The sequence below is a fragment of the Congregibacter sp. genome (genome assembly GCF_045107095.1).
Classification (GTDB): domain Bacteria; phylum Pseudomonadota; class Gammaproteobacteria; order Pseudomonadales; family Halieaceae; genus Congregibacter.
The window spans coordinates 1-115,343 of record NZ_JBGCFU010000036.1 but is presented as its reverse complement, the minus strand read 5'-3'; the positions used below and the strand labels follow the sequence as shown (position 1 = coordinate 115,343).

Below are 115,343 nucleotides of genomic sequence, written 5' to 3'. Positions count from 1 at the left end.
ACTACCCGCGCCGATGCGGGTGGGGCCCTTAATAACGACATGGGGCTCAATCACGCAGTCGCGATCGATTTCCACCTCCGCGCCGATGTAAGACCAAGGACCAATAGAGACTCCGTCGGCGACTTTCGCCCCAGGCTCAACGATAGCCTGCGGATGAATCATGCGGGACGGTCAGCACAAAGAATCGTGGCAGAGGCGCAGCGCTGCCCCTCTACCGTGGACTGTACGTCGAACTTCCAGATGCCGCGCTTCTCACCCACTATCTGGGCATGTAAATGCACGCAGTCTCCGGGAACACAAGGACGCTTGAAGCGAAGGTTATCGGCGCCTACAAACATGTAGATCGAGCCATCTGCAGGCGTCTTCTCCATGGTTTTAAAGCCTAGAATACCTGCAGCTTGAGCCATAGCCTCGAGCAGTAAAACACCAGGAAACACAGGATTACCTGGGAAATGTCCATCAAAAAACGGCTCATTAATACTGAGATTTTTGTAAGCTAGAATCGACTCACCGGGAACTAGCTCCACAACGCGGTCTACTAACAGAAAAGGGTAGCGGTGAGGAAGGTGTTCGCGGATCTCCGATATGTCCATCAGACAGTTGTTGTTCAAGGCCGTCATTCCTCTATTAGGCTTACCCGTTAATCGTCGTCGCTAACTGCCTCGTCTAGCGCAGCCAGCTTGGCTTCCAGCTTTACTATTCGCCTCTGGAGGGCGTCGAGCTGACCAAAGCGCACTGCATTCTTCCGCCACTGCTTTGTTGGTTCCAGCGGTGTCCCGGATGAATAACTGCCAGGCTCATCAATATTTTTTATGACTCTGGCTTGCCCAGAGAAGTGCACATTGTCGCAAATCTTGAGATGACCGGATACTCCGACCTGTCCGGCAAATGTACAATCCTCGCCGATTTCCGTGCTGCCAGCCATCCCCACACATCCCGCTATCGCCGTGCGGCGGCCGATGACACAGTTGTGGGCGATATGCACCTGATCGTCGATGATCACGTCATCTTCGACCAATGTATCGTCTAAAGCTCCTCGGTCAATGGTTACACTGGCACCAATATCAACTCGATTTCCGATACGCACACTGCCGAGTTGGCTGATTTTCTCCCAGCCATCCGCGCGTTTGGCAAAACCAAAGCCATCGGCTCCAACAACGCTATTAGCGTGCACAACGCAGTCGTCGCCGAGGATTACATCGTGGTAGATCACTACCCCGGGCCATAGTCTGCAGTTTTTTCCCAACTGAGCACCGCGTCCTACCGATGCTCCATGCCCCAGTGTCACGCCCTCTCCCAAGACAGCACCCGCGTCGACAAACGCGCCCGGTCCAATACTGACTGAATCGGGGACAGTTGCTGTAGGATCGATGACCGCACTGGGGTGTACACCAGCGGCCGGTGGTTCCAAGGACTCGAACAAGCCCGACACTTTTGCATAAGCAAGGTACGGGTCGTCCATACAGATGCTGGGGACGGGACATCTGTCTTGCCATTCGGGCTTGAGTATCACGCACCCCGCCTGGCAGCCTCCCAGGGCGTCTAGATAACGCGCCTCGGAGACAAAAGCCAAATCCCGCGGACCTGCCCGTCCGAGGGGGGCAATACCATCAAGCTCAATCGCTAAATCAGCGGAACCCGGTTCACACCCTAAACGTGCTACCAAGTCACCGAGGATTACCATGGAAAAAGCTTAGTTGGCCGCGGACAGTTGGTTGAGCTTGTCCGTCACCTTCGCTGTGATGCTGTATCCGGGGTCCGCGTGGATAACAGAGGTACGCTGAAGCAACAAGCCAATACCTTCTGTTGTGATCAGCTCACTCAACACTTCCTGAACCATGGGAGACATCTCTTGCAGGAGAGCTTGGCCCGTAGCCTGCTCTGCTTGCTGAAGCTTGCCGCCCACGTGCTCGAGATCTGCCTGCTTGCTCGCCAAACGCTTTCGCGCCGCAACCTGCTGCTCTTGGCTCATCACCGCCGCATCTTTCTGAAACTCTCGCACCAACTTGTCTAACTCTTCCCGAAGGCGGTCAAACTCTTCTTTGTCCGCCTTGTAGCCCTCTTCACCGCGTACATTTTCGAGACGCTGCTGTGCGGCGTCGGACTGCAGAATGGCTGCCTGAACGTCGACCACAGCAACTTTACCCTGGGCGAACGCGCCCATGGGCAGCATGGCAACACCCAGGGCAACAACGGCTAAAAACTTCTTGATCACAACAATTACTCCTTGGAGAAAAAAAACTAAAACACGAAAAAATTAGAAACTTTGCCCCAGCGTAAACTGGAACACTTCTTCACGATCGATCTCTGATGCATTCAGAGGTTTGGCAATAGCGAAAGTAAGCGGGCCAAAACCACTCAACCACGTCACACCCACACCCGCAGAATAACGCAACTCTTCGGCATCAAAATCAAAACAATTCGGCTGATTAATACCGCAGCGATTATTAAAAACATTACCCACGTCAATGAAGAACGCTGATCTTACACGGCTGCGATCCTTCAGGAAGGGCAACGGGAACAGTAATTCTGCGCTACCCTCGACCAGCACGTTGCCTCCAAAGGGCGCGGCTCGTCGCTGCTGCTGAAATGTCTCAAAGTCCAGCTTGCCACTCTCCGGATTCAGCTGATAACCAAACTGCCGGCCATCGGGGCCACCAATCTCAGTGGGGTTACCGTTCTCGTCGATACCGGTGGTCGGCTGATCTACCGTGTAGATGCTTGGCGGAGTACTTCGGGGGCCCAGAGTATTCACTTCGAAGCCGCGAACAGAACCAAAGCCTCCGGCGAAGAAATGCTCATAAAACGGCAGTTCTGTAGTTTTGCCGTAGCCATCACCGTAGCCAAGTTCAGAGCGAAAGTGCAGGATCCAGTCATTCTTTATCGGGTAGAACACCTCGCCACGGTAGGTAAGCTTGTAAAACTCCAAATCTGACCCGGGCATGGAAACCTCAAGAGCCACGGACTGCGCCGATCCGCGTGTTGCCATTTGCCCACGGTTTAAAGTCGACTGACTCCAGCTGCTGGTGACCGTCCAATTCAAGTAGGAATCACCGTTCTCATCAAGGAATCCCAGCTCTGGTGGGATAGTTAGTGCACTTAAGGGTAGGTCTTCCAGAGGCTGAATAACTTCCGGGGCAGCAAAGCTGCCGTCAGCCAATCTGGTGCTCTCGTAGAAACTATCTACGCCCTGTAAAAGACGTGGACTAGCTTTGATCTCCTGCACCGCAAAACGACCGGCTGTAATATCCGTCTTTGACAAACCGAAGCTGAAGCCAAGACGCGCTGTTTCTTTGATGGGGTAACCAAAGTTGATCGCCCCGCCCCAGGTATCGGTCGTGTAACTAGCTACGTTCACTTCGGCAAGATCCGTAGACCTGAAGAAAACGTTAAATCCGCGACTAACCCCGTCCTCCGTAAAGTAAGGATTGGTGTAGCTGAAGTTGTAAAGGTCCTGAAACTGCGAAGAGGACAAGTTGATGCCGACGCGTTTGCCGGTACCCAGAAAGTTATTCTGCTGCAGGTTCAGGCTGAGAATAAGGCCCGCTTGCTGAGCAAAACCGAGGCTGGCACCGATACTGCCCGAAGTTTGCTCCTCTACAGAGAACTCGACATCGATGAGGTCATCATGTCCGGGAACTTCAGGGGTTTCGACTTCGGCTTTACTGAAGAAGCCCAAACGCTGGAGTCGAATCCGTGATTGCTCAATCGCTGCTGCGGACGCAGGGGCGCTTTCCATTTGGCGCATTTCCCGGCGCAGCACACTATCGGCTGTTCGGGTGTTGCCTTTAAAACTGATGCGTCGCACATAAGTGCGTTTACCCGGATCCACGAAAAACTTGATCGCGACGGTGTTGTCGTCCTCGTTCATTTCGGGGATGCCCGTCACCTTAGCGAAGTTGTAGCCTTCATTCCCGAGACGGCGCGTCAGATAATCTTCCGTTGAAGTTACCAGCTGTTGAGAGAAGGTCTGCCCATCTCTCACCAGCACGAAACGGCGAAGGTCAGCCTCGGGGAGCACAAGATCACCGGACAAATCGACTTCGCTGATGGTGAACTTCTCGCCCTCACTCACGTTAGCCGTGATGTAAACCTCTTCCTTGCTGGGCGAAACAGACACCTGCGTAGAATCGATGGCGAACTGCAAGTAGCCGCGGTCCATGTAATAGGAGGTGAGTTTTTCGAGATCGCCCGTAAGCTTTTCCCGCGAATACTTGTCGTCGTTAGTGAAAAAGGAGAGCAACCCGGTGGTCTTGAGTTCAAAAAGATCTTTCAAATCATCGTCGCTATAAACTTTGTTGCCCACGACGTTTACGTGTTTTATCGCGGCAACCGTGCCTTCGTCGACATCGATGTTGATGGCAACACGATTCCTTGGCTCTGGAATCACTTCAGCATCAATGGCGGCATCGTAGCGGCCCTGGATAACGTACTGGCGCTGAAGCTCGAGCTGCATACCCTCAAGCGTAGAACGCTGAAACACCTGACCGACGGACAGGCCCGCGCCCTTCAGTCCTTCCAGCAAGGCTTCTGTTTCAATCGCCTTGTTACCATCGATGGTGATTTCGCTGATGCTGGGCCGCTCTGCGACCACCACAACTAATACGCTGCCGTCTCGACCAATGCGAATATCGTCAAAGTTACCCGTGGCAAAGAGCGAACGAGCCGCTCTTCGAATGGAGGCACTGTCTGCGGTATCACCCACGCCGATGGGCATAGACGCGAACACCGAGCCCGCCGCTATACGCTGGAGCCCTTCAACACGAATGTCTGATACTACGAACGCCGAGGTGACAGCTGTGGGCGCGCCGGACTCTGCGGCAGGGGGCTGCTGCGCCGTCACAGCTGTGGACCCCATGGCAGCAATCCCCCAGGCCAGCAGAATAAGCAAGCGACGTCTCATAGACCCGCGAAACTGCACGCAAACGCATGCCAGAGTGCCCGGGAGAGATGCTTTACCGAATAGCGACACCACGGTGTTGTTAGTTTCCATCGTCAATTTGTATCTGCCATGCGCGTGAACGCTCAGCTAAGCTCCCCGTGCGCACTAGGACAGGCGCGAAAAATCGTTATAAAGCGCGAACACCATCAGACTTACCACCATCAACAGGCCTATCTGGTATCCCACCATTTGCACGCGCTCCGGCACCGGCTTACCCGCCACTAATTCAATGCTGTAGTACAGCAAATGGCCACCATCCAACACTGGTATGGGCAGGAGATTAAGAACGCCGAGGCTAACACTGAGCAGCGCAAGAAAACCGATGTAAGACTCCAGACCGGACTTGGCTGAAGTGGTCGCCACTTTAGCAATGGTGATGGGGCCACTCAAGTTTTTCGGAGAGATTAAACCCTGCACCATTTTGACCATGGAATTGACCGTGAAACTGACCATTTCTCCGGTCCGCTGAGCTCCTGCGCCCAAGGCCTCCAAGGGGCCTCGATGGAATTCCCGACGCTGGCTCTCAGGCATCTCGGGAAGCACAACGCCTACACCGACGCGACCAATCACTTCGCCAGAGTCCGTTGTCGTTTCTTCCGGTATCAGCGTGACGTTAAGTTGCGCGCCATCGCGCTCAAGAAGCACTTCCATGCTCTCGCCTGGCCGGGATCGAACGTAGTCCACCCAGTCTTCCCACAACTCCATAGCCACGCCATCGGTCGACAAAATCCTGTCTCCCGGCAGCAAGCCAGCCCGCTCAGCCGGACTATCCGACATAACTTCATCCAGCAATGGCACCACGGGAGGCATGTAGAGCGTCAGCCCAAGCCCGTCCAGCAGATCTGGTTCTTCATCGCCCGCTAGCCAGCGATCCAGCTGGCCTTGGGAGTCATAAATGACATCGGACCCCGGATAACGCACAGAAAACCGGATAGATCCCGTATCGCCGATACGTTCCAGCAAGCGAAAGGAGACAGCCTGCCACGTGGGCGTCTCTCGCCCATCTATGGCAACAATCTCCTGACCTGCCTCAAGTCCCGCCACCTCGGCTACAGAACCTGTGTCGACCTCGCCGATGACCGGGGCGTAGCCGCTCTCACCCGCCATGAAAAGGAACCAGTAAGCAACAATCGCCAACAGAAAGTTAGCCAGAGGACCCGCCACTACCACCGCTATGCGTGACAACACGGGCTTACGATTGAAGGCTAAGTGTTGTTCTGCAGGGTCAACGTCACCCTCACGCTCGTCGAGCATTTTGACGTAGCCACCCAAGGGAATCGCAGCAACGGCGTATTCAGTATCCAGGGAGTCTTTCCAGCGCAGTAGCGGCTTGCCAAAGCCGATGGAAAAACGCAGAACCTTTACGCCACAGCGCCGGGCCACCCAGAAGTGCCCAAACTCGTGTACCGCCACTAGCACAGCCAGTGTCGCGAGGGTGATGCCAATGCTGTAGAGAATATCAATCAACGCTGTACTGCTCCTGCGCGAACTGCCGCGCCCGGTTGCAACTGATTATTTACATACTGTCGAGCGAAGGCCCGCGCCTGCCGATCAACCTCTTCGACCTCGGCAAGGCTCTCAGGTTCAATCAACGGCAAACCGGCGAGAGATTCCTGGATAACGCTGGGGATATCAACAAAGCCAATCTGGCCATCAAGGAAGGCAGCCACCGCAACTTCATTCGCCGCATTGCAAACCGCCATAGCGCTACCACCACTAGCAATACACTCCCGAGCCACCCGCAAACAGGGGAAGGCCTCCATATCCGGGGGCTCAAAATCAAGTCTCGCCGCGTCTATTAGGTCCAGGGCTTTCACGCCACCATCCACGCGTTCTGGCCACGCCAGGCAGCAGGCGATGGGCGTACGCATATCCGGCTCGCCCAGCTGCGCCAGGACCGACCCGTCTTCGTAGCGCACGAGGGAATGAACAATGCTCTGGGGGTGCACCACCACCTCTACCTGATGCTCAGGCACATCGAACAACCAACAAGCCTCTGCTAGCTCAAGGCCCTTGTTCATTAAACTGGCAGAGTCGACAGATATCTTGCGACCCATATCCCAATTGGGATGCGCACAGGCCTGCGCTGGCGTGACTTGCGCCAGAAACTCGCGAGTCTTGCCGCGAAAGGGCCCACCCGACGCGGTAAGAATGAGTCCCGAAACGCCTGCCAACTGAGGCCGAGCCCTATCGTCGACGGGCAAACATTGAAATATTGCATTGTGCTCAGAATCAACGGGCAGCAGCACGGCGCCACTTTGCTCCACGGCGCCCATCAACAGGCTGCCCGCAGTAACCAGAGCCTCTTTATTCGCAAGGAGCAGACGCTTGCCGGCTCGCGCAGCAGCCATCGCGGAGGCCATACCCGCAGACCCAACGATCGCGGCCATCACAATGTCGACGTCGCTATGGGATGAAACTTCTTCAAGTGCTGTACTGCCAGCAAGCACCTCGGTATGCAGCTCTGTATCCGCGGCGATTCGCTTTGCGAGAACTGCCGCAGATTCATCATCAGTCAGTACCGCATAACGGGGTCGAAACTGTTGGCATTGTTCGTAGAGCGTATCGACCGAGCTCCGGGCCGCAAGGGCAAAAACTTCGTACCTATCCGGGTGCCGCGCAAGAACGTCAAGAGTGTTCACACCTATGGAGCCGCTAGACCCCAGCACCGCCACTTTCTGAATCTGCGATGACGCCATCAAAAGCCAACCATCACAAGGCCCAGAGCGAACGTCGGCGTTGCGGCGCAAAGGCTATCCAGTCGATCCAGCAGCCCACCATGGCCGGGGAGCATGCTGCTGGAGTCTTTTACACCGCCAACACGCTTGACCATACTCACGGTTAAGTCGCCCAGCACCGAGGAAAAGGCTGTCGTTAGAACGACCACCACGGTCGCGACCAGGCTCAGGTGATCCAAACGCTCAGGCAGCAAGCTCCAGATCACCACCGCCAAAACAGCAACAGCGAGGACCCCACCCCAAAAACCTTCCCAGGTTTTGCCTGGACTGACTTGAGGTGACAGTGCGTGGCGACCAAAAGCCTTGCCCGTGAAGTAAGCCCCGATGTCTGCCGTAGCCACTACCAGCACCAGCGCGACCATGACTGCGCTGCGTGGCTCAAGCTTGAGCAGATAAATTGCCGCGAACCACGCAGGAACCAGAATCAAAACACCCATAAATGAGCGCCCGAGACGGCTATCCCATAGTCCGGAGCTTGCAGGGAAAGACTTCACCCAAAGTAGCGCAAAGCACCACCATAGACAGGTCAATCCCAAAATTGGCTGAACGAGCTCGCGGCTAAAATTCTGCCCGTCACCCGCATAGCGATAAAGCGCACCGGCACAGGCAACAACGAGGGTCACGTAAAGGATTTTTGATCGGAGCTTTGTTAATCCAGCCATGGGCGCCCATTCCCAGGCACCCAAGGCAATAATGACCAGGAAGATGATCGCCAAGGCAGGAACGGGCAACCAGTAAGCCCCAGCTAAGAATAGGCCTGCCATTGGTATTGCGGTCAGAACCCGCTGTTTAAGCATCTAGGGACCCGCCGGAAACAATGCCATCGGGCTCGCCGCGGCCACCAAAGCGGCGTTCGCGTTTACCGTAATCTGCCAGAGCCCGCGCAAACTCCAACTCCCCAAAGTCAGGCCAAAGTACCGGGGTAAAGTAAAACTCGCTGTAAGCGAAATCCCAGAGAAGAAAATTGCTGATTCTCGCATCACCGCCGGTACGAATGCACAAATCCGGGCTCGGAAAATCACCAAGAGACAGGGTGCTTTGCATCAACTCTTCAGTGATGTCGCTGGGCTGGATCTCGCCCCGCTGACAGCGCTCGGCCAGAGTTTGGGCCGCCTGGGCAATATCCCACTGACCGCCGTAGTCCACGGCAATAACCACCGTCGCCGCTGTATTGTTCGCAGTCACGGTTTCCGCGTGATTGATCAGTCGCTGCAAGCCGGCACTAAAGCGATTGCGCTTACCAATAAAGCACAGGCGAACGTTATCCTCGTGTAGCTGTTTCACCTCGGTACGCAGGTACCGGGAGAACAGCGCCAGAAGAGAACGCACTTCGGGTAGGGGTCTGGACCAATTCTCTGAGCTAAACGCAAAGAGCGTAAGCACTTCGATGCCGTGCTCACGGCAAGCACGCATGACACCGCGCACAGCCTCTACCCCAGCGCGATGCCCCGCCACGCCGGGAAGGGAGCGCTTACGAGCCCAGCGATTATTGCCGTCCATGATAATGGCAACGTGCCGAGGGGTCTGGACATCAGACGACCTCGAACCGGGCTCACTTGTTCCGCTCTTTGATCCCATAGGAACTCAGATTTCGAGAAGATCCGCTTCTTTTGCGGTCAGCATTTCATCAACACGGGCGACAAAACTATCGGTGAGTTTTTGCACCTGATCCTGACCACGACGTTCATCGTCTTCGCCGATCTCTTTGTCTTTGACCAGTTCTTTCAGCATGCCCATGGCGTCTCTGCGGGCGTTACGAATAGATACTCTTGCAGCCTCAGCTTCGCTTCTCGCCTGCTTGATGTAACCCTTGCGCGTCTCTTCGGTGAGAGCTGGCATAGGGATGCGAATCACTTCTCCTGCCGTAGCCGGATTCAGACCGAGATCTGACTTCATGATGGCCCGCTCGATATCCGGAATCATCGACCTATCCCAGGCGGTCAAAGACAGTGTTCTAGCATCCTCGACGTTAACATTGGCAACTTGACTGAGCGGCGTATCCGAGCCGTAGTAGGACACTTTGATTCCATCGAGCAAACTCGGGTGAGCCCGGCCCGTACGAATCTTGTTAAAGTTTGTGCCAAGCGCTTCCAGGCTGTTTTTCATCCGGGAATCGGCGTCTTTACGAATATCTTCCAGCACTATTGCTTCTCCAAAAATCTAACGGTCTATTCTATCAGCGTTCCGTCATCGCCTCCCCGGACGATATTGAGTAACGCTCCCGCTTTTTCCATTTCAAACACGCGCAAGGGAATACGATGATCACGGCAAAGACAAATAGCCGTTAAATCCATAACTTCCAGCTTGCGATCCAACACCTCGTCGTAACTCAAACGATCATAGCGAACGGCGTCTGGGTCCTTCATAGGATCGGCCGAGTACACGCCATCTACCTTTGTGGCCTTAAGCACAACATCCGCTTCTACCTCGATACCCCTAAGACAGGCTGCCGAATCCGTAGTGAACATCGGATTACCCGTGCCCGCGCAGAAAATCACCACATCGCCATTGGACAAGGCGCGAATAGCTTTGCGACGATCGTAGTGATCGACAACGCCACTCATGGGAATCGAGGACATCACCTGTGTGGCTATGTTCGATCGCTCCAGCGCATCCCTAAGTGCCAGGGCATTCATGACCGTGGCCAACATGCCCATGTGATCACCGGTTACGCGGTCTAACCCAGCCGCCTGCAACGCTGCTCCGCGAAACAGGTTGCCTCCTCCGACCACAAGGCCGACCTGTACGCCAATACCGACCAACTGACCAATCTCAAGCGCCATCTGATCCAATATCTTTGGATCTATTCCAAAGCGTTCAGCGCCAGTCAGTGCTTCACCGCTGAGCTTCAGCAAAATCCGCTTGTACTTCTTCTCAACACTAGCTTTGTTCATGGACGTTCCTCCCAGCGCGCAAGTCTACTAAAAATACCGACCCGCGCGGTGCCAAATCCCTGTTACTGATGGAAAAAACTACAGATACAAAAAACGGGGCCTGAGCCCCGTTTTCAACTGCTGGATTATTATCAGCCCTTCAGCTGTGCCGCGACTTCCGCAGCAAAGTCCACAGTCTCCACCTCAATACCTTCTCCTACTTCAAAACGCGAGAAGGACACGACGCTGGCGCCGGCACTGCTAACTAATTTGCCAACCGTTGTGTCAGGGTCTTTTACAAAGGCCTGATCAACCAGGCTGTTCTCTGCCAGATACTTCTTGATTCGACCGCCAATCATTTTCTCGACTATCTCTGCGGGCTTACCGGAATCAAGCGCCTGAGCGGTATAGATTTCCTTTTCTTTCTCAACCAGTTCAGCAGGCATATCCGATGGCTGCACCACTTGGGGGTTTACCGCAGCAACGTGCATCGCAACGTCACGAGCCAAATCCTGGTCGCCAGACTGCAGCTCTACCAAAACGGCGATGCGGTTGTTGCCGTGTACGTAGGCGCCAACAACACCGTTCTCAGCGTTAGTGAGGGCAATACGGCGTACACCGATGTTTTCACCGATCTTCTGAACCAGCGCTTCACGGGTCTGCTCAAGGCCATCGGCCATCAGCGTTGCAACGTCCGTCTCGCGGGTTTCGAAAGCGCGATCTACAACCTGCCCTACAAAGCCTAGAAAACTCTCATCGCGAGCAACAAAATCAGTCTCGCTATTAACTTCTACCAGAACGCCGTAGCTACCATCATCAGCGACACGTGCCGATACGATGCCGTCTGCTGCGGTACGGCCAGCTTTTTTAGCCGCCTTCATTCCGCTGGACTTACGCAACTCTTCAATCGCCGCGTCAATGTCTCCATTGGCTGCACTAAGCGCTTTTTTACACTCCATCAAACCGAGACCTGTGCGCTCTCGGAGCTCCTTAACCTGTGAGGCTGACATGCAATATTCTCCCGTAGGGGCGCCGATACACGGCGCCCGATTGGATTTTCAATAAATCGTGGAACTTCAACTTACGATGAACGATGTGACCAGGTCAGTGATCAGGCGTCGGTCGCAGGGGCTTCCTCTGCTGCCGCCACAGGCTCAGCAGGAGCTTCCGCAGCGGCGGGTTCAGCTGCAGCAGCAGCTTCTTCAACGAACTCATCCTTTACAGGTACAGCTCCACCGGCCTCAACCTTGCCCGCGATACACGCGTCAGCCACTGCAGTGACGTAAAGCTTGATAGCGCGAATGGCGTCGTCGTTTCCAGGAATGACGTAGTCAACACCGTCGGGATCGCTATTTGTATCGACAACGCCGATAACAGGAATACCCAGCTTGTTCGCCTCAGTGATCGCAATGCGCTCGTGGTCAACATCGACAACGAACAGTGCATCGGGTAAGCCACCCATGTCCTTGATACCACCGATGCTGCGCTCGAGCTTTTCCATTTGACGTGCACGCATGAGGGCTTCTTTCTTAGTAAGCGCCGCAAAAGTGCCATCCGACTGCTGCGCTTCAAGCTCTCGCAGGCGCTTGATAGAAGCGCGGATCGTCTTGTAGTTGGTGAGCATTCCGCCCAGCCAGCGATGGCTGACGTAAGGCATTCCGGCGCGTTCCGCCTGCTCTTTCATTATCTTGCCTGCCGCACGCTTGGTGCCGACGAACATGATTTTGTTCTTGGAGGATGCCAATCGCTTAACCATATCCAGCGCTTCATTGAACGCAGGAACGGTGTACTCGAGATTGATAATGTGGATCTTGTTGCGGTCGCCGAATATGTACTGATCCATCTTAGGATTCCAGTACCGGGTTTGGTGACCAAAGTGTGCTCCAGCCTGGAGCAGGTCTCGCATGCTTACCTGTGACATAAAATTACCTGATTTTTTAACGGGTTAGTCTTCCACACACCCCAGCTGCAAACCCTCGAAAGCCAGACTATAAGCCTGCTTTGAGAGCACCCTGCAGAAGGTTTTGGCATGCGGGCGTCGTTGGCCGTTTTGGAACTCCCCAAATACGGCGGCGCGCTTTATAGCACAAGACATCAGCCAACTCCAGAAAAACTACCAATCAGATGCCCGAAGGCCCTTCTTAGGCTACAATGCTGCCGCTATCGAGGGCGGTCCGCAGTTTAGTGAGCCCCCTAACATCAAGAATCATCAGTAAAACACCCGCTAGGGTTGTCCGAAAGAGTCGAAAATGTCTGTATCAATCAAAAGCGAAGAAGAACTCGCACGGATGCGCGTCGCCGGTGCAATGGCCGCAGAAGTACTGGAGATGATTCGGCCCCTGGCCGTGCCCGGTGTAACCACGGGTGAGCTGGATAAAATTTGCCACGACTACATCACAGAGAATTTGGACGCGATCCCGGCCCCACTGAATTACAACGGCTTTCCAAAATCTATCTGCACCTCCGTCAACGAAGTGGTTTGCCATGGCATTCCTTCGGACAGCAAAAAACTGCGCAGCGGCGACATCATCAACATAGATGTCACAGTGATCAAAGATGGCTATCACGGCGACACCAGCATCATGGTTGGCGTAGGCGATGTACCGCCCCACGCGGAACGCCTCATGCAAATCACCCAAGAATGTCTGTATAAGGCAATAGCACTGGTCAAGCCCGGCGCGCGACTCGGCGACATAGGTAGCGTCATCCAACAGTACGCTGAGAGTAACTATTACTCCGTCGTTCGAGAGTATTGCGGACACGGGATCGGAAAGGTGTTTCACGAGGATCCTCAGGTCTTGCACTACGGAAGGCCCAATACAGGACTGGTGTTGCAACCGGGCATGACGTTCACCATTGAACCCATGATCAACGCCGGCAAACGTCACACCAAGCTCAACGCTAGAGATGGCTGGACCGTGACCACGCGGGACGGGCGACTCTCTGCTCAGTGGGAGCACACCCTGGGCGTGACAGAAGACGGCTGCGAGGTGTTCACTCGCCGCAGCGAAGAGACGCTTTGATCAATCATGGACACCGCTGTCGCCGAAACCATCGCCCCCTTTGACCTTCATGCCATTCTAAAAGAGGGCACGCAGTCCGGCCTCATACCTGAACTGCGCGAGGCTCTCCAGCGAGTCTCCGAGCAGCTGGATAATGACTTCCGCGAAGGACGCAGCGCGGGCGAGCTCCTTCGCGCTAGAGCCGCATTGATCGACGATGTATTGCGACATGCCTGGGAAACTCTCGAACTCCCTGAAAAGCGCATTGCACTCGTTGCAGTGGGCGGGTACGGCCGCGGGGAGCTGCATCCGCACTCTGACATCGACTTACTCATACTGCGCGATGGGGAAAACGAGGAAGACAGCAGGAGCCTTGAGAGTTTCTTGACTCTCCTCTGGGACCTCGGGCTGCAGATAGGTCATAGCGTTCGCAGCGTTGCGGAGTGTATTTCTCAGGCACTCAATGACGTCACTGTCCTCACCAATCTTATCGAAGCCAGACTACTCTTGGGCGAGCAGCGATTATTAGATGCTGTCGCTGAAGGAACTCAAGACACAGAAATGTGGGCTCCAGACGCATTTTTTAGTGCCAAACTCACTGAACAGGAAGCTCGCCACGCTAAGTTTGGGGATACGGAGTACAGCCTCGAACCCAATGTAAAGGGTTCTCCCGGCGGTCTAAGGGATTTGCAGCTCATTGGCTGGCTGGCACAACGACACTTCGGCTGGAGCTCCGTTGCAGAACTTACCGCCAACGAGTTCCTGACGGACGCCGAGGCCACCACGGTCATTCATGGTCAGGAATTTATGTGGCGTGTGCGTTACGCGCTGCACATGATCACTGGCCGAGAAGAAGATCGCTTACTGTTTGACCATCAAAGGGAACTTGCTCGCCTGTGGGGCTTTGTTGACGGCGACAAACTCGCGGTAGAGCAATTTATGCAGCTCTATTATCGCTGGGCACTGGCACTATCCCAATTGAACGAAGTATTAATGCTGAGTTTCGACCAAGCGGTTTTGCAAGCGGGTACGGCAGATGCCGTGCTTGATATCAACGAATGGTTCGAACTCCGTAACGGCTACATTTGCGCAAAGCGGGACACGGTATTTGAAGAATACCCGGGAGCGCTTCTTGAAGTATTCCTCCACGCGGGGAACAACCCTCAAGCTTTAGGGATTGCGGCGGAAACAATCCGCCTGATCCGTGAGCACCGCCATCTCATTGATGATGATTTTCGCCGCAACGATCAAAACAAACAGTTGTTTCTTGAGGTTTTGCGATCGAACAATCGCCTCACACGGCAGCTGCGGCGAATGTCACGCTACGGAATATTGGGGCGCTACCTACCTGCCTACGGGCAGATTGTTGGTCAAATGCAGCACGACCTGTTCCACAGCTACACCGTCGACGCGCACACCCTGCAAGTCATCGAAAACATCAGGCGCTTTCTAAAACCTGAAAACGACGAACGCTTCCCGGTTACCAGTAGAGTCGCTCGCCGCCTGCCAAAAATTGAGCTTTTGTACATAACCGGGCTTTTCCATGACATCGGCAAAGGCCGCGGCGGAGATCATTCGGAACTCGGCGCTGTAGACGCCAGGACCTTTTGTGAAGATCACGGCCTTAGCCGCCGGGATACCAACCTCGTGGAATGGTTAGTACGCAACCACCTTTTCATGTCGGCTGTTTCGCAACGCAAGGATATCTCGGACCCCGACGTGGTGCAGGAGTTTGCTGAACACGTGGGTGATCAAAATCGCCTCGACTACTTATTCGCCCTTACTGTTGCAGATATCAATGGCACAAACCCCAAACTCTGGAACGCCTGGCGCGGCAGCCTGCTGAGGCAGCTGTATACCGAGAGCAAACGGGCGTTGAGACGTGGACTGGAAAACCCGGTAGACAAGCAGGATTGGATCGCGGAGACCCGAGAGGCAGCAGCCAAAATCCTCGAGTATCGAGGTTTTACGGAAAGTGAGCTTTCGTCGCTTTGGCAGCAACGCGGCGAGGACTATTTTTTGCGCGAAAAAGCAGAAGATATTGCCTGGCACACTGAGGCGATCGCTGATCATCAGGACCAGAGTCAACCTTTGATTCTGGTACGTAATGGCGTGGAATCCAGTGTTGCGAACACCACTCAGATATTCATCTATGCAAGCTTCGACATCGGAACTTTCTCTCGCACCTGCTCCAGAATCGAACAGCTGGATCTTAGTGTTCACGACGCACGGATTTACCACGGCAGCGACGGTATGAGTCTGGACACTTACTTTGTTCTGGACTCCAGCGGTAAAGCTGTGGAAGACGCGGATAGACTCCGGCACATTACGACCTACCTCAATGAAAAGCTGTCGCCAGAGACTGACAGCAACGCCATATCAACGAGACTCACACCCCGAAGGGTAAGGTCCTTCCGCTTAGACACCGAAACGAGCATGCGGGTAGATCCAGCACGGGAAGTATCTGTATTGGAAGTGATTTCTCTAGACCGCCCTGGACTGCTGGCACGTATCGGCGAGGTATTTGTAGAATTTGGCGTGATCTGCGAGGCAGCAAAGATTCAAACGCTGGGAGAGCGCGTCGAGGACGTATTCTTTGTCACAGATACAGACCGACAGCCTATTGCGGACGAGCAGCTAGCAGAACAGATTCAGTCAGCTATTCGAGATACGCTCGACTCCCAAGAGTCGCATTGAAGTGAACCCGGATCTCGACCTGTTAAAGCCTTATCCCTTCGAGCGGCTGGCTGACCTTCTTGAGGGACACCCGCCTCCCGCAGATCAACGCCTGCTAAAACTGTCTATCGGCGAACCGCAGCATGCTCCACCGGAGATTGTTGTGAAAGCACTTACTGACAATCTGGATCTTCTTGCCAAGTATCCAACAACCCGTGGCAGTCAGGCCTTGCGAGAGTCCCAGGCGCGATGGCTATGTGATCGTCACTCGCTGCGTGCTGTGGATCCAGAGAGTCAGGTGCTCCCTGTCAACGGCACGCGAGAAGCGCTTTTTGCCATCGCGCAAACCTGCGTAGGACACCAGCAAAATGCTCTAGTGGGCTCCCCGAACCCCTTCTATCAAATCTACGAAGGTGCAGCGCTTCTGGCCGGGGGACAAAGCATTCTTCTGAATACCGATGAGAGCACGGGGTTCTTGCCCGATCCGGAAGCCTTAAGTTTCCGCGAATGGGATGCAATGCGGCTACTGTATCTCTGCTCTCCAAGCAATCCGACTGGGGCTGTCATGGATACAGCGCTCTTACAGCGATTTGTTCAGAAGGCCATCGAGCATGACGTGGTTCTGGTTTCCGATGAATGTTACTCAGAGATTTATCCCGACGAGAATGCAGCCCCAACAGGCTTGCTAGCGGCCTGCGCCGACATGGGCCACGATAGTTACAAGAACTGCATCAGCATGCACTCTCTATCAAAGCGATCAAATCTCCCAGGTATGCGCTCCGGATTTGCGGCTGGCGACGCCGACATAATCGCCCAGTTTTTACGCTATCGCGGTTATCACGGCTCTGCCATGCCACCTCACCATCAGCTGGCGAGTACCATCGCATGGAATGACGAAGAACATGTCCTTGAAAATCGAGACCGCTACCGCGAAAAATTTTCCGCAGTTCGTGACATTCTCGACCCCGTGCTGGAGTTAAATAATCCGGCAGGCGCGTTCTACCTCTGGCCTCGAGTCCCCGTTGACGACGCAACATTTGCACGGCGACTGTATGCTGAAGCCGGGGTTCTTGTGCTTCCCGGTAGCTATCTGAGCCACGACAATGGCGGAGTTAACCCGGGGAAGGGTCGCGTTCGTATGGCGTTGGTAGCCGAACTGAAAGACTGTATCGAAGCCGCAGAGCGCATAGCTGGCTTTGTGCGTCGTCTGTAGCGGTGTATGCAGCGCCACATACAGCAGCGTAGATAGCAGACCTCCCTCGACCCCTTGAACAAAGTAACCTAATGCTAAAAGCCGAACGCGCTAGCTATATTCTGCAAAGACTTCAGGAACTGTACCCGGAGACACCGGTCCCTCTGGATCATAGCGATCCCTTTACCTTGCTTATCGCGGTACTCCTCAGCGCACAGTGCACCGACGAGCGGGTCAATCAGGTGACCCCTGCACTGTTTGCCAGAGCCTCCACACCTCAAGCTATGTTACTGCTCAGTGTCGAAGACATTCGTACAATTATTCGGCCCTGCGGTCTATCCCCGCAAAAGTCCAAAGCCATCGCCGGCTTGTCGCAGATACTCATCGAGGAACACGACGGTGAAGTCCCCGAGGACATGGACGCATTAGAACGCTTACCGGGGGTCGGCCATAAGACTGCTAGCGTAGTGATGTCTCAGGCCTTTGGCGTTCCCGCGTTCCCGGTGGATACGCATATTCATCGCCTCGCTCAGCGCTGGGGCTTAAGCTCAGGAAAGAGTGTTGTGCAAACAGAGCGCGACCTCAAGAAACTGTTCCCCGAGGAATATTGGAACCGATTGCATCTGCAAATCATCTTCTATGGGAGGGAGTTCTGCAGTGCACGAGGCTGTGATGGCCGCGTCTGCGAAATTTGCCAGCACTGTTATCCCAATAGAAAGAACCCCAAGGTCACCCGCAAAGCTTAAGGATATTTGCTATATTCCCCGCCCTTTTTACGGGGTATAGAAAATGACGATCACGCTTTATGGCATCAGTAATTGCGACACCGTGCGTAAAGCTCGTCGCTGGCTAGATGCTCAGGGCATCGACTATGAGTTCCACGACTTTCGTCAGGATGGGCTGAAGCTGGCGACCGTCGAACGTTGGCTGGAAGCAGAGAGTTGGGACACAGTTATTAATCGTCGTAGCACTAGCTGGAAGGCGCTCTCGGTAGACGCGCGCGAGTCTATGGATCGAGCTTCCGCTGCGGCTGCGGCGATAGAGTCCCCGACGCTTATCAAGCGTCCGGTGCTGGAGAGCGACAAGGTACTGGAATTCGGATTCAATGAATCGCGCTTCGCAACGCTACTGGGCTGAGCCCCGAACATTTACACTTAGGAGATTTAGGGATGGACGCATACGCACTAGGCCTCGGCCTCGGAACCCAGGACCGGGACGGCAACTGGCTGGACGTGTTTTTTCCTTCACCGGTAATAACGCCCCCATCCTCGCTCGCGGCCTGCTTTGGAGAGCTCTCTTCTGACAAAACCTTGAGCCGGGACGATCTCCAGGCTCTGGCGAACGAGTGCGAAGCGTCGGGACATGGCGAACTTGCATCTCTGGCCCGGAAAATCGGAGACAGCGACCAACCAGCGGTCGCGGTCTGCCTAAAAGACGATGTGGCACCAGATACCGTGCCGGCAGCATATTTAAAGCTCCACCTTCTCTCTCACCGACTCGTAAAGCCGCAGGAGACTGCACTTCAGGGCGTATTCGGTGTACTCCCCAATGTGGCCTGGACTAATAGAGGTGCCATTGCTCTTGGTGAGTTAGCAGAGCGACAGCTGGACGCGCGGCTTCGCGGAGAGGTTTTGGAAGTGAGCTGCGTCGATAAGTTCCCCAAGATGACCAACTACGTAGTGCCTACAGGTGTACGTATTGCACACACAGCCAGAGTTCGCCTGGGCGCCTATGTCGGCGAAGGCACAACGGTTATGCATGAAGGATTCATCAACTTCAATGCCGGCACTATGGGTCCGGGCATGATTGAGGGACGCGTATCGGCCGGAGTACTTGTAGGCGCAGATTCAGATTTGGGCGGTGGTAGCTCGACCATGGGCACGCTCTCAGGCGGCGGCAACATCATTATATCCGTGGGCAAGCAGTGTCTCATCGGCGCCAATGCCGGAATAGGTATCCCCCTAGGCGATCGCTGCATCGTTGAGTCAGGTCTGTATGTCACCTCGGGCACAAAAGTAACGATGCTCGACGCGGGGGGGGCAGTCACCGAGACTCTTGCTGCACGCAACCTCCAGGGAATGTCCGACCTGCTGTTTCGCCGCAATAGCCTTAGCGGCGCCGTTGAATGCCTTACCAACAAAACCTCGGTACAACTCAACGCCGAACTCCATGCCAATGACTAAAGTGCAAAATAGCCATGCCTGAGACCATGCAAACTACCGCTCTGAGCGACGACACTTTCGAACTTGCCTGTGAGCTTATCGCTCGCGCCTCGGTAACGCCCGAAGATGCGGGTTGTCAAAGCGTGATGATGCAGCGCCTCGATGCGCTTGGCTTTCGCTGTACGCCCCTGCCATTCGGCGATACCGAGAACTTCTGGGCCGAGTGGGGCAGCGAAGGTCCTTTAATCGTGTTTGCCGGCCATACTGATGTGGTGCCTCCGGGGCCCCTGAGTGAATGGGATAGTGATCCCTATGTACCCATGGTGCGCGATGGACATCTCTATGGCCGTGGCGCGGCCGATATGAAGGGAAGCTTGGCGGCGATGGTCACCGCCTGTGAAAGATTCCTGAAAAACTGCGAAGAAAAAAATCGCGACCCGCACGGCAAGATAGGGTTTCTTATCACGTCTGATGAAGAAGGCCCGGCCACCAATGGCACGGTGCGAGTGATGGAGTGGCTAAACGAACACAAGATCGACATTGACTATTGCGTTGTGGGCGAGCCCTCCAGCGCGGAGGTATTGGGCGACACCATTAAAAACGGCCGTCGAGGCTCTCTGAATGGCGCGGTGAAGCTGCTGGGTCGCCAAGGCCACGTGGCCTACCCCCAGCATGCCGATAACCCTTTGCACCGCGCCCTACCCGCCTTACAGGAGTTGGTATCTCGGCAGTGGGATGAGGGCAATGAGTACTTCCCTGCTACCAGCTTTCAGATCACCAACTTTCACAGTGGCACGGGGGTCACCAATGTAATCCCCGGGCATGCAGAGCTACTCATTAACTTTCGCTTTTCCACGGAACAAACGGCTGAAGGCCTACAAACTGCGGTAGAGGCGATTCTCGAGAAGCATGCATTGAATACGGAGATTCAATGGAACCTGAGTGGCAACCCCTTTATCACCGGTGAAGGGGCACTAACAGAAGCCTGCCGGGCCGCGGTGCGCGCCGTCGATAGTGTTGAGACCGCGCTATCAACCAGCGGTGGCACTTCGGATGGACGGTTCATCGCTCCCTATGGAGCTCAACTCGTCGAGCTGGGACCGATTAACGCCAGCATTCATCGCGTCAACGAGCGCGTAAAAGTGGATGATCTGGCAAAGTTGTCAACAATGTACGAGGGCATCCTCACTCGTTTGCTATAGGCTCCGGTCGTCCCTAACGAGCCGGACCCACGAGCTTCACGAGTATTGAAAGACTTCTCGCCAAAAGCTAGAGGTCACCAGAGGCTAGCTCGGATAGTGCAAATCCGCTCGCAGGGCGTCCATCTCCCGCGCGACAATTTTGCGGTTGTGCTCGCCAGATACCACCAGCCATTGATCCGCATCATCCACAATAGCCGCGAGACTCTCAGCGACCACCTCATCGGACTCCATCCACAGCTTATCCGGCACGATGTTTACGTCGAAATCAGCCATGGTCTCACGACTGTGGATTTCTGAGCGCGTATAGCCCGGGCAGAGGCACTGCACGCGCAAACCACTCTCTTTGAGCTCCTGGCGTAGAGCGCGGGTAAAACTCACCAAAAAGGCCTTGGTTGCGCCGTAGGCCGCGACATTGGGAGTACTTACCAGCCCTGCAACGGAAGCGACGTTGATAACCGCCCCACTGCCCTGCTCGATCATCGCCGGCAGCGCCGCTCGCGTTAGCACCATTGTTGCCTCGTTATGAAGGCGCAGCATACCGAGCTCGTCATCCAGATCACTGTCCGCATAGGGACCGATGGTCGAGTAGCCGGCGTTGTTTACCAGTAGATCAACGGCAGGGCCCTGACGAATAGCCTCCACCACCCGTGCCTGCCCCTCGATTGTCGCAAGATCCGCCCCAATCGTTTCGAGCGAGCATTGATTCGCAAGTTCCGCCGCGAGATCCCGGAGACGATCAGCGCGCCTCGCCACAACCAACATGCTGTCGCAGCGTTGCGCCAGCTGCCGCACAAAGGCATCCCCAAGTCCCGCGGACGCTCCTGTTACTACTGCATGAAAACTTTTACTCACTGTTCAATATCCTTTTTGTTGCTATAAAAAAGTCTCATCTCCTAGGAGACGGGATACACATCAAAACGCACAGACTTACCACTCAAGGAATGTCCGGGTGATGGACCGCCTATTTCCGGCGCTCGACGAGGGCGCTTAACCACAACTCGCCGTACCTCCTGCGCTCTAGCCCATGCCAATAGAGCGGAATCATAGGCCTCGCGAGCAAGGCCGCCGTTTTCGCCTACACCGCGCTTTTCCCCGCCCGGCGGCAAAGGCTCAGGGGTTTGAGTAGCCAGGAGCTGATGAAGCACCTGCATCTCCTTGGCAGGTGCGGCTCGGCGGTCCAGGGGAAACATGGGGTCCAGGTAAATGACCTCCACGGCCTCCAATACCGAGAAATTGAGAGTTTGTGCGTCCTGATGATGAAGATTCATGCGTTCCACAACGGATGTAAGCCAGCTATCCTCGGATGCAGCCGCACGAGCCAGGGCATCCTCAAAAAGGAGCGCCATAGCAGAATTTCGCTCGCAAACGTCAACCCTGCAACCTAGATCCGCGAGCAAAAAAGCGTCGCGCCCAAAGCCTCCGGTCGCATCAAGCACGCTCGGGGCATGCGCTTGCTTCCAGCCCACGGCCTTTCCCAAAAGTTCGTTATGACCGGAGCGACGTCGGTTGGCCATCGATTTGTCAGCAAAATCCACAGTCACCGCGCCCGGTACGTCACGGCCGGTTAACTGAATCGCAGGGACCTTGCCCTTAAACTGAATAACTGCGTGACCAGGCTCAAGATCTTTAGCGCAAGTCGAAGCGTCTAATAAAGGAACAGCCAAGCGCTCTGCAAAGCGCTGTGCATGGTCTTGTACTTGTTCTTGTAAAAAGACCGCTGATTCGCCGGCTGAAAACGCGTCTTGCGCCGCCGGGATCACACCCACCAAGAATCGGATTTGCCGTTTCCTCGAGGCATGTTCTTCTCCAGAGCCTCACTAAATTCTTCGGGGGTCATACCTAAGGTCAGCGTGGAGTCATCAAACTCCAGCTCACCCTGTAAATTGTAAGCATGATGCTTGATTCCATGCTTGTCCGTGATACTCACATCCAGAGGCTGCCCTTCGGCATCTGCCGACGCGTCCCGGGACAACCAGTTGCGCAGGGAGCGCAAAGGTTTGCCCATGAGCGTAAGACCTTCCAGCGCCTTTGCGGCTTCGACGCAGCTTTTCACAAACTCGGCGCTTCCATGCTCCTCGCCGGCACAAGCGCCGAAGTCACCGAGCATCACCTGTCCCGGCAAGGTTCGCTCGAGAATTCGAGCCAGCTCGATAGTCACATCTCCCACGATGTAGCTAAAGACCGTAGGGTTTACACCCTCGGCCTGATAGAGCTCATAGTGACTGCCAATATGGAATGCCGCCCTGATCACCGGCACCGTATTACCCCGGGAAGCAGCACGCGCGAGAGCATTGTCCGCCAAGACCAGCTGCAAAAACAAAAATAGCTCCTGGTCAGATTGGGGATGATTATCCCGGTTCCACACGTAGTAGCCGTCACCGGTCGTTGTGCGGGCAAAATTGATCTCCATACCCCGCGCCGCGAGCTTGTTGTAAACGGAGTTCATAGAGTAGGAAAGGCTGTTCAGCTGACTCGCTTGTTCGAAAGAACTAAACAACGAGAAATCCGCTATATCAAAAAGCAGGACACCGCGACGCTCAACAAAGCTCAGGCCATAGCGTCGAATAATCTCTTCGACGCCGCGCATAACCGCAATAGACTCATCAAGGGGATTCTCAAGCTTGATGAACGTGGGCGAGACACTAAGACGAACGGCCACGGCGAACAATTCCTCGCGGCTCTTGCGACGCCGCCCTGAAATTAAAGCTCGTATGTAGTTTTCATTTTCAGTGGAGACTTCCGGGTCATCGCGGTGGGCGCAATAGTTTCCCAAGAAGTAGTGCGGCACAAAAATCACCAGCAGGCCCCGCTCATCCCAGCACCAGCACAACACAATGCTTTGGCCAAGACGCCACTGCTTTCGCAGGGTCTTCTCCAGATTTTGCAGGTTCCCTCGCTGCACAATACTGATGGGGTCTTTAGACACGGTAGCCTCGCGAAAATTGAGCAGATCTAGTATGCACTCTCGGCGCTGTGAGACGCCAGTAATGGTGTCTAGACAGATTCAAGGTGGGTGTCCCAGGACGGCGTCATGACGGAAGGATCTATCCAGTCAAAGCCCTCAGCCTGAGTCGCCCACACCGTTCTATCCAGTAGAGTGGGATCCAACTCGCGCAGCTGTGTCTCCACGCTCTCGCGACTGTTGTTTTTCTCACTGATGTGGGCAATGGCGAGATGCTTTAGGCGGGAGAGGTTCAACTGGCCCAAAAGCTCCGCGGCCTGCGTGTTGGACAGGTGCCCCCAATCTCCACCGACTCGCCGCTTGAGCGAGATCGGATAAGGACCATCTGCCAGCAGTCTGCGATCGTGATTAAATTCAAGGAGCAGCAAATCACAGTCATCGAAGGCATTACGCACATGCGACGTGACAGACCCCAAGTCCGTCAGTACACCGGCACGCTGATCGGCGTACTCAAAACAGTACTGCACCGGCTCCCGCGCGTCATGAGGCACAGTCACCGCATGTACTTTAAAGGCCCCAATGTGAAGCTGGGTATCGCCGTTGAAGGTCCGTACTTGCGGGCAGTTTGACACTCGACCACTGGCCAGCGTGCCGTGTGTGAGATAAACCGGGATATCGCAGTGTCTAGCGAGGGCGGCAACTCCACTCGAATGGTCGCTGTGCTCGTGAGTAACCAGGATCGCGTCGAGATCTGCGAGATCAAAGTCCCTTTGTGAGGCGCGACGCTGGATTTCCCGCAGGGTAAATCCACAATCCACTAACACACAGCTCTCATCGGCCTGCAGAAGGGTTGCGTTGCCTCGGCTACCGCTACCCAATGACGCCATCCTCACTAGTTGATATTGCCCTTGATCAGCACCAACAGTGCGTCCATCTGCTCCCGCGTCAGAGGCTCACCACCCTCTTCAAAAGCCATGCGAATAAGCATTTTTTCAGGGGATTGTGTCTCGACATCGAGGATTAACGGGACGCCCTCAGCAGGGTGCTCATCGTCATCTCCCAACCAGGCAAACCAACTCGAGCCTTCCTCTTCTTCGTCGCCTACGTAACGCATGTAGTAGCGACCTTCACTACGATTACGATCTGTAATATCAAAACCAGAGAGATCCAGCGATCGAGCGACCGAGGCCCAGGCGCGATCAAAAGGCAGTTCAAGAAGAATAAATCCTCCCTGATCGTCATCACCCAAAGACACCTTGCCGCCCGCACTGATGGATTGCTCGGCCATCATCGATACCGGCGCAGTGTCTGCGCTGTTCGCAACATATTGCGCTACGCCTCGCAACATTTCCGATTCAAGAAAAAAGTCATCGGATTGTACTGGCCAGTCGCTCGCTGTACTGCTCTGAAACATTTGCAGAACATGTAGCTCACTGTTACCACGCTGCACACCGCGCTCTACCCGAAATTGGAAACGTGTGGGCCGAGGGTTTTCCTCAAGCGTCAGATACGTGGACTCAATGATCCCCGCCCGGGCATCCATACGAGCAATATCAATGTTTGCTGCAGAGAGAAAACTGCGTAACTGCGGCCACAATTGCCCCGGAGCGATGGCTACCAATGCCCAGGTATCTTCGCCGAGCTTCTGAATCCGAACTAACTGATCAGCGCTTGCAGAAACCAGGGGTGCGGGACGAGGCACCTTGTCAGGATCGTCAAACTGAGGGTCACTCTCAATCTTGGGGATAGGGTATATATCTACAAACTCATCGGAAGACGTCCCACTGGGTAGGCTTATGGGAGGCATTTCCTTCGCTTCTCGATAGTCTCCAGCCGAATCACGAAAGAAACCTTTGTCGCCAAACAAGTATCCACATCCAGTGGCGGGAGCCAAAAGCAGCAACACGCCACACAGCTTCAGGTACTTCATATACCAAGACCTTTCATGGCTGAGTCAATCACCGCTGCATTGTCTCCCTCAGGCAAAGTTAAGGGTAGGCGTATGCCGTCCTCCACCTTCCCCATGCGCGCAAGGGCGTATTTCACGGGCATAGGATTCGCCTCGACAAACAAGGCGGCATTTAAATTCTCCAGACTGGCGTCGATTTCGGCCACCGTGGCTTCATCACCCTCCAAAGCTGCAACGCAGAGCGCTGCGACCCTCTCGGGGACAACATTAGCGGTTACGGAAATATTGCCAACGGCACCGGCGAGAATGTAGTTCGCGGCCGTTACGTCGTCTCCGGAATACACCGCAAAACCTTCAGGGACCATCGCGAGGAGCTCCCTGCCTCGAAGGAGGTCACCTGTGGCATCTTTAATACCGACAATATTGTCAATGTCGGACAATCGCTTTGTGGTTTCGTTGCTCAGATCAACTGCCGTGCGGGACGGCACGTTATAAAGAATCTGAGGAACAGGCACCGCCTCAGCAATAGCTTTGAAGTGCGCATAAAGTCCGCGCTGCGACGGCCGATTGTAATAAGGCGTAACCAGAAGGCAGGCATCGGCTCCCACGGATGCCGCGCCTCGCGTCAGTTCGATGGCTTCTCGCGTCGAATTAGCACCTGTGCCCGCTATTACAGGGATTTTACCCCCTAGATATTTAACGCAGTGTCCGATTAACGCAAGGTGCTCGTGAACGTCCAGAGTCGCGCTTTCGCCAGTTGTACCCACCGCAACAATGGCCGATGTCCCCGACGCTACATGCCATTCGAGCAGGCTATCGAGCGACAGATAGTCAATATGGCCATCTGAATGCATGGGCGTGACGAGGGCGACGATACTTCCTTTGATCATAGTATTACGAATACCGCTGGTATTTAGTGGCTACTGCGCCATTGAAGGCCCGCAATTATCCATGACAATATGCCGAACACAAGCAAAGCATTGGGGATTAGACATCTTGATTTCGATTCTGAAGCACTTTGGGGCCGCTCAAACGCGACTTTTGCTCGCGCAAAGCCCAAGAACACCGATGATAAGGTCCTGCACGGCGATTGTTTTCACATTGCTGAGCGGCCTTTTTCTCGCCCAGGGGGCCCTCGCCCAACTGGTGGATAAGCGAGTTACCGCCCTAAACCCGCTGGATCGTCAATACATGGATGTGCAAAGGCAATCTCTCAATGAACTAACTCTTCGGTACTATGGTGCTCGATGCTGCCGAAGTCAGTCAGAGCTCGATTACCTTCAGCGTTTACTCGATGACGGTCACGTGCGATTAGACCAAACCCGCGAGTTGCAGGCTATGGGTGTAGCCTTGGGAGACCTCCTGGCTTCGGAGTTGGAAATGCAGTGGGTTGTCTATGAAGATATCAAAGGACGCAGTCGAGCGCTGCGCCTGGGAGAGACAGAGAATTATCTCTTCCCCGTCACGATGATTGCCCGAAGATTCGAAGGCGGAGACAGAACACCGGTCGAGGAAATTTACCAGCAAGCCTACGAAGCGATAGAGTCAGTGCGCCCACCTCTGCCTTTCCAATGATCACTGAAACCCCTCTCGCCTTTATGCATCTGCGGCCGCCCATCGAATGAGCGCATCTGCTCAAGCCAACGTAAACGCCGCGGGTAATCAACTACAACTCAGCGGTGACTGGGACACCACAGAGCTCCCCGATCTGTCTTCAATGCTCGAGGACATACTCAGCAATGAGAGCCGGCTGAGCATAGATGTGAGCGCGGTCAGCGCATGGAGCCCTCGGCTTGAGGCTAAGCTACTACAACTCCATCGTATCGCCCTGGCCAACGAGAGGGACATTGAGTACATCGGCGCGCCCGAATCTCAAACCCAACTCATGCATCTGGCAACCGCTGTTGCGCCCTATGAGGGATCGCCGGAGACTTCGTCGGGCCTGCTATCTCTGACGCGTCTGCGGCAGAGTCTGGCGGGAATCGGTGACGATCTCATCGAGTCCCTGGAGTTCCTGGGGGCTATGGGTATTGCCCTGTTCCGTTCGCTCCTTGGCCGCTCTGGCATGCGAAGCCGAGAGTTAGTCGAAAGTCTGGCACAGGCCGGTCCCCAAGCTATCGGAATTATTACGCTTACCAGCATACTTGTCGGCATGATCCTGGCGTACTTGGGAGCCGCTCAGCTTCAGCAGTTTGGCGCCGCAGTCTTTGTTGCCGATCTGGTGGCTATAGGCATGCTCAGGGAAATGGGAGCACTCATGACCGCCGTTGTGATGGCCGGTCGGACCGGGGCAGCTTACGCGGCCCAACTAAGTACCATGCAGGGTAATGAAGAAATCGATGCCATTAGCACGCTTGGCATCAATCCCATGGAGTTTCTCGTGGCACCCAGAGTGTTGGCGCTGATTTTGATGATGCCGCTGTTAGTCGTTTATGCAGACGCACTGGGCATTTTGGGAGGTGCGGTGGTCGCGGGCGGCATGGGCGTCACCCCGCTACAATACCTAAGCCAGCTAGGTACGGCGATAACGCTTACGCACTTCTTTGTGGGAATTTTCAAGGGCTTCATTTTCGCCGTACTCATCGCTACTGCGGGCTGTCGAGCAGGCATGAACGCCGGCAGAAACTCCGAAGCTGTGGGACGAGCCACTACCGAAGCCGTAGTCACCGCCGTGGTTTACCTCATCGTCGCTGACGCGGGAATCAACATCCTCTGTCAGCTGTTGGGTATTTAGTCATGAGTGATCCCGTCATCAGTATCCGAGATCTCACCATGGCCTATGGCAGCCGTCTCATCCAGCAAGACGTCAGTTTTGATGTCATGCGCGGCGATATTTTCGTAATCATGGGCGGATCCGGCTGCGGCAAGAGCACTCTGCTAAAGCACCTCTTGGGGCTATTAGAACCCGCTAAAGGCAGTATTTCCTATGGTGATCAGAACTTCACCCTTGCGGGCCCCTCGGAACGTCAGGCACTGCGCCAACATTGGGGAATCACCTATCAATCGGGCGGCTTGATTAGCGCTATGACGCTGGCTGACAACGTAGCGCTGCCGCTAGAGCAATACAGTGACTATAGTGAAGGCGACATACAGGAGATTGTCGCGCTCAAACTGGCACTGGTGGGCTTGGATGGGTACCAGGACTTTTTACCCGCCGAAATCTCCGGGGGCATGCGCAAACGTGCAGCTCTGGCGCGTGCAATTGCTCTCGACCCTGATATTCTCTTCTTTGACGAGCCGTCTGCAGGCTTAGATCCCATAAGTTCGCGGCGACTGGACGACCTCATATTGCAGCTCAAGGAGTCCACCGGCGCATCCGTTGTCATGGTGACTCATGAATTGCCCAGCATCTTTGCCATCGCAAACAATGCGATCTACCTCGACGCGGACAGCAAACGAATGATTGAAACCGGCAACCCAACCTGGATGCGTGAGCACAGCGAACACGCGGTGGTTAGACAGTTTCTGAACCGCGAAGCACAACAAGGTAACGGAGGCTTACCCTCATGAGCGAACGCAAAAGCAGCATTCTCGTCGGTGCTTTTGTCGTTGGTGCTCTAATCATCGCGACCGCAGGCGCATTGTTTTTCGCTGGAGGCGGACTTGGAACCACCAAGAGTCGCGTAGTAATGGTCTTTGATGGGTCACTTCGCGGCTTAACTATCGGCGCTCCGGTAGCCCTCCGCGGAGTAACTATCGGTCAAGTCACGGACATTGACCTGATTCTTGACGCGGACCGCGCAAGCGTCACCATGATCGTTGAGGCGGAGATTGATCCCGACTCAATGCAACTGGTGGGTAGCGTTACCGAATCAATGCTCGGAGAACTTGTCGAGCGAGGTCTCGCCGCACAGCTGAATACTCAAAGCCTCCTCACAGGTCTTTTATACGTCCAGTTGGATTTTCATCCTGACAACGAAGCGGCCATTAGCAAGATCAGTTCAATCCACCCCCAGATACCCACCATTCCAACGGAGCTGGAACAGCTGAGGCGCTCACTGGAATCCATCGATTATGCAGCCATCGCTGAAAACGTCGACCGCATAGCCAATGGTCTGGATAAGCTTCTCAATAGCAGCGATATGCAGGCTTTACCCGGTTCTATGCGCAGCAGTCTCGCTGCACTGGAGAGTGCCAGCAACAGTCTTACATCGACACTGGAAGAGAATTCGCCTGCATTAAAGGCATTTTTAGACGAGGGCACAAACACCGTCGCCACGCTTAACCAGCAGCTACCGGAAATCACCAACTCGATTGAGAGCTCATTGCAACGCCTCGATGAGGCTCTGGTGTCAGCAAACAACAGCCTACAAGGCCTCGAAAAAGCAGCCGCACCAGACTCAGCGCCTCGTCGTCAGTTGAGTCAAGCCATGCAGGAAGTTACTTTGGCTGCCAGAGCCTTGCGTTCCCTGGCACGGAGCCTCGAGGAGCATCCGGAATCGCTGCTTCGTGGCCGACCGGGAGATGAGTCATGATCCCCAAGATCTTGTTTACAGCCGCGCTCTCCTTCCTGGTCGCCTGCGCGCCCACCTCTATACCAATACAACACTTACAACTGTCTGCAGGCGAAGCGCCGCTTGCGCAGGGTCGCCGCCCGATCATCGTCCTGGATCGCATTGATCTTCCAGACTATCTGCTCAGAGACGAACTCCTGCACCGCGAAAGCAGCTTCTCCTTACGCTACGATGCGGCCAGACGTTGGGCCGAACCTTTAGACCTTGGCATACAACGTATACTGGGCCGCCGCCTGGAAAGCGCTCTGAACACTCAGGAGGTAATACTTTTCCCGGACGCCACCTCGCAACCTATTGACTGGCGACTTCGCGTCATCATCACGCATTTTGAAGCAACAGCTGCGACGGCAAAGATCGTCGCGGAAGGACGCTGGGAGCAAGGCAATGATGACGTAAAGCTTGTAGAGTCTGTGGTATTCGAAGACTCCCTACCTCTAGGTTCGGGTGATGGGGAGGACATCGCCAAAGTCATGAGCGAGTTACTGTGGAAGTTCTCGGACGAACTCGCAGCAGCTATCTCGGAACGATCCCTGATGCCCATCGGCACCAAGGACCCGGAGCAAACCATCGATGTCGAAACCGTCATCGAAACCACCCAGCAATGAAGGATATGATTATGGAATTCCTGCAAGACCCCGAACAGTGGCTACCACTGGCAATAGAATATGGCACCGCTTTAGCACTCGCCATCGTCATTTTTTATGTCGGACGCATGGTAGTCGGACGTGTTGTGAGCGTATGCAATCGGGTAATGCTCAGTCGCGGCACCGATGAGACACTCGTCAATTTCGTTTGCTCCATATTGCGCTGGGTTGGTTTACTGTTTGTCACCATTGCCGCATTGAGCCGATTAGGCGTTGATACCACTTCCCTGGTAGCGCTTCTAGGTGCCGCCGGCTTGGCCATTGGTCTCTCCTTACAAAGCTCTCTGGGCAACTTTGCGGCGGGGGTCATGCTCATCATTTTCAAGCCCTTCAAAAAAGGCGACTTTGTTGAGGCTGCGGGGACGATGGGTGTTGTAGACACTATCGGCATCTTCACAACAACTATGACTACACCCGATAACAAGGAAATCATCGTGCCCAACGGTGGCATCATTGGCGGCAACATCACGAACTTTTCGGCCAAAGATACCCGGCGCGTCGACATGGTCTTTGGAATTTCCTATGGCGACAATTTGCACGATGCAAAAACCATCCTTGAAGAAATCATCAAGTCTGACTCCCGCGTGCTTGCAGAGCCCGCTCCGGTCATCACCGTGGGCGAACTAGCGGATTCAAGCGTGAATTTTCTCGTGCGTCCTTGGGTGAATGCCGCAGACTATTGGGCAGTTCTTTGGGAGACAACAGAAGCTGTAAAACTTCGCTTCGACGAAGCGGGTATATCTATACCCTTCCCACAAATGGAACTGCACATGCAGCGTCCTGAAGAGACACACGCTGCAGAGTAAAGAGAAGCCTGCCTACTGAATCTGGCAGGCCTCACAGCGCATATAGACGTGCCCCGGGTCGGCAAAGCTCTCGAGAAAATCGACACTTTGCCGCACCGGTTCCAGTAACGTCGCCATCCCCGTCACAAACCCTGGCATAGTTAGCAGGTGACTCCCTTTCATGCTGTCGCTAAGCTGCTGCAGGAACAGTTCCCGAGGCGAAAACGCGGGCCCGATGCTGATAAGTCCATATTCGTCCGCCCCAAGACCCGCAAGCTCCGCCGCTTGCTCCGCGGCATAGTCCAAACTACCGAGGCCGTCGATTAGCCCTGCCTCCAGAGCATCGCCAGCGCTCAAGACGCGACCCTGTGCCAAACCATCAAGGGTCTCCATGTCGATGGAGCGGCTTTCTGAGACCAGCGCAAGAAACTGTCCGTAGAGATCATCTACGGACTGCTGCAGCACATCCGAGAGCTCGGGATCGAGCGCTCTATCTGGGCGCAGCGCTCCCGCAAGCTTTGTAGTGCCAACTCCATCAGTTTGAATGCCCCCCTTCGCCATAAGGCGTTCTACGGTAGGAAAGGCAGCGAACACGCCAATGCTTCCGGTGATCGTTGTAGGCGTAGCAAAAATACGATTCGCGGCAGTGGAAATGTAGTACCCACCGGACGCCGCAATACTACCCATGCTTACAACCACAGGCATGCCGGCTTCACGAATGCGCTCCATTTCCGATCGAATAATTTCCGAGGCAAAGACGCTTCCACCGCCGGTGTTTATGCGCAGCACGATGGCTTTGACGCCATCTCGCGCCGCGGTGTCGCGAAGAAGCCGGGACAGGGTTTCCGAGCCGATGGTACCCGGGGGCTGATCGCCTGGAAGCATATTCCCCTGAGCAGTCACGATCGCTACTTTGGGCAAAGAGGGCGCGGCAAGAGTCGGGCGCATCCGGCTTATATACTGTCCGAAGGGTATAGCAGCATACTTGCCGTTTTTATCCTGCGCACCCACAAGGGAGGTGACGTACTTATTCTGCTGCGAGCGATTCAGGAGGTCATCTACCAAGCCGGCCTCTAAAGCAAGACGTCCTGCATTTCCACCAGCATCGCGAAGCCGTTCAGGAAAGTTATTCAGCAGCGCGTTAAGGGCATCGGGCTCCAGGTCTCGACGAGATTCAACCGCAGCGCCGTAGGCCGCCCAGAGGTCATTAAGCCAGGCCTGGGTAACGTCTCGTTCTCCTGGCGACATGTCATTGCGCAAAAATGGTTCCGCGATACTCTTGTACTCACCCGCTCTGAACACATGCATCGTGACCGAGAGCTTCTCCAGCGCATCAGCAAAGTAGTTGATGTAAACGCTAAATCCTTCCAGCGCCACCCCGCCAAAGGGATGCAACAAAAGCGTATCTGCCTCCACAGCCAGACGGTACTGGTCCTGTGTGTAATAGTCGCCGAGAGCCACCACTGGTTTACCGCTCTCCCGAAATCGCGCTATGGCCTCGGCAAGCTCGGTAGTTTTACTCTGGCCAATGGAGACCAAACCGCCCAACTGAAGAACCAGCGCAGAAATGCGTTCATCCTCTCGAGCAAGTTCAACGCTATCGATAAGATCCATGAGAAGTGTTTCCCTGCTCGCCGGATCTTGTTCAAAAATGAGCGCGGCTGCCTCTATTTGGCTACGCTCATCCACCACGCGACCCGTTGGATCAAGAACCAGAGCAGCTCGCTCCGGAAGAGGCTCGGGCTTCCCCGTAAAAGTTACCCACAAGACGACCAACACCAAAATGAATATCAGGTTAGCCAGCGCTAGACGCAGAATCGTCAGCCCACGCCACAGCGAAAGAAAAATACGTTTAATCAAAAGACTCTAAACCTCGGATGTCGCGCCAGCTTCGTTCAGAGCCTGCAACTCCCGAGAACGCTGACGCACGTAAAACATTGAGCAGAGAAACAACAGTATCACCGCACCGAGCTCGGCTTGCGCACGGAGGCTGTCGGGTTCAGCAAATAGTCGCAGTGTTGCAAACACAAAATAAAGAAGACTCACAAAGGCAAGCCAGGTATAGCTTCTTAAGTGATCGCGAAGCATTCCGGGTATCAAAATAAGCAACGGCGTGAACCAGAAAAACAACAATGCGGCAGGAACAGAGCGTTGCCACGCATCCAGGAGCTGCGTACCCAAAAGCAACATTAAACCAAGCCACGTTCCCAACCAGATTCGTAAGACAACTGAACCTCTGGCATTTGAACTCACTTGCTGCGTACTCACGCGAGGCGCTCAGCTGTAAGCGCTACTCTTCGCCCCAAAGCGCGGCAAAGCTGTAGCTCAGTATCGTCAATGGCCCGCGAGCCATCAGCGCCAGACCAATGCGTTGCACCATAAGGTGTTCCTCCCGAGCTTGTAGTCATCAAGCCCGCTTCACTGTAGGGCAATCCCATAATCAGCATGCCGTGGTGCAAAAGCGGCAGCTGCATGGACAACAAGGTGCTTTCCTGACCGCCGTGCAAACTTGCCGTGGAAGTAAAGACCGCAGCGGGCTTGTCTATCATGGAACCGCTGAGCCAAAGATCAGAGGACTGATCGATAAAGTACTTGAGCGGCGCAGCCATGTTGCCAAAGCGAGTGGGCGAGCCCACAACCAACCCGCTGCAATTGCGCAGATCATCCATACTGCAATAGGGTGGACCATCTTCAGGCACATTGTCTGCGATCTGCTCTGTGTCTGCAGAAACGGGGGCAACCGTGCGCAGTCGAGCCTCGAACCCTGCCACGCTGCTCACCCCCCGAGCGACCATTCGAGCCATAGCCTCGGTACTACCTTGCCGACTGTAGTAAAGAACCAAAATATAGGCTGAATCGGGCATAGAAAGATGCGCTTCGTTGAGGCTGAGACTGGGCTTTGAGTATAGCAAAATAGGCTTACCACCCTCGGCCGTGCCTCCTAATCCCGCTTTCTGCGATAATCACCCTATGGAAACTTCTCTTAATCGTTTACAGAAGCTACAACGGCGCGGACTTTATCTCGCTGCCCGTTATAAAACAGATCGCTGCCGAGACTCAGCAGCTGCCCTCACCTACATGTCGCTTTTTGCTCTTGTCCCTCTTCTGACAGTGCTTTACACCATGGCTTCTGCGGTTCCCGCGTTTCAGGGGCTGGAATCCAATATTCAGGAGCTGATGTTCGACAACCTTGTACCTGAGACGTCCGCGGGTATCGAGGAATACCTCTCTGATTTTTCCAGACAAGCAAAGAACCTCACAGGATTCGGCATCGCATTCCTGATCGTTACTGCGATCTTAATGTTGAGAAACATCGAGCAGGCTTTTAACCTGATCTGGCGCACCCGCGGCAATCGCAGCACTATTTCGAGTTTTCTACTCTATTGGGCGATCTTGTCCCTGGCCCCTGTAACCATTGGCCTGGGCCTTGGGGTCAGCACGTTTCTGGCCTCCTTTGCGGGGCGGCTCGAAGAGTGGGACATTATAGGGATTGGTGCCCTCCTCCTGCGCATGCTGCCTTATTTCCTGCAGGTCTTAGGCTTTACTCTGGTCTACGCTGCGGTGCCTAACTGTCGGGTTCCGGTTAAGCATGCCTTTGTGGGCGGTGTCATCGCCGCGACAAGCTTTAACATCGCGCGGGCTCTCTTCACCAAGTTGGTTTCCGGGTCCAGCATCACCTTTATCTATGGCGCGTTTGCTGCCGTGCCACTCTTCCTCCTTTGGATTTACATCTCGTGGAACATTGTCCTTGTGTCCGCAATCGTCGTGCACAGCCTGTCGGCCTATCAAAGCGAGGCTCAGTCGCGACGACCGCTTCTTATCAAAGGACTGGAGGTGCTCGAGACCCTCTGGCGACGGCAATCCAAAGGCTTACCCCTCAAAGAACTTGACCTACTGAGCGGAAAGAAGCTGTCGGTAGATGCCGAGAGTTGGCAACAGCTGCGTGATTGCTTTTTGAAACACCGCATCATCGCCAAAGACGAACGGGGGCATTACCTCCTCGCGCGAGACTTGCACAGCGTGCCCCTTTGGCAGGTGCAGCAATGGTTGGATACCGAGGGCGAACTTTCCATCGTGGCCCGAGAAAGCATGCCAGACTGGGAACAGCGCGCCATTAAACTCCTCGATGAACAACAGCAGGGCATTCGAGAGCATATGGATGTACCTCTGGCGACACTCTTTGAACGCTAAAATCTGAGCACTGAGCCCATGACAACTGTTAGAACGCAACGCCTGCTTAAAGGCCTATCACTGATCTTGCTGTTGGCGGGCCTCAGCGCCTGCGGACAGCAAGGCGCACAGGATGAGCTTAGCCTGGATCGCAAGGGCGACTGGACCTTCGTGAACTACTGGGCGAAGTGGTGTAAGCCATGCATCCAGGAAGTGCCTGAACTGAATTTATTACACGCCCGAGAAGGCATCAGAGTACTTGGAGTAAATTACGATGGCGCTGTCGGAGAAGAGCTTCAGGCACAACTTGAAAAACTTAATGTGCAGTTCCCAACGCTCCCCGAGGACCCCGCGGCACGGTACGAAATCGAACGCCCTCAAGTTCTACCTACAACGCTTGTTATTAACCCTCAGGGCGAGCTGAGTGCAGTATTGATAGGGCCCCAAACTGAAGCTTCCCTGCTGAACGCAGCGGGCCTTGCAGAAAACCACGGTGCAACGGCAGATCATAGTTCAGGGCCCGCTTAGAACTCAGGGAATGAGCAAAGAAGATCCTACCGTGCGCCGCGCTTCCAACTCCGCATGCGCACGCTGCACCTCAGCCAGAGGGTAACGCTGAGCAACCGTGACCTTAATGCGACCATCCAGCACTCGATCGAACACAGCCGCCGCGCTGGCTCGCATTTCTTCTTTACTCGCCACATAGGCCATAAGACTCGGTCGCGTGATAAACAGCGACCCGCGCGCCGACAATTGCTGCAGATCAAAGGGTGGGGGACTACCTGAAGCGTTGCCAAAGCTGACCATCATCCCGCGGGGTGCAAGACAGTCGAGGGAATCAGTAAAAGTAGCGGCGCCAACGCCGTCGTACACAACGGGAAGCATTTTGCCGCCCGTAATCTCTCTAACTTTGCCTACCAGATCCGGCTCGCCGCTCAAAAAGCAATGTGCGTAGCCGTTAGCTAAGGCGAGCTCACGTTTAGCCTCAGTGCTTACCGTGCCAATCACCTCGGCACCCAGTGCCGATGCCCATTGGCCGAACAACAGCCCCACACCGCCAGCAGCTGCAGGAAACAGGGTCTGCTGTCCTGACTGCAACGGGTAAAGACGCTGAAGCAGATACTCTACGGTTGCCCCCTTGAGAAGTACCGCGGCGGCGGTATCAAAATCGATACCGTCGGGCAGAGGGACCAGCCGCTCCGCCGGGAGTAACATAGCTTCGCTGTAGGCTCCAAACCCTGCCGCACAGTAAGCAACGCGATCCCCTACACTAAGATCAACGCCCTCCCCAACGCTTTCAACAACTCCTGAGCCCTCGAGACCGATCCCTGTCGGGAGCGGCAATGGGTAAAGGCCACTACGGTGGTACGTGTCGATATAGTTGAGCCCGATCGCTCGATTAGCCACGCGAACCATGCCTGGCCCCGGAGCGTCGAGCTCTCCGTCGACCAATGTCAGAACCTCGGGTCCACCCACTTTTTGAATCTCTACTACCTTGACCATGAGCTAAGCCTCGTCTTTTGGCGCGTAGCGTTCAAACAACGCGGGAATCGCTGTACAAATCCGTACACGATTGTTCTCCTTTTAAGCGATCGCTTGGTCCATCGCAGACCAGCTCGCGCAACCTTTTTGCCCTGGACCAGAAGCGACGCACACTTGCAGTTCTGCGATAGCTTCACCAGCCGATTCTTCGAGCATGCGTCTTAGCAGGTAGTGCGCAAACTCTTCCACCGTGGCGTTAACGATCGGCAACAATAAAGTATCGGAGCGCAAGAATTGCAGTTCTTCGCCATTAAAAATCACACGGTAATTCTCTCCGTCCTCTACCACTGACTGATAAGGCGAGTGCTCAGGTAACACCATGTACTCGTCTAACTCATCACATAAAGCCTTAATGCGCCGCTTATAAACGTTGTAATCTGCCGCGAAGCCGTTGTCACCCATAGGGGCTGCGATCATCGCTGACACAGAATAATTATGACCGTGGAGTCGCTCCCTCTCCGTCGCCGAGAAAATCGTGTAATGCGCGGCGGAAAACTTGTGGCTTTCCTTGTCTATGTACAGTGTTGCAAGACGTTCCATCCAAACCCTCTCTTATCACGTATCCTTCGCGTATTCTGTTGTTTTACTGTCATCTTACGTAAAGAAATTTTCCAGGGAGAATAGCATGACCATTGCAATCATTACCGGGGCGAGCGTGGGTATCGGCGAAGCCACTGCCCGTGCGTTTCAAGACGGTGGTTACGAGGTCGTTAATCTCTCGCGCAGGGCTTGCAAGGTCTCCGGCGTACATAACGTCCCCTGTGATCTAGCCGACCCGGATAGCATCGGCGACGTCATTGATGCGCTGTTAAGCCGCATATCAGGTTTGTCAGAGATAAGCCTGATCCATAACGCGAGCCAGATGCGCAAAGACAGCGCTGACAACTGTGCCGACGACAGTCTACGGGCGGTGATGGAGACCAACGTCATCGCGGCGAACCGTCTTACTCGGGCGCTGCTACCTGGTATGGGTCCAGGAAGCAGCGTGTTGTACGTGGGTTCAACGCTGGCGGAAAAGGCGGTACCCAACACCTTTAGCTATGTCGTTTCCAAGCACGCGCAGTTGGGCATGATGCGCTCTACCTGCCAGGACCTGATGGGTTCGGGGATCCATACAGCAATGATCTGTCCCGGTTTCACGGACACAGAGATGCTTCGAAATCATTTAGGGAACGACGAGGCACTTCTTCAGCAAATAGGCGCAATGAACAGCTTCGGCAGGCTTATCGAGCCGGAAGAAATTGCCGGGGTACTGCTTTGGGCACATCGCAATCCTGTCATTAATGGCTCCGTAATGCATGCCAATCTGGGTCAGCGGGAGAGCTAAGGTGAGCCCCCCCAAGCTCCAAGAACGCCGTGAAAGAGTGTTTTTAGTACTGGCTGGTACCTTTCTCTGCGCTATGACGCTGCTAAACGTCATTGGTATTACGCGTTTTGTACAGCTCGGCCCTATGGCTTTGGCGGTAGGTGTCCTGCCCTACCCCTTAACGTTCCTCTGCACTGACTTGATTTGCGAGCTGTACGGAAAAGCGAGAGCTAACTTTTTGGTCAGCGTGGGCCTGGGGCTTAATTTCCTGATCCTCTTTGTGCTGTTCCTTGGTAACAGCATTCCGTCGGTACCTGCCGATGCCATGCCTCCATGGCAGATAATTCAGTTAGCGGCGCCGGTGGCACTTCCAAACGGCGACGTAGTGGAAAGTAGTATTGGGCTCTACCAGCTCATTTATGCCACCACGTCGGGCGCGGTGTTCGCCTCGATGTTGGCCTATATTGCGGCGCAGTATTGCGACGTTCAGCTTTTTCACTTTTGGAAGCGCGTAACCAAAGGGAAACATCTGTGGATACGCAACAATTTCAGTACGCTGATGAGCCAAATGGTCGACTCGGTGATGGTTGTTACCGTGACCTTTGGCGCGGCCTATTTTCGCGGCGATGTAACCACCAAAGCACTGGCGATTCTGGTGGGGAGCAACTATCTATTCAAAGCCTGCGTAGCACTGCTGGATACGGGACCGTTCTACCTCGCGGTACATTACTTGCGCCGCTACTTGCACTTGGAGGAAGGCAGTTACGCCGCCGCTGAACACGCTATAGACACAGGTGGAAACCCGGCAAGCGATACGCAAGCTTAAGCGACGCTGCGGAGACCTTCTCCTGCAGCCTTCGCCGACTGACGCAAAATTTCGCCCGCCAGCTCTTCCGCGATCTCACCCGTAGGCCGATGACAGCGGTCTGCGCGCTCGAGAACTTCACCAAGGCGATCGCCAATGCTCTCGATATGGGCGTTCAGCGTACCGCGCTCCAGAGCGGCGCGCTGGTAGTGCACATCAATAATGCCCCCGGCGTTTATTAGAAAATCAGGGCAATACAGAATGCCGCGATCGACAAGCCTGGCGCCGTCTTCATCTTCTCGTAACTGATTGTTCGCAGCGCCCGCTACGATCCCGGCGCGAAGACGGCTAATGCTCTGTGCATTCATTGCACCGCCCAAGGCACAGGGGGCGATCACATCCACATCCGAAAAAAGTATGTCTTCGACCGATACGGGCACTACCCCCAACTCGGATTCTGCCCTCGCCAGGTTATCGGAGTTGATATCAGAAGCCAAAACTTGAGCGCCGGCATTCACAAGCATCTCCGCCAGCGCGTAACCGACATGTCCTAAACCCTGAACCGCAATGCGAACGCCTTGTAAGTTACTCGCACCCAAACGATGAGCCAGAGCTTTTCTAATAGCGACAAAAACCCCTAAGGCTGTGCTTGGCGAGGGATCACCTCCATGTTCCGTAGCTGCAAAACCACTGACGAACTGCGTGTACTGACTCATAGCTCGAAGGTCCGCTACTGAGGTGCCGGAATCCTCAGCCGCTATGTAACGACCACCCAAACTGTCGATGAACCCCGCCATAGCTCGCCATAGCTCAGGGCTTTTTTCACTCTTCGGGTCACCAATAATTACTGACTTACCGCCGCCCAAGGGTAGACCTGCAAGCGCAGACTTATAGGTCATACCCCGCGAGAGGCGTAGCACATCATCAAGAGCCTCCGCTTCACAGGCGTAGGGATACATGCGGCACCCCCCGACTGCGGCCCCAAGGCGTGTGTCGTGAACAGCGATAATGGCGCGGAGACCGCTATTACGATCTGATGCAAACACTAACTGCTCGTGACCATCGAATGACGGAGCGTTAAATACTGCCATGGAACCGTTCCTTATTATTAGAGTGCCTTGACGACGTTTAAGCCGCCTCAACGATCTGGACGATGTCTTCCTGCCCTTCTAAACGAGTCAGCAAGGTTGATTGGCGCAGTGCCAATTGCTCGCGATTCCGGTCTTTCACATGACCAAAGCCTCGCAGCTGCTGAGGCAAGGCCAACAGTTCGCGGAGCAACTCATACTCTGAGTTAGCTTTCGCATTCATCATGTGAGGATTCAGTGACACGAGAAGAGACTCATAATCTTTAATATCCTGCCGCTCTTGACGGCGTTCGGCTGTATAACCAAACACGTCCAAAGCGGTTCCACGGAAGCGTCTAAGCGGCGCTAGAAAGCGGAATGCCGTTAGCATCCACGGTCCAAACTCAGTTTTCTGAAGCTCACCAGAGTGAGGATCGCGCTTACTCAACAAAGGCGGGGCCATGTTAAAATGGAGGGTGTAGTCACCTTCGAACTTTGCCGCCACTTTGGCTAAAAATGCCGGATCGCTATAAAGTCTGGCAACTTCATACTCGTCCTTGTAAGCCATCAGCTTGTAAAGAGACTTTGCAGCGGTTGCGGTTAGAGAGTTCTCACTCTCACCACGCTGATCCACCAACTGCACCGCCTTCAATATGTCGCGATAACGTTGCGCGTAGCCCGCATCCTGATAGTCCACGAGACGCGCCGCGCGATCTTCAATGAGCTCCGCTGTGGAAAGCTGGGCGAGCGCCGTCTTTTCCGGGAGGAGAGCAAGTACCTGTTCAGGACGATTGGCATAGCGACGGCCGTACACAAAGGCCTGCTTGTTAAAATCTACGGCTACGCCATTTAGCTCAATCGCTCGCTCCAGGGATGCCGCCGATACAGGCACCAGACCTCTTTGCCAGGCGTAGCCCAAAAGAAACAGGTTGCTGGCGATCGTGTCACCCATCAGCGCAGTCGCTATGCGACTGGAATCCAGAAAATGGCAATCCACATCGCCCACTTCCTCGAGCACTCTCTGTTTCATCGTATTCGTGGGAAAACGTGCATCGGGGTTGAGTATAAAACTTGCCGTGGGCACCTCCGCATCGTTCACTACGGCGTGGGTACGTCCGTGCGCCACCTTGCCCATCGCCTCATAAGTAGTTGTCACAACCAGGTCGCAGCCCAGCAACAAATCGGCTTCACCGGCGGGTATCCGCACTGCCATGATGTCGTCCTGATCATTGGCAACACGCACATGCGACACCACCGCGCCGAACTTTTGGGCTAATCCGGTCTGATTCATCGTGGCGCATCCCTTGCCTTCGATGTGTGCCGCCATGGCTACCAGCGACGTGATCGTTAACACCCCGGTTCCGCCTACGCCCGTGACCACCGTGTTCCAAGGGCGGTCGTTTAGATCCGGAAGCTGAGGCTCGGGAAGTGGGTCAAACATCATCTGCGTTGTGTCTACGCGGTTTGGCTTACGCAAGCCGCCACCGGTAACCGTTACAAAGCTAGGGCAGAACCCGCGATTGCAGCTGTAGTCTTTGTTGCAGGCGCTTTGATCTATCTGGCGTTTGCGACCGAGTTCAGTTTCTTTTGGCACGATAGAGAGGCAGTTGGATTTTACGGAGCAGTCTCCACAGCCCTCGCAAACGGCATCATTGATAAATAAGCGCTTAGCCGGATCTTCAATACTGCCCTTCTTTCGGCGTCGACGCTTTTCTGCGGCACAGGTCTGCTGATAGACAATCACTGTCGCCCCGGGGACCTCACGCAGCTCACGCTGCAAAGCGTCCATTTCATCTCGATGATGCAGGCTCAGTCCGCCTACCGCCGGCAAGTGACCGCGCCACTGCGCGGGTTCGTCGCTGACTAGTGCAATGCGCTGCACGCCCTCACCGTGAAGTTGCTTCAACAAATCAGGCACTGACAGAGAGCCGTCGATGGGCTGACCGCCGGTCATAGCTACCGCATCGTTATAAAGAATTTTGTAGGTGATATTTACGCCGGAGGCTACGGCGGCACGCACGGCGAGAATACCGGAATGAAAATAGGTGCCGTCACCCAGGTTCTGGAACACGTGGTCGGTATCCGTAAACGGAGCCTGACCTATCCATGTAACGCCTTCACCTCCCATTTGCGTGAAGGTCAACGTGGGGCGATCAGGCATCCAGGTCGCCATGTAGTGACATCCAATCCCGCCCATTGCTCGGCTACCATCGGGCAATTGTGTTGACGTATTGTGGGGACACCCGGAGCAAAAATGCGGAACCCGTTCTGCGACTTCTGCAGGACGCGCCAGCGACAGCTCCTTACTCTCGATCCATCGGATACGCTCGTCCATCACGGTCGAGTGATAAAAGCGTCTTATGCGCGAGGCAACCGCGAGTGCGACCTTCGCGGGAGTGAGCTCACCAAGGTTAGGCAAGAGATCTTTGCCCGTCTCATCAAACTCACCGATCACACGTGGGCGCGCCGCCACGGGGTAGTTGTAAAGCTGTCCGGTGAGCTGGTCCTCGATGATCGAACGTTTTTCTTCAACGACAAGGATTTCCTCCAGACCGTCGGCGAAATCGTGTGTCGCCTGCGGCTCTAAAGGCCAAGGCATACCCACCTTGTAGACGCGCAAACCAATCTCAGCCGCAACCGCCGTACTGATACCCATGTCGTCCAGAGCCTGCATGACGTCCAGGTAGGCTTTGCCTGAGGTGATAATGCCGAAGCGCGCCTTGGGGCTGTCCAGAACAATCTTGTTCAGGCCGTTCGCCCTTGCAAACTCGCGAGCCGCGTAGATTTTGTAACGGTTGAGACGCTCTTCCTGCTCCATGGGCTGATCAGGCCAGCGCGCATGCACGCCTCCCTCGGGCAATTCAAAGCCCTCGGGAATAACGACCTGAATTCGTGAGGCGTCCAGATCTGCCGAAATCGCCGAGTCCATATTCTCGGTAATCGCTTTGAGCGCTACCCAGCAGCCCGAGTAGCGCGACAGTTCCCAGCCATAAACCCCAAGGTCCAAGACCTCCTGAACATTCGAAGGGCTAAGGACAGGAATAGATGCGGCGATAAAGTCGTGCTCGGACTGGTGGGGCAGAGTCGAAGACTTGCAGGCATGGTCGTCACCAGCCACGGCGAGGACGCCACCAAATTTGGATGTGCCCGCCGCATTGGCGTGCTTGAACACATCCATACTGCGGTCCACGCCTGGCCCCTTGCCGTACCACATGGAGAACACGCCGTCGTAGCGCGCACCAGAAAAAAGGTTAGTTTGCTGGCTTCCCCATACTGCCGTAGCGGCAAGCTCCTCGTTAATTCCCGGCTGAAAGTGCACGTTGTGCGGCTCAAGCCAGCGACGGGCTTTCCAAAAAGCCTGATCAACGCCTCCGAGAGGGGATCCGCGATAACCAGATACAAAGGCCGCTGTATTGAGCCCACGCTGCTGATCACGCTGATGCTGGAGCATCGGTAAGCGCACAAGCGCCTCGATGCCGGTCATGTAAGCCCGATCAACATCAAGGGCATATTTGTCGTCCAAGCTGATGTCTTGCCTGAGCTTTTTTGAGCCGTGAACAGTCTGGTTAGCCATTGGTGAACCCTGCTTTTTTATGCTCGAAAATTCTAAGGGAAATAAAAGAATTTACTATGCTATTTAACTGTCGACTCTTTGCTTTTTTAGATAAAATATGCGGCATATACTAGAAAAGCGCATGATAATGTCTGAAAAACTGGATAGTACAGATTTGGCGATTCTCGACTTACTTCAGAACGACTGTAGTTTGAGTACCGCCGCCATCGCCGAGCGGGTAAATCTCTCTCAGTCTCCCTGTTGGCGACGAATTAGCCGGCTCGAGGAGCGAGGACTGATCCGTGAGCGCGTCGCACTGTTGGATCGGCAGGCTCTGGGTATGGATGTTGTCGTGTTTGCCACGGTCAATCTCACAGCCACCGGCCGCCAAAACCTACTCAGCTTTGAAGAGGACATAGTCCGCTACCCCGAAGTTATCGAGTGCTACACCATGACGGGAATCTGGGACTACCTTTTGAAAATCGTTACGCGTGATGTGCGCCACTACGAGCAGTTTGTGCGGGAGACATTGAGCGCCAATCCAGACCTTCGGGAATTGCATTCACACATGGCAGTGACCGAAATCAAAAACAGTACGTCATTGCCTCTGCAAACACAGGGCTGAATCGCAATACTTACCAGCCCATCACTTCGCGAACTAACGGCACCGTCAGCGGCCGCTGCAGTTGCAGCGAGGCGAGATCCAGGCGATCAAGGGCTTCCATGAGATCTGTTAGCGCCCTCGCCTGCCGCGAGCACAGATACACCGCCACCGCTTGAGGAAGCTTAAGACCGCGACGCTCCGCGCGAAACTGTAAAACTCGCAGCTTTTCTTCATCCGAAGATGCGGCTATCGCCCAGGTAACCCCCCCCGCAAGCCGCGAGCTGAGATCCGGAAGCCGAATCATATCCATTGCGGGACGCCGCGCCGCCACCCAAAGCGGACAATTTGCCGCTCGAGCACGGTTGACCAAGTGAAACAGTGCTTCTTCCCACTCCGGCTGCCCGGCGACAAGCTCCAGGCTATCCAGCGCCAATATGGCCGCGGACTCCAAATCCTGAAAAAGCTCTCCTGGCGGCATCCCATGCAAGTCAGCGAGGGGGAGATAAAGCGCATCTTCCGTCGCGTGACACAAGGCTTGTAAAAGATGGCTTTTGCCTTCGCCCGCACTGCCGTGAATGAACTGCAGCGGCTCTGAAAAAGGATTAGCCATACTGTCCAACAAGGGCGCGAGAGACTCTCGAGCACAAAAATTCTCGAAGGTCGCCTCGTCCCGTAGTCCAATCTTTAGCGCGAGCTGTGGAGAACTATCCAAGGCGGCTATCGTCTCAGAGACCATCGCCCGAGCCATCGTCGCCGTCATCAAGTCCTGAATAAATCGCGCTATTGCGATAGTGCACAAGCGCATGGCTCGCAAACACTTTAATCACCGCCGCCACCGGTAAAGCCACAACCACTCCTACAAATCCCGCGAGCTGCCCCCCGGCCATCAACGCAAAAATCACCATCACAGGATGCAGTCCAATCCGGTCACCAACCAGCACTGGTGTGAGCACCATGCTTTCGATCAGTTGCCCAATTCCAAAAACTATCGCAACGTAAAACAAGGGCAGCGGCTCGTGAAATTGCAGCCATGCAGCTACCAAGGAAGCCGTGATTCCTACCATGAACCCCAGATACGGAACGATGCTTGCGAGGCCAGCTATGAGCCCAAGAAGAAGTGCAAGCTCCAAACCAACGACGTAGAGCCCCCCAGCGTAGAGAGCGCCCAGCGCGCACATAACAATGAACTGACCGCGAAGAAAGGCACCGACCACTTCATCAGCTTCGCTGACCATTTGTAAGGTGCCGGCTTGCCACGCTTTAGGCATCAGTCGCAAAACACGCTCTGCGATGTCGTCCCAATCCCGCATCAAATAAAAAGCGACGACGGGAACCAGAGCAATATTTGCGAGGCCCAGAAGGAGTCCCAGACCAGAACCGGTAACACGGGAGATAGTGCTCGCGGTAACTTTACCCAGGGACTGCCAGTTTTCAAGTAATTGCGCCGACCAATCAATCTGCGGAAGGCTTGCACCAGTGACCAGAGTCCGCGACTGGAGCCAGGGGATCGCTACATCCCTTAACCAGGCGTATACCAACGGAATCCGCCCCACCAAACCATCCAGTTGCTGAAGCAACACGGGCACGGCAAAAAATAAGGCCAGCAACGAAAGGCTGGTGAAAAACAAGAACACCAAAATGACGCCGAAGGTTCGGCTCCCTCCCCTTTCTTCGACACGATCTACAAGAGGGTCGCCCAGGTAGCCGGTCAATGCTCCGAGGACAAAGGGCAGCAAGATCGGTTGCAGGAGATAAAAGAGCAGTGCGATGACCGCAAAAACAGCGAACACGAGCGGCCAACGATTGACCGGTATTTCCGCTTTGGTATCAAACTCAGTTGGGTTATCGCTCATGGTATCCATTCATAGGACAAGCCGTCCTGTCCGGGCTCCCTCGGTAGCGGAACAAATCGGCCATCCAACTCAATAATTCGCGCCAGCTGCTGTAAATCGGTCTCTGCTTCTACCCGCATGCTCACTTGATCCCCAATAAGACTTTCAGGTACCACTGAGCGCACTGCCTCAAGCGACCCAAGTGCTTCCTGCAAAGCCCGGTAATCCTCGTAAGCCCGGATGCCACGGAGCACGATCTGATAGCGTTCGTCGCTTTCGGCACTGTTTTTGGCACTGAGCGTCACTCCATACTGTTCAGCCAGAGTCGCCGCCACCAGTTCTGCTCCCGCATTTGTGAAGCTCTGGAGGCTGTCGGCGGCGCTAGAGCGGCTCCGCCAACGACCATTGTCCAAATACCGCCAGTCTCCTACCCAACTGCCATCCGACAAACGGGCCACCCGCCCAGCCAACAACTGGGCACCGCGGTAGCGATCCGAGGCGTCAATTAACGCTGAGGAAGATTGTCGCCAAGCCTCCCCGGGCGAAATCGCAGCAGTATCCGAAAGGTCATAGAGGGGCGTTTGCAGGGGCACGCCACGGCGCTGAAAACTATCCCGGAGCAGAGCGTCGACCTCAGGTGCCGCTTCCATCGAAGCAAACCGACGTCCACTGCCATCGCTGATAACTAGCCAAGTGAGCACCAAAGGCCTGTTTGCGGTCCAGAGGCGCAGATCTGCATCGCCCAGGAGCTTGTGCACCGCCTGCTCGTCGTACTCAAGACGGATTAACAAATCACCTTGGGCGCTCTCTTCATAGCTGTAGCCCAGAAGGTAGCCTTGAGCATCCTCAAGAGCTTTCAAGACCTCAGGCCGTTCGATCGCTTCAGGATTCCCCGATGCCTTTATCACCACCTCCGCAAGGCCCGCCTTGCGCGCCGCCGACAGGGCACTTGCGTCTCTTCCCTGGACAAGGATTCGCGCTCCGTAGATATCATCCACTAACTCAGCCTGCGCAGACGCGGCCCACAGCAGGCTGATGCAGAGGAAGCAGCCAAAGAGCGCACGCGTCAAAGAGCGTTGAAATGGAAGTCGTGACATAACGCCATTGTAGCAGCGCGCGCCGCGTCTTTTGCAGCGACATTAACAGCTCTCGCTCTTTACTGACGGGCACGGGGCGCTACACTGCGCGCTCGTCTTTATCCCGGCCATCAGTCATGTCAGAAAACGAACACAATACGCCTCTCACTTACCGCGATGCGGGTGTGGATATTGATAAGGGCAACGCGCTAGTGGGGCGTATCCGCGACGCCGTCGACCGCACCCGACGACCCGAAGTCATGGGCGGATTGGGAGGTTTTGGAGCACTGTGCGCACTGCCCGCGGGATATCGGGAGCCACTTTTAGTCTCCGGCACAGATGGCGTGGGCACCAAATTACGTTTGGCCATCGAACTCAATCGACATAAACATATTGGCATCGATCTCGTCGCCATGTGTGCCAACGACATCGCCGTGAGCGGCGCTGAACCCCTGTTCTTCCTCGACTATTACGCAACTGGAAAGCTCGACCTCGACGTCGCCACGGATGTGGTTCGCGGCATCGCCAAAGGCTGTGAGCTTTCTGGCTGTGCTTTAGTTGGAGGCGAAACCGCTGAAATGCCCGGCATGTACAGCGAAGGCGATTACGATCTTGCAGGCTTCTGTGTCGGTGTTGTAGAGCGCGACCAGGTGATCGACGGCAGCGCAGTGGCCACTGGAGATGCCTTAGTGGCCATCGCCAGTAGCGGGCCTCACGCGAACGGTTATTCCCTGATCCGCAGCGTACTGGAACGAAGTCAAGCTGACCTTGATGAGCCCCTCGAAGAGGGCGGCAAAACGCTGGGAGAGCTCTTACTGGAGCCCACGACACTGTATTGCAAAGCCCTGCTGGCTCTTCGCAAAACGGTCGATGTTCACGCGATGGCTCATATTACGGGGGGCGGCCTCCTCGAAAACCTTCCTCGAGTGTTGCCAGACAACACAACGGCACACATCGACACGGCAAGCTGGGATTGGCCCGCAGTATTCACGTGGCTGCACAAAGCAGGGAACATCGAGCGTACCGAAATGTTTCGAACCTTCAACTGCGGCGTCGGCATGGTCGTGTGTCTTCCCAGGGATCAGGTCGATTCCGCGATTGATGTCCTCGCTGGCCATGAACTGCGAGCCTGGCAGATCGGTGACATCGTAGCGGGAGCCGAAGGCATTACCTTCAGCGAATGAGTAGTTCCAGACGCATTGCCATACTGGCGTCTGGCGCGGGCTCGAATATGGCTGCGATCGCTCAGGCCTGCGAACAAGCTGTAATTCCGGCATCTATAGGCCTGATCATCAGTAACGTGCCCAATGCAGGGGTTCTTGGTCGAGCAAAAGACCTGCGCTTACCCCACTGCTGTATCGATCATCGCCAGTTTGAGAACCGGGAAGCCTTCGAGGACGCGATGCTCCTAAAGTTACGCGGAGCGTCCATCGACTTCGTAGTGCTGGCGGGATTTATGCGAATACTCACCGATTGCTTTATTCGGGAATATTACGGCTCGCTATTGAACATTCACCCCTCTCTGTTGCCTAAATACCCGGGACTGAACACTCATCAGCGCGCACTGGACGCTGGTGACCGGGAAACAGGCGCTACTGTGCACTATGTGATTCCGGAGTTAGATGCAGGTCCGACCATCGTGCAGGGGAAGGTACCGATCCTCCCGGAAGACGACGCCGAGAGCCTCGCGGCGCGCGTACAGGTGCAGGAACATGCAATTTACCCCCAAGCTGTTCGTTGGTGCTTGGAAAAGAAGGTAGAGCTCCGCGACGGGAAGGTCTGGAAAGATCCGTCATTTATGGATGATGGGGAGACGAGGACCGGGGCAAACGCAAACAACGGGACACGCGCATGACGATTATGGACAGGGGATCAAGAAGCATGGTGTACCAAAGCGACTTGTCGCCGGCAGCGTACTGCGGGGGATTGGCCAAAAGAGCCGCCGTTGCATTGGGTCTTGCATTGAGTTTCATTGCTAGCAATGCCACAGCCCAGGAATCTGCCGCTGAGACCCAGAGCCACCGAACTCTCACGCCTTACGACGCAGTTTATAAAACATCCACGTCAGGTCTTAGCATCAAACTTCGCCGCAGCTTATCCATGGACGACAATGGTGACTGTCGCTTAACCAGTGAAGGCAAGCTGTTGGTCGCCGGCATCAGTGAAGTCAGTGTATTCACCCTGGACGAAGACCAAATTCAGCCGCGCTCCTACGTCTATCAACTCAGTGGACCCGTAAGCCGTCGCCGCGAAGTGCACTTCGACAAAGGCTCCAGCGTGATACGAAGCTTGTATAAGAAAGAGTGGTATGAGTTGCCAAAGACGGGAGAAACTCTGGATCGCATGAGCCAGCAGGAGCAATTGCGCTTATCCCTGCTTAACGATCCGACACCTCGGGAAGACATGCTTTTTCACGTCGCTGATGGACGCAAGGTCAAAGAGTATCGCCTTACCTATCAGGGCGAGGAGCGACTGGAAACGCCCATGGGATGGGTAAACACCCTGCATTTTGAGCGTGACCACGACGACCCCGAGCGACAGTCCGGAGTATGGATCGCGCCGGAATGGGATTACCTGATGGTCCGCACGGTACATATCGATAACGGTAAAACCACCGTCGCTAACCTCATTAGCGCAAACCTCTCAGGCACGGCGGTCACGGGCTCCAGCAGCTAATCAGGCTCTGGGGAGCGTCACCCCTGTTTGTCCCTGATACTTACCGCCGCGATCTTTGTAACTGACCTCACAGACTTCGTCTGATTCAAAGAACAGCATCTGAGCGACGCCCTCATTCGCATAGATCTTCGCTGGCAAAGTCGTTGTATTGGAAAACTCGAGGGTGACATGCCCCTCCCACTCGGGCTCCAGGGGCGTGACATTCACGATGATGCCACAGCGGGCGTAGGTGGACTTTCCAAGGCAGATAGTCAGCACATTCCTGGGAATACGGAAGTACTCCACCGTACGCGCCAAAGCAAACGAATTTGGGGGGATAACACAAACGTCGCTGCTAATGTTCACAAAGCTGTCATCGTCGAAGGCTTTGGGATCAACAGTGGCGGAGTTAATGTTGGTAAACACGCGAAACTCGTCGGCGCAGCGCACATCGTAACCGTAGCTCGACGTGCCATAGGAAATCACCTTTCCACGATCGCCATCATTGCGCACCTGCCCGGCCTCAAAAGGCTCGATCATGCCGTGCTCCGTCGCCATACGGCGAATCCACTTGTCCGATTTAATACTCATAAGCTGTTCCGTCAGTCGTCGCTGATACTAATGGTAGGAAAATCTTCTGAAGGCTCACTACCCTCCAGGGCATGCTGCAGCGCCAAAGCCGCCCCAGCGAAGGCCTTTGCAGCTTCGCTCGTCGGCTCGGATAAGACAACAGGTGTCCCGGCGTCGGTATTCTCGCGGATAACACGATCCAGGGGTAAGCTCGCGAGGAGCTCCACACTGTACTCTTTTGAAATACGTTGTCCGCCATCCGCGCCAAAAATTGACTCGCTGTGGCCACACTTACTGCATGTGTGCATGGACATGTTCTCGATCACGCCGAGCACCGGAACACTGACCTTGCGAAACATTTCGATGCCCTTGCGAGCATCAAGTAACGCGATGTCCTGAGGTGTCGTCACGATCACAGCGCCCGAAAGCGCCGCTTTTTGCGATAGCGTCAGTTGGATGTCTCCCGTACCCGGGGGCATATCAATGAGCAGATAGTCCAGCTCACCCCAATTCGTTTGTTCGAGCATCTGTATCAACGCGCCGCCTGCCATGGGTCCGCGCCACACCATCGGCGTGCGTTCGCTGGCAAGATAAGCCATAGACATGCTCTGAAGACCGTGGGCCGAAATAGGGGTCAGCGTCTTTCCATCGCTACTGTCTGGGCGGGTGCCGTCCGCCACGCCAAGCATTAGCGCAATGCTCGGACCATAAATGTCGGCATCAAGTAGGCCCACTCGCGCACCGGTGGAGCGCAAGGCCAGAGCCAGGTTCACCGCGGTGGTGGATTTCCCGACCCCTCCTTTGCCCGAGGCGATCGCGATAATGTGTTTGACTGCTTGCATAGCAGAAACGTTGTCCTGAAATTAGAAAGGCGCCAAGTATAGGTACTGCCTTCTGTGCACTCAATCAATGCAGGTGAAATCGACGGGGCCAATCGCTATGATAGCGCGCCTTTTCTCGCAGATTGTTTCGCAATGAATTCATCACAACGGCGCATACTCGTCACCAGCGCCCTACCCTATGCCAACGGCCCCCTTCATCTGGGTCATATCCTTGAGCAGGTACAAACCGATATCTGGGTGCGCTTTCAACGGTCTCGTGGCCACGAATGTCACTACGTGTGTGCCGATGATGCCCACGGTACCGCGATCATGCTCAGTGCGGAACGCCAAGGGATCACCGCGGAAGAGCAGATCAACGCCATTCACAAAGACCATCTGTCCGCCTCCAATGCTTTCGCAATCAGCTTCGATAACTTTTACAGCACCCATTCCGATGAAACCCGCGTGTGGTCAGAGACGATCTACGCGCGACTTCAGGCCGCAGGCGCTATCAGCGAGCGCGAAATCACACAGGCGTACGATCCCGAAAAAGGGCTTTTTCTGGCTGACAGGTTCATTAAAGGAACCTGCCCAAAGTGCAAGACACCGGACCAATACGGTGACAATTGCGAGTCCTGTGGCGCAACCTACTCGCCCACGGAACTCATCGATCCGGTGTCGGCGTTATCAGGTGCCACACCGGTAGAACGAGAATCCAGGCATTTTTTCTTCAAATTGCCGATGTTCACGGAAATGCTTCAGGAATGGATCGCCTCGGGCACCCTTCAGGATGCCGTAGCGAACAAACTCCGTGAGTGGACCGACGGCGAGCTACAGGAATGGGACATCAGCAGGGATGCGCCCTACTTCGGCTTCCAGATTCCGGGCGAAACTGACAAGTACTTTTATGTTTGGCTGGATGCTCCCGTCGGCTACATGGGAAGTTTCCAGAACTACTGCGAACGCACGGGCGTAGCTTTTGATGACTATTGGCAGCAGGGGGGTGGCACGGAGCTTTACCACTTTGTGGGCAAAGACATCATTAACTTCCACGGGTTATTCTGGCCGGCCATGCTCCACGCGGCCGAGCTGAGAACACCTACCGGCGTATTCGTTCATGGCTTCCTCACAGTGGACGGCACCAAGATGTCCAAAAGCCGAGGCACATTCATCAATGCCAGTCACTATCTAGAGCATTTGGATGCCGAGTACCTGCGCTACTACTTTGCAGCAAAACTCAGTGCAGGCGTTGACGATATTGATCTAAACCTCGAAGACTTCGTACAGCGCGTCAATTCAGACGTGGTAGGTAAGGTCGTTAACATCGCGAGCCGCTGTGCCGGCTTCCTGCGAAAAAATTTCGACAACCGCATGTCCGATCACTGCAGCGAACCCGAGCTATTGGCAACATTTGCTGAAGCCGGTGATCGCATTGCCAAAGCCTATGAGGATCGAGAGTTCAGTAAAGCCATTCGGCTGATAATGGAGCTGGCGGATCGAGCAAATCAATACATCGATCAACACAAGCCCTGGGTCATGGCCAAGGAGCCAGAACAAGCGGCGGACGTGCAGCTCGTTTGCTCCACCGGCATAAACTGTTTCCGTCACCTGATGATCTACCTTCAGCCAGTGCTGCCGCTCATGGCAGAACGGGCCGCGAACTACTTGCGCTGCAGTCTTGATTGGAGTCAGGTAGGTGACCTGCTAGTCGACCATGAGCTTGCGACCTTCGAGCCGCTTATGCAGCGTGTCGATCCAAAGCTGGTGACAAAGATGGTCGAGAGCAATCGTGAAGAGGCTCCCGCTGAAAAGACTGAAACAAAGAGCACAGCCCCAAAGCCGAAGGACAAAGACGGAACGTCAGACGCAGAGCATCTGGATATCCGCGACTTCCAGAAAGTTGATTTGCGCATAGCGCGCATCGAGTCAGCAGTCGCGGTAGAAGGTGCCGACAAGCTTCTGGCTCTGCAGCTGGATGTGGGAGATATGGGCAAACGGCAGGTATTTTCCGGTATCAAGGCCGCTTACGACCCGGCGACGCTGGTGGGTCGTCTGACTGTCGTTGTGGCGAATCTGGCGCCGCGAAAAATGCGCTTTGGTGTATCTGAGGGAATGGTGCTGGCCGCCGGCGAAGGTGATAGCGAGATTTACCTGCTGTCGCCAGATAGCGGTGCGACACCCGGGATGCGGGTTACCTAGGGGCGAAAGCTCTGAGGTGTAAATTACCCCAACGCATTGTTTATCAAGGGAACTCTGCCTACCATGGCGATGCTGAGTTACCCATGAGTTGCGTAGGCCTGTATAACGCTTGCGGGTCTCGTGAGTTTCTATTCTGCATTCTTGAATGCTTTAGGTGAGGAAATGCTGGCGGATTACTCGCTGCTGCTGATTGGCGCGATTCTGGTGAACAACTTCGTACTGGTTCAGTTCCTGGGATTGTGCCCGTTCATGGGCGTGTCTAATAAGCTGGAGACGGCTATGGGCATGTCCATGGCCACCACCTTTGTACTAACCCTCGCCTCCGCATGCAGCCACCTGACCTATCATTACCTCCTCCTGCCCTTAGGACTTGGCTACCTCAAAACCATTTCATTTATTTTGGTCATCGCGGTCGTTGTGCAATTCACCGAGATGGTCGTACGCAAATCCAGCCCGCTTTTACACCGGGTACTCGGTGTCTACCTCCCCCTCATTACCACAAACTGTGCAGTACTCGGGGTGGCGCTAATTAACACCAACAAGAGTCACAGCTTTATCGAAGCGCTGTTGTACGGGTTTGGTGCCGCCTTGGGCTTCTCGCTGGTGCTCATTTTGTTTGCGGCAATGCGCGAGCGGATCGCGGTTGCCGATGTACCCGCACCGTTCTCCGGCGCAGCGATTGGCATGGTGACGGCTGGATTGATGTCCCTCGCATTTATGGGTTTTGCGGGACTCGTATAGCGACATGTCTGAACTTATCAGCAACTACCCTTTCGTCGCTGCCCTACTGGCAATGCTGGGCCTTGGCCTCGTGTTTGGGTCTGTCCTTGGCTTTGCGTCTATTCGCTTCCGCGCCGAAGGCAACCCCATTGCCGATCAGATTAATGCAATCCTGCCCCAAACACAGTGCGGACAATGCGGGTATCCCGGTTGCCGCCCATATGCAGAAGCTATTGTCGCGGGTGAAGGTATCAACAAATGCCCTCCGGGCGGTGAGGCTGGTATTCAGGCCCTTGCTGACTTGCTGGACGTGGAAGCCACTCCACTGGATGCAGAGCACGGCGCCGAAGCTGAAACCACGGTGGCGTTCATTATTGAAGAGGACTGCATCGGCTGTACAAAATGTATTCAAGCCTGTCCGGTAGACGCCATCCTCGGGGCCGCCAAACAAATGCATACGGTTATCGCCTCGGAGTGTACAGGGTGCGATCTCTGTGTGGATCCTTGCCCTGTTGATTGCATAGAAATGCTTCCGCTCCCAAAAACGCTCACAAACTGGCACTGGGATTTGCCGACGGCGGACGTCCGCCCAATGATCATTGCGACAGATGCAGGCGAGGAACAGGCCGCATGAGGCGTGTCTACGACTTCCACGGAGGCATCTACCCACCGGAGCGAAAGACGCTTTCAAATAGCGAAGATATTCGCCGAGCCGCAATCCCATCGCAGCTGATTCTGCCTCTGGCTCAACACATTGGCCCGCCCGCGAAGGCGATTGTAGAACCCGGGCAGGTAGTTTTAGGTGGTCAGCGACTTACCGATCTCAGCGGGCTGCCAGTACATGCGCCGACTTCGGGCGTCATTGCAGCCATCGAGGATCGCTCCCTTCCCCACGCGTCGGGAATGAAGGGGCCCTGCTTCGTGATTGACTGTGACCAGGAAGACCGCTGGGTAGAACTCGAGCCCCTGGACGACTATCGCAGCGTAGATCCGGGCGCTCTGGTGGAAAAAATTTTTGAAGCGGGTATTGCTGGATTGGGAGGTGCGGGCTTCCCCACGGCGCGAAAGCTGCCGACAGAATCCAACAATGCCGTCGAAACCCTGATCACCAACGGCACCGAGTGCGAGCCCTACATTACGGCGGATGACTGTCTGATGCGTGAACGTGCCGAGAGCATCATTTCAGGCACAGAGATCCTCGCATACATCTCCCGCCCTAAAGAAATACTCATCGGCATTGAAGACAATAAGCCCGAAGCTATTACAGCCTTTAAAACAGCACTTGAAGGTCGCCAGGACATAGAGCTCGTAAGCTTTCCTACCAAATACCCGTCCGGTGGTGAAAAGCAGCTAATAGAGATATTAACGGGCAAGCAAGTCCCAAGCGGCGGCCTACCCGTGAGCATCGGCATTCTTTGTCAGAACGTCGGCAGTGCCGTCGCCGTTCACGACGCCATTAAGCGCGGCCGTCCTCTGGTTAGTCGCGTCACCACAGTCACTGGTAAGTCTGCGAAAAACCGAGGCAATTTCGAGGTCCTTCTGGGTACGCCCATGGAGGATCTTCTCGCAGAAGCAGACTACGAGGCTGCACCGCGGCAACGTCTCATTATGGGCGGCCCCATGATGGGAGTGACCCTGAGTGATCACCAATGCCCGGTGGTGAAGACAACAAACTGTCTGTTGGTACCGGGGCCGAAGGAACTTCCCGAACCCGACCAGGCTTCGGCCTGCATTCGTTGTGGTCTTTGTGCTGAAGCCTGTCCTGCACGCCTGTTGCCGCAACAGCTTTACTGGTTTGCACGCTCCCAGAACCATGAACGTTTGGAGGAGCACCACCTGTTTGATTGCATCGAATGTGGTGCATGCTCCTACGTATGTCCAAGCCATATTCCCCTGGTGCAGTACTACCGGGCATCCAAGGCAGCTGTGCGCGAACAGAAAGCCGACAATGCACGCGCTGATCACGCTCGTTTACGCTTTGAAGCGCGACAAGAACGTATGGCGAGAGCCGCGGAAGAGAAAGAAGCCAAACGAGCGGCCCGTAAACGAGCGGCCCTTGCCAAAGCCGCAGATCAAGCTTCTGATGGCGATCCGATCCAAGCCGCTATTGAGAGAGCACAGGCGCGCAAAGCGGCTCAGGCCCGAGCGCCAAAGGACGACAATCAAGTACGCCAGGAACAACAGGAAAAACTTGCGCGTATCGAAACGCGACTAGGCAAAGCCCGAGATAAACTGGCGGCTGACAACGGCGACGACCCCGCCATCACCACCGCCCTCCAAAATGCCGTCGCAACTACCGAAAAAAAGCTTGCTGATCTTCAGAGCGAGTTGGAAAGCGCGTGAGTCTCCTCGTCGTAACATCGCCGCACGCTCATGGGCCCATGAGCACCAGCACTGTGATGAGGACGGTGCTATTGGCAACCCTGCCCGGCGTCCTCGCCCTTAGCTACTACTTTGGTTTTGGGATCATCGTCAACATCGTGTTTGGTGGCGCGGTAGCACTGCTCTGTGAAAGCCTGGCTCTACTTTTGCGCAAGCAGCCCATAAAGCCCTTTTTGACAGATTACAGTGCCTTGGTCACCTCCACGCTTCTGTGCATCGCTCTTCCGCCTTACGCCCCTTGGTGGCTGCTGGTCATCGGCGTAAGTTTTTCCATTCTAATCGCAAAGCATCTCTATGGCGGATTGGGGTACAACCCTTTTAACCCCGCGATGGTGGGCTATGTTGTTTTACTGATTTCGTTTCCTCTTCAAATGAGCACATGGGTCGCCCCGCTGGGCGTGGGAGAAGCTGTTCCCGGCTTACTAGCGGCATTAAACGCCTGCTTTAATCCGGGCAGCTTTGATGCGCAAACCATGGCCACCCCCCTGGACCTTATGCGTCAAAACAAGGGGATGCTGCTAAGCGATCTATACGCGGCGAACCCTCAGTTCGGAGCCTTTCAGGGGATAGGCTGGGCGGGAGCAAACGTGGCCTTCCTTCTTGGTGGATTGTTTTTACTCTACAAGCGAGTGTTTACCTGGCACGCACCTCTAGCCATGTTAATCGCCTTGAGCCTCTGCGCCCTTGTGTTTTATGACGAGGGAAGTTCCGCAAGCGGAGGCTCGCCGCTGTTCCATTTGTTTAGCGGCGCAACGATGTTCGGCGCATTTTTTATATTGACGGACCCCGTATCGTCGGCGGTCAGTAATCGTGGGAGACTGATCTTTGGCGCGATGATCGGGGTCCTCATCTACACCATCCGTGTGCGAGGTAACTACCCTGATGCCGTAGCCTTCGCGGTCCTTATTGCAAACTTTGCTGCGCCTTTTATCGATAATTACACCCAACCGAAGGTGTACGGTCAGCGCGGGGACCCCAAGGCGTGAACGAGCTGCGTCAGGCAATCACGCGTAACAGCCTTCTCCTTGCGGGGTTTGCCGTGCTCACCGCGCTCTTGGTAGCGAGCACCTTTCTGGGAACCAAAGATCGTATTAGCGCTGCTCAGAGAGCGGCTGAAGAGAAAGCGCTGCTACAAATCATACCAAGGGCCAGTCACGACAATGCGATGCTTGATGATCGCCTCCTTGCGCCGACTAACGACCCTTTCCTGCAGCTGCGCGAAGACAAGTCTATCTACGTTGCGAGACGCTCAGGAGTCCCCTCGGCCGTGCTCATCCCCGCAACAGCACCGGACGGATATAGCGGAGAAATAGAGCTCATCGTGGGTGTAAACCGCGACGGATCCGTCGCGGGTGTGCGCGTCCTGCAGCACCGCGAAACACCTGGTCTGGGAGATGCGGTCGACCATAGAAAGTCTAACTGGATCGATAGCTTCAAGGGCCGCTCCCTTGGAAACCCGGGATTAGAAGGCTGGACGGTGCGCAAAGATGGTGGTGAATTCGATCAGTTCACTGGAGCTACGATTACCCCCAGGGCAGTTGTCCAAGCCACTGCCCGGGTTCTGCAGTATGCACGGAACAACCGAAGCACGTTGTTCGGGAAAGAGCTGGGTACAGTCTCAAGTGAGCAGGAGTCCACACCATGAGCAAGGCCGACTACGGTGAGCTTTCTATAAACGGCCTCTGGAAGAACAACCCCGCGATTGTTCAACTGCTGGGACTTTGCCCACTCCTCGCGGTAACGGGAAGCGTGGTTAATGCACTGGGCCTGGGTATCGCAACGTGCTTTGTACTGATTACCTCCAATACCGCGGTGTCATTGATACGCAACGTCACGTCTGATGCGGTGCGACTTCCTACCTTCGTCATGATTATTGCCGCGGCCGTTACCTGTATTGAGCTACTCATGCAGGCCTACAGTTATGAACTCTACGAGATACTCGGGATTTTCTTACCTTTGATCACCACCAATTGCGTGATCCTTGGTAGAGCTGATGGCTTTGCGCGGAAAAACCCCGTACTCCCCGCCATGTACGACGGCTTCATTATGGGCATTGGTTTTACGCTGATTTTGCTGCTCCTTGGTGCACTGCGGGAGCTTTCTGGAACAGGTGCGATTTTCGCCAACATGGATTTATTGTTTGGAGCATCAGCTGTGAGCTGGAAAATCGTAGCTTTTGAGAATTACCAGCCGTTCCTTCTGGCGATTTTGCCGCCCGGAGCATTTATCTTTACCGGTTTCATCATCGCATTGAAGAACGTTGTTGATGGCGGAATTGAGCGCAGGGCCGCGGCGAGAGCGGCCCCCGTGGAGACGGGCAGCAAGCGTGTTCGAGTTACCGGTACCGTCAGTTAACCGGGTCACTAGCTGCAGTCACTCGGCGGCCATGCGGAGCGTGTCGAGTATTTCGTCCACCGCGGCGTCATCCAAGCCCTGATTATCCAATTCACAGCTGTAGGTAACATACAAAAGCAGTGCTCCGGCGTAGAGATACCACTCTCGAATGGCTGCACCATCTTCAATCAAAGCCCTGTAAATCCCTTCGAAGCTACCCTTTCTGCAAGCCTCCCACTGGCTTGCGTCAGGCTCGAATTGCTGCAGATCTTCTGTACCAAAGTCGCCTGACTCCTTGTGTAACTCGCTGACCTCGATACACCCCACACCGTCTCGATCCCCGATCACAATTGCATCTTCGTCCTGCTCCGCCTGCCACTCTTCAGGGATCAACATCCCCCAGTCTCCAGCTTCAAGTACCCGCATTCGGATTCTCCAGTTGTCGGCTCATCAAAACGGCTGCCTCTGAGGGAGCATCGTTATGGCCACGATAATAGTCTTCTCTTAATCCGTCTTTTAAAAATCCAACCGATCGGTACAAGGATTGAGCAGGTTCATTGCTCGCTCGCACCTCGAGCATGAGGCGAGTTACACCGCCATGAACAAGCCGATCGGTCGTAGTCTTTAGCAGCATTCTCGCCACGCCCAATCCCTGCGATGACGGTTCGACTACAAGGTTTAACAGCGTGGCTTCGTCCAACACGCGAGAGCAAGCTGCGAAGCCGCAGAGGATATCTTCGCGGGTCGCCACAATAAGTAAACCGCTAGAGCCCAAGAGCTTGATGTAGCTTTGCGGCAAGTTAAAGACTGGGGAGTACGCGCCATCGATTGCAAGAATGGCATCAATGTCGCCCAGCGTGGCCTCGCGAATATTGGCCGTCAAACGCGCAGTGTGTTCCAGACATCACGCTTAAGCAGCGGCGTCTTCAGCATCTCGCGGGTTGAAGGCACGAAGCGCCTCGCGCAAGGAACACTCAAATCCATGAGCAAGGTCTTGCTGGCATCGCCAAGACAGATCAACTCAACGCAGGCGTTCTCCTCCAACTGTCGGTAAAGAAATCCTTGCAAGGTCGCCGCGGCATCTTCAGACCCTAACCCCAACTGAGCATTGTCATGAAGGGGCCAGCGAAACTCCGTAACCGCAACCGCTTCTTCGTCCACGGCGGGGTGACTCAGCGCGCGGGACATTGCAGAAATGAGCTGAAGCTGATCCTGAGCAAGCGCCTCATCTCCCAACTCTTCCAGCCACATTCTTTTCCCAATGATCATTGCTGCCAAACGGAAGCGCGGAACCTGAGCCAACGATGCCGCAGACTTCGCCACGGTTGCATTAGTGTCAGATGCAGCCTCAGTTTGAGGCGTTTTCCGCCGCCCTGTGGCCTGCGCCAGGGACTCTCGTAATGCCTGTGCGGCAAGAGGGGAGCCTGCAGATCGTTTGTCCGGCGTGGCTAACGTTGCCAACCCAGCTTCACCCATATTGTTAGTCGAACCCGGACGAGCCTCGGCAACCCTGGTACTCACCCGCAGCGCGTACTTCGCTGATACTGCCGCACCGGGCAACGGACGACGCGCAACATAAGTGGGAACCCCCATGGCAGCGAGGTAGCGAAGGCGATTGATTTCTTGCGATGCACTCATAGGTGTGATTCTAGCACCGACGCAGCGCTATCAGAGTAGCCGCCAGCCATGGATACTAAAAAAGCGCAGGGCTGAGCGCGTGAACCAGCGGATGTGTTGCATGCCTTTTTTTGCTGCGAAGCCGCCCTGATGCACGATCCTCATGGTCGGCAAAAACATGAGCTGCCCCTCCACCGCCAATCGCCGGGAAAGATCAAAATCTTCAAAGTACATAAAGTAGCGCTCATCAAAGCGTCCTGCCCCGGCAAAGCTGCCGCCGCGACATAACAAACACGCACCACTGAGTAGCGTGACGGAACCGGGCGCTGCATGTTCCAAGTCTCGATATTCGTAGCGGGCCAACCTTCCGGAAAAGATCTGCCTGAGGGACGAAAACGGTAAGCCTCGCAATAACAAATCGAAGGCCGTTGGATAACGTTTGCAGAGGTACTCTCGACTGCCGTCAGTGCGCTCGCAATAAGGGTTTAGCGCCACCACCCCGGCATTGGCTTCAAGATATCGGAGCCCCTCGTAAAGGGCATCGGCCGCCAACTCCACATCCGGATTCAGTATCAAGAAGTACCGTCCCGGCCGATCTTCGTAAACAAGATTGTGCCCGCCCCCGAAACCCAGGTTTTCATTTGAATGTCGTACACTCAGATCGACCGCCGGGGCATCCTTAACTTCAAGCTCAGATAAGAGCTGGGCGAGTTGGTCCCGATATTCGGGTTCAGAGCAGTTGTCCAGAATAGTTAAGGCTACCGGCTCTCGCAGCTGATCATGCAGTGCAACGACGCTCGCCATAAGGCTACGCAAGGTGATACGTAACTGATCAGGGCTACTGTTGTGGAGCACTATGGACACACTGAGTGTCGGCGGTATGCGGGCCTCGGTTATCATCGGGCGGATACTAGCAGTTGGACTACCTGGCTGCATCGACGAGATGCCGGCAATAAGCTATTCACGAGAGAACCGCTTTGAGTAAAACCGCAGCACCAAAACCAAAACGCAAATGGGGTTTCGGCCCAGGATTGTTAGTAGCCGCCGCTTTCGTCGGACCAGGAACAATCGCTACCGCCAGCGCCTCCGGCGCAGGCTATGGATACGCGTTGCTATGGGCTCTGCTGTTCTCCGTCGTAGCGACTATGGCACTGCAGGAAATGAGCGTCCGGCAGGCTATTGTCACGGGCAAAGGCCTGGCAACCACCCTGCGAGAGGCTCTTGCGGGGCGATGGCTGGGCCGTGGAGCAATAGTTCTTGTCATCGCCGCGATCGGCCTGGGCAATGCCGCTTACGAGTCTGGAAACATCGCTGGCGCAGCGCTTGCACTTGAGAGCATCTCCGCAATCAACACGAGCACCTGGGCCTTGCTCATTGGGGCCGCTTCAGCAGCCTTGCTGTTCTTACCCGCTTACCGTCAACTTGAGCGCGTACTCATTGCCCTCGTGTTGCTCATGAGCGCTGTGTTTGTCGCGAGCGCGCTACTCCTAAGCCCCGATTGGTCATCCCTTGTGCAGGGCTTCCGCCCACAGCTGCCTGAAGCATCGCTAACCATGGTCATCGCTCTCATTGGCACAACGGTGGTTCCCTACAATCTCTTTCTTCAAGCCAACGCCGCGCGAGAACACTGGGCTGACGAACCAGATCGTGCCATGGCATTGTCCTCCGCGCGGATCGACACGGTGCTATCGGTTTCTCTCGGAGGACTGGTTACCCTTGCGATAGTCAGCGCCGCTGCTATGACGTTTTTTGCTCAGGGTCTGGCCTTTGCTCCGGAACAAATCACCACACAGCTGGAGCCAGTACTAGGCCCCGCAGGCCGTTATGTATTTGCCGCAGGCCTTTGCGCAGCGGGCCTCACGAGTGCGATCACCGCCCCGTTGGCAGCAGCTTATGCCGTGTGCGGTGCTTTGGGTCTACCGGACACTTTACGCGGCACGGCATTCAGACTCATCGCGCTGAGCGTAGTTCTCACGGGTACCGTGTTTGCCGCTACCGGCGCGCGCCCCCTGAGTCTCATCCTATTCGCACAGGCGGCCAACGGTCTGCTGCTGCCAATTATCGCGATAATACTGTTGTGGCTGATGAACAGGCGCGAGTTGCTCGGTGAAGCTGCCAATAGCTGGAGAAGTAACCTTCTGGGTGTTGTGGTGGTTGGGGTTACGGTGGGCTTGGGGGCGAACAAGTTACTGGGCTTGCTCGGCTAGCGGGTCTTCCTTTGGAGAAAGTTTGTGTAAAAAATTACAAAAACGCGCTATCGCCATGTTATTTATCATTTTTTCTATGATTAACCTAGGATTGTGGTAGCCTGTGTAGCGTAACTGAGCCCTGTCGGTATAGAGTAGGCAGGCATCAGGAAAGCCTAACCAGCGGGAGTGGGAGCGGTCCGGTACCGCCGAAGAGCGGCTCGGCCATCCCCAGAGGGGACGATAATGATTAAGGGCCTTCGCACACTGTGCAGCCGAAGGGGCGCCGTAGGCGTCGTCAAGAGCACTATTATGAGCGCTATTGTGGGCACCATGCTCGCAGTTTTAAGCGCCTGCGGTGGCGGCGGAGGTAGCGGCGGCGGCGGTGGTTTTCTCCCCGGTGACGGCGATAACGACGTTACTTCTTACACGATTACGCTCACAACCGTCGATCCCGCCGGCAATCCCACCACCTTAGTTAGCGAGACCTTTCCCGCCACACTGCGCATCGAGGTCCGAGAAGACACTGTCGATGCCGCTGCCGTGAGCGGGCTGGTGGTTCTTGCTACTGCAGATTTCGCTGTAATCTCGCCAGCGAACGGCCAGGCACTCACCAATGCCGACGGCATCGCTGAACTAGAAATTCAGGCCGGCGGTACGCTCGGTGCGGACACGATCACCGTCACCGCCGAAAGCCCCGGGGGCACAGTAACCGCAACCATCGGCGTTGAAATCTCCGGCGCGGGCCTTAGCCTGGGGTATTTCGAAGGCACATCGTTTATTGCCGGTCAGATCGGCCTCAGCAGTGACAGCCTCGCGTTCCGCGGCAGCGCTGTCGCAAGATTGGCAGTGGTTGATGAGGCGGGAACGCCATCCAGTGCCGTGCAGCTCATTCGCTTGTCCAGTGCGTGTTCACTCAGCGGTCTGGCATCTTTCCGCGCCATAGGCGATACCGGAACGGGCACTAATACGCTAACCATCGAAACTCTCGACGGCCTTGCCAGCGCAGAATATCTCGCGGGGAGCTGTGAAACGAGCGACGACCTAACAGCCACACTAGTTGATGGTGATTCAACAGCAACTGCCAGCGTGACTATTGCCGGCCGTGATGCAAACTTTATTGGTTACGTATCCACGGAGCCTACCGAAGGTGGCGACACAAATGGACGCACAATTATCGCTCTCAAAAACACCGGAGGCCCCGGCCGACCTGAGGTCGCATCGGTAACTTTTGAAGTATTGGAAGAAGCCGTCGTTCTTGAGCCAGGCGACCCGGCACCCGGGGAGCCAGGTTATCTGGACCTCGACAAGCGTACGCCGCTTGCAGGCGTTACCGTCAACTTTGCCCTTACAAATGCCCTGGGCGGCATAACCCTTTTGAACACTTCAGGGGTCACGAACAGCCAAGGGCTAGTCGTTGTTGACGTCAGTGCGGGTAACGTCGCGACTTCCACTGTCGTGACTGCGAGCTTTGATACCAGTCAGAACCAGCAGCAGGCCGCATCGTCAAACCAAATTGTTATCAGCACGGGCCTGCCCCAACAGAACGGTATCAGCGTTTCTGCCAGCCAGTTTCATGTGCCGGGAGCCCGGGATATTGATGGTGTCGAGTCCACTATCACAGTGCGCCTTGTGGACCGCTTCGGTAACCCCGTCGCAGATGGCACCAGCGTAGTCTTCACCACAGAGTATGGCGCCATCGATACGTCGTGCCTGACGGGCACCAGCAACGGTGAGCGAGCAGACCCCGGGACGCCGGCCGTAGGCACCTGCAGTGTGCTTTGGACCAGCCAGGCACCGCGCTTCCCGGTCTTTAATCAGGACCTAGTTCAAACGACTGTGGATGATAATAGTTACGACTGTCCGTCTCACACAGGCTCCTTCGGGCCCTGCCCCAACGACCTCGGCGCGATTCGAGGACTGCGAAGCACCGTAACAATTACAGTAGTCGGCGAGGAGTTCTTTGTCGATGGCAACGGTAATGGCGTCTACGACGAGGGCGAGTCTTTCGAGAACCTGCCCGAAGCGTTTACCGATCACAACGAAGATGGCGTTTATACGCCCTTCGCTGGCCCGCAATGCCCCAGCCCCAGCCCAGAAGAGAACTGCATAGCAGCAGGCTCGTCTGAAGAGTTCATCGATTTCAATGGCGATGGCGTCTACAGCGAGAACGTAGACCCAAACACAGGCGAAGGTGTTTACAACGGCAGCCTATGCCCTCCCGATGGTGATGGTGTTTTCTGTAGCAGAGAGTTATTGAACGTCCGTGCGTCTGTAGTACTAACTCTGACGGCGTCTGCACAGAATCTTCAGGTATTGGCGGGTAAGACACCCGACAATCCCAGAGTTGCCACTACGATCCTGCAAGAAGGATCGCTATATGAAATCTACGTTGCGGACGTCTATAACAATGCCCCTGGCGCCGGAACGACGCTAACGTTCCGCGCAGATCAGGATTGCGCGATTGTATTCCCCGAGAGCACGGAAAGCCTCACGCTTACAGTGCCTGACCTAGTCGGGCAGTCTGGTGCGTTCACTACTTCTCTCAGGATTAACGGTACAGGTATCCCTGGTGGAGGACGAATAACCGTTCTAGCACAGGATATTGGTGGCGCGACCTCACAGATTGGTAGTTTTGGGTGTAGTACGGTCTGCTCGGATGACCCAGACCCCACTGATCCAAACGCGTGCGACGAGACCCTACCCTAACGGAGAGGCTCGCGAAATCGTTTGAATCACGCCTCTGAGCTAGCGAGGAGTCGTGCACAAAAAAGCCGATCTTTGAGATCGGCTTTTTTTTGGCTTAGATAAGGTTTAACGTTTAAACCATCGATTAATCCATCACGCTAAACAGCAATGCCAGCTTCTTGGTTCTAGATAGCGTTTGCAGGAACTCTCTAGCGGCGGGCGTGTTTCGCATCAGATCAGAAAAACCCGGCATCGCGCTAAAATCCTGACCATCGAGTTCTATAAAAGCCATCCGCCAATCGTTGTATTCACGATTCCGAATAGGCCCCTCAGTCACGATCTCTACTCGCTCATGCCTTGCGTCCTGGCAGATCTTTTCGAATAGAGCCTTCACCTCTTCCTTAGCACCTTCGAGAACCTGAAAAAAAGAATCTTGTCGGTGAAGGAGAACCCCGGTCACACCAAGCTGAGCATTCGCTTCCCTAGCACTCTCTAGAATCGAGAGCATCTGATCGTTGTTCAGCGGTCGCGTTTGCGTGCTGACATAGCCCAAACTGTACAAGGTGAACTCCTGTAGGGACTCTACGTCACCTTCTGATTGACTAACAGACTTGTGGGGTTGCTTTGCCACAGGCCCTCCCCGGCACTCGTGGTCAGGCCCACTGAAACGCTACGAATAAACCCGCAACAAACTGCAATTAGGCCTTGAGACTTTGAGTATAGTTAACTATTCTTGACAATAGAACAGTCAAGTTTAGTTGACACTTTTAGACCCGCCATCGAAAACGCACCTCATGGGTCAAATGCAGTCTACGTGAGAGGATCAGCCATGAACGCCCCCATGCAAACCGCCAAAATAAATGACACTACGGAGCAGGCTGTACGCAGCGAGCTTTTAGCTCCTCGCTTTTATCGCACAGACTACGACTCCGTCGGCAAAATCAACGTGGAACCCGTTCGCCAACAGTGGGACGCGATGATGGAGGAGTACAAAGAGGACCGAAACCGTGCCCACTTTAGACAGGAATTCGACTACGACGCTACAACTCTTACCAGTGACCCTGAACTACACGAAGAATTCATCGACTTTCTCACCAGCTCGATCACAGCCGAATACTCCGGTTGCGTATTGTATCAAGAAATCAAAAAGAACGTCGAAAATCCTGCGATTGCGGACCTCATGGGCTATATGGCTCGAGACGAATCCCGCCATGCTGGCTTTATCAACAAAGCCCTTAAACAACTCGGAGTGGCAGTTGATCTTGGGTTCCTAAAACGGCAGAAGGAGTACACCTACTTTCGACCCAAGTTCATCTACTACGCAACCTATCTCTCAGAGAAAATCGGCTACGCGCGGTACATCACGATCTACCGCCACCTGGAGAAACACCCCGAGCAGCGCTTTCATCCCATCTTTAACTGGTTCATGGAGTGGTGTAACGACGAGTTTCGCCACGGCGAATCTTTCGCGCTAATGATGCGCGCTCAACCGGAGCTGCTCCGCGGCCACAACAAACTCTGGATACGCTTCTTTATTATTGCGGTCTACTCGACCATGTATGTGCGCGACCACAATCGACCGAAGCTTTACGAAGCGCTTGGCATGGACCCCACGGAATTCGACTTCCGGGTCTTCGACATCACCACTGCCATTACTCAGCAAGTATTTCCATTGTCGGTTGACACGGATGACCCGCGATTCCGCAAGGGGCTAGAGCGCCTGCGGGACATCAGCGCCAAGTCGACGGCAGCGAACGAACGCGGCGGCATTATAGGGCGTTTAACAGCAGGAGCTTTGGCCGTATCCGCTGGACTCACCTTTGCAAGACTCTACTGTCTACCCGTCAAGCATCATGAACTACCAGAAGACTTCCGTATGGAGCCCACCTGGTAACGGAATATCTCTGCTTACAACTACCTAAGAAAGTAACCGTATGTCAGCCGTGCCAGCGGCTGGCATAGCCCATAAGGTGTGCAACGCCCGCTGCAGCCAAAGCCAAACCGAGCAATTCTCCCGGTGCATCAGATTGAGCGAGACGTAAGGCAAGCACCAGGAAAGCACCTGCCAATAGTGGCGACAACCACCGCTGCGGCGGCGCACCAACTCCTCGAATATACCTAAAAGAAAGAAACAATAGCTCGCAGAATACGAGGAGCAATATCAACTCTGCAGCATGGCCGCCACGAAGAAAGTCGTCTAGTGCCGCCACGACATCGCTGCTCGGTCAGCCAAAATCAAAGCACGGCAAGAAACACAGGGCCGCGACAGCCTAAGCGCGCGCCAGCCCCAACAGTTCGGCAAGATCCTTGAAGAAAATCTTAACGTGCGCAGTGGGCCGCTCGCGCACCAGCTCTTTCTGCGTATACGACTGCCAGGTGAGGTATTGAATATCCGGATCGCGACACATTTTGACAAACTTCTCTCTGCGCTTGTCGCTGCCGTACCAGAATCGCTGGAGGAGACCGAGAACAAAGAACACCTTGCCGTGGAGCTTCATAAAACGCTTGCGCGCAGTTTTTAACGCTGCCGGGTTACGGCTCAAGAGAAACTCATTCACAGCGTCTGCCGCCAAGCGCCCACCGAGAAGAGCATAGTAAATACCCTCTCCCGAAGCAGGAGCGACAACCCCTGCTGAGTCCCCCGCCAAAAGCACAGCACGACCATCGTCCCAGCGCTTTAGAGGCTTCATTGGGATGGGAGCACCCTCTCGACGAACCGTCTTCGCACCATCCAGTCCGACATCCTTACGCAAGGCCTCGACGGCCGCTGTCGCGGAATAATTTTTCAGCGCGCTACCTGTACCAATACTTGCATGCTTCCCATGGGGAAACACCCAGGCATAAAAATCCGGTGAAAGCCGCCCCTGATACCAGACATCGCAACGCGTCTCCTGGTAGTCAGCACCGTCGTCGGGCTCGGGCGCCTCCACAATCTCGTGATAAGCAAACACACACTTAAGCTTATCCCCACCGGGAATGCACTGCGCACCCACTCGGGACTTAGCACCATCGGCACCGATCACAGCGCTAGCTAAGACCTCGTGCTCACCACCACTGCCGGACTTATCGAGATAGCGTAAACGCACTCGTCCGTCGTCCTGATAAACCAAGGATTTGTAAGCGCCGATTTGCAGGGTCGCCCCAGCTTCCACTGCACGGTCACGAAGAAAGGGATCAAACTTGTCTCGATCAACCATCGCGACATAGGTGTCACCCACGGGCATATCGACTCGTTGATCAGCCGGTGAAATCATCCGGGCAGAACGAATCCTCGCGACAATCTGTTCCGAGGGAATATTAAACTGCTCTACTGCCCGAGGTGGGATGGCACCACCACAAGGCTTTATACGAAAGCCCCGCTCAATCAATAGAACACTTTTACCCGACTTAGTAAGGTCGTAGGCAGCGGTGGCGCCTGCGGGCCCACCACCGACAACCACCACATCATATTCTGGCAGCTTTTCTGTTACTGGCTCATCGTGCATCAAGCACCTCCACCATAGCGATCTCGCCAAAACTAGGCATCGGCCGCTGGTCGTTAGACACCGCAGGCCGCAAACGCATTCCGATTACCGCGGCTACGACAAACATAACCGCCTCAAGACTAAAGACCAGACCGTAGGCCATAACAGGGTCGCCTATAAAAACGCGACTCACATCAATAGCAACGGTCCCTAGAAAACCGCCCAAGGCAAAGGCGATAGCCTGGGAAGCACCCCACAAACCCATGCGCAAACCCTCGGCGCCTGACTTCCCCGCACTCGCGAGACTCATCATCGACGCGATGGCCGCTACAGCAAAAGCTCCATTAGACACCCCCAACACAAACACATTGCCTCCGAGGGGCCAGGTCTGCGGAAAACTTCCCCCAATGGCAATCGCCGCAAGAGAGACAGCCGACGCCAGGCAGCCACCAATCGTCCAGCGCCGCAGCACCTCGGTGTCCGCGTTCTTTCGAATAAGCGTCGTCGCGGCCACCAGAATCATCCCCAAGAGAACACCGCTGTGCTGCAAGCCAGACAAAGACGTGGACTCACCCGGCGTCATCGAAAACACCGTGCCTGCAAAGGGCTCGAGTATCAGATCCTGCGCGCTGTAGGCGAGCATAGAAACGAATACGAAGATGGTGAAGCGCTTGGCTTCGGGCTCGCGCCAAACTTCCCGCAAGGCTCTTGAAAAGCTTCCTCGCTGCGCACTCAAGGCTGCTCGATCTTGAGCAGTAAGAACATTCTTCGGCTCAAGGCGGAAAACTGAAACTACGGTCACAACAAACGCTATCGCCGAGACAGAGGCTGTAACGAATAGCAGCCGCATCGGTGTAAAAGGATCAAGATATTGTCCGGCGACCCCCGCGGTGACTGCAAAACCCGCGATCATCATAATCCAGACAATGGTCGCCGCCGCCGCTTTTCTGTGAGGCGCTACGTGTTTAGCCAGGGTAACAAGCGTAGAGGTGCCTGCAGCACTGGCACCAAGCCCAATAGCTACAAACGCCAGCGTCGATACGACCAGCCCCCAAAAGACATCAGTAGCAATAAGCACCGTGCCTGCGGCTGCGGCGACACCGCCAAGCGCAAGCACCAGCATACCCCCAACTATCCAGCCGGTTGTCCGCCCACCTACATCAGAGCCATGCCCGAAACGTGGCCGAGACATTTGAACTGCGTGGTGAATCCCGACCAATATCCCGGGAAGCATTGCCGGCAGCGCCAGCTCCACCACCATGACGCGGTTAATAACCGTTGTCGTAAGAACAATGATCGCGCCCAAACTAGTCTGCACCAAACCCAAACGCACGATACCTGCCCAGCTAAGACCCAATGCTTGATTCACAGCCACGACACCGTGCCGCGAATCGCAAAGGCACTCAACATCATGCCCAGAACATACAGAGTCACACCTGTGCCGTTGTACCAAGGCGCAAGGCCCAGAGGGTCTTTAAGCATTTTCACCATCGCTAAGGCCTGAAGAAACAACGAGCATGCGATTCCTACGGCGGCCACAGGGTGCCCCCACAGAACAAGCATGCCTATGACCACGAGCTGAGGGACCGCCATAACCACGCAGGCAAGGCGCGCAGCTGTATCGGCACCTAAACTGGCGGGCAGAGAACGAATGCCGATACTTCGGTCACCGTTTATGGACTTGAAATCATTGAGCGTCATGATGCCGTGAGCACCAAGACTATATAGGCCAGCGAGCATGAGGATTTCTGGCGACGGCATCACACCGCCAAGCATCACGGCCGCACCGGTAATCCATGCGAGCCCCTCGTAGCTGACACCAACAGCAAGATTGCCGTACCAACCGTTCAACTTCAGGCGCAATGGTGGCGCACTATAGGCCCAGGCGAGAAAAAGCCCCACCAGGGTCGCCCAAAATACCCACTCTCCCAACAGGGCGCTAAAACCCAGAGCGAGCACAGACCAGGCGATAGCGTAGTAAAGCCCCCACTCGCCGGGTACCCGCCCCGACGGAATAGGACGATTCGGCTCATTGATGGCATCTACATGCCGGTCGAACCAGTCATTAACAATCTGGCTACCACCGCAAACCAAAGGACCAGCGAGAATGACACCCGCCGCCACCAAGCCCGGATGATCGCCCAAAGATTGTCCGGAGGAGATCGCTCCGCAAACAAAGGCCCACATCGGTGGAAACCAGGTAATCGGTTTGAGAAGCTCAATAAGAGCCTTGGGTTCAGGAAAAGCGCGGGGTGGCGTGGTGAGATCAGCGGGCTGCATGAGGTGTAATATAGAACCGACACTTTGAAGTGTCAATTTTAATTGACGCTTGTTAAATCACCCCGCACCTAAGCCTTTAAGCGTCAACCAAAGGCCACACTCAGATCTATTAGATCATTCCGAGTCGTCGTCACCACCAATATTAAAACGACGCAGCTTCGCGTACAGCGATTGACGCGACAAACCGAGAAGCTCCGCGGCAGAAGCGCGGTTGTCTTGCGTCACCTCCAGCGCAGTTTCTATGCATAAGGCCTCAATAAGATCTGTAGACTCTCGCACAAGGTCCTTAAGAGGCACTCGCCCCACCCTTTGCGTGACCTGCTCGATTGAGCTCGGCAGCTTGGCCGACACCGGATGGTCACGGGCAACGCGCCGCTCGACATCACGAATAAACAGCGCATAAGCGGCGCCATCCGGCTCATCCAAACGGCAGGCAGAGATCTCTACCTCAGCAGGACTCCCTGCCTGAGGCATCAATGTGGAGGAAAACAACCTAACGACGGACTTGTCTCGAAGATTAGACAGCAGAACATTAAGGTCAACACCGCTTCTTCCGAGCCAACGGTCAGCAGAATGACCGAGCACCTGCTCTTCAGCGACTAATTGGGCCAACTCCAAAAAGCTGTTATTCACCGCCATAATCCTGCCCTCAGCGTCCGTTAAGACCACAGCGTCAGGCGCGTTACGTACCATTTCCTGGAGATAAACACCCTTGGGCGTGCCCGGCTTTTGCGCCACAAGCTCCCGCGTACCCATGCGAAGCAGGAAGCGCTCTTCACCTGCTTGCCGTAAAAAGCTCGCGGACACGTCGACACGCGTCTCGCCATCCGCGAGTACGAGATTATGCAGCTGAGATCGCCCGACGGTTCTAATTTCAGACATCATGCCCTGTAAAGCGCGCCCGGAGCCTGCGTCCAGACCTTTAGGGAACACCTTACCCACTAAGCCTTTATCACTGCCGCTGAGCAACTCTATCGCCCGGGGATTAGCCTCCAGCACCCGAAAACTCAGGGCATCCAGCACAAGAACTGCGTCCCCCACCATATCGAAGAGCCTGCGATAACGGGTCTCAACCTGACGAAGCCGCCAGTAATCCTGCTCGAGGGCCTGCTGAGCGTTAACCAGCTGCTGACGGAGACTCGCGTCGGAACGCAGATCATGGCCTACAAAAAAGACCAGCCCATCCTCGCCGCCGATGACCTGGTACTGCACGGGCAAACCGTCGGGACTTCCTTCAAGTCGGTGAACGAGATCCACCCTGCCACCGCCACCCGAGGCAGCCTTGGCCAAGGCGCTATCGACTCGATCTTCGCTGCCATCAAGCAAGGTATCGGACAGCGCCTCACCCACCCAAAGATCAGCTAGATCCTCGGGTAGCTCTATGCTCCACGATTCGACACTTAAAACAGTGCCGCTCTCATCGAGCGTCAGTGCAAGATCTGCTACGCGCGCGAGCAGTCCTGCCAATACGGGCTTAGTTTGCTTGGCTAGCAAGAATGCTCATCCAAAAAGTAGACAAAAATTCGACAAAGAGATACCGGGCGCGTCAATTAAGCGCACAGCGGGCGTGATTATGGCACGCGTAAAGCATGGTTAACACCATTGCCAAGACCCATAGACTTACAGTAAAGACCAGCACTCTTTAAGTGTCAATTATTTTGAACGCATTGATGTGTAAATTATAATTGACATAGCCTGTCACCAGCACTACATTCATCCTTGGATCAGTAAGCAAAGGCAGGGGTCTGCTTGATGGCTTTACAAAAAGAACGGGGAAGACCGAACACCCCGCTATACACGCCGGATCAGCGGCAACGGCGCGACGCTACTCGCTGGACGCTCGTACAGGGCCTGCTTGCCCCACTGCAGTTCATCGTTTTCCTTATCAGCTTAGTACTGGTGCTGAACTATATGATCAATGGTTCTGGCCTGGAGGCTGCCGCAACCTCCGTAATCGTTAAAACCTTAGTGCTCTTAACCATCATGGTGACGGGCGCCATCTGGGAAAAAGTTGTGTTCGGGCAGTACTTGTTTGCACCGGCTTTCTTTTGGGAAGACGTCGTCAGCTTCGGCGTGATTGCGTTACACGTCGCTTACGTACTTTGCTGGCTCGCCGGCTACGGCACGCCACAGCAGCAAATGTGGATCGCCCTTGCCGCCTATGGCACCTACGTGATTAACGCCGCGCAGTTTCTGATGAAACTGCAAGCGGCACGTCGCGACGAGCCTGACGAAGAGCTTGCTATGGGACTACAAGGCGCTCTCAAATGACCGAGGCGGTACTTGCCAGCGACAGCACTTCGATTTCAACAAGCCCAGTAATAACCGTTGAGCGTGGACAACGCGCTGTATTTTGCGGGCTTACGTCGATTGTTTGGCTTCACCGCAAAATTCAGGACGCGTTCTTTTTAGTGGTTGGTTCGCGGACCTGCGCCCACCTGCTTCAGTCAGCTGCGGGCGTAATGATATTTGCAGAACCTCGTTTCGCTACCGCAATTTTGCAGGATCGTGATCTCGCCGGCATGGCGGACTGCCACGAAGAACTGGACCGAGTCGTTGAAGAGCTTCTCGCCCGACGTCCGGAGATAAAGACATTGTTTCTGGTGGGCTCATGCCCGTCAGAAGTAATCAAACTTGACTTAAATAACGCGGCTAGTCGTCTGCAGACTCGTCACAGCGGCCGCGTGCGGATGGTTGCTTACAGCGGCAGCGGTATTGAGACAACCTTCACTCAAGGGGAAGACAAGTGTCTCACCGAGCTCGTTGAAGCAAGCAAGAGTAGAAAGGATCAGAAAAGCCCCGCTTTAATCATTGCAGGCACACTTTCAGACATTGTTGAAGACCAATTCCAACGGATGTTTGATGCCTTAGGTATTGGCCCCATCGCGTTCTTGCCGGCACGCAGCGGAGACACCATGCCCCGCGCTGACGCCAACACGAAGGTACTATTGGCTCAGCCCTATTTGACCGAGACCGCTCAGGCACTAAAAGGCCAAGGTGCGACGATACTCAACGCGCCTTTTCCTCTGGGTGCTGAGGGAAGTCTCCTGTGGTTCAAAGCTGCCGCAGATGCCTTTGGCGTAGCCGACACACTATTCGACGAAGTCACTGCGGCTCCCCTTGCACGAGCACGGCAGGCTGTGGGTTATCAGCGAGAGAAGCTAAAGGGCAAGCGAATAGCATTTTTACCTGACTCACAACTCGAGCTACCCCTTGCGCGCTTCCTGGCGCGAGAGTGTGAAATGAATGTCGAATCGATCACGACGCCTTTTCACGACCCTCACATCATGGCTAGTGAGCTTGAACTATTTGGCGACCACCCGGACATGATCGAGGGCGGTGATCTTGAGTCTCGCCTGGAGCATGTTCGCGAGCTCAGGCCCGATCTCACTGTTTGCGGAATGGGTATCGCAAACCCTCTTGAGGCTGAAGGTCTGCGCAGCAAGTGGTCCATAGAGCTAATTTTTAGCCCCATTCAGGGCTTTGATCAGGCCGGTGATCTAGCGGGCTTGTTCTCTCGACCCTTGACGCGCGCTGCGCGGCTAGAGGTCTAATATGGAATTATCGCTTTGGACTTACGAAGGCCCTCCTCACGTCGGGGCTATCCGCATTGCAAATTCTATGCGCGGCGTTCACCTGCTTCTCCACGCACCCCAGGGTGACAGCTACGCCGATCTTCTATTTACGATGATCGAACGCGACAATCACAGACCCCCGGTCACGTACACCACCTTTCAAGCACGGGACCTTGGTAGCGACACAGCTGAACTTGTACTGAAAAGTATCCATGCAGCTGTAGAACGGCACCAACCTCAGGTGTTACTCGTCGGTGACTCCTGTACCGCGGAGCTGATTCAAGATCAGCCTGGATCGCTAGCCACGAGCAGCGGACTGAGCGTACCGGTGGTCCCTGTAGAGATGCTGGCTTACTCCCGCAAAGAAAACTGGGGCGCTGGCGAGACCTTCTACAGCCTGGTGCGCGGCCTTCTTCAAAGTCGAGTTCCGGCACCTGGCAGCGACGCACCCAAGCATGAGAGTGAGCAACCCAGCGTCAACCTTCTTGGACCGAGTTCTTTGGGATTTCGCTGCCGCGACGATGTTAGAGAAATCACGCAGTTGCTCACCGAAATGGGCGTTCGTGTAAATGTATGCGCTCCACTCAACGCGACACCACACGATCTGTTACGACTTCCAGAGGCCGATGCCAACGTTTGCCTCTATCCAGAGGTTGCTGGCCCTGCCTGCGATTGGCTGCAGCGAAACTTCAAGCAGCCCACGATAAAAACTGTTCCCATCGGCGTTGGAGCGACTCGCGAATTTGTTGCTGAGGTCGCAGAGACACTCGGCATAGACCATGTGCCCGACACCACGGAGTCACGTTTACCCTGGTACTCCCGTTCCGTAGACTCGACCTATCTAACTGGCAAGCGCGTTTTTGTGTTTGGCGATGCTACCCATACGGTAGCCGCCGCACGTATTGCTCACGAAGAACTCGCATTCGAAGTTGTGGGCATGGGCACCTACTCTCGAGAGCAAGCTAGATCAGTGCGCACCGCGGCTAAAGAACTTGGCCTGGAAGCGTTAATCAGTGATGACTACCTGGAAGTGGAGCGAGTCATAAGCGAGCTTCAGCCCGAACTGGTCCTGGGTACTCAGATGGAACGGCATATCGCCAAGCGACTCGGCGTCCCTTGTGCGGTCATCTCCACACCTGCCCACGTGCAAGACTATCCCGCTCGATACTCACCGCAAATGGGTTATGAAGGCGCGAACGTTATCTTCGACAGCTGGGTACACCCTCTGATGATGGGACTTGAGGAACATCTCCTCGCCATGTTCCGCGATGACTTTGAGTTTAACGATGGCGCGCAACCTTCCCACCTCGCTGCCGAGGGCGTCGCTACTCGCAGCGAAGAGCCTGCGGTGAACGATGCCAGTCACGATGTGACCACGGCAGAAGCTAGTGCTGAGCTCACCTGGGACCTGAATGCAGAACGAGAATTGCGCAAGATCCCTTTCTTTGTAAGAGGAAAAGCAAAACGGAATACCGAACGATTCGCCGCCGATAACGGCGTAAACGTGATCAAAGTGGATACGCTCTATGAAGCAAAAGCCCACTTCAGCCGATAAAAAAACCGCCACGAAAGCCGCCAAAACTGCGGCTGATGACAAGCTTAGCTTTGTCGTCATAACGCTCGACAACCACGTTACGAGTAGCATTTCTCGCGCCGCTCGCGATCTTCAAAAAGATGCGCCCGGACTTTCTGTAAAAGTTCACGCTTCTGCCGATTGGCACGGCGAAAACGAAGCTTTGAAACGCTGTAAGACCGATATAGCCACAGGCGACATCATTCTGGTCACCATGATGTTCATGGAAGACCAAATCAATGCGGTCCTGCCCGCCCTGCAAGAGCGAAGAGATCATTGTGACGCGATGATCTGTGCAATGTCTGGCGCCGAGATCATGAAGCTCACTCGCATGGGCAAGTTCACCATGGACAGTGAAGCTACCGGTGCTGTGGCCCTGCTCAAACGCCTCCGGGGCAATAGCGGAAAGGCGAAGAAGCCACCGGGTGCCCAGCAACTGGCAGTCCTAAAACAGTTACCCCGAATCCTGCGCTTCATACCAGGCACTTCACAGGATGTGAGAGCTTATTTTCTAACCCTGCAATACTGGCTAGCGGGCTCCGAGGAAAACCTCCGCAGAATGATCGCCTACCTCACCGATCGCTACGCAAGCAGTGAGCGCAGCGGTTTGCAAGGTAAGCTAAAATCCGGCAATCCAGTGGACTACCCCGACGTGGGACTCTACGATCCCCTCGCCACGAAACCTATTTTTGACAAACTGGGACGACAGTCCCTCCGTAAGGGTCAGAAAGGTACTGTGGGCTTGTTAATCATGCGTTCCTACGCTTTAGCTGAAAACACAGCGCACTACGACGCAGTTATCGAAGGACTAAGGACCCGAGGACTCAGGGTCATCACAGCCTTTGCTAGCGGATTAGATGCTCGGCCGGCTGTTGACGCCTACTTCATGAAAGACGGCGAGCCCACTATTGATCTTTTGTTATCACTAACCGGATTCTCTTTGGTTGGAGGCCCCGCTTATAACGATTCAAAGGCTGCCGAGAAGATGCTTGCCTCCCTGGATGTCCCCTACATAGCAGCTCACGCTCTCGAGTTTCAGAGCATTGAACAGTGGGAAACATCCGACCATGGACTGATGCCTGTGGAAGCGACAATGATGGTCGCAATTCCGGAGCTCGACGGCGCAAGCGTTCCTTCGGTCTACGGCGGACGCTCTGATTCGGTCTCGATGCCCGCTGCAAAAGGGGACGCTCATGCCATGCGCGCCCACCCCGAGCGTGTAGATGCTCTGGCCGATCGCGCGCTGCGACTGGTTGAGCTCCGCAAGACGCCGAAAAGCGAGCGTCGAGTGGCGATGGTGATATTCAATTTTCCACCCAACGCAGGTAATACCGGCACCGCCGCAAACCTCTCGGTGTTTCAATCGCTACTGAACACTCTCAGAGCCTTACGCGAGGACGGCTACGAGGTCGAAGTCCCTGATTCAGTAGATGCCTTACGTGAGGCCATTGTGGAAGGCAATGCGGCACGTTACGGTGCGATGGCAAACGTGCACACGCTGATCTCTTCCGACGATCACGTAACACGCGAACCACACCTCGAAGAAATTGAAGCGCAATGGGGCCCTGTTCCCGGCAAGCAGAATACCGATGGTCGCTCGCTCTTTGTCCTTGGCGCTCAGTTCGGAAACGTGTTTGTGGGCGTACAGCCAGGCTTTGGATATGAGGGCGACCCCATGCGCTTACTATTCGAGCGCGGATTTTCGCCCACCCACGCATTTTCAGCGTTTTACCGCTACATACGGGAAGATTTCGCAGCGCACTCTTTACTGCATTTCGGGACTCACGGTGCACTGGAGTTTATGCCAGGAAAGCAATCTGGCATGAGCGAAGGCTGCTGGCCGCAACGCCTTATTGGCGACATCCCCCACTATTATCTTTACGCCGCTAACAATCCGTCTGAAGGCATGATCGCAAAGCGTAGAGCCGGGGCAACCCTCATCAGCTACCTGACTCCGCCGATCACCCGTGCCGATCTTTATAAAGGCCTTCAAGAGCTGAAGGAGACTATTGAACGCTGGCGGAGCGGTGCCGACGACAGTGCTGAAGTGCGATCGGACCTGGCGGCAGTCATTCAAGCGCAGGGGGCAGAGCTTGATCTTTGTGCTGAGACTCCCCTATGGAACGAAGACAGCAGCGTCAATGTCGAGAGCCTTCGTCTCTCTCTGATCGAGTTGGAAGAGACGCTTATCCCCTACGGCCTGCACGTCGTAGGGGAAATCGGTTCGGAAGAAGAGCGCAAAGATATGCTCACTGCCGTCGGATCTGCAGGGCATGAACTGACTCTGGATAGAGCACAGGTAAACGCTCTTGAGCTTGGCGACACCGAGACCTTTGCCAAGCTCCTCGAAACCGCGAATCCCAACCGGGATGATCTTGGGGCAGCGATTAGCTCTCTAACGCACACTGCAGAGCAACTGCATCGCAACCCAGAGATAGAGGCGATTCTCCACGCACTGGATGGCCGCTTCATCGCTCCCGCGCCCGGGGGCGACTTGTTACGCACTACAGATATTTTACCAACGGGTCGCAATCTTCACGGCTTTGATCCCTACCGTCTGCCCAGCCAATTCGCGATGCGTGATGGCCTGCGACAAACCTCAAACCTGCTGAGCAAACACGCTGAATCGGGCGAACCTCTCCCCGAAACCGTAGCGCTTGTTCTGTGGGGCTCTGACAACATGAAAAATGAAGGCGGCCCTATTGCTCAGGCCTTGGCCCTGATGGGTGCAGAGCCGCGAATAGACGGCTATGGCCGCGTCAGTGGCGCTAGACTCATTTCTTTAGAAGAACTTGGAAGACCTCGAGTAGATGTCATTATGACGCTATCGGGAATCTTCAGAGACCTGCTTCCATTGCAAACGAGAATGCTGGCAGAAGCCAGTTATCTGGCATCTGCTGCTGATGAGCCGCTGGAGATGAACTACGTACGGAAGCACACTCTGGCACAACAGGAAGAGCAAGCCTGCGATTTTGAAACCGCGGCTTTACGTGTGTTTAGTAATGCCGACGGCGCCTATGGCTCAAACGTAAACCTTTTGGTCGATGACAGCCGGTGGGAAGATGACGGTGAACTTGCCGATGCTTACACATCTCGAAAATGCTTTGCATACGGTCGCGATGGCAACGTTGCACCGCATGCTGAACTACTCAACAGCATGCTTGCCACCGTGGATCTGGCTTATCAGAACCTCGACTCCGTAGAAGTCGGCATCACTTCATTGGATCAATACTTTGACACCCTCGGGGGCATCAGCCGAGCAGTGAAGCGTGCGCGCAACGGGCATGAAGTTCCCGTTTACATTTCGGACCAGACCTCAAGCAGCGGCAAGGTACGAACCCTGGAAGAGCAAGTCGCCCTTGAGACTCGCACCCGCGTTCTGAATCCCAAGTGGTACGAAGGCATTCTTGAGCACGGTTTCGAAGGCGTGCGCCAGATAGAAGCACATGTAACGAACACCTTGGGCTGGTCTGCAACCACAGGCCAGGTTGCGCCTTGGGTTTACCAGAGCATGTCCGAAACATTTATTCTCGACGAATCGATGCGCGATCGCCTCGCGCAACTTAATCCTCATTCTGCCATCAAGGTTGTAAACCGCCTGCTCGAAGCAAGCGACCGCGATTATTGGCAACCAGACCAGGAGAGCCTCGACGCCTTGCACCGTGCAAGCGAAGATCTCGAAGACTGGCTGGAAGGTATCCCCAGTGGAGTAGTAGCCGCATGAACAAACCCATCAATATTCCGGTTCAGCAAGTTGACCCCAATGACAGTCGTGGACTGGACGGGGACGGCAGCTTGCAAGTGCATCTCGATCCCGACGTGCAGATCGATAAGGCCAAGGTTTTCGCCATCTATGGCAAAGGTGGCATCGGTAAGAGCACCACCTCTTCCAATTTGTCCGTTGCTTTTTCCAAACTGGGAAAGCGGGTGATTCAGATCGGCTGTGATCCCAAGCACGACTCAACGTTCACTTTGACAAAGGCATTGATGCCAACGGTGATCGATGTACTGGAGTCGGTAGAGTTCCACTCGGAGGAACTAACGCCGGACGACTACATGTACGAAGGCTACAACGGCGTAATGTGTGTCGAGGCAGGAGGCCCTCCTGCGGGAACCGGCTGCGGGGGTTATGTCGTCGGCCAAACGGTCAAGTTGCTTAAGCAACACCACCTGCTGGACGACGCGGATGTTGTGATCTTTGACGTACTGGGCGATGTAGTTTGCGGTGGCTTTGCCTCCCCCCTGCAACACGCGGAACGCGCACTGGTCGTTACCGCCAATGATTTTGACTCGATTTTCGCGATGAATCGTATCGCGGCGGCGATTAAGGCCAAGTCCAAGAACTACCCCGTGCGCCTTGGCGGGGTAATCGCCAACCGCAGCTCAGGCACCGACGAGATCGATCGGTTTAACGATGCCGTGGGACTGAAGCGCCTGGCGCACTTCCCTGACCTCGATGTCATTCGTCGTAGTCGTCTCAAAAAGTCCACGCTGTTTGAGATGGATGACACGCCGGAACTCCTTGCAGTGCAGCAGGAATATCTCAATCTCGCCACCGCTCTATGGGAAGGCACGGATGCACTGGATGCCGAACCCATGAAAGATCGAGATCTCTTTGACTTCCTGGGATTCGACTAATGACCGATAACAGTTACGTCCAGCGACGCTCAGAGATAGAAACCTATTTCGATCGAACCGCGTCTGACGCATGGACAAAGCTCACTTCTAACGCGCCGGTTAGCCGCATTCGTCAAACTGTACGTGCGGGACGCGATGAAATGCGCGACACGCTGCTCTCCTGGTTACCGCACAACCTTGAGGGATGTCGTGTTCTTGATGCCGGCTGCGGTACCGGAGCGGTCGCAGTGGAGCTTGCGACGCGAGGTGCACAGGTCCTGGCCGTAGATCTCTCTGCAACACTTATTGAGATTGCCAGAGAGCGTCTTCCCTCAGACATTGGAAAGGGCCACATTGATTTTGAGGTCGGCGATATGGCCGCCCTCGCCACAGGCGAATTCGATCATGTCTTGGCAATGGACTCGTTGATCCATTACGACGTCGAAGACGGCATAGAAGTACTCAACAGTCTCGCTCCGCGGGTGCGTAAGAGCATGGTGTTTACCCATGCTCCGAGCACAGTGTTACTTGAAATCATGCACGCCACGGGAAAGCTCTTCCCAAGGGGTGATCGTGCGCCAGCGATACAACCGGTAAGCCCCAAGCGACTGGATCGCATGATCCAGTCACAGGAAACACTGCAATCCTGGGAGCGGGGTCGAGTATCCCGAGTCAACAGCGGGTTCTATATATCCCAAGCCTGCGAGGTGCGCCGTCGGTGAACCTGACCGCGATCACAGATCGTATTTTCCCTTCGGGAGCAGTGCTTGCACTGGTTCCCTTTGCGGACGCCGTTAGCGGCGATCTTCCCTTGCCGCGCCTGGCACGACTCTCTCTGTTTCAAATCAGCGTGGGGATGGCCCTGGTCCTACTCAACGGCACCCTAAATAGAGTGATGGTCCTGGAAATGGGGCAATCCGCTTGGTTGGTGTCATTAATGGTGTCACTGCCACTGTTTTTCGCGCCTCTAAGAGCCCTCGTGGGATTCCGTTCAGATCATCACAAGTCGCTCTTGGGCTGGCGTCGCGTCCCTTACATTTGGGGCGGCAGCATGACGCAGTTCGGCGGATTGGCGATCATGCCGTTTGCCCTCATAGTCCTTGCGGACCCCTCAGCGGGCCCTCAATGGTTGGGCCCCATGGCTGCAGCATTCGCTTTCCTGTTGGTAGGTGCTGGCCTGCACATCACGCAAACCGCCGGGCTAGCATTGGCGACAGATCTGGCCACGGACAATACCCGTCCCAAGGTCGTGGCACTGCTCTACGTGATGCTGCTTCTGGGGACGATTGTAAGCGCCCTGTTGTTCTCAATACTTCTCGATGATTTCTCGAATCTCAAACTGATCAAGGTTATACAGGGCGCCGCTATAGCGACCATCGTATTGAACGCCATTGCCCTGTGGCGGCAAGAGAGTCTCATGCCATCGCGCACAGACCCCGAGCGGCCGCGACCAAGTTTCTCTCAGAGCTGGGGCGCATTTACCCAATCAAGCCAAACCAAGCGCTTACTACTAGCAATAGGTCTCGGCACCGCCGCATTCAGCATGCAGGACATTCTGCTGGAACCCTACGGGGGCGAGGTACTGGGCATGTCCGTTAGTGCAACCACGGGGCTATCGGCAATCTGGGGCCTGGGCATGTTGATCGCCTTCGCACTCTCCTCAAAACGCTTGAGCATGGGCTCAGACCCTATCCGACTATCCGGTTATGGCGCTGCTCTGGGCCTTTTCGCATTTGCAGCGGTCATTCTGTCGGCGCCCCTGAGCTCGCCTTGGCTCTTCAAAATAGGTGCCGCGTTTATTGGCCTGGGTGGAGGATTCTTTGCTGTTGGAACTCTCACCGCTGCCATGGCACTGGGTAACGAAGAAGAGAAAGGTCTGGCGTTGGGAGCCTGGGGCGCGGTGCAAGCCACTGCCGCAGGGCTAGCAATCGCTATAGGCGGCGGCTTGCGCGACTACATCACTCACCTTGCGGTGAATGGAAAGCTCGGCGCTGCGCTAATAGATCCGGTGACGGGCTATAGCGCCGTTTACCACATTGAAATACTGCTGCTCTTCGCAGCGCTTATCGCACTGGGACCGCTGGTACGCGGCCCAGGGCAGGTCGGGAAAGGCAGCAATTTTGCTTTGCATGAATTTCCGAGTTGACTTAGACCCTGACAGGGAGGAACTGAAATGGGTACTGGAGCTATAACTGAGTACATTGATTTGGCACAGCTGACGCTATACGCGTTCTGGCTGTTTTTCTTTGGACTGGTGGGCTATCTGCACCGCGAGAACAAGCGCGAGGGCTACCCTCTTGTGGATTCTCATAACGACAGATACCGGGGCGGCGATCTTTTCGGCATGCCTGAAGAGAAGACGTACATTCTTCCCCATGGCCAAGGCACGCGTTCCGTCCCCAAGGAAGATCCACCGAGCTACGAGCTCAAGGCAGAGCAGCCAGTGCCGGCTCCCGGATTTCCGCTGGAGCCCACAGGCAACGCGATGCTTGATGGTGTTGGTCCCGCGGCCTGGGCGATTCGTCCTGAAAAACCCGATCTCAACCATGACCACGGCACCCCTCGGATTATCCCTATGCGCATAGCAGAGGACTGGAGCGTAGAAAGCCGCGATCCAGACCCGCGCGGCCGCCCGGTATATGGCGTTGATGGCGAGCAGGGAGGAACAGTCACCGATCTTTGGATTGACCTCAGTGAACCCTGTGTGCGCTACCTCGAAATCAATGCCGGCGAGCGTAGAGTGATGATTCCCATGACTTTTGCACGCATCAAGTCAAACGGCGACGTCATAGCAAAATCTGTTTGCGGAAAGCATTTCGCCGACGCCCCGACTACGGCTAATCCGGACTTTGTCACGCTTCAGGAAGAAGACAAGATCGGCGCTTACTATGGTGGCGGTTACCTGTACGCCCTCCCTGAGAGGACGGAGCCGATACTATGAGTGTGACGGAATACGAAGACGAGCCCATTCGTGGGCTCCCAGGCTACCTTCCGAGCGACGAAACTCTCGTGTGGCAGGGTGAGCCTGACTTCAAGGTGATGGCCCGAAGAGTCTTTCACCTTCGAACGGTATCAATTTATTTTGCGGTGCTGATTGTTGTGCACCTCGCCGTTCAAGCGACTGGCAATGCATCACTGTCAGATGTCATTTTAGGCAGCACCTGGATGCTTGGTCTGGGCATGCTGGCGATTGGCATACTCGCCCTTCTCGCGTATGCCTATGCTCGAACGACGATTTACACCTTGACCGACAAACGCTTGGTGCTCCGGTTTGGCGTAGCCATGCCAATGATGGTGAATATCCCGCTGAATATCGTAAGCGCAGCGGACATGTGCCGTTACGCTGACGGCAGCGGCGATATTGTGCTTTCACTGGATCAGAAGAAACGTCTTTCCTACATGATGCTCTGGCCCAACGTCCGAAGCTGGAGAGTGAACCCGACTCAACCAGCATTGCGCAGCATTGCAAACGTTGAAGAACTGGCCGAGAGCCTGGCAAGCGTTGTTAACAGCGGGACCAAGACTGGCCGTGAGGAAAGCACCACGGTGATGAGTCAAGGCAGCGGTGAACATGGCGCTGCGCTCAGCGCGTCTTAAGCGACGCGAGGATCAATGACTTTGAGCAATACGGCAACACCTGAGCAATCCGGAGCGCGAACGAGCACTCTGGATCCGAGCTCTCGAGTACTTCTTGTAGGTTTGGCGATGTTCGTTTTGGCGATCCTCGCCGCGACTCTCTTCGCCCGCCTGACGGGTTACTCCATGAACTCTGTGCCCGAGGCTGTCGTGGTGGACGTACGAGAGCTTGGGTTTCGGGACTTACCTAACGGTGTGGTCGAAGTGTTTGAATGGAATAGTAAAAGCTCTCTCGCAACGATTCCTTCTGGCGAAGGCGCATTCCTCCGAGGCGTAGTACGCAGCCTCGTGCGCCAACGCCGGGGCCTGGACTCAGGAATAGCGTCGCTGTTCGAGCTCACTCGCTACGATGATGGACGCCTAGTCTTATCCGACCCTGCCACAGGCGAGCAGATCGATCTAGTCGCCTTCGGCTCAACCAATATCGCCGTGTTTTCTTCACTTATGGACGCTCCGCTGCTTCAAGCGGATTCAGTCAACGGCTGGTGATTGATTACCTGCTAGCACTGGCCACGGTAACTCTGGCCTGGTGGATAAGCACAGGGCTCGTGCTTTTGCTCAACCGGCTGGGCTCTCAGTGGCAAAGAGGCAGCATGCTCGCTGTTAGTGTTCTTGTCATCTTGTCACTTATGTATCTCCCTGGACGCAGTGAAGATCGGAGCGCGGCCGGCGCGCTCTTGGGCTTCGGACAAGGCCTTGTAGTTTGGGCGTGGCTTGAAATGACTTACCTCATGGGTGTCATCACCGGCCCAAGAAAAACGGCTTGCCCTAGCCAAGCGTCCACACTGCAGCGATTTTGGTTGGGCTTGCAAACAAGTCTGTATCACGAGATCTCCGTCATCACGATGGTAGCTGTGGTGGTGTTCGTCGCCGGAGACGGGCCAAACCAGGTGGCCGCAGCGACCTGCGTATCGCTCTGGCTGATGCGCTGGAGCGCTAAACTCAATCTGTTTCTTGGCGTCCGAAATTATAATAGCGACTGGTTTCCAGACCATCTGAAATATCTGGATAGCTACACGCGTCGCGCTTCCATGAACTGGCTTTTCCCGGTGTCCGTCACCATGGGCACTGCAGTAGCTGCTTTACTGTTAGTACAGGCGATGGCGACCGTTGACCCGTTTTTGCGCAGCGCCAATTTACTCGTGAGCGCTTTGTTGAGCCTCGCTGTTCTCGAGCATTGGTTTTTGATGTACCCCTTTGGGGAGTCGGTGCTCTGGCGCTGGGCCCTGACTGCCTCTCCTGAAGCCGCTAATTCGGCAGATGAGTCTGATACAGGCAATGTCCATACGCTGCGGGTGCCCAAGCACCCCTAGTTCAATCTCGACAGAAACACCACTCTTCTCATGACTTTTAATTTCTTGCTAAAACTTGACCCAATCCCATCGGCACGCTACTTTTGTTTCTGCACCTTGATGAATGCCCCGACGCTTGGCGGCCATCCTGCCGTCGGTAAGGCGAGCCTTCTAAATAGCAAGCTCGACTTACTACTCATGATGGACTCATATAGGCCCGACAGAGGCCATGATAATAAGCCAAGCAATCGTCCGAAGATCTTCACGAGATGTGCAGAGGAACCGTCGCCATGGTAAAAAGCGACAATAACGAAGCTCGGATGATTATCACTTCCGGGCAGGAAGAAGCCAATCACACCAAGCTGTTCGACAGTGGCTTGTCCTTCGATCCAGGCGTGTCTCACAACGACTACATCGCCGCTCTCGAGGAAGAAAAACGTAATAGTGACGAAGCTCTGTCGGTGTATATCCACCTGCCATTCTGCCCTTCCCGATGCTTGAGCTGTGATCACCAAACCAGCGTCAGTCACGACCACCAACAAATCGATCAGTATCTCGACACTCTAGAAATCGAGGTACAACTTGTCACCGACCACATGGGTCGCGGGCGCCGGCTCCAACAACTTTATCTTGGTGGCGGCACACCAAATTACCTGTCGGAACTGCAGCTGGTAAGGCTCGTTGATATTCTCGATAAACATTTTACGATTGACGACCAAACAGAGTCGTCTCTAGAGGCGAATGCGCATCGAGCGTCCGTATCCCAGCTATCGCTGCTCCACGGGCTTGGCTTTCGCTGTTTAAATCTTGAACTGCGCGATCTTGATCCTACAGTCCAGCAGGCTTTAGGGCGACATCAGTCGTTACCCGTGATTCGCGATGTGGTAGAGAACGCCCGACAGATAGGCTTCACCACCGTTGCCACAGATCTCGTCTACGGCTTACCCATGCAGAGCGCGTCGAGCGTCCAAAAAACCGTCGAGGAACTGCTGGCATTAGCACCGGACCGTGTGTCCTGCTACACCTATTCGCGGCGTGCGAATCATTTCCAACATCAACGGGCCATAGACTCTCAGCAGCTCCCCTCTATCGCGGACAAGGTGGCAATCTTCAGCCGCATAGTCGATAAGTTTTGCAGCTCCGGATATGAATGGATCGGGCTAGATTGCTTCGCACGCGATCAGGACAGCATCAGCCAAGCCCATCGCAACGGATCCCTCCAGCGGAATTGGATAGGCTACACCGCGCAGCCTGGACGAGGGGTGATTGGACTGGGCAGTAGCTCCATGACTGACATCTCAAGTATCTGCGTTCAAAACCACGCTGATATCGCTCAGTGGCGAGAGAGCCTTGAGCGCGGCGAACTCCCCATGAGTGCTGCGGCAAGGCTTAGCCCTAATGTTCGGGCCCGCCGCCAAGCCTTGTCGGATCTTATGTGCAACCTACATCTGACCGACGATAAACACGCCTTACTGGATGGGTCCCAAGACTACCCTGCACTGAAGGCGTTAAAGGAAGACGGTTTGGTAGAGATCGACGGAGACCGGTTGACTATGACCGAGGCTGGCCGCTACACCTTGCATCAGGCCTGTGGTGACTCGTCACCTATGTACCGCTGGCGCGCTATCGCCTGAGTACGCCCTGGCAACAAAGCCTAGGCCAGCGTCGCTACGCAGCGCCGCGTTGGCCGGGTGCTTTGATCTCCTGAACAAACCGTTCGAGCTGAGCGCCATAACGCGTTCGTAGCGCAGACCATTCCTGCCGGAACCAGGGCGTGAGCTCCTCAGGAGAGTCGGTGTGCCAGGCATCTACCTCATCGAGGCTTAGCCAGCGCCATTCCATTACCTCTTCAGCATGTGCGGAGATCGCCTCACTACCGATGGCCCTAGCCAAGTACACGTGACATAGCTCGTGCTCACTACCCACATTTTTATAACGCGCCTGATACTCGAATTTGTAAACCGACGTCGCAACCGCATCAATGCCTAATTCTTCGCGTATACGGCGCTTTACTGCAGAACCGATCGTCTCACCTCTGCGTGGATGACTACAGCAGCTGTTAGTCCAGAAACCTGGCCACAAAGGTTTCTCTCGGCTTCGTTGATGAACTAGAAGCTGGCCCTGATGGTTAAACAGAAACGCAGAAAACGCCCGGTGCAGTACACCAGCGCCTTCATGGGTTTGAAATTTATTGCGATATCCAATCACTCTGTCGTCGCTATCAACGAGAATAAGTTCTTCGTTCGCAAACGATACGGGCGCACGCATAACGCTCACACTACCCTGGGCTTTGCCTGACTCGCTTTCGACTTCGGACAAGAACGGCACTCCTCGTTGGGTAGTCCATGTGCTCAAGCTTAGATAGCACGATGGCATAAACAGAAAAAGAAACGGTGCCCACGACCGGGGGAGGCCGTGGACACACTAAGTTGCAATGCCCGATGCGCTAGCTGCGCGAGGGGGGCAGTGCCTCCATGTGCTGGGCCGTTGAAGCACCTGCCATCGAATCACCTTCGATCCATTTGTACTTCGCGGTGCTCAGCAAAATAAAGTGAATCAAGATCGCTAACGTAAAAAGAAAGATAGCATTCGCTACCAATATTCTACGAGGATCAAAAATCATCCACATTTTATGCATTACGCATCTCCTTAATTAAAAGCGACACACCAAGGTGCGACGCAGGTTCAGTCTCTAAGTCGATCCTTAGAACCACGGTCTCCAGGACCACACCAAAAGGTGTGCGACCACGGCTACTGCGACAAAACCCAGAGTGCTTTTCACATACAAGCTGTGAAACTCTCTGGCCGCACCATCTGAGAGCCCTGTAAGGCTGCTAGATTCGCTCATGGTTTGATTACTCCCATGTCAACTACGTTTCCCCAGTACGCCAAAACGAACTGGGGGCCTTCACAGCGCTGCAGACACCTTCAACCTTCACGGGGACTACTAGACACTGCACCTACAATGCGCCTGCGTGAACAGACGCACTCCAGATTCTTACTCTCCGCCTCCACCGGTGGCACCGGCCGTCACTGACTCCAAACTCTCGGAGGCTGAGATCAATTGCTTTGAACCCGCTGACTGTGTCGCCAGATTGGGGTAATCCTTGAGCATCGGCGCGCCATAGAGCGGCTTGTAAGCACCCTGATGGCAGGTGTTGCATGCCAACTTCAACGGATCGCCCATGGGACCTTTACGTGTATCGGGAAGGTAATCCACCGTGTCGCCGATATAGTCATTGTTCATTTCCCGCACCATACGAATGCCATGCCAGGCTTTGAGTCGTGTAGGCGGGCTCTGCTCCCAGTTGGCGAAAGCGCGAGAGTTATGACAATAGGTGCAGTTCACGCCGAGGGATTCGGAGAAGTGCATCATCAAGCCATAGGTCCATTCAGTCTGCTTAATTGACTTTCGATTGCCTGTCGGTAACGCGGTATCGCCTGCCATACGAATGTCCGCATCACCCTCTAGATATGGCGTGAAGGGGTCATAGGGCAGCGAGGTGTATCCCACCTGCGCAGACGCCTGATTCTGACCAGTCGGATGTGCCGCAAATGATCCCGGCATTTTCGGCCCGGGATTTTCAGTCCAAACGTATTCAGGAACAGGCTGCCCACGATGGCAGGTGTAACAGGTAACACCCGTTGGTGCTGTGTGATTGTCACCCCACTCTTCGTTAGCACGTTGAGTCATGGCAATCATCACGCGAGCCACTTTCTTGGTGTACTTGTCATCGGCAGCAAAGCCTTCCATGCCGTGGCAGTAGGTACAGCCCTCTTCTGGAGACACCCATTCAGTAATCGCCGCCATCAAGCGGTTAAACTCACCCGCGCTAAGATCGCCAAGGACCTGGACATTTTGATAGATGTCTTTTGCTTTAGGGCCTGTCGCAGGAACGGCGGGAATAGCTTCGGGAGCCTGATTAGCTGCGACTTTTTCCTGAAACGTCCCGGGACTGATCACCTGCTCCATACCCGTGCCACGGTAGCCCCGCTGTACAACCTCTACCGGAGGCTTCTCGCAGCCTGCCAAACCAACGGTGGCGAGCAAAATACCTACGCCGAGGATTCGCATTGAATTATTCATCACTGACCTCCCGTCATCAGAGGATCGACAAGAGGGGTCGCCTCAAGTGCCGGGTAAGACGGAGCCACTCCGTGCTTAACCGCCCAGAGATACCAGTTGTCCACCACGGTACCGGTCAACAAGATACCTATGCCGCCAGTGACTACGGTGAGCACAGCGAACCACCAGGCCCAGCGGTGGATAGATTCCATTGATGCGTTGAAGCCCATGGTCCAGCGCCAGAACAGAGCCGCTCGCTCAGATGCAGTCCCGCGATCCGTAATCTGATCAATCTCACGATCACCGCCGTAACGGGTCACTGCGAGAATAGTCGCGCCATGCATGGCAAAGAGGAGAGTTGATCCGTAAAGGAATGCAATGGACAACATATGGAACGGGTTGTAGAACAAGTTGCCGTAGCGCAGGGAGAACGCGGCCGTCCAATCCAGGTGCGGAAAGATTCCAAAAGGCACCGCCTCACTCCAACTTCCCATGAGCAATGGACGAATGAAACCGAGGACCAGGTAGAGCCAGATCGCGCCAGCGAAAGCCCAAGTCAGATGCTGTCCCATACCCAGGGCCTTGGAACGTCGATAGGTTCTCAACCACCAGAGCATAATGGATAACGTCAAAAAGAAACCGGCTATCAACCACCAGCCGCCATCATTCAAGGGCGGAATACTCAAGCCATACTGAGGGGGTGGGGGCTCTAAGGCCAACCAAAACAGCTGGCGCACGAACTGTACGGGATCCCAGTTCACTGACGCCCACATGTTCAGGCCGATAATTTCGAACGCGATAAGGCCACATACGATCGATGCGAGGCCCAGAGAGCCAAGATAGAAGGGCCCTATCTGCGCATCGCCGATCTTACCCATCCAGTAGTTGTCGACGGGCGTACCAACGCGATTCTCATTTTCGGCTCCGATGGAGACCCCTGGGTAGTGAGGGCCGCGCACCTGAACCCGCGTAAAGATGTTCTGATATTCAAGATTCATAGCATTCCCCTCTTAAGACCAGACCGGTAGTTCAAGCCACCAGTTCCACCATTCGGGCCAACCGCGGGTCCAGAAAGGTCCACTTAAAACAATACAAACAGCGCTCCAAAAGCCCGCAGAAAGAGCCAGGAAGAGTCCAAGGCGGTGAATACCAAGAGCGCCTATGGAGTAACCCACGTCGTCACGGAAAAAAGTGTTTTCGTGCTCTCCGGTTTTCACTACGGGGTCATCGTCTCCAGGGTTTGTTACCGCCAGAATCAACGAACCGTGCATAGACAAGGCAAGCGTCGTGGTAAAGAAGAAAGTTACCGCGAGCATGTGTGCCGGGTTGTAGTGGAAATGCAGATACTGATACCCGACGTTAGACACCCAATCGAGGTGACTAAGAATGCCGTAGGGGAAACCATGACCCCAGGCACCCAGTAGAAAGGGGCGTATCACGACCAGGGTGACATAGGCGAAAATGGCTACTGCGAAGGCAAAGGGAACATGCAAGCCCATGCCGAGTTTTCGCGAAATCTCTACCTCCCTCAATGCCCAGGAACTAAAGGCACCAATGGCGCACAATGTGATGACTTGCCACAAGCCACCCTCCATGAGCGGGGCAAGACCCAAGCCGTATTTCAGATCTGGCGGAGCGATGCTAATCTGCCAGACATTCCACGTGGGCCCCATGGCCGCTCCGTAGAGTATTAGTGCAGTACCAACAACGCTAAAGAATATGGTTGTTACACCAAAGAAGCCGACGTAAAACGGCCCCACCCAGAAATCAAAGAGATCACCACCGAGTAACGTGCCTCCACGTACTCGGTACTTTCTCTCAAAGCTCAACATGGACATGCCGTAACCTCCAAACCCGTCTTAGACGGTGAATTTCGATAGTTCTTCCGCAGCCAATCCGCACTACGGTGTATTGTTATTCGCGCCCTACCACTCAAACGCATAAGGAATCACCGCCAATGCCACACGACGCGCTTCCTCAAAGCAGGACTCGCGCTTTCGTGCGCTCGCTGCAAACGGACGCAAAGCACGGGGTAGCAAACGTGTAATCACGCTCACTACAAAAAAACAGCCCACAGCCATGGCCAACAAAATTCGATAGCTCCGTGTATCAGTCTGTCGCACTTGCTGCGCCCCCAAATTCACTTCTCCAGCTTTCAGCATGCCTCCGCCCTCCCCGGTTTTGGCTCGCAATTTTTAGTTTGTTCTTATCTAGCACTCAGACAGTCTCCACTTCGGAAGCCGGCTCAGGTTCAACTCTTTCTCGTAAACTTTTGTCCAGATGTTCAACAGTCACCTGGTCAGTGCCCGCTGCCCGCGCTCGCTGCTCAGCAGCATCCCGCAAACGCTTGGCAACCGAAATCCTCAGCAGCACCGGCTCTCGCTCCAACTGTTGCTCCAGCAGGGTTTCGGCCTCGTGGGCCCAAACCAACTCCTCGTTTAAGCGGGAGGGAGTAGCATCAATCTGGTCGAGCTCAGTGCCCAGGGGAAGAATATGGAACAGCGCATCAAAGAGCGCGTTACAGACTTCTTGGAGAACGTAGCAAGCACCGGCGTAGCCCATAAACGGGGTTCCGGTATGACGACGAACGATAGACCCCGGTAGAGAAGCGGGAATAAACATTGTTCGTGCCTGAGTCTCCGAGATGTACATCCGCTCGTTGTAGCTTCCAAACACGATCAGAGGCGTACTGTCCGCTATCGCAGCCCTAACGGCCTCGTTGTCCGTCTTCGCGCCGGCACAGCGAGAGAAAGAGAAACTGCAAGGCATGCCGAGCTCTTCCTCCAGAAAATTGCGCAGACCTCGGGAATAAGTTTCGCTGGCGGCGACACCAAAATTTGCCGTGCCGAAAAAATCCTGAGTTACCGAGCGCCAGAGATCCCACATCGGCTTGATGGTGGTGTGTTTTTCCTGCTCGATGAAGGGCTGGGGATCGAGTCCCAACAGCTCACCTAAAGACTCAAGGAAAGCTGTAGTTGAGTGCAAGCCAATGGGCGCCTGAAGATAGGGTTTTTCCAGTCCTTCGCAAAGCTTGCGGCCAAACTCTCGGTACATGCATACATTGACGTCCGCATCCGCAAGTTTGGGCACTTCGTCTAAGTGCACGCCCATGGGGAAGGTCAGATTGATCTCAGCGCCAATCCCTTCGACCAGTCGCTGAATTTCCGCCACGTCAGACCAGGTATTAAAGCAGCCGTAGATAGGTCCGATGATATTGACGCGCGGTTTTGCGCCTTCTTCGCGAGTCGTTTTCTTCGCTTTTTTACGCTTGGTTTTCCCGTAGCGATCCCACAACCAAAAGAGCGCACGGTCCGCACTTTGCCACTGATCTTCATCAATAGTGCGAGGCAGGAATCGCTCGATGTTGGTATCGCGAGGCGTCACACCACCGCCGATCATTTCGGCAATGGATCCCGTCACCACCACTGAGGGTTTCTTGGGATCCAAAGATTTATGAGCGCGTCGGAGCGCACCTTCGGTGCCTTTCTGACCCAGCTCCTCTTCCGCAAGACCAGTAACCACAATGGGCAACTCGTGCGGTGGCAGTGCATCGGTGTAATGAAGCACAGAGGTAACGGGCAGATTTTCGCAACCCACGGGACCGTCGATAATGACCTGTAGCCCTTTGACGGCAGTGAAAACGTAAACGCTTCCCCAGTAGCCGCCAGCGCGGTCATGATCGAGTACTAACATTACGCGGCCCTCCCCGAGGCACTCGGCCAGATACCGGATTTTTCACCAGTGCCTACACCGTTGAAGAAAGACTCCATGCGCGCAAATCTTTCCTTGTTACCTACCGCGGTGTTTATCACCTGCGCCAGAGAACCAGGACCCGCCGGCCCCATCAGGGGGCGGGCAGAAATCAGGTTCGTAAAGTAAAGACCGGGGATGCCTTGCTCTTTGGCATGCTGCACCACCGGTGTGGTACCCACAGCAAGATCTGGCTGGAATTCCTCTACCGCCGCAATATCGTCTTCAAGCGACGCGCGGTAGTTCACTTGCACACCCTTAGCCTCCAGCCAGTCCCGATCATCATCAGACCAGGGGGTCCTTGGGCACGCGGTACCGACGTAGCGCAAATCAGCGCCGGCTTCTACAAGAAGCCGCGCTACCAAGAGCTCTGAGCCCTCATAGCCAGACAGGGTGATGCGCGCATCAATAGGCGCAGCTGCCAGCGCTCCCTTAATAGCAGGAAGAAGCGCATTACTGGTTTTGGCAAGAATCTCGTCCTTGACGCCAGCGCTTTGAGCAATTGCTTTGAGCCAGGCCGCCGTGCCGTCGTGCCCCACGGGCGCAGAACCCACCAACGACCGTCCGGCCGAGGTAAATTCACGGGCAGTTGCCTTATAAAAAGGATGAAGCATCGCGGCAATAGGGCTCGCCAGAGCAGCGTACAGCTCACGCCATTCCCGGGTGGGAACAATGGGGCCGGCAGCCAAACCCATAGGCTCAAGCATGCGACCAATCATGATCGCATCGACAGGGAATATCTCACCTACCAAGGCAACGGTGGGACGACCCACGCTTTTAGCGTCAGGCCTTGCAACAGGACCTTGCTCTGCTTCGCTGCGGGCGTAGGACAACATTGCCCCCGCAAGGATATCTTTAGCCTCGGCATGAGTAGGAACACCAAAGCCCGGAACATCGATACCAACAATTCGTACGCCGTTGATCTCTTTGGGTAGCAGGTCCAAAGGCACGCCTGACGCGGTGGGCACACACAAATTGATAAGCACTATCGCATCGTACTTATCGGGATCTGCAAGCTTGTAAGTAGCTTCTCGCAAATCCTCAAAAAGCTTACCAGTAACGAGGGTCTCCGAATCAAACGGTACATACCCAACGGTGCGACGTGCTCCGTAAAAATGCGATGTGAAAGTTAAGCCGTAGACGCAGCACGCGGAGCCACAAAGCACCGTCGCAGTTCGACGCATACGCAAACCAACGCGCAAGGAACCAAAAGCGGGACACATGCTCTGCGGTTGATCATGGGGACCCGTGGGATAGTCTTTAGCATATTGCTCAAGAATTTCACTTTTCCCCGCTTCTGCGGCAGCCTTCTTCATCGTGTCCGCACCGGCATGACAACCTGACACGGTATCTTTCGCGTCAGAGCTGGCAATGACATCGGCGGGGTTCACGGTAGTCACCAGATCAGACATCGTCGTAGATGACCTCTAGAGAAGGCCGATTCAGGGTCTCGGCATTGCACAGCTCTTCGACACTCGCCGGCTCCAGAACAACATCTCTTCCGACAGCGTCACCGTCGAATAAGGCGAGAAGATCATCTTGAGAAAGTGCCGACGGCTGCTGAGGAGGCGCTTCAGCGACTTGCTGTGCCAGACCTTCGAACAACGAGCCCCACTGACCATCAGGCCGTCCGATAATTTCGTAGTTGGCGCTCTTCTTACGGATATCATCGTCGGCGGGAATTGCAGCTAACTGGGGAATGCCGACTGCCTCGCAAAAGGCCTGAGCTTCGCCGGTGCCATCGTCTTTGTTGGTTACCATACCGGCAACCCCTACATTGCCACCCAGGCGGCGGAAGTACTCGACGGCGGAACAAACGTTGTTGGCTACATACAAAGACTGTAGATCGTTGGACGCCACGACAATAACCTTTTGGCACATGTCTCTGGCGATCGGGAGACCGAATCCACCACAAACCACGTCGCCCAGAAAGTCGAGAAGCACGTAGTCAAAATCCCAGTCATGAAAGCCCAGTTTTTCGAGGGTTTCAAAACCATGGATGATTCCGCGACCTCCGCATCCTCGGCCTACCTCAGGACCGCCCAGCTCCATGGCAAAGACGCCGTCGCGTTTGAAGCACACGTCACCCACCACCAGCTCTTCGCCCGCGGCCTTTTTCTTGGATGCGGTCTCAATAATTGTTGGGCAGGCTTTGCCGCCGAACAACAACGAGGTGGTATCACTCTTAGGATCGCAGCCGATCAGTAACACTTTCTTACCCTGCTGCGCCATCATGTAAGACAGGTTAGCTAGAGTAAAACTCTTGCCAATACCGCCTTTTCCGTAGATTGCAATGACTTGAGTTTTCGACCCGCCGTCGTCAGAACTGGCAAGAAGCGAACCCTCATCGTTGCCCGGGGTATATTGAGTTACTGCCTTATTCATCAGTGCATGCACCTCCAGTCGAGGACCATTTTCAGACAGTCCGGATCGCCAAAAGCCATTCGGTATGCAGGTGCTGCGGTACGCACTGACTGATGGTGAGTAATCAAACCTTCGAGGGATAAAGCCTGCTCTCGAACAAGGCCCAAGGCCGATTCAAGATCAGGTCTCTGCCACTCAGCGGCAATGGAAAAAGACACTTCACGCTGAAATGCCGGCGGAAAGCTAAAGTTCAGTGGAGCGTGGTAGAAACCTGCGAGGATCACCTGCCCGCCGGGTGAAAGCCGCGCGATCAAGCTGTCAAGGATGTCGGCATCGCCACTGACGTCTGCGATGACTTTATAGTCTCGGCGAGTATCTGCGTCAGGCGTGATCACCTGGTAACCCATGGCGCCACCATGACGACTGACATTTGTTTCCCAGACAGTAGGTGTATCACCTCCGAGGGCGATGACTACTCGAGCAAGAAGACGGCCAAGGACACCGTGCCCAATAATCAAATCAGGGAGCGCATGCTTTCCTATCCTTAGGGCAGCGTGATGAGCGGTAGCGGCAAGCGCCAGCAAGATACCTTGATCCCCGAGGGACTCATCGATGGGAACTATACGGTCAGCACCCACCACCAAACTGTCTGCAGATGCACCAAACAAGCCCCGGACGTCGGTATAACCCGCTGACCCAGGAACGAAAACAAGATCACCTTCTTTGTGTAGGCCTGAGGCTCCCGCCTCAACAACACGTCCTACGGACTCGTAACCGGGAACCAGAGGGTACTCAAGACCGGGAAATGCAGGCATCCGGCCATCCCAGAGTAAGCGCTCAGTCCCGGTGCTAATACCGCTCCAGAGAACCTCAACAACGCAATCGTTGTCACCCGGCGCAATCAAGCCGACATTCCGAAGGGACATAACTCCGGGCTTCTCAAAGACGACGGCAGTCGCGGTGCGATCCACCGCTAGCTCTCCCATTTCGTCAAACACATCAATTCACTCATAGTGTCAGTTTATATGGACATCAAGCGCTGTCAAGAGAAAATGACAGATACAGCATCCAATGGACTTAAGTTCAGTCATCGCGCCGCTGGACGCGCCGTTAAGACGCGCACAAGAAGGGGCTGATAGCTGCCGCGCTCACGCACATCGGCAAAGCCTGCTGCCTCCAACATCTGTCGAATCTGCGCCAAAGTTCGCGGCCGACCGCTGCCCATCGCCCATAAATAAAGATGAAAATATGCCCCGACACCCGGCGCAGCCGGCGTCTCCGCCATTGGCTCAGCAATAAGTAAGAGGCCGTCAGGACTGATTGCCTGCCGGATCGCACGCAGCAGGCGCACGACAAGCTCATCATCATGATCGTGGAGGATTCGAACAAGACTGATAACGTCAGCGCCCCCTGGCAAGGCATCAGAAAACATGTCGCCCCCGGTTGCGCCACCCCGCGCCCCAAAGCCCTCGCGAGAAAACCGCTCATCCGCCAGCACGGCCACGTCAGGCAAATCGAAAACCCTTGCACGCAGCTCCGGAAAACGCTTCAGCGCCTCTGCGGCAAACACCCCGCTGCCACCGCCGATGTCAAGGAGCTCGCGCCGCCCCGCAAGAGAGCAGTGAGCGAGCACATCATCCGCAACAAAGGACTGCGACTCCGCCATCAACTCGCTGTAGCGCTGCGCATTGGCAGCTTCGCTCCGTCCAGGCTCAGCTGCATAGGCCCAGTACTGACTCAAATCACTGTTAGAGCGGTCGGTCAGCAGACTTAAAGGCTGAAGCAAATCGCGGTAGAGCATGCCGTGATGTCGAACCATTGCCGCTATCCCCGGACTGCCGCGACTCGCAGCACCCAGGTCACCCAGACGCCATTCGTCGGCACCCCAGCGCTGCAACAAACGAAGCTCCACTGCCGCCTCCAATAGACGCTCCAGACCTAATCGAGGAATGGCACAGTCGGACGCAAGCTTCGCTGTAGACACTGGACCCTCTGCGAGACGCTCAAAGAGGTCCAGCTCTACACAGGCGGCAAGCACTTGGGAGTAAACAAAACCCGCAGTAATATCGAACAGCTCGCGGGCACGACGCCGAGCAATCCAGCGAGATACAGGAAAACGAAGCACGGACTGATGAAACGCGGTGCTTCCGAGCATCCGGTCTCGTCGAGTAAGAAACCAATCCCTCAAGGACATAGGATCACGCCTTCAAAAAAGCGCGAACGCAGCAGGATCAATCAGGCAGCCACCGCAGCACAGGCCTTTGGCAGAAAGCGTTGTGCCTGCTGACGAACAACCGCTTGAAGCTCAGCACGCCCCGCGCATGGGGGCACAGCGACCACACCCTCTTCTACAAGCTCGCGCAGCCGACGTGTAGCTCCATCAAGCCCTAATTCCGAAACGGCGCTAGGCCGGTTAAGGGCTACATCAACACCACAGGGCTTACCCAGCTGATCAGGCGTTGAGGTGGCATCCTGAATATCATCAGCAACCTGATAGGCCTCACCAATCTTGGCGCCCAAGGTTTTCCACGGAGCGACATCCACTCCAGCCGCCGCCGCGCCCGCGGCAGTTGCTGCAATAAACAAAGCACCTGTTTTTGATCGGTGATACAAGGACACATCGACTACAGGCTCTGACTCCCAGGCCTGCCCCGCAGCGATTCCGCAAGGCGCACCAACGCCTTCGGCAACCACGCGCATCAACTGCGAAAGGCGATTTTTAGCCGGTAACTGAGGCCGGGCAAGCAGTGCAAATGCCGACACTATCAGTGCGTCACCCGCCAAAAGCGCAATAGGCTCCCCATAGGCAGAATGCACTGACTCACGTCCACGCCGCTCATCAGCGTTATCAAAGCAAGGCATGTCGTCATGCACCAACGATGCGCAGTGCAGTAATTCCACAGACGCCGCAGCGGCTGCAGCGAGTGCTGGCGCATCGCAATTGTTCGCCAGAGCTACCGCCAGGCAGAGCTTTGGTCGAACCCGAGCACCACCGGGAAACACCGCATGATGGAGAGCGGCCGCCAGAAGCTTAGGGCAGCGAGAATCAGCCGCCTCCTCTACCGCCGAACGCAAAACCTGCTCGAAATCACTGTCACCAATCGGCATAAGCGGCCCTCATATTGCCAACACTACTGTTAATATTAGTTTACACTTATTGTGTAACTTAGATTAGACGGTCGAGGAATACAAGCAGGAATGTCAGTCTCGCCAAAACATGAAAGCAGCACCATGGGGACGAGCAAGCCAACAGGCGACGTGCCAGATGGCTACAGCCAGCGAGCCCCCGGGATCAACTTTGCGGAGCCGGTAAACGATAACGGCTATCTATGGTGGTACGTCGACGCACTGAGCGACGACGGCACGCAGGCCATAACAATGATCATCTTCGTCGGTAGCGTATTTTCGCCCTACTACGCTGCAGCGCGCAGGAAAGGCACGGTTGCCGCCGCAAACCACTGCGCGTTTAACACCATTCTTTATGGACCATCGGGAAAGAAGCGCTGGAGCATGACGGAGCGCGGCTCGAACAGGCTGGAGCGAGACTCAAACAGCTACCGACTGGGACCCAGTAGAATCGACTGGGACGGAGAGAGCTTTCTCGCACAGATTGATGAACGATGCACGCCCTTCGCCCAACGCATGCAGGGCAACATACGTATTACACCCGCAGCGCTAACCTCTCACAGCCTGCAACTGGATGACAAAGCACGGCATTTCTGGAACCCCATAGCACCTATCGCCAGAGTAGATGTTGACCTACCGTCCATGGACACTCACTGGTCTGGCGATGGCTACCTCGACAGCAACCGCGGCGAAGAACCATTAGCCGACGGTTTTTCTGGATGGGACTGGACGCGAGCACGACTATCTAACGGCGACTGCGCCGTACGCTACGAGGCGCGCCACGCAGAGCGAAAGCCGCACCGGCTTGCGTTGAACTTTAAAAAGGACGGATCACTCGCCTTTGAGAATCCCGCAGAGTCCAGCCCATTGCCGCGAACGAGTGTATGGAGGGTGGACAGGCGTATGCCAAGCGCAGAGGCCACACCAACACGACTACAAACTCTTGAAGATACGCCCTTCTACGCACGCTCGCTCATAGAGGCAAACTTTGGCGGCGAAGCAGGCGCCGGGATCCACGAAAGCTTATCGATGACACGCTTTGAAAAGCGCTGGGTACAAACACTACTTCCCTTCAGGATGCCGCGCTTGACCTAAAACCAGACTCAGAGGAGTGCACTTCTCTATCGCGCTTTTCCAGCTCCGCAAAAACATTCATGACCCAGTCGATATCACCGGCAAAACCCAGAGGCGGCTGCGCCCCAGCCTCCGGCGTAGGCAAGCTGTCTACTGCGCGAATGAGGTAGCGCACCTGCGGCAAAGGGTCGGCATTGAGATGCGCGAGATTGACCCGCGGCGGAACCAGAGAGCTTAAGGTGAGCAGGAGCTTACGATGATTGGGCAACACGGTACGCCGAGAGACACTATCACCGCCTCGGCGGAGCAACTCATGACCAATACCCGCGTAGAGCTTTCTTGCAGCATAGATACCTGGCCTGCACCTGGCCGGCAAGCCCGCGATTCCGCTATCGGCTCGCGCATACAAACACTCTGCCGCGCTCAGCAACCGAGCAACCACCGAAGCAAGCTCCGGCGAATGCTGCGGCTTATCGACAAGACCCTGTGGGCTGAGGCCAACTTCTCGAAGCCAACGCATGGGCAGATATACGCGCCCAGCTCTAGCATCCTCGCCCACATCCCGAGCAATGTTTGTCAGCTGCATCGCCACACCTAAGTCCGCAGCGCGCGCTAACATACCCGGATCTCGAACGCCCATCAGTAACGCCATCATCACGCCAACGGAACCTGCAACGCGGACGCCGTAGCCGTAAACACCACCAAGATCCTTGTAAGCCCGCGACTGCACATCCCAAGCAAAGCCCTGTAGAAGCGCCTCGAGCAACTCCCTCGGCAACGCATGATCGCGGACAACGCGAGCAAGCGCTCGGTCCACCACATTTCCGGGAATCTCTTCCCCGTATACCGCGCCCAAGCGCTTTCTAAAAATTGCCAGCTCGGCTAAAGGGTCTGCACCGTCATCAATAGCGTCATCAGCCTCACGACAGAATGCGTACAAAGCGTAAACTGCACCGCGCAATGCTGGGGGAAGTAAATGCGAGGCCAGAAAGAATGACTTCGATCCCGTGCGAATCATGGCTCGACAGTAAGCGGTATCTGAACGCGCGTCCGGAGGAATCGCCTTACGTGAACGCAAGGGGACCGGCGCAACTCCAGCAGACGAATCAGGCATAACTGTGGGCATGAGGTATCACCTGATCAAGCACCTTTGCAGAGGTAATCACCCCCGGGATACCTGCACCCGGATGCGTACCCGCCCCCACTAGATACAAGCCTTTTACATCCTCGCTGACATTGTGCGGCCGGAACCAGGCACTTTGCGTGAGCTTGGGTTCAAAACTGAAAGCACAACCTCTAAACGCCAGCAGCCTACTTTGAAAGTCCAGCGGCGTCATGACCAAGGATGTCTTTATGTGCTCAGAGAAACCCGGCAACACAGTCTCCTCAAGACGCTTTTGGATCGCCAGTCGGAAGGGCTCGGCATGCGCCTCCCAGTCAGTACCACTCTCTAAATGCGGTACGGGCGCCAGCACATAAAACGTGTCACAACCCTCGGGCGCCAGACTAGGGTCAAGCTCCGTAGGCCGATGCAAGTAGAGACTAAAGTCTTCGGCGAGATGCTGTTTTTTGAAAATATCGTCCAGCAAACCTTTGTATCTTGGACCCAGCAAAACCGAGTGCTGAGGAACATCCTCGTAACGCTTATCCGTGCCGAAGTACCAGACGAACAAGCCAGAGGAAAAGCTCGAGCGCTCAATTTTACGGTCGGTCCAATGCTTGCGGTGCTCAGACTTGATCAGGTGACGATAAGTCCACGCAGCATCCGCGTTCGAGACAACCACGTCTGCATGAAGCACCTCGCCCGACACAAGGCGCACACCTTGGGCCTTTCCGTTCTCGACCAGAATTTCATCGACCTCGGAATTGCAGCGAAGCACTGCGCCCTGAGACTGCATAAGCGACACCATTGCATCGACCAATGCGCCCGTACCCCCCATTGCCGAATGCACGCCATGCTTTTGTTCAAGATGGGATATCAGCGCATACACCGCAGTCACAGAATACGGATTGCCGCCAATGAGTAGCGGGTGGAAGCTCAACACGGTTTGCAACTTTGGACTCTTTACGTGCGCCCGCACCAAAGAGTGCAGGCTGCGTAGGCCCTGCATTTTTAACATTTCCGGTATGACTTTGAGCATATCGGTGATCTTGGTAAATGGCATATCTCCCATCTGCTCGTAGCCCAGCCGATAGGCCGTGGCGCTAGCCTTCAGGAACCGCTCGTAGCCATCAAGATCTTCCGGTGCAATGCGACGAATCTCCGCTCGCATTTGCTCGGGGTCACCGGTGTAGTCGAAGGTATCTCCGTCGTCAAAACGCAGACGAAAAAATGGCTTCATCGCGCGGAGATCAACATCATCACTAAATTTTCTACCGCAGAGCGTCCACAACTCATCAAGTAAGAACGGCGCAGTGATGATGGTAGGGCCAGCATCAAAGGTGAATCCGTCCTGACGGAATACGTAAGCCCTCCCCCCGGGAGCATCAAGCTTCTCGAGAACCGTCACGCGATACCCGCGCACCGACAGCCGAATAGCCGCAGCCAAGCCACCAAAGCCACTGCCGATAACAATAGCGTGGGGAGCGGAGCCTGTTTGCAGCTCAGAACCGGGAGTCACAACACTGTTCACAATAAATTACACTTCTAGTGTCTAATTTAGTTTACAGCATAGCAGTAAGTTTTAACCTTGCACAATCGCAAAGCTGCGCGCGCGGTCACTCAGGTCGAAAAACGCTCCGCACCTGATCTGCAAACCACTCAGGGTTCTCCTCATGCCCTAAATGCCCCAGACCCTCGATGCGGTGCAGCACCGACCCGGGCACACGACGGACCAATTCTTCGCCCTGCTCTGGCATAACGACAGAATCGTTATCGCAGACCAGCAAGGAGAGTGACGGATGGAGTCGATCAAGATTCACCTCAAGCTGCTCTAAATCCCAGTTTGCCATCATGCGCAGCGTGGCAGCCACGTGCCTAGGATTACCCAGGAGCTCGCGGTAACAGCGAATCATCTCTTCGGGTGTACTGGACCCAGTCTGGCGCAGCATACGCTCCACGGGTTTACGTGGCACAGCGTGAAGCGCCACCAACTGAGTAAAAACAGGGGATGCCGCAAGCAGCTGAGCGGCCTTACTGAACACCGGCGCGGCCGCGCGCCCAAAAGGCAACATCGCTCCATTAATGCTAACAATTGCCTGCGGGTTAAAGGAACCGCGCAGACACAAACTCGCCGCAATCGCCGCGCCTGCGGAATGACCGACGATCACTCGCGGACTCGCGTTAAGATCGTTCAACAACCCCCCGATCGCCCGAGACATACCCGCGAGGGAACACTGGGGCGGGGGCGCTAACTCCGTAAACCCCTGCCCCGGAAGATCTGGCGCGATAACCCGAAAATCTGACGACAACAAACGCGCCATGGGCACCCATGAATGAGAAGAGGCTCCCGTTCCATGCAGCAACAGCAAATCCGGGCCCTGCCCCCGGATCTGCACATGCCAACGTAAGCCTGTCGAATCGACAAACTGACTATATTCCGCATCCGGCCAATACGCCGGTAAGTCGTAGCCCGCCATAGGGTCAGGACACAACCTGCCGAACGACCGACTGCAACTGTTGCGCATCAGCATTAGGGAGCGGCAAGTACAGTGCTCCCAAATTTTGCGCCAATTCAGCGGCAGACCGATGAGGCCGCGGCGAAGTATCGATGACCATTCCAGCAGCAGCACTGTTAAGACGCAGACTCTGCGCAGCCATAAGAGCATCAGCCAAAGCCGGCTCCCGGCCCGTGGTGCCATCACGACACACATTGCCGCGCCCATCGGTGAGCATGACGTAGGCTGGGGTCGCACCCCTTCGGTCGAGCATCTCCAGCAACTCTGCGGTTGCATCAATACCAGCAGCTAAGGGGGTACCCCCGCCGCCAGGCAAAGCCGACAAACTGCGTTTTGCACGAACGAGAGAACGTGTGGGCGGCAAAAGCAGCTCCGCGCCATCACCACGGAATGCGATAAGAGCGACCTCATCTCGGCGCACGTAGCAATCGGCCAACAATAGCTCTACCGCTCCTTTAGCCTCAGCGAGTCGATAAAGCGCAGATGAGCCCGACGCGTCAACAACGAAAACTGTAACGCTCTGGGATCGCTGACGAAAACGCACTATGCGAAAATCCTCGGCCTGCACCCGCAGTCGAGCACCACCCGTCGCGGGTCCGCGCAGTCGCTGCCAGGGAGCGGCAGTTCGCAGAGTTGCCATCACATCTAATCTTGCGCCACTGCGAGGATCGCCTGGCAGACTCCCCATGGGACGCCCGCGCATCTTAGCCCGCTGTCGCGCTCCGGATTTTCCACTTGCCGCATTACGCTTTGCACCCATCGCACCGCTGAGCAAATTTGCAAGCAGGTCTGGCGGCAGCAATGCCTGCGCCGCCTCGAGCAAACGATCCTCGGTTAACGGATCCAAACTCGAATTCGATTGATCTTCGTTGAAGGGATCTTCATCCGGCGGCCGATCATCCTGAGGAGCTTCTGGCTCTGATTGAGCAGCGTCCGGAGACTCGGACGCAGACTCCTCCCTTTGCTCAGAATCTTCAGGGCTTTCATCAATTTGCTCTTGATCACTTGCCGGCAACTGCGTGGCCAAAGGCAGTAGTACCAGTCTTAAAACCTGCTCCAGCTGCTCCTCAGAAACCTGTTGTACGCCGGCCAATGCCGATAGCACTCGAGCTGTCTTGGCTGCTAAAACCGCCGCGCGAGGCGAATCAATACCCAGCGCCAGCGTAGCCTGACAGATACTCTGCAGCGCTTCATCACCGAGCTCTACCCCTGCAAGCGCCTCTTGCGCCTTTACAATATCCTCACGAGACCATCTGAAGTCGTCGATTGCTCCAACAGGCAGGGGAGTAAGGTCGATCTGGAGTGCTAAACGTTCTATCAGGGTGGCGGACAGCGCCTCGTCATCGACACCTTCATCCAAGGCTATAAGAGCAAGCCGGCAATCGTGCTGCGCCGCGATTCCCTCGCGCTCAAGACGAAGCACCGGTTCATCCAGAAGTGCAGCGAGAGGGGCTACAACAGATGTCGGAGCACGCTCCGCCATCGCAAGCAAAACGATGCCGCCACTGCTCTCTACTAACAAGCCACGCCCCGCTACTGGGGAACCTTTGCGTAAGGTTGCCGCCAAATCCAGGCCTCCGAGCAATCGCGACTCGCTGCAATGCAGAGGTATCTTTCTCCAGGGAGTCTCCACAGGCAGAAGCGCCTGACATTGCTCCAACCAGAAGTCTCGAACAGGACCAGGACGACCCTTTAGGCGAATACCACCTACGGCATGCCCACCCACAGCGAGGCAAGCCGCAGCCAGCGCGGCATCCTCCCAGCGCGCAAGCTGCTCATCGGTGGCCGTCATAATCAATCGAAGAGTGCCAACAGTGCCTTGTCGATTCGCGCCGTAGAGCCAGACTCATCCAGAGGATCCCGCCGCAAGCGATGTCTTAGCACAGAGGGTGCAAGCGCCCGCATGTCTGCAAGGGTGGCAACTTCACGCCCCGCTAGTGCCGCCTGCGCCCGAGCTGTTCGCACGAGAGTTAGCTCGCCTCGCAATCCGTCGGTCCCCAAAGACATACAGAGCGTCGCCGCTGCCTCGAGCACATCGTCCGCAACCTCAACAGAATCAAGAGACTCCCGAGCCTTTTGCAACTGTCGCCGGACTCGGCCTTCTTTGCGCTGCTGCTGCTTGGTAAAGCCCTCGGGGTCACGCTCAAAAGCGTCGCGCTGCTTTACAATTGCGACCCGCGAAGCTACATCCTGTGGTGTCTTAACCTCCACTGACATACCAAATCGATCTAAAAGCTGAGGACGCAACTCGCCCTCTTCGGGGTTACCGCTACCCACCAGAACAAAACGCGCGGGATGGCGAACGCTTAATCCCTCGCGCTCCACAACGTTTTCACCACTAGCCGCAACGTCCAAAAGAGAATCAACAATATGATCTTCCAGAAGGTTCACTTCATCGATGTAGAGAAAACCTCTATGCGCTCGCGCTAGCAAACCGGCCTCAAACGCTTTTTCACCATCGTGCAGGGCTCTCTCAAGATCCAGGGCCCCAATTACCCGATCCTCCGTCGCCCCCAGCGGCAAATCCACAACGGGTATGGGCGATGCTCGAGACTTCAAATTGTCGGAACCCTTTTCACACCGCGCGCACAAACCCGCTGGCTTAACATCGGGATCACAGTTAAATGGGCAGCCCTCAACCATTGGGATTTTTGGCATCAGCGCAGCAAGCGCACGAATCGCCGTGGATTTTCCCGTGCCGCGATCTCCAAACACCAGAACGCCACCGATTGAAGGATCCACTGCAGCAACCAGCAGAGCAGTTTTCATTTCGTCCTGGCCGACAATGGCCGTAAACGGAAAGGCTTTCGCCATAGTTATTTATCCAGCTAATTCACGGAAGACATCAAAAATTGCGATGCCTATGTAAGCCGAAGCTTACACGATAGATTTACAAAATGGATGCCGTTGGTGGGCGCCAAGTGCCACTAACCCGAGTTTTCCAGAAAACTCACTAACGCTGCCTGCGTTAACTCCGGCTCCTCAAAGTGAGGCAAACCCAGAGTGTTGGGAATCCTGTGTAAGCGCCAATTGTCACGCCCAAGAGCAACCTTATCGAGGTAATCAAAACCGATATTGGGATCCTTGTCATAGAGCACTAATACCGGCTGCTGCAGCGGCTCGTACAGCTCTCCAACAGCATCAGGGGCAAAAAACTGGGTCGACAAGAAGTAAAACGGCGCGTAAGACGCACCGGGCTGAGCTGCGCTAGCACAGGCATAATCCACCATCGCCTCTGGTGCGCCGCCGGCAAATGCCTTATCCAAAAAGAAACGAATACTCGGCTTCGTCCGCAAAATTCGAAACAACCCCGCCCCTAGAAAAGGAAGACGCAACACCCCATGCACACGCTCTGCTGCGCTCGAACGTGACGACCGCCGCCGCATAAAACCGGTCGGCGAAACCAAAGTTAGGCTATGAAATAACTCTGGAGCCTCAAGAGCTGCCCGCGCTACGAACTCAGACGTTGTTGATAAGGCGAGCACATCCACCGGGCCTAGATCCATGGCTTTGACGATGTCGATAACTACGCCGGCGTAGAACTCGGGACTATAGACGCAGTCCCGGCGTTCAGACCGGCCAAATCCAGGGAGGTCCGGAGCATACAGAGGAACCTCGAGCGTCATGTCGTCAAAGAAAGGCTTTACCTCGTAGGCGCTCGCGGCGGCATTCATGCTGTGTAGCAAAAGCAACGGGCGTCCAGCGCCATCGCGGCGGTAACAAAGCACAGTTTGGGCATCCGATAAGCTCCAAACACACTCCTCAGCCACTATAGCCGCAGCTAATGGCTCTACTTTCATACGAGATTCCCTTACTTGACGCTGTCAGCAGGCCCACGCAGCCCTTGACATATGTCAGTTTTAGTTAACACTTAGAGTGTGACATAAATTGGACAATATAGCTCAGCGCGCTCCTTTATCCGACAATCGATCGTCGAATAAATCCAAGAGCCGCTGCGCCGTGAGCAAATGATGCAAGCTTTGAGCACCCAGGTTCCTCAACCGTGAACGCTCCCGTAGCGATCCCGCCGCCTAATGATGGCCTGGCACGCATAGGCGCCAACAGCGTTTTAAAGCTCGTTCCTTTACTGGATGACGTGCTTGGAGAGACTGAACGCAACCGTCTGGTGCTATCGACGGGGCTTTCTGAGCTACCGAAACATGAGGGCATGATGGCCGAAACACCGGCTGCCGCACTCCACCAAGCGATTCGAGCTAGTCATCCCACACTCGCCCCGGCACTCACAAAGCGAGCGGGGGAACGCACAGCCGAGTACATCATGGAGCAGAGAATCCCCGCTGCGGCTCTGCAGGTAATGCTTAACTTACCACCTTGGCTTTCGGCTCCATTACTGGCAAGTGTTATAAAAAAACACGCCTGGACCTTCGCCGGCTCAGGCACGTTCAGTGTTCGCTCGAAGGACCCTTTGGTGTTTGCTCTTAAAGACAACCCTGTGGTGCGCGGCGAACACTCCACAGTCCCCCTATGCCATTGGCATAGCGCCGTGTTTCAGCGTTTGTTCAGTACAATCGTGGATTCAAACCTTCGCTGCATCGAAACACAATGCTGCGCCACCGGGGCTGACAGCTGCATATTCGAAATTCGCTGACGACCTGAGCTCGTTAGCCTTGGAGAACCGTCCTCCCGCGAATGCCTACTCAGTCAAAATCTGGCTTTGGTGGATGCGCCACAGGCTTGCCAGAATCCTGCCAGGCGTCAAAACCCCCAGCGATGGAGCGCACGTGCAGATAGCCCATTTCCTGCATTGTTTTGGCCGCAAGCGCTGCCCGTCCACTGCTTTTACAATAGACAACAATATCTCGGGAGCGATCCTGCAGAGCCTCGTCGGTCGAAAGGATGAATTCCAATAAGCCTCTGGGAATGCTCATAGCGCCACCAATATGTCCGTCGCGAAACTCATTCCCCTCGCGGACGTCGATTAATACATCGGCCGCCAATACTGCCGCCTCTGCCTCGTCCAGTGAAACCTCGACGATTTCTGATTTCGCTGCTGCAACCAATTCCTGCGCTGACTTCATGCTTTACTCCTGAATGCCTGACTGTAAACAGTGTAGCGCGACGGCAATTCTCAGACAGCAGCTTTGCTGCTACCTGAGGTAGATTCGCGGAACAAAACCACCTAAGTTTGACCCAGGTCAGTGTTACTCTTCTCCACCGTGCTCATTCCTCACCCAAAACCACTGATCGAAGGCACTTTCCTGGCCCGCTACGATCGCTTTATCGCCACTGTTTCCATTGGAGACATTGAGGTAGACGCGCACTGCGTTAACACTGGCCGGATGGAAGGACTGATTCGACCGGGTAGTCGTGCGTGGGTAAGCAAGGTTCCCGACGATAGCCCGCGAAAGCTTCGCTACACGCTTGAGCTGTTGGAAATCGACGATGTGATCATCGGGGTCAACACCATGCTCCCCAACCGGCTTGCAGAGGCTGTTGTTGGATCCAAGCGGGTACAGGGCATGAAACGTTATAGCAAGATGTCCCGCGAAGTGGCCTATGGAGAACGCTCAAGAATCGACCTCTTACTGGAAGGCAAGCACTCCAGACACTGGATAGAAGTCAAAAACTGCCATCTGGTGTATCCAGACGGCGGCGCCTACTTTCCGGATTCAGTGAGTAAACGAGCTTCGGGACACCTGGAAGAGCTGGTAAAGAAAGTCGATGCCGGTGAAAAAGCGAGTGTTCTCTTCGTTGTACAACGCAGAGATGGCGCCTTCGTTAGACCCAGCTCACTGCACGACCCTGTTTTTGCCAGGGCAGCGCGGGACGCACACAGAGCTGGAGTTCGGTTTGCCGCCTTACATTTTGATGTTGGCGTAGAAGGCTTTAGATACCTGGGCACGCTGCCAGTAAGTTTCAAAGCATACTCGCCTGAAGAGATAGCCCCCTTTCGCGAAGCACTCAGTGATAGCTCCGGATGGTTACGCCGCGGAAAAGCGGGCAAGGCAAAATTAAGCCAACAAACACCTAGGCATTGAGTGCCGCAAGAACGCGATTCACCTTCCGTCTAAACGCCGGCTCCTGCAAAAGCGCTGGCACACGACCAAGACCAGCAGACTCGAGGTGGTCCGCAAGATAGAAAAGGCCCGGCTCGTCAGAGTCAGTGACATTGAGCTCAGCTATGTCACGTAGCCCGCGATAGGTCACCCGATCCCCTATTCGCCCGGCGAGATACATAATAACGTTCTCCTGTTGCTTTACGCCCTGCATAGGATGCGCAGACGCAGGCGTCACCAGAGGAATAAAACCAGAATCGATAGCTTCAGCAATATCCTCAGGTAAACGCCATAATCGAGCTAACGCAGCTCCCACAATCGCCGTGTTGGCTGAGCATGCATTTTGCTGCGCCGTCACCCGCTCAACAATACTGACGCCCTCGATGTAGGACTCGGGGAGACCCTCTAGGCAAGTCACCAAAGCCACGTCTCCCAAATTGAAAAACAAGGCTTTCGTCGCGAGAACTGAAGGCCTTTCCAAACCCAATTCCTGGGCCAACATCTGCGCCAAAGCACTAGCTGTGCAGGCAGACTTCCATATCCGAAGCAGCGCAGCTTGCTGCGCTGGATCCCCCTCATCAAGTTGTTCGGCGACTGCAGCTTGCGCCACCAGTCCCTTCACGACACTTACTCCGAGGTAGGTAATTGCATGCTGTACGCTGGTAATTGGTGAAGCGAGAGAAAACGCTGCGGAATTTACCGTTCGTAGAATGCTTGCGGTCAAACCAGCATCGGATGCTACAGCGTCCATAAGGTCATCTGGCGTATCCAATCCCGAGGCTAACTGACGCTGCACAGGATGAGGCTCCGGCATGCGCTCGCAGATAGATTCAATACCCGCCAAAACCTCCGACGACAACTCGGCTTGCATAATTAAATGAAAGCTTTTCAGCTCTTCGGGCAAGGCTCTTTCAGGCGCATCGGCGATCGTTGGTCCAGCGGGCTCAAAAACAGGTAACTCCGCTGACTCCGCACCCTTGGTGCTGGGCCGGCTGACTGGCTTCTCTGCGCGACGTGACGGGCGGGCTTTATTTTTAGGCTTGCGGAGCAACAACCAGATAACAGCAGCGACCACCCCGATCAAAACCATCCAAAGTGCATCAAACCCCATAGTGCCTGCCTCCTGCTATTCGATTTTCCATGGCTCTGTGCCAGTCCCTTTGAAGGTTTTTTTGACGCCCTAACAGTTAAGGAGCTCAGATGTCATGAGTTCGAGCATAGCATTACTTGTGTGGGTACTAAGTCAGAAAATCGTTACCCATGCATGGAATTAACCTCGGCTGCGTCCGTATCGCACTATTTATCCCTAAAGCCACTCGCACCACTATTTGGCATACCCCGAAAGCGCCGCATTTTGATGGCGCATAATTGTGGAAGCTTAGAATCCGTGAAGACCCTGCACGATCTCCGAGGGTGTCGCGAATCAAGAGGGCCTTAAGGGATAGAGCCAAGCTCTCAACCCCAGAAATCCACCTATTAAGGCGGGAAACACTGTCATATCAGATCCTACAAAGGGGAAATAGAAATCTCGCTTAGTCACGAAGCGCTTTAAGCAAATACCTACAATGGATTCTTTTGTGGATTTGGCGCGTAACTTGCGAGGTACACACTGCGAACGACTCAGGCATAGCTCGGCTCGTTCGACACCGCCTTACAGCAATAAGCACAAAGAGGTAACCGGACCAGTCTAGTGAAGCTGGCCTTTTTGCTTATTGGAGTAAAGGTATGTCGCGCACGTTGGAGTATCGAGTTAAATGTTGCAGTGTAAGCTTTAGCGCTTTAATGCTATTTAGTTCCCTGTCTGGTTGCACCGCCTCTCAGACCCCTTGTTTACAATTCGAAACCAGAAGCATCCATAAAACCATCTTCATGAGAGGTTATGGATCCGTGGAAGTTGTTACGGACAGTCTGGTCTGCGCTTCTAGAGACGAGCTGTACTCACTGAGTTAGTCTGTAGTGTTCGCGACGCGTATTGTCTTGAGTGGACTCGAGTTGACCGCTGTAAGTCTCGTGCATAGACTCTTGATCCACCGTGCGTCGGACCGACTGACTTGCGGCCCACGGTTAGTATCTCAAGAGGCTTACTATGGCAATCAGCGAAGAGAGGGTGAAATGGACCCGCTCCAACCTGAAAGGCGGAGCGACTGTTGAAGAAACCCGTCGCGCTCTTGAAGAACAAGGGTTCGCCGCTAAAGATGTTAAGTATGCGTTAAAAAAAGCAGCTTCAAAGGCCGATTACAAAAACTCACTTAAACCAACGGCAGCGCAAAGCGGCCTACAAGGTAACAACGTTTACGTTGATTACCAGGCCCTGGCCGAGCCCAAGCTCGTCCGCGAGGCCAGTGGAGACAAAGTCACTATAGTGTCGGAGGACAAGCTGCAGCTATACGCCATACGGAATTTTCTGAATGCGCGCCAATGCGAGCAACTGATCGACGCCATTAAGGGCGATGCACACCCCTCGAAAATCGATAGCTATGATCAACAGTCAGCTATGCGCTCCAGTAGTACCTGCAGCCTAAGAGTTCACGAGCATCCATTTGTAGCAGGCGTAAATACTGCCATCGCAAACGCCATCGGACTAAGCAACAGCTGGGCCGAAGTGACTCAGGGGCAGTGGTATGAACCCGGACAGCAATACAAGCCGCATCCGGATTACTTTGTACCGGGCACACCAGAGTACGAGCGGTTTGTAAAAACTGGCGGGCAGCGAACCTGGACGTTTATGATTTACCTGAACCAACCCGAAGCGGGTGGCGGCACGCACTTCCTTAACGTGAATAAGACTATCTTGCCCGAGACAGGGACCGCTATTTGCTGGAACAACCTACTCCGCAACGGAGATCCCAATCCCAACACCGTCCATGCAGGCCTACCGGTAGAGGCTGGATCGAAGTTCATCATTACCAAATGGTTCAGGGACCAAGGAACAGGCCAGCCTTTTACGACTTAAGCCTTAAAACACAAAAACCTGCAATACAAAGGCCCATGAATATATAAGCGCCACAATTTAGCTTACAAGTGTGAGCACCTGGCTTCACCGAACTTATTCACAAACCACGGTGTCTGCGCTCTCCCCCCAGCGGCACAGGTCAGGTAATCCGTACTCTTTCCAAACCGCTGTGAGGCCAATGCGCTGGGCCCAGTCAGAGAACTCCGGGTGCGTTCTTATCTTTCGAGATTGCTCGTCACTATTCCAAACCTGCATCAACATGAAACCGCGATTGGCGTAGGGTAGTTCCTCAAAGGCCTGCATAAAAAGTTCCGCCTCGCCGATAATGCGGAGCCCCTCGAGTAAAGGCGTACTGCCACGGGGCTTGGGCGCGTCCAACACGTCTATCAAGAACTTGCGTAAAAAACGAACAGCCACCGGATCGCCAGCGTACATCGCCTTAGAAAAAATAATCCATTCCGCTTTAGAGATGGGGTAGCCGATATACGCTTGTACGCGCTCCTGCGCTTGCACGTAGTATGCAACCGCGTCTTCCTGTCTGCCTTGTAGGCTCATCATGCGAGCTACGCCGCCTGCTGCGCCCGCGAATCCCATTGCCTCAGCGCGACGAAACATCCGCTCCGCTTCGGGTAAATCTCCCATGGCGGCTACCGCAATGCCAAAATTGAGAAGTGTTTGTCCCACTGCGGGATCAAGGGCAACCGAGCGTTCAAAGTAGGGGATGGACGCGCGAGTTTGCCCATACATTGCATGAATGAATGCCATTAAAAATGCACCCTGCGCATCAGACCACTCGCCTATGTCCGATCCTCCAGAAGTGCTTAACTTGTGAGACTTTTCCCGCAGTCGACGCCCCTTTAGAAACTTTCCGCGTACCAACGCATGGGACGCTTGGAGACTAATAGCAGCGGCGCGGTTTGGATGGGTCTTTAGAACCTCTTCAACCACAGATTCGGACTTACGAATGTAGACGAAGTCGTCTTCTACGGGTACGTAAATTGGGAACGTGTAGTAGGCGCCGGCCAGCGCTGTTTTTGCGTCAACAAATTGAGGATCTAGAGCTACTGCCTGTTCTAGTAATGCGACGGCCTCCGTGAGATTTTCCCGGCCCCAGAATTTCCACAGCCTCGCCGTGCCTTGCAGGTATAGGTCATAGGCCTCTGTACTTTCCGTTAGGCGTGGCGCAAGGCGCGCACCGTCTTGGAGTGAGAACAAAGGCTTCAATTCTTGAGCGATCTGGTTGGCGATCCGATCTTGCAAGTCAAAGACGTCCTCTAGCGTGCCGTCGTAGACCTCTGACCACAGGTGGAACCCATCCTCCGCGCGGATGAGCTGAGCCGTTATGCGCACTCTATCGCCCTGCTTGCGTACGGACCCCTCGAGAACCGTCGCCACACCAAGCGCTGCAGCAATTTCCCTGAGATCGATGTTTCGTCCTTTAAACGCGAAGGATGAAGTACGACCACTGACCTTTAGCTCCGGCACTCGTACCAGGGCATTGAGTATCTCTTCCGCAATACCGTCAGAGAAATACTCCTGGTCGCCGGTGGCGCTCATATCGGCAAAGGGGAGAACCGCGATAGACTGCGCTGAAAGCTCGCCGCGCGCTTCCGCCGCAATATCAACAATAGCTTCTTCAAAGCTTAAGACCGCATCGTCGGGAGAAAGCGTAGGAACTCGCCACCAGGACCAGACCATCACCCCAGCAACGCAGATTAGGCCGCAGACGATTAGGGCGTCTACAAAACCACCGGACTTTGCCGCGTTGCTCTCGCTTAGGGGATCGTCTTCGGATCGGCGAATCCCTTCTGGGGTCAACTCAAACGCCCATGCGAAAATCAGGGCAACCGGGAAACCCAATAACAGAAGAGAAACAACGAGACTATCAAACCAAGCCGGTAGGGATAGCGATGACTCCAGTGTGGAGGCAATCTGCGCTAGCAACCAGCCAACGACCGCGTACACACCGGCGACTCGAAACACATTTCGCTGTTTTAGCTTAGAGTAAAAGCCGGGCACTTGATTGACCTGAATAATGTGAGAGCAGGCTACCACGCTTAAGACGCTTGTGTAATAGCGGCACCCACGCAATAAAAAACCCCAACCGATTATTCGGTTGGGGTTTTCTATTTTGGCGCCTGGCGATGACCTACTCTCACATGGGGAAACCCCACACTACCATCGGCGATGCATCGTTTCACTGCTGAGTTCGGGATGGGGTCAGGTGGTTCCAATGCTCTATGGTCGCCAGGCAAACTGGCATGTTGGGG

Annotated in this window: 110 protein-coding genes and 1 rRNA gene (1 of these 111 running past the window's edge); 47 read left to right on the top strand and 64 right to left on the bottom strand. The window is 55.0% G+C overall.

What is annotated here, in order from left to right:
* From lpxA to rpsB, 13 genes are all read right to left on the bottom strand, one after another.
* Positions 1-162 carry the 5' end (the start) of an acyl-ACP--UDP-N-acetylglucosamine O-acyltransferase gene (lpxA, locus tag AB8B76_RS07135; protein ID WP_405271326.1) on the bottom strand. The gene continues 609 nt to the left of window position 1, outside the view, so the window shows 162 of its 771 coding nt (coding positions 1-162); the start codon lies at positions 160-162; the stop codon falls past the left edge of the window.
* Positions 159-593: a 3-hydroxyacyl-ACP dehydratase FabZ gene (fabZ, locus tag AB8B76_RS07130; protein ID WP_405271361.1), complete on the bottom strand. Its 435-nt coding sequence runs from the start codon at positions 591-593 to the stop codon at positions 159-161. Before fabZ ends, lpxA begins: the two co-directional genes overlap by 4 nt.
* 47 nt (positions 594-640) lie before the next feature.
* The gene (gene lpxD, locus AB8B76_RS07125) at positions 641-1,684 is read right to left on the bottom strand and encodes a UDP-3-O-(3-hydroxymyristoyl)glucosamine N-acyltransferase (protein ID WP_405271325.1); all 1,044 of its coding nucleotides are present in this window, start codon (positions 1,682-1,684) and stop codon (positions 641-643) included.
* Between the two features lie 9 nt (positions 1,685-1,693).
* Positions 1,694-2,215 (bottom strand): OmpH family outer membrane protein, encoded by a 522-nt coding sequence (locus AB8B76_RS07120; RefSeq protein ID WP_405271324.1) that lies wholly within the window; start codon positions 2,213-2,215, stop codon positions 1,694-1,696.
* A 42-nt stretch (positions 2,216-2,257) separates the two neighbouring features.
* Positions 2,258-4,858, bottom strand: coding sequence for an outer membrane protein assembly factor BamA (bamA, locus tag AB8B76_RS07115; protein ID WP_405271360.1), 2,601 nt, complete (start codon positions 4,856-4,858; stop codon positions 2,258-2,260).
* 189 nt (positions 4,859-5,047) lie between these two features.
* Positions 5,048-6,406, bottom strand: a complete 1,359-nt coding sequence (gene rseP, locus AB8B76_RS07110) for an RIP metalloprotease RseP (RefSeq protein ID WP_405271359.1) — start codon at positions 6,404-6,406, stop codon at positions 5,048-5,050.
* Positions 6,406-7,641 carry a 1-deoxy-D-xylulose-5-phosphate reductoisomerase gene (gene ispC / locus AB8B76_RS07105; RefSeq protein ID WP_405271323.1) on the bottom strand — a complete coding sequence of 412 codons (1,236 nt, stop codon included), beginning with the start codon at positions 7,639-7,641 and terminating at the stop codon, positions 6,406-6,408. Before ispC ends, rseP begins: the two co-directional genes overlap by 1 nt.
* Positions 7,641-8,477 (bottom strand): phosphatidate cytidylyltransferase, encoded by an 837-nt coding sequence (locus tag AB8B76_RS07100; RefSeq protein ID WP_405271322.1) that lies wholly within the window; start codon positions 8,475-8,477, stop codon positions 7,641-7,643. The genes ispC and AB8B76_RS07100 overlap by 1 nt, the downstream gene beginning before the upstream one ends.
* Entirely contained in the window at positions 8,470-9,258 is a 789-nt protein-coding gene (gene uppS / locus AB8B76_RS07095; protein WP_405271321.1) for a polyprenyl diphosphate synthase, read from the bottom strand. Before uppS ends, AB8B76_RS07100 begins: the two co-directional genes overlap by 8 nt.
* A 6-nt stretch (positions 9,259-9,264) precedes the next feature.
* The gene (frr, locus tag AB8B76_RS07090) at positions 9,265-9,822 is read right to left on the bottom strand and encodes a ribosome recycling factor (protein WP_405271320.1); all 558 of its coding nucleotides are present in this window, start codon (positions 9,820-9,822) and stop codon (positions 9,265-9,267) included.
* Between the two features lie 26 nt (positions 9,823-9,848).
* Positions 9,849-10,574: a UMP kinase gene (gene pyrH, locus AB8B76_RS07085; RefSeq protein WP_405271318.1), complete on the bottom strand. Its 726-nt coding sequence runs from the start codon at positions 10,572-10,574 to the stop codon at positions 9,849-9,851.
* Positions 10,575-10,705: 131 nt separating this feature from the next.
* Positions 10,706-11,563, bottom strand: coding sequence for a translation elongation factor Ts (gene tsf / locus AB8B76_RS07080; protein ID WP_405271317.1), 858 nt, complete (start codon positions 11,561-11,563; stop codon positions 10,706-10,708).
* A gap of 101 nt (positions 11,564-11,664) precedes the next feature.
* Entirely contained in the window at positions 11,665-12,474 is an 810-nt protein-coding gene (rpsB, locus tag AB8B76_RS07075; RefSeq protein ID WP_405271316.1) for a 30S ribosomal protein S2, read from the bottom strand.
* A 328-nt stretch (positions 12,475-12,802) separates the two neighbouring features.
* Between rpsB and map the strand changes: the two genes are divergently transcribed.
* From map to dapE, 7 genes are all read left to right on the top strand, one after another.
* Entirely contained in the window at positions 12,803-13,576 is a 774-nt protein-coding gene (map, locus tag AB8B76_RS07070) for a type I methionyl aminopeptidase (RefSeq protein ID WP_405271315.1), read from the top strand.
* Positions 13,577-13,582: 6 nt separating this feature from the next.
* Positions 13,583-16,252 (top strand): [protein-PII] uridylyltransferase, encoded by a 2,670-nt coding sequence (gene glnD, locus AB8B76_RS07065; RefSeq protein WP_405271314.1) that lies wholly within the window; start codon positions 13,583-13,585, stop codon positions 16,250-16,252.
* Position 16,253: 1 nt separating this feature from the next.
* Positions 16,254-17,444 carry a succinyldiaminopimelate transaminase gene (gene dapC, locus AB8B76_RS07060; RefSeq protein ID WP_405271313.1) on the top strand — a complete coding sequence of 397 codons (1,191 nt, stop codon included), beginning with the start codon at positions 16,254-16,256 and terminating at the stop codon, positions 17,442-17,444.
* Between the two features lie 71 nt (positions 17,445-17,515).
* Entirely contained in the window at positions 17,516-18,169 is a 654-nt protein-coding gene (gene nth / locus AB8B76_RS07055) for an endonuclease III (protein ID WP_405271312.1), read from the top strand.
* A 43-nt stretch (positions 18,170-18,212) separates the two neighbouring features.
* Entirely contained in the window at positions 18,213-18,560 is a 348-nt protein-coding gene (locus AB8B76_RS07050) for a Spx/MgsR family RNA polymerase-binding regulatory protein (RefSeq protein WP_405271311.1), read from the top strand.
* A 32-nt stretch (positions 18,561-18,592) separates the two neighbouring features.
* Complete coding sequence (gene dapD / locus AB8B76_RS07045) at positions 18,593-19,606, top strand: 2,3,4,5-tetrahydropyridine-2,6-dicarboxylate N-succinyltransferase (protein ID WP_405271310.1); 1,014 nt, start codon at positions 18,593-18,595, stop codon at positions 19,604-19,606.
* Between the two features lie 14 nt (positions 19,607-19,620).
* Positions 19,621-20,787 (top strand): succinyl-diaminopimelate desuccinylase, encoded by a 1,167-nt coding sequence (gene dapE, locus AB8B76_RS07040; RefSeq protein WP_405271309.1) that lies wholly within the window; start codon positions 19,621-19,623, stop codon positions 20,785-20,787.
* An 84-nt stretch (positions 20,788-20,871) separates the two neighbouring features.
* Here the strand turns inward: dapE and AB8B76_RS07035 are convergent, their stop codons facing one another.
* The 6 genes from AB8B76_RS07035 to dapA form a co-directional block, all read right to left on the bottom strand.
* Complete coding sequence (locus AB8B76_RS07035) at positions 20,872-21,639, bottom strand: SDR family NAD(P)-dependent oxidoreductase (RefSeq protein ID WP_405271308.1); 768 nt, start codon at positions 21,637-21,639, stop codon at positions 20,872-20,874.
* Between the two features lie 41 nt (positions 21,640-21,680).
* Positions 21,681-22,553 (bottom strand): class I SAM-dependent methyltransferase, encoded by an 873-nt coding sequence (locus tag AB8B76_RS07030; protein WP_405271358.1) that lies wholly within the window; start codon positions 22,551-22,553, stop codon positions 21,681-21,683.
* Complete coding sequence (locus tag AB8B76_RS07025; protein ID WP_405271307.1) at positions 22,544-23,713, bottom strand: hypothetical protein; 1,170 nt, start codon at positions 23,711-23,713, stop codon at positions 22,544-22,546. The genes AB8B76_RS07030 and AB8B76_RS07025 overlap by 10 nt, the downstream gene beginning before the upstream one ends.
* Positions 23,714-23,781: 68 nt before the next feature.
* Positions 23,782-24,576 carry an MBL fold metallo-hydrolase gene (locus tag AB8B76_RS07020; RefSeq protein WP_405271357.1) on the bottom strand — a complete coding sequence of 265 codons (795 nt, stop codon included), beginning with the start codon at positions 24,574-24,576 and terminating at the stop codon, positions 23,782-23,784.
* Between the two features lie 5 nt (positions 24,577-24,581).
* Complete coding sequence (gene bamC, locus AB8B76_RS07015; RefSeq protein ID WP_405271306.1) at positions 24,582-25,619, bottom strand: outer membrane protein assembly factor BamC; 1,038 nt, start codon at positions 25,617-25,619, stop codon at positions 24,582-24,584.
* Entirely contained in the window at positions 25,616-26,488 is an 873-nt protein-coding gene (dapA, locus tag AB8B76_RS07010) for a 4-hydroxy-tetrahydrodipicolinate synthase (protein WP_405271305.1), read from the bottom strand. The genes bamC and dapA overlap by 4 nt, the downstream gene beginning before the upstream one ends.
* Before the next feature lie 106 nt (positions 26,489-26,594).
* On the opposite strand from dapA, the gene AB8B76_RS07005 reads away from it, so the two are divergent.
* From AB8B76_RS07005 to AB8B76_RS06980, 6 genes are read left to right on the top strand one after another with little or no spacing between them, the layout of a single operon-like run.
* Positions 26,595-27,173, top strand: coding sequence for a DUF3806 domain-containing protein (locus tag AB8B76_RS07005; protein ID WP_405271304.1), 579 nt, complete (start codon positions 26,595-26,597; stop codon positions 27,171-27,173).
* A gap of 46 nt (positions 27,174-27,219) precedes the next feature.
* Entirely contained in the window at positions 27,220-28,332 is a 1,113-nt protein-coding gene (locus AB8B76_RS07000; RefSeq protein WP_405271303.1) for an ABC transporter permease, read from the top strand.
* A 2-nt stretch (positions 28,333-28,334) separates the two neighbouring features.
* Entirely contained in the window at positions 28,335-29,108 is a 774-nt protein-coding gene (locus AB8B76_RS06995; protein WP_405271302.1) for an ABC transporter ATP-binding protein, read from the top strand.
* Entirely contained in the window at positions 29,105-30,073 is a 969-nt protein-coding gene (locus AB8B76_RS06990; RefSeq protein ID WP_405271301.1) for an MlaD family protein, read from the top strand. The genes AB8B76_RS06995 and AB8B76_RS06990 overlap by 4 nt, the downstream gene beginning before the upstream one ends.
* Complete coding sequence (locus AB8B76_RS06985) at positions 30,070-30,717, top strand: membrane integrity-associated transporter subunit PqiC (RefSeq protein WP_405271300.1); 648 nt, start codon at positions 30,070-30,072, stop codon at positions 30,715-30,717. Before AB8B76_RS06990 ends, AB8B76_RS06985 begins: the two co-directional genes overlap by 4 nt.
* Positions 30,718-30,728: 11 nt before the next feature.
* Positions 30,729-31,562: a mechanosensitive ion channel family protein gene (locus tag AB8B76_RS06980; RefSeq protein WP_405271299.1), complete on the top strand. Its 834-nt coding sequence runs from the start codon at positions 30,729-30,731 to the stop codon at positions 31,560-31,562.
* Between the two features lie 12 nt (positions 31,563-31,574).
* On the opposite strand, the gene sppA is transcribed toward AB8B76_RS06980, so the two are convergent.
* The 3 genes from sppA to wrbA are packed head-to-tail and all read right to left on the bottom strand — an operon-like array spanning position 31,575 to position 34,405.
* The gene (gene sppA / locus AB8B76_RS06975; protein WP_405271298.1) at positions 31,575-33,401 is read right to left on the bottom strand and encodes a signal peptide peptidase SppA; all 1,827 of its coding nucleotides are present in this window, start codon (positions 33,399-33,401) and stop codon (positions 31,575-31,577) included.
* 6 nt (positions 33,402-33,407) lie between these two features.
* Positions 33,408-33,809, bottom strand: coding sequence for a DUF2069 domain-containing protein (locus tag AB8B76_RS06970; RefSeq protein ID WP_405271297.1), 402 nt, complete (start codon positions 33,807-33,809; stop codon positions 33,408-33,410).
* Positions 33,806-34,405, bottom strand: coding sequence for an NAD(P)H:quinone oxidoreductase (gene wrbA / locus AB8B76_RS06965; RefSeq protein ID WP_405271296.1), 600 nt, complete (start codon positions 34,403-34,405; stop codon positions 33,806-33,808). The genes AB8B76_RS06970 and wrbA overlap by 4 nt, the downstream gene beginning before the upstream one ends.
* A gap of 106 nt (positions 34,406-34,511) precedes the next feature.
* Between wrbA and AB8B76_RS06960 the strand changes: the two genes are divergently transcribed.
* Complete coding sequence (locus AB8B76_RS06960) at positions 34,512-35,732, top strand: YihY family inner membrane protein (protein ID WP_405271295.1); 1,221 nt, start codon at positions 34,512-34,514, stop codon at positions 35,730-35,732.
* An 18-nt stretch (positions 35,733-35,750) separates the two neighbouring features.
* A complete protein-coding gene (locus AB8B76_RS06955; RefSeq protein WP_405271294.1) occupies positions 35,751-36,239 on the top strand; it encodes a TlpA family protein disulfide reductase in 489 nt (162 codons plus the stop codon).
* Between the two features lie 3 nt (positions 36,240-36,242).
* On the opposite strand, the gene AB8B76_RS06950 is transcribed toward AB8B76_RS06955, so the two are convergent.
* Positions 36,243-37,214: a quinone oxidoreductase family protein gene (locus AB8B76_RS06950; RefSeq protein WP_405271293.1), complete on the bottom strand. Its 972-nt coding sequence runs from the start codon at positions 37,212-37,214 to the stop codon at positions 36,243-36,245.
* Between the two features lie 81 nt (positions 37,215-37,295).
* Entirely contained in the window at positions 37,296-37,793 is a 498-nt protein-coding gene (locus tag AB8B76_RS06945) for a 6-pyruvoyl trahydropterin synthase family protein (protein ID WP_405271292.1), read from the bottom strand.
* A gap of 85 nt (positions 37,794-37,878) precedes the next feature.
* Between AB8B76_RS06945 and AB8B76_RS06940 the strand changes: the two genes are divergently transcribed.
* On the top strand, positions 37,879-38,580 hold the full coding sequence (locus tag AB8B76_RS06940) for an SDR family NAD(P)-dependent oxidoreductase (protein WP_405271291.1): 702 nt from the start codon (positions 37,879-37,881) through the stop codon (positions 38,578-38,580).
* Positions 38,552-39,385, top strand: a complete 834-nt coding sequence (locus tag AB8B76_RS06935) for a queuosine precursor transporter (RefSeq protein WP_405271290.1) — start codon at positions 38,552-38,554, stop codon at positions 39,383-39,385. The genes AB8B76_RS06940 and AB8B76_RS06935 overlap by 29 nt, the downstream gene beginning before the upstream one ends.
* On the opposite strand, the gene AB8B76_RS06930 is transcribed toward AB8B76_RS06935, so the two are convergent.
* Complete coding sequence (locus tag AB8B76_RS06930; RefSeq protein ID WP_405271289.1) at positions 39,382-40,455, bottom strand: Glu/Leu/Phe/Val dehydrogenase; 1,074 nt, start codon at positions 40,453-40,455, stop codon at positions 39,382-39,384. The two genes, AB8B76_RS06935 and AB8B76_RS06930, sit on opposite strands and share 4 nt — an antisense overlap.
* Before the next feature lie 37 nt (positions 40,456-40,492).
* Entirely contained in the window at positions 40,493-44,005 is a 3,513-nt protein-coding gene (locus tag AB8B76_RS06925; RefSeq protein WP_405271288.1) for an indolepyruvate ferredoxin oxidoreductase family protein, read from the bottom strand.
* A gap of 127 nt (positions 44,006-44,132) precedes the next feature.
* Between AB8B76_RS06925 and AB8B76_RS06920 the strand changes: the two genes are divergently transcribed.
* Positions 44,133-44,609 (top strand): Lrp/AsnC family transcriptional regulator, encoded by a 477-nt coding sequence (locus AB8B76_RS06920; RefSeq protein WP_405271287.1) that lies wholly within the window; start codon positions 44,133-44,135, stop codon positions 44,607-44,609.
* Between the two features lie 10 nt (positions 44,610-44,619).
* Here AB8B76_RS06920 and hda read toward each other — a convergent pair whose 3' ends face one another.
* The 3 genes from hda to AB8B76_RS06905 are packed head-to-tail and all read right to left on the bottom strand — an operon-like array spanning position 44,620 to position 47,517.
* Complete coding sequence (hda, locus tag AB8B76_RS06915) at positions 44,620-45,348, bottom strand: DnaA regulatory inactivator Hda (RefSeq protein WP_405271286.1); 729 nt, start codon at positions 45,346-45,348, stop codon at positions 44,620-44,622.
* The gene (locus AB8B76_RS06910; protein ID WP_405271285.1) at positions 45,314-46,441 is read right to left on the bottom strand and encodes an AI-2E family transporter; all 1,128 of its coding nucleotides are present in this window, start codon (positions 46,439-46,441) and stop codon (positions 45,314-45,316) included. The genes hda and AB8B76_RS06910 overlap by 35 nt, the downstream gene beginning before the upstream one ends.
* Complete coding sequence (locus tag AB8B76_RS06905) at positions 46,438-47,517, bottom strand: DUF2066 domain-containing protein (RefSeq protein ID WP_405271284.1); 1,080 nt, start codon at positions 47,515-47,517, stop codon at positions 46,438-46,440. The genes AB8B76_RS06910 and AB8B76_RS06905 overlap by 4 nt, the downstream gene beginning before the upstream one ends.
* A 116-nt stretch (positions 47,518-47,633) precedes the next feature.
* Between AB8B76_RS06905 and purM the strand changes: the two genes are divergently transcribed.
* From purM to AB8B76_RS06890, 3 genes are read left to right on the top strand one after another with little or no spacing between them, the layout of a single operon-like run.
* Entirely contained in the window at positions 47,634-48,680 is a 1,047-nt protein-coding gene (gene purM / locus AB8B76_RS06900) for a phosphoribosylformylglycinamidine cyclo-ligase (protein WP_405271283.1), read from the top strand.
* Positions 48,677-49,351 carry a phosphoribosylglycinamide formyltransferase gene (gene purN, locus AB8B76_RS06895; RefSeq protein ID WP_405271282.1) on the top strand — a complete coding sequence of 225 codons (675 nt, stop codon included), beginning with the start codon at positions 48,677-48,679 and terminating at the stop codon, positions 49,349-49,351. Before purM ends, purN begins: the two co-directional genes overlap by 4 nt.
* Complete coding sequence (locus AB8B76_RS06890; protein ID WP_405271281.1) at positions 49,348-50,172, top strand: DUF3108 domain-containing protein; 825 nt, start codon at positions 49,348-49,350, stop codon at positions 50,170-50,172. The genes purN and AB8B76_RS06890 overlap by 4 nt, the downstream gene beginning before the upstream one ends.
* Here the strand turns inward: AB8B76_RS06890 and dcd are convergent, their stop codons facing one another.
* Positions 50,173-50,742 carry a dCTP deaminase gene (dcd, locus tag AB8B76_RS06885; RefSeq protein ID WP_405271280.1) on the bottom strand — a complete coding sequence of 190 codons (570 nt, stop codon included), beginning with the start codon at positions 50,740-50,742 and terminating at the stop codon, positions 50,173-50,175. It abuts the gene before it with no gap.
* A gap of 11 nt (positions 50,743-50,753) precedes the next feature.
* Positions 50,754-51,563, bottom strand: coding sequence for an iron-sulfur cluster carrier protein ApbC (gene apbC / locus AB8B76_RS06880; RefSeq protein WP_405271278.1), 810 nt, complete (start codon positions 51,561-51,563; stop codon positions 50,754-50,756).
* A gap of 132 nt (positions 51,564-51,695) precedes the next feature.
* Here apbC and metG point away from each other — a divergent pair, with 132 nt between their 5' ends.
* From metG to AB8B76_RS06845, 7 genes are all read left to right on the top strand, one after another.
* Positions 51,696-53,741, top strand: coding sequence for a methionine--tRNA ligase (gene metG / locus AB8B76_RS06875; protein ID WP_405271277.1), 2,046 nt, complete (start codon positions 51,696-51,698; stop codon positions 53,739-53,741).
* A 162-nt stretch (positions 53,742-53,903) separates the two neighbouring features.
* The gene (rsxA, locus tag AB8B76_RS06870; RefSeq protein ID WP_405271356.1) at positions 53,904-54,482 is read left to right on the top strand and encodes an electron transport complex subunit RsxA; all 579 of its coding nucleotides are present in this window, start codon (positions 53,904-53,906) and stop codon (positions 54,480-54,482) included.
* A 4-nt stretch (positions 54,483-54,486) separates the two neighbouring features.
* On the top strand, positions 54,487-55,095 hold the full coding sequence (gene rsxB / locus AB8B76_RS06865; protein ID WP_405271276.1) for an electron transport complex subunit RsxB: 609 nt from the start codon (positions 54,487-54,489) through the stop codon (positions 55,093-55,095).
* Complete coding sequence (gene rsxC, locus AB8B76_RS06860; protein WP_405271275.1) at positions 55,092-56,804, top strand: electron transport complex subunit RsxC; 1,713 nt, start codon at positions 55,092-55,094, stop codon at positions 56,802-56,804. Before rsxB ends, rsxC begins: the two co-directional genes overlap by 4 nt.
* Positions 56,801-57,829 (top strand): electron transport complex subunit RsxD, encoded by a 1,029-nt coding sequence (gene rsxD / locus AB8B76_RS06855; RefSeq protein ID WP_405271274.1) that lies wholly within the window; start codon positions 56,801-56,803, stop codon positions 57,827-57,829. Before rsxC ends, rsxD begins: the two co-directional genes overlap by 4 nt.
* Entirely contained in the window at positions 57,826-58,488 is a 663-nt protein-coding gene (rsxG, locus tag AB8B76_RS06850; RefSeq protein ID WP_405271273.1) for an electron transport complex subunit RsxG, read from the top strand. The genes rsxD and rsxG overlap by 4 nt, the downstream gene beginning before the upstream one ends.
* Complete coding sequence (locus tag AB8B76_RS06845) at positions 58,485-59,198, top strand: electron transport complex subunit E (protein ID WP_405271272.1); 714 nt, start codon at positions 58,485-58,487, stop codon at positions 59,196-59,198. The genes rsxG and AB8B76_RS06845 overlap by 4 nt, the downstream gene beginning before the upstream one ends.
* A gap of 18 nt (positions 59,199-59,216) precedes the next feature.
* Here the strand turns inward: AB8B76_RS06845 and AB8B76_RS06840 are convergent, their stop codons facing one another.
* Genes AB8B76_RS06840 through AB8B76_RS06825 form a run of 4 tightly spaced genes read right to left on the bottom strand, consistent with a single transcriptional unit; the run spans position 59,217 to position 61,694 of the window.
* Entirely contained in the window at positions 59,217-59,603 is a 387-nt protein-coding gene (locus AB8B76_RS06840; protein WP_405271271.1) for a hypothetical protein, read from the bottom strand.
* Entirely contained in the window at positions 59,590-60,060 is a 471-nt protein-coding gene (locus AB8B76_RS06835; protein WP_405271270.1) for a GNAT family N-acetyltransferase, read from the bottom strand. The genes AB8B76_RS06840 and AB8B76_RS06835 overlap by 14 nt, the downstream gene beginning before the upstream one ends.
* Positions 60,057-60,815 (bottom strand): hypothetical protein, encoded by a 759-nt coding sequence (locus tag AB8B76_RS06830; protein ID WP_405271269.1) that lies wholly within the window; start codon positions 60,813-60,815, stop codon positions 60,057-60,059. Before AB8B76_RS06830 ends, AB8B76_RS06835 begins: the two co-directional genes overlap by 4 nt.
* Before the next feature lie 30 nt (positions 60,816-60,845).
* Positions 60,846-61,694, bottom strand: coding sequence for a glycosyltransferase (locus AB8B76_RS06825; protein WP_405271268.1), 849 nt, complete (start codon positions 61,692-61,694; stop codon positions 60,846-60,848).
* A gap of 77 nt (positions 61,695-61,771) precedes the next feature.
* Between AB8B76_RS06825 and AB8B76_RS06820 the strand changes: the two genes are divergently transcribed.
* Positions 61,772-63,001 carry an Nramp family divalent metal transporter gene (locus AB8B76_RS06820; RefSeq protein WP_405271267.1) on the top strand — a complete coding sequence of 410 codons (1,230 nt, stop codon included), beginning with the start codon at positions 61,772-61,774 and terminating at the stop codon, positions 62,999-63,001.
* Positions 63,002-63,292: 291 nt separating this feature from the next.
* Positions 63,293-65,689, top strand: coding sequence for a hypothetical protein (locus AB8B76_RS06815; RefSeq protein ID WP_405271266.1), 2,397 nt, complete (start codon positions 63,293-63,295; stop codon positions 65,687-65,689).
* A gap of 124 nt (positions 65,690-65,813) precedes the next feature.
* On the opposite strand, the gene AB8B76_RS06810 is transcribed toward AB8B76_RS06815, so the two are convergent.
* Entirely contained in the window at positions 65,814-66,299 is a 486-nt protein-coding gene (locus tag AB8B76_RS06810) for a BLUF domain-containing protein (RefSeq protein ID WP_405271265.1), read from the bottom strand.
* Between the two features lie 198 nt (positions 66,300-66,497).
* Between AB8B76_RS06810 and acsF the strand changes: the two genes are divergently transcribed.
* The gene (gene acsF / locus AB8B76_RS06805; RefSeq protein ID WP_405271264.1) at positions 66,498-67,562 is read left to right on the top strand and encodes a magnesium-protoporphyrin IX monomethyl ester (oxidative) cyclase; all 1,065 of its coding nucleotides are present in this window, start codon (positions 66,498-66,500) and stop codon (positions 67,560-67,562) included.
* Between the two features lie 43 nt (positions 67,563-67,605).
* Here acsF and AB8B76_RS06800 read toward each other — a convergent pair whose 3' ends face one another.
* From AB8B76_RS06800 to ppsR, 5 genes are all read right to left on the bottom strand, one after another.
* The gene (locus AB8B76_RS06800) at positions 67,606-67,878 is read right to left on the bottom strand and encodes a hypothetical protein (protein WP_405271263.1); all 273 of its coding nucleotides are present in this window, start codon (positions 67,876-67,878) and stop codon (positions 67,606-67,608) included.
* A gap of 60 nt (positions 67,879-67,938) precedes the next feature.
* Positions 67,939-69,153: a geranylgeranyl diphosphate reductase gene (locus AB8B76_RS06795; protein ID WP_405271262.1), complete on the bottom strand. Its 1,215-nt coding sequence runs from the start codon at positions 69,151-69,153 to the stop codon at positions 67,939-67,941.
* Positions 69,143-70,501 (bottom strand): BCD family MFS transporter, encoded by a 1,359-nt coding sequence (locus tag AB8B76_RS06790; RefSeq protein WP_405271261.1) that lies wholly within the window; start codon positions 70,499-70,501, stop codon positions 69,143-69,145. The genes AB8B76_RS06795 and AB8B76_RS06790 overlap by 11 nt, the downstream gene beginning before the upstream one ends.
* Entirely contained in the window at positions 70,498-71,412 is a 915-nt protein-coding gene (gene chlG, locus AB8B76_RS06785; protein WP_405271260.1) for a chlorophyll synthase ChlG, read from the bottom strand. The genes AB8B76_RS06790 and chlG overlap by 4 nt, the downstream gene beginning before the upstream one ends.
* Before the next feature lie 114 nt (positions 71,413-71,526).
* Positions 71,527-72,906 carry a transcriptional regulator PpsR gene (gene ppsR, locus AB8B76_RS06780; protein ID WP_405271259.1) on the bottom strand — a complete coding sequence of 460 codons (1,380 nt, stop codon included), beginning with the start codon at positions 72,904-72,906 and terminating at the stop codon, positions 71,527-71,529.
* A 258-nt stretch (positions 72,907-73,164) separates the two neighbouring features.
* Between ppsR and bchF the strand changes: the two genes are divergently transcribed.
* The 12 genes from bchF to AB8B76_RS06720 all read left to right on the top strand — a co-directional run bounded on the left by bchF (position 73,165) and on the right by AB8B76_RS06720 (position 87,739).
* A complete protein-coding gene (gene bchF, locus AB8B76_RS06775; protein WP_405271258.1) occupies positions 73,165-73,683 on the top strand; it encodes a 2-vinyl bacteriochlorophyllide hydratase in 519 nt (172 codons plus the stop codon).
* Positions 73,680-74,966, top strand: a complete 1,287-nt coding sequence (locus AB8B76_RS06770) for a ferredoxin:protochlorophyllide reductase (ATP-dependent) subunit N (protein ID WP_405271257.1) — start codon at positions 73,680-73,682, stop codon at positions 74,964-74,966. Before bchF ends, AB8B76_RS06770 begins: the two co-directional genes overlap by 4 nt.
* Before the next feature lies 1 nt (position 74,967).
* A complete protein-coding gene (gene bchB / locus AB8B76_RS06765) occupies positions 74,968-76,542 on the top strand; it encodes a ferredoxin:protochlorophyllide reductase (ATP-dependent) subunit B (protein ID WP_405271256.1) in 1,575 nt (524 codons plus the stop codon).
* A complete protein-coding gene (locus tag AB8B76_RS06760) occupies positions 76,514-80,284 on the top strand; it encodes a magnesium chelatase subunit H (protein WP_405271255.1) in 3,771 nt (1,256 codons plus the stop codon). The genes bchB and AB8B76_RS06760 overlap by 29 nt, the downstream gene beginning before the upstream one ends.
* Complete coding sequence (gene bchL, locus AB8B76_RS06755) at positions 80,281-81,198, top strand: ferredoxin:protochlorophyllide reductase (ATP-dependent) iron-sulfur ATP-binding protein (protein WP_405271254.1); 918 nt, start codon at positions 80,281-80,283, stop codon at positions 81,196-81,198. Before AB8B76_RS06760 ends, bchL begins: the two co-directional genes overlap by 4 nt.
* Positions 81,198-81,899 carry a magnesium protoporphyrin IX methyltransferase gene (gene bchM / locus AB8B76_RS06750; protein WP_405271253.1) on the top strand — a complete coding sequence of 234 codons (702 nt, stop codon included), beginning with the start codon at positions 81,198-81,200 and terminating at the stop codon, positions 81,897-81,899. Before bchL ends, bchM begins: the two co-directional genes overlap by 1 nt.
* Complete coding sequence (locus tag AB8B76_RS06745; RefSeq protein WP_405271252.1) at positions 81,896-83,323, top strand: BCD family MFS transporter; 1,428 nt, start codon at positions 81,896-81,898, stop codon at positions 83,321-83,323. Before bchM ends, AB8B76_RS06745 begins: the two co-directional genes overlap by 4 nt.
* A 27-nt stretch (positions 83,324-83,350) precedes the next feature.
* Complete coding sequence (gene puhA, locus AB8B76_RS06740) at positions 83,351-84,118, top strand: photosynthetic reaction center subunit H (RefSeq protein ID WP_405271251.1); 768 nt, start codon at positions 83,351-83,353, stop codon at positions 84,116-84,118.
* A complete protein-coding gene (puhB, locus tag AB8B76_RS06735) occupies positions 84,115-84,774 on the top strand; it encodes a photosynthetic complex putative assembly protein PuhB (protein WP_405271250.1) in 660 nt (219 codons plus the stop codon). The genes puhA and puhB overlap by 4 nt, the downstream gene beginning before the upstream one ends.
* 21 nt (positions 84,775-84,795) lie before the next feature.
* A complete protein-coding gene (gene puhC / locus AB8B76_RS06730; protein WP_405271249.1) occupies positions 84,796-85,302 on the top strand; it encodes a photosynthetic complex assembly protein PuhC in 507 nt (168 codons plus the stop codon).
* Entirely contained in the window at positions 85,299-86,126 is an 828-nt protein-coding gene (gene puhE, locus AB8B76_RS06725) for a putative photosynthetic complex assembly protein PuhE (protein WP_405271248.1), read from the top strand. The genes puhC and puhE overlap by 4 nt, the downstream gene beginning before the upstream one ends.
* A 269-nt stretch (positions 86,127-86,395) precedes the next feature.
* The gene (locus tag AB8B76_RS06720) at positions 86,396-87,739 is read left to right on the top strand and encodes a radical SAM protein (protein ID WP_405271247.1); all 1,344 of its coding nucleotides are present in this window, start codon (positions 86,396-86,398) and stop codon (positions 87,737-87,739) included.
* A 34-nt stretch (positions 87,740-87,773) separates the two neighbouring features.
* Here AB8B76_RS06720 and idi read toward each other — a convergent pair whose 3' ends face one another.
* From idi to AB8B76_RS06655, 13 genes are all read right to left on the bottom strand, one after another.
* Positions 87,774-88,433 carry an isopentenyl-diphosphate Delta-isomerase gene (idi, locus tag AB8B76_RS06715; protein WP_405271355.1) on the bottom strand — a complete coding sequence of 220 codons (660 nt, stop codon included), beginning with the start codon at positions 88,431-88,433 and terminating at the stop codon, positions 87,774-87,776.
* Positions 88,434-88,551: 118 nt separating this feature from the next.
* The gene (pufA, locus tag AB8B76_RS06710; protein WP_405271246.1) at positions 88,552-88,743 is read right to left on the bottom strand and encodes a light-harvesting antenna LH1, alpha subunit; all 192 of its coding nucleotides are present in this window, start codon (positions 88,741-88,743) and stop codon (positions 88,552-88,554) included.
* A gap of 66 nt (positions 88,744-88,809) precedes the next feature.
* Positions 88,810-88,953: a light-harvesting antenna LH1, beta subunit gene (gene pufB, locus AB8B76_RS06705; RefSeq protein ID WP_405271245.1), complete on the bottom strand. Its 144-nt coding sequence runs from the start codon at positions 88,951-88,953 to the stop codon at positions 88,810-88,812.
* A 150-nt stretch (positions 88,954-89,103) separates the two neighbouring features.
* Positions 89,104-90,192, bottom strand: a complete 1,089-nt coding sequence (gene pufC / locus AB8B76_RS06700; RefSeq protein WP_405271244.1) for a photosynthetic reaction center cytochrome PufC — start codon at positions 90,190-90,192, stop codon at positions 89,104-89,106.
* Entirely contained in the window at positions 90,192-91,169 is a 978-nt protein-coding gene (gene pufM, locus AB8B76_RS06695; RefSeq protein ID WP_405271243.1) for a photosynthetic reaction center subunit M, read from the bottom strand. The genes pufC and pufM overlap by 1 nt, the downstream gene beginning before the upstream one ends.
* Before the next feature lie 12 nt (positions 91,170-91,181).
* Positions 91,182-92,009, bottom strand: coding sequence for a photosynthetic reaction center subunit L (gene pufL, locus AB8B76_RS06690; RefSeq protein ID WP_405271242.1), 828 nt, complete (start codon positions 92,007-92,009; stop codon positions 91,182-91,184).
* 87 nt (positions 92,010-92,096) lie between these two features.
* Positions 92,097-92,333 (bottom strand): hypothetical protein, encoded by a 237-nt coding sequence (locus AB8B76_RS06685; RefSeq protein WP_405271241.1) that lies wholly within the window; start codon positions 92,331-92,333, stop codon positions 92,097-92,099.
* Positions 92,334-92,388: 55 nt separating this feature from the next.
* Positions 92,389-93,864 carry a chlorophyllide a reductase subunit Z gene (bchZ, locus tag AB8B76_RS06680; RefSeq protein ID WP_405271240.1) on the bottom strand — a complete coding sequence of 492 codons (1,476 nt, stop codon included), beginning with the start codon at positions 93,862-93,864 and terminating at the stop codon, positions 92,389-92,391.
* A complete protein-coding gene (bchY, locus tag AB8B76_RS06675) occupies positions 93,864-95,333 on the bottom strand; it encodes a chlorophyllide a reductase subunit Y (protein ID WP_405271239.1) in 1,470 nt (489 codons plus the stop codon). The genes bchZ and bchY overlap by 1 nt, the downstream gene beginning before the upstream one ends.
* Complete coding sequence (locus tag AB8B76_RS06670) at positions 95,326-96,306, bottom strand: chlorophyllide a reductase iron protein subunit X (protein ID WP_405271238.1); 981 nt, start codon at positions 96,304-96,306, stop codon at positions 95,326-95,328. The genes bchY and AB8B76_RS06670 overlap by 8 nt, the downstream gene beginning before the upstream one ends.
* Complete coding sequence (gene bchC / locus AB8B76_RS06665; RefSeq protein ID WP_405271237.1) at positions 96,306-97,283, bottom strand: chlorophyll synthesis pathway protein BchC; 978 nt, start codon at positions 97,281-97,283, stop codon at positions 96,306-96,308. Before bchC ends, AB8B76_RS06670 begins: the two co-directional genes overlap by 1 nt.
* Positions 97,284-97,372: 89 nt before the next feature.
* Positions 97,373-98,479, bottom strand: a complete 1,107-nt coding sequence (locus tag AB8B76_RS06660; protein ID WP_405271236.1) for a methyltransferase — start codon at positions 98,477-98,479, stop codon at positions 97,373-97,375.
* Between the two features lie 41 nt (positions 98,480-98,520).
* Positions 98,521-99,393, bottom strand: a complete 873-nt coding sequence (locus AB8B76_RS06655) for a polyprenyl synthetase family protein (protein WP_405271235.1) — start codon at positions 99,391-99,393, stop codon at positions 98,521-98,523.
* 90 nt (positions 99,394-99,483) lie between these two features.
* Between AB8B76_RS06655 and AB8B76_RS06650 the strand changes: the two genes are divergently transcribed.
* On the top strand, positions 99,484-100,506 hold the full coding sequence (locus tag AB8B76_RS06650) for a carotenoid 1,2-hydratase (RefSeq protein ID WP_405271234.1): 1,023 nt from the start codon (positions 99,484-99,486) through the stop codon (positions 100,504-100,506).
* Here the strand turns inward: AB8B76_RS06650 and AB8B76_RS06645 are convergent.
* The 6 genes from AB8B76_RS06645 to AB8B76_RS06620 form a co-directional block, all read right to left on the bottom strand.
* Entirely contained in the window at positions 100,484-101,611 is a 1,128-nt protein-coding gene (locus AB8B76_RS06645) for a phytoene/squalene synthase family protein (RefSeq protein WP_405271233.1), read from the bottom strand. The genes AB8B76_RS06650 and AB8B76_RS06645 overlap by 23 nt on opposite strands.
* Positions 101,592-103,118 (bottom strand): phytoene desaturase, encoded by a 1,527-nt coding sequence (locus AB8B76_RS06640; protein WP_405271232.1) that lies wholly within the window; start codon positions 103,116-103,118, stop codon positions 101,592-101,594. Before AB8B76_RS06640 ends, AB8B76_RS06645 begins: the two co-directional genes overlap by 20 nt.
* Positions 103,119-103,203: 85 nt before the next feature.
* Positions 103,204-104,064, bottom strand: coding sequence for an alpha/beta fold hydrolase BchO (gene bchO / locus AB8B76_RS06635; RefSeq protein ID WP_405271231.1), 861 nt, complete (start codon positions 104,062-104,064; stop codon positions 103,204-103,206).
* A 4-nt stretch (positions 104,065-104,068) separates the two neighbouring features.
* Positions 104,069-105,895 (bottom strand): magnesium chelatase subunit D, encoded by a 1,827-nt coding sequence (locus AB8B76_RS06630; RefSeq protein ID WP_405271230.1) that lies wholly within the window; start codon positions 105,893-105,895, stop codon positions 104,069-104,071.
* Between the two features lie 2 nt (positions 105,896-105,897).
* Positions 105,898-106,917, bottom strand: a complete 1,020-nt coding sequence (bchI, locus tag AB8B76_RS06625) for a magnesium chelatase ATPase subunit I (RefSeq protein ID WP_405271229.1) — start codon at positions 106,915-106,917, stop codon at positions 105,898-105,900.
* A 113-nt stretch (positions 106,918-107,030) separates the two neighbouring features.
* Entirely contained in the window at positions 107,031-107,903 is an 873-nt protein-coding gene (locus tag AB8B76_RS06620; protein WP_405271228.1) for an alpha/beta fold hydrolase, read from the bottom strand.
* 203 nt (positions 107,904-108,106) lie between these two features.
* On the opposite strand from AB8B76_RS06620, the gene bchJ reads away from it, so the two are divergent.
* Positions 108,107-108,712, top strand: a complete 606-nt coding sequence (gene bchJ, locus AB8B76_RS06615) for a bacteriochlorophyll 4-vinyl reductase (RefSeq protein WP_405271227.1) — start codon at positions 108,107-108,109, stop codon at positions 108,710-108,712.
* 49 nt (positions 108,713-108,761) lie between these two features.
* Here bchJ and AB8B76_RS06610 read toward each other — a convergent pair whose 3' ends face one another.
* A complete protein-coding gene (locus AB8B76_RS06610; protein ID WP_405271226.1) occupies positions 108,762-109,142 on the bottom strand; it encodes a rhodanese-like domain-containing protein in 381 nt (126 codons plus the stop codon).
* 120 nt (positions 109,143-109,262) lie between these two features.
* On the opposite strand from AB8B76_RS06610, the gene sfsA reads away from it, so the two are divergent.
* Entirely contained in the window at positions 109,263-110,102 is an 840-nt protein-coding gene (sfsA, locus tag AB8B76_RS06605) for a DNA/RNA nuclease SfsA (RefSeq protein ID WP_405271225.1), read from the top strand.
* On the opposite strand, the gene AB8B76_RS06600 is transcribed toward sfsA, so the two are convergent.
* Positions 110,092-111,231 (bottom strand): HDOD domain-containing protein, encoded by a 1,140-nt coding sequence (locus AB8B76_RS06600; protein ID WP_405271224.1) that lies wholly within the window; start codon positions 111,229-111,231, stop codon positions 110,092-110,094. The two genes, sfsA and AB8B76_RS06600, sit on opposite strands and share 11 nt — an antisense overlap.
* Before the next feature lie 975 nt (positions 111,232-112,206).
* Here AB8B76_RS06600 and AB8B76_RS06595 point away from each other — a divergent pair.
* Complete coding sequence (locus AB8B76_RS06595) at positions 112,207-113,073, top strand: prolyl hydroxylase family protein (RefSeq protein WP_405271223.1); 867 nt, start codon at positions 112,207-112,209, stop codon at positions 113,071-113,073.
* Between the two features lie 93 nt (positions 113,074-113,166).
* Here AB8B76_RS06595 and AB8B76_RS06590 read toward each other — a convergent pair whose 3' ends face one another.
* A complete protein-coding gene (locus AB8B76_RS06590; protein ID WP_405271222.1) occupies positions 113,167-115,056 on the bottom strand; it encodes a hypothetical protein in 1,890 nt (629 codons plus the stop codon).
* Positions 115,057-115,209: 153 nt separating this feature from the next.
* Positions 115,210-115,325, bottom strand: a 5S ribosomal RNA gene (gene rrf, locus AB8B76_RS06585).
* Between the last annotated feature and the right edge of the window lie 18 nt (positions 115,326-115,343).

Bases quoted from the DNA above. Each gene is read 5' to 3' on its own strand.
- metG (WP_405271277.1), top strand. From the start codon at position 51,696: ATGAATTCATCACAACGGCGCATACTCGTCACCAGCGCCCTACCCTAT.
- hda (WP_405271286.1), bottom strand. From the start codon at position 45,348: ATGACGGCGACGATGGCTCGGGCGATGGTCTCTGAGACGATAGCCGCC.
- AB8B76_RS06840 (WP_405271271.1), bottom strand. From the start codon at position 59,603: ATGCGGGTACTTGAAGCTGGAGACTGGGGGATGTTGATCCCTGAAGAG.
- pyrH (WP_405271318.1), bottom strand. From the start codon at position 10,574: ATGAACAAAGCTAGTGTTGAGAAGAAGTACAAGCGGATTTTGCTGAAG.
- AB8B76_RS06610 (WP_405271226.1), bottom strand. From the start codon at position 109,142: ATGAAGTCAGCGCAGGAATTGGTTGCAGCAGCGAAATCAGAAATCGTC.
- bamA (WP_405271360.1), bottom strand. From the start codon at position 4,858: ATGGGGTCCACAGCTGTGACGGCGCAGCAGCCCCCTGCCGCAGAGTCC.
- AB8B76_RS06960 (WP_405271295.1), top strand. From the start codon at position 34,512: ATGGAAACTTCTCTTAATCGTTTACAGAAGCTACAACGGCGCGGACTT.
- pufL (WP_405271242.1), bottom strand. From the start codon at position 92,009: ATGTCCATGTTGAGCTTTGAGAGAAAGTACCGAGTACGTGGAGGCACG.
- AB8B76_RS06940 (WP_405271291.1), top strand. From the start codon at position 37,879: ATGACCATTGCAATCATTACCGGGGCGAGCGTGGGTATCGGCGAAGCC.
- pufM (WP_405271243.1), bottom strand. From the start codon at position 91,169: ATGAATCTTGAATATCAGAACATCTTTACGCGGGTTCAGGTGCGCGGC.
- bchY (WP_405271239.1), bottom strand. From the start codon at position 95,333: ATGTCTGATCTGGTGACTACCGTGAACCCCGCCGATGTCATTGCCAGC.
- pufA (WP_405271246.1), bottom strand. From the start codon at position 88,743: ATGCATAAAATGTGGATGATTTTTGATCCTCGTAGAATATTGGTAGCG.
- dcd (WP_405271280.1), bottom strand. From the start codon at position 50,742: ATGAGTATTAAATCGGACAAGTGGATTCGCCGTATGGCGACGGAGCAC.
- AB8B76_RS06890 (WP_405271281.1), top strand. From the start codon at position 49,348: ATGACGATTATGGACAGGGGATCAAGAAGCATGGTGTACCAAAGCGAC.
- pufB (WP_405271245.1), bottom strand. From the start codon at position 88,953: ATGAGCGAATCTAGCAGCCTTACAGGGCTCTCAGATGGTGCGGCCAGA.
- AB8B76_RS07050 (WP_405271311.1), top strand. From the start codon at position 18,213: ATGACGATCACGCTTTATGGCATCAGTAATTGCGACACCGTGCGTAAA.
- AB8B76_RS06945 (WP_405271292.1), bottom strand. From the start codon at position 37,793: ATGGAACGTCTTGCAACACTGTACATAGACAAGGAAAGCCACAAGTTT.
- dapA (WP_405271305.1), bottom strand. From the start codon at position 26,488: ATGATCAAAGGAAGTATCGTCGCCCTCGTCACGCCCATGCATTCAGAT.
- uppS (WP_405271321.1), bottom strand. From the start codon at position 9,258: ATGGGATCAAAGAGCGGAACAAGTGAGCCCGGTTCGAGGTCGTCTGAT.
- AB8B76_RS06760 (WP_405271255.1), top strand. From the start codon at position 76,514: ATGAAGCAAAAGCCCACTTCAGCCGATAAAAAAACCGCCACGAAAGCC.
- bchZ (WP_405271240.1), bottom strand. From the start codon at position 93,864: ATGTTAGTACTCGATCATGACCGCGCTGGCGGCTACTGGGGAAGCGTT.
- AB8B76_RS06905 (WP_405271284.1), bottom strand. From the start codon at position 47,517: ATGTCACGACTTCCATTTCAACGCTCTTTGACGCGTGCGCTCTTTGGC.
- AB8B76_RS06935 (WP_405271290.1), top strand. From the start codon at position 38,552: ATGCCAATCTGGGTCAGCGGGAGAGCTAAGGTGAGCCCCCCCAAGCTC.
- AB8B76_RS06650 (WP_405271234.1), top strand. From the start codon at position 99,484: ATGTCAGTCTCGCCAAAACATGAAAGCAGCACCATGGGGACGAGCAAG.
- apbC (WP_405271278.1), bottom strand. From the start codon at position 51,563: ATGCAAGCAGTCAAACACATTATCGCGATCGCCTCGGGCAAAGGAGGG.
- AB8B76_RS06595 (WP_405271223.1), top strand. From the start codon at position 112,207: ATGGCAATCAGCGAAGAGAGGGTGAAATGGACCCGCTCCAACCTGAAA.
- AB8B76_RS06920 (WP_405271287.1), top strand. From the start codon at position 44,133: ATGTCTGAAAAACTGGATAGTACAGATTTGGCGATTCTCGACTTACTT.
- purN (WP_405271282.1), top strand. From the start codon at position 48,677: ATGAGTAGTTCCAGACGCATTGCCATACTGGCGTCTGGCGCGGGCTCG.
- AB8B76_RS06845 (WP_405271272.1), top strand. From the start codon at position 58,485: ATGAGCAAGGCCGACTACGGTGAGCTTTCTATAAACGGCCTCTGGAAG.
- AB8B76_RS06955 (WP_405271294.1), top strand. From the start codon at position 35,751: ATGACAACTGTTAGAACGCAACGCCTGCTTAAAGGCCTATCACTGATC.
- bchO (WP_405271231.1), bottom strand. From the start codon at position 104,064: ATGGCGGGCTACGACTTACCGGCGTATTGGCCGGATGCGGAATATAGT.
- ispC (WP_405271323.1), bottom strand. From the start codon at position 7,641: ATGGCGTCATCGCAGATTCAGAAAGTGGCGGTGCTGGGGTCTAGCGGC.
- AB8B76_RS06825 (WP_405271268.1), bottom strand. From the start codon at position 61,694: ATGATAACCGAGGCCCGCATACCGCCGACACTCAGTGTGTCCATAGTG.
- dapD (WP_405271310.1), top strand. From the start codon at position 18,593: ATGGACGCATACGCACTAGGCCTCGGCCTCGGAACCCAGGACCGGGAC.
- AB8B76_RS06985 (WP_405271300.1), top strand. From the start codon at position 30,070: ATGATCCCCAAGATCTTGTTTACAGCCGCGCTCTCCTTCCTGGTCGCC.
- chlG (WP_405271260.1), bottom strand. From the start codon at position 71,412: ATGCAGCCCGCTGATCTCACCACGCCACCCCGCGCTTTTCCTGAACCC.
- AB8B76_RS06815 (WP_405271266.1), top strand. From the start codon at position 63,293: ATGAGCGCTATTGTGGGCACCATGCTCGCAGTTTTAAGCGCCTGCGGT.
- AB8B76_RS06660 (WP_405271236.1), bottom strand. From the start codon at position 98,479: ATGTCCTTGAGGGATTGGTTTCTTACTCGACGAGACCGGATGCTCGGA.
- rsxB (WP_405271276.1), top strand. From the start codon at position 54,487: ATGTCTGAACTTATCAGCAACTACCCTTTCGTCGCTGCCCTACTGGCA.
- glnD (WP_405271314.1), top strand. From the start codon at position 13,583: ATGGACACCGCTGTCGCCGAAACCATCGCCCCCTTTGACCTTCATGCC.
- bamC (WP_405271306.1), bottom strand. From the start codon at position 25,619: ATGAAGTACCTGAAGCTGTGTGGCGTGTTGCTGCTTTTGGCTCCCGCC.
- AB8B76_RS06795 (WP_405271262.1), bottom strand. From the start codon at position 69,153: ATGCACGATGAGCCAGTAACAGAAAAGCTGCCAGAATATGATGTGGTG.
- rsxC (WP_405271275.1), top strand. From the start codon at position 55,092: ATGAGGCGTGTCTACGACTTCCACGGAGGCATCTACCCACCGGAGCGA.
- rsxA (WP_405271356.1), top strand. From the start codon at position 53,904: ATGCTGGCGGATTACTCGCTGCTGCTGATTGGCGCGATTCTGGTGAAC.
- bchI (WP_405271229.1), bottom strand. From the start codon at position 106,917: ATGGCGAAAGCCTTTCCGTTTACGGCCATTGTCGGCCAGGACGAAATG.
- bchM (WP_405271253.1), top strand. From the start codon at position 81,198: ATGACCGATAACAGTTACGTCCAGCGACGCTCAGAGATAGAAACCTAT.
- bchL (WP_405271254.1), top strand. From the start codon at position 80,281: ATGAACAAACCCATCAATATTCCGGTTCAGCAAGTTGACCCCAATGAC.
- AB8B76_RS06980 (WP_405271299.1), top strand. From the start codon at position 30,729: ATGGAATTCCTGCAAGACCCCGAACAGTGGCTACCACTGGCAATAGAA.
- AB8B76_RS06720 (WP_405271247.1), top strand. From the start codon at position 86,396: ATGGTAAAAAGCGACAATAACGAAGCTCGGATGATTATCACTTCCGGG.
- AB8B76_RS06950 (WP_405271293.1), bottom strand. From the start codon at position 37,214: ATGGTCAAGGTAGTAGAGATTCAAAAAGTGGGTGGACCCGAGGTTCTG.
- bchB (WP_405271256.1), top strand. From the start codon at position 74,968: ATGGAATTATCGCTTTGGACTTACGAAGGCCCTCCTCACGTCGGGGCT.
- puhA (WP_405271251.1), top strand. From the start codon at position 83,351: ATGGGTACTGGAGCTATAACTGAGTACATTGATTTGGCACAGCTGACG.
- pufC (WP_405271244.1), bottom strand. From the start codon at position 90,192: ATGAATAATTCAATGCGAATCCTCGGCGTAGGTATTTTGCTCGCCACC.
- acsF (WP_405271264.1), top strand. From the start codon at position 66,498: ATGAACGCCCCCATGCAAACCGCCAAAATAAATGACACTACGGAGCAG.
- AB8B76_RS07100 (WP_405271322.1), bottom strand. From the start codon at position 8,477: ATGCTTAAACAGCGGGTTCTGACCGCAATACCAATGGCAGGCCTATTC.
- puhB (WP_405271250.1), top strand. From the start codon at position 84,115: ATGAGTGTGACGGAATACGAAGACGAGCCCATTCGTGGGCTCCCAGGC.
- wrbA (WP_405271296.1), bottom strand. From the start codon at position 34,405: ATGCCCGATTCAGCCTATATTTTGGTTCTTTACTACAGTCGGCAAGGT.
- AB8B76_RS06910 (WP_405271285.1), bottom strand. From the start codon at position 46,441: ATGAGCGATAACCCAACTGAGTTTGATACCAAAGCGGAAATACCGGTC.
- bchF (WP_405271258.1), top strand. From the start codon at position 73,165: ATGGCTTTACAAAAAGAACGGGGAAGACCGAACACCCCGCTATACACG.
- AB8B76_RS06830 (WP_405271269.1), bottom strand. From the start codon at position 60,815: ATGAGTGCATCGCAAGAAATCAATCGCCTTCGCTACCTCGCTGCCATG.
- map (WP_405271315.1), top strand. From the start codon at position 12,803: ATGTCTGTATCAATCAAAAGCGAAGAAGAACTCGCACGGATGCGCGTC.
- AB8B76_RS06925 (WP_405271288.1), bottom strand. From the start codon at position 44,005: ATGGCTAACCAGACTGTTCACGGCTCAAAAAAGCTCAGGCAAGACATC.
- AB8B76_RS07000 (WP_405271303.1), top strand. From the start codon at position 27,220: ATGAGCGCATCTGCTCAAGCCAACGTAAACGCCGCGGGTAATCAACTA.
- AB8B76_RS06645 (WP_405271233.1), bottom strand. From the start codon at position 101,611: ATGCCCACAGTTATGCCTGATTCGTCTGCTGGAGTTGCGCCGGTCCCC.
- fabZ (WP_405271361.1), bottom strand. From the start codon at position 593: ATGGACATATCGGAGATCCGCGAACACCTTCCTCACCGCTACCCTTTT.
- AB8B76_RS06620 (WP_405271228.1), bottom strand. From the start codon at position 107,903: ATGAAAGTAGAGCCATTAGCTGCGGCTATAGTGGCTGAGGAGTGTGTT.
- AB8B76_RS06670 (WP_405271238.1), bottom strand. From the start codon at position 96,306: ATGAATAAGGCAGTAACTCAATATACCCCGGGCAACGATGAGGGTTCG.
- AB8B76_RS06685 (WP_405271241.1), bottom strand. From the start codon at position 92,333: ATGCTGAAAGCTGGAGAAGTGAATTTGGGGGCGCAGCAAGTGCGACAG.
- purM (WP_405271283.1), top strand. From the start codon at position 47,634: ATGTCAGAAAACGAACACAATACGCCTCTCACTTACCGCGATGCGGGT.
- dapE (WP_405271309.1), top strand. From the start codon at position 19,621: ATGCCTGAGACCATGCAAACTACCGCTCTGAGCGACGACACTTTCGAA.
- AB8B76_RS07020 (WP_405271357.1), bottom strand. From the start codon at position 24,576: ATGGCGTCATTGGGTAGCGGTAGCCGAGGCAACGCAACCCTTCTGCAG.
- AB8B76_RS06630 (WP_405271230.1), bottom strand. From the start codon at position 105,895: ATGACGGCCACCGATGAGCAGCTTGCGCGCTGGGAGGATGCCGCGCTG.
- AB8B76_RS06930 (WP_405271289.1), bottom strand. From the start codon at position 40,455: ATGGCAGTATTTAACGCTCCGTCATTCGATGGTCACGAGCAGTTAGTG.
- tsf (WP_405271317.1), bottom strand. From the start codon at position 11,563: ATGTCAGCCTCACAGGTTAAGGAGCTCCGAGAGCGCACAGGTCTCGGT.
- AB8B76_RS06770 (WP_405271257.1), top strand. From the start codon at position 73,680: ATGACCGAGGCGGTACTTGCCAGCGACAGCACTTCGATTTCAACAAGC.
- AB8B76_RS06990 (WP_405271301.1), top strand. From the start codon at position 29,105: ATGAGCGAACGCAAAAGCAGCATTCTCGTCGGTGCTTTTGTCGTTGGT.
- AB8B76_RS06655 (WP_405271235.1), bottom strand. From the start codon at position 99,393: ATGCCGATTGGTGACAGTGATTTCGAGCAGGTTTTGCGTTCGGCGGTA.
- rpsB (WP_405271316.1), bottom strand. From the start codon at position 12,474: ATGTCACAGGTAAGCATGCGAGACCTGCTCCAGGCTGGAGCACACTTT.
- AB8B76_RS06995 (WP_405271302.1), top strand. From the start codon at position 28,335: ATGAGTGATCCCGTCATCAGTATCCGAGATCTCACCATGGCCTATGGC.
- AB8B76_RS06600 (WP_405271224.1), bottom strand. From the start codon at position 111,231: ATGGGGTTTGATGCACTTTGGATGGTTTTGATCGGGGTGGTCGCTGCT.
- lpxD (WP_405271325.1), bottom strand. From the start codon at position 1,684: ATGGTAATCCTCGGTGACTTGGTAGCACGTTTAGGGTGTGAACCGGGT.
- nth (WP_405271312.1), top strand. From the start codon at position 17,516: ATGCTAAAAGCCGAACGCGCTAGCTATATTCTGCAAAGACTTCAGGAA.